General features: G+C 71.3%; 107 protein-coding genes, 1 tRNA gene, 1 pseudogene and 1 riboswitch (1 of these 110 running past the window's edge). Of the genes and pseudogenes, 58 read left to right on the top strand and 51 right to left on the bottom strand.

Annotated features, from left to right (window positions below; genetic code table 11):
- The 3 genes from thpR to ACFVH0_RS06805 all read right to left on the bottom strand — a co-directional run.
- Positions 1-63, bottom strand: partial view of an RNA 2',3'-cyclic phosphodiesterase gene (thpR, locus tag ACFVH0_RS06815; protein ID WP_385818448.1) — the 5' portion only. 513 nt of this gene lie to the left of the window's left edge; the window shows 63 of its 576 coding nt (coding positions 1-63); it begins with the start codon at positions 61-63; its stop codon lies off the left edge, out of view.
- A 112-nt stretch (positions 64-175) separates the two neighbouring features.
- Entirely contained in the window at positions 176-1,510 is a 1,335-nt protein-coding gene (locus tag ACFVH0_RS06810) for an MFS transporter (RefSeq protein ID WP_259931634.1), read from the bottom strand.
- Between the two features lie 95 nt (positions 1,511-1,605).
- A complete protein-coding gene (locus ACFVH0_RS06805; protein WP_072485764.1) occupies positions 1,606-2,046 on the bottom strand; it encodes a MarR family winged helix-turn-helix transcriptional regulator in 441 nt (146 codons plus the stop codon).
- A 145-nt stretch (positions 2,047-2,191) separates the two neighbouring features.
- Between ACFVH0_RS06805 and ACFVH0_RS06800 the strand changes: the two genes are divergently transcribed.
- On the top strand, positions 2,192-2,407 hold the full coding sequence (locus ACFVH0_RS06800) for a ribbon-helix-helix protein, CopG family (protein WP_072485765.1): 216 nt from the start codon (positions 2,192-2,194) through the stop codon (positions 2,405-2,407).
- Here ACFVH0_RS06800 and ACFVH0_RS06795 read toward each other — a convergent pair.
- Complete coding sequence (locus tag ACFVH0_RS06795; RefSeq protein WP_385818446.1) at positions 2,400-3,854, bottom strand: NCS2 family permease; 1,455 nt, start codon at positions 3,852-3,854, stop codon at positions 2,400-2,402. The two genes, ACFVH0_RS06800 and ACFVH0_RS06795, sit on opposite strands and share 8 nt — an antisense overlap.
- 188 nt (positions 3,855-4,042) lie before the next feature.
- On the opposite strand from ACFVH0_RS06795, the gene ACFVH0_RS06790 reads away from it, so the two are divergent.
- Together ACFVH0_RS06790 and ACFVH0_RS06785 are read left to right on the top strand one after the other, a co-directional pair.
- Positions 4,043-4,321, top strand: coding sequence for a DUF2530 domain-containing protein (locus ACFVH0_RS06790; RefSeq protein WP_385818445.1), 279 nt, complete (start codon positions 4,043-4,045; stop codon positions 4,319-4,321).
- 154 nt (positions 4,322-4,475) lie between these two features.
- Positions 4,476-6,956, top strand: a complete 2,481-nt coding sequence (locus ACFVH0_RS06785) for an HAD-IC family P-type ATPase (RefSeq protein ID WP_385818444.1) — start codon at positions 4,476-4,478, stop codon at positions 6,954-6,956.
- A 16-nt stretch (positions 6,957-6,972) separates the two neighbouring features.
- Here ACFVH0_RS06785 and ACFVH0_RS06780 read toward each other — a convergent pair whose 3' ends face one another.
- The 4 genes from ACFVH0_RS06780 to ACFVH0_RS06765 all read right to left on the bottom strand — a co-directional run bounded on the left by ACFVH0_RS06780 (position 6,973) and on the right by ACFVH0_RS06765 (position 13,797).
- A complete protein-coding gene (locus ACFVH0_RS06780) occupies positions 6,973-7,746 on the bottom strand; it encodes a DUF5707 domain-containing protein (protein ID WP_385818443.1) in 774 nt (257 codons plus the stop codon).
- A gap of 135 nt (positions 7,747-7,881) precedes the next feature.
- Complete coding sequence (locus ACFVH0_RS06775; RefSeq protein WP_385818441.1) at positions 7,882-8,808, bottom strand: hypothetical protein; 927 nt, start codon at positions 8,806-8,808, stop codon at positions 7,882-7,884.
- Between the two features lie 189 nt (positions 8,809-8,997).
- Positions 8,998-12,204, bottom strand: coding sequence for a sacsin N-terminal ATP-binding-like domain-containing protein (locus ACFVH0_RS06770; RefSeq protein ID WP_385818585.1), 3,207 nt, complete (start codon positions 12,202-12,204; stop codon positions 8,998-9,000).
- Between the two features lie 657 nt (positions 12,205-12,861).
- On the bottom strand, positions 12,862-13,797 hold the full coding sequence (locus ACFVH0_RS06765; RefSeq protein ID WP_385818440.1) for a DUF3027 domain-containing protein: 936 nt from the start codon (positions 13,795-13,797) through the stop codon (positions 12,862-12,864).
- A 576-nt stretch (positions 13,798-14,373) separates the two neighbouring features.
- On the opposite strand from ACFVH0_RS06765, the gene ACFVH0_RS06760 reads away from it, so the two are divergent.
- From ACFVH0_RS06760 to ACFVH0_RS06745, 4 genes are read left to right on the top strand one after another with little or no spacing between them, the layout of a single operon-like run.
- A complete protein-coding gene (locus tag ACFVH0_RS06760) occupies positions 14,374-15,795 on the top strand; it encodes an MFS transporter (RefSeq protein WP_385818439.1) in 1,422 nt (473 codons plus the stop codon).
- A gap of 27 nt (positions 15,796-15,822) precedes the next feature.
- A complete protein-coding gene (locus tag ACFVH0_RS06755; RefSeq protein ID WP_385818437.1) occupies positions 15,823-16,302 on the top strand; it encodes a DUF2771 domain-containing protein in 480 nt (159 codons plus the stop codon).
- 35 nt (positions 16,303-16,337) lie between these two features.
- Positions 16,338-17,045 (top strand): futalosine hydrolase, encoded by a 708-nt coding sequence (locus tag ACFVH0_RS06750; RefSeq protein WP_385818435.1) that lies wholly within the window; start codon positions 16,338-16,340, stop codon positions 17,043-17,045.
- On the top strand, positions 17,026-17,904 hold the full coding sequence (locus tag ACFVH0_RS06745; protein WP_385818434.1) for a 1,4-dihydroxy-6-naphthoate synthase: 879 nt from the start codon (positions 17,026-17,028) through the stop codon (positions 17,902-17,904). The genes ACFVH0_RS06750 and ACFVH0_RS06745 overlap by 20 nt, the downstream gene beginning before the upstream one ends.
- Before the next feature lie 81 nt (positions 17,905-17,985).
- On the opposite strand, the gene ACFVH0_RS06740 is transcribed toward ACFVH0_RS06745, so the two are convergent.
- Positions 17,986-18,369 (bottom strand): cold-shock protein, encoded by a 384-nt coding sequence (locus ACFVH0_RS06740; RefSeq protein ID WP_072485776.1) that lies wholly within the window; start codon positions 18,367-18,369, stop codon positions 17,986-17,988.
- A gap of 228 nt (positions 18,370-18,597) precedes the next feature.
- Between ACFVH0_RS06740 and ACFVH0_RS06735 the strand changes: the two genes are divergently transcribed.
- The 8 genes from ACFVH0_RS06735 (at position 18,598) to ACFVH0_RS06700 (ending at position 24,730) form a co-directional block, all read left to right on the top strand.
- Positions 18,598-18,822, top strand: coding sequence for a hypothetical protein (locus ACFVH0_RS06735; RefSeq protein WP_385818433.1), 225 nt, complete (start codon positions 18,598-18,600; stop codon positions 18,820-18,822).
- Between the two features lie 424 nt (positions 18,823-19,246).
- A complete protein-coding gene (locus ACFVH0_RS06730) occupies positions 19,247-19,645 on the top strand; it encodes a DUF6507 family protein (RefSeq protein ID WP_385818432.1) in 399 nt (132 codons plus the stop codon).
- Between the two features lie 5 nt (positions 19,646-19,650).
- Complete coding sequence (locus ACFVH0_RS06725; protein ID WP_385818431.1) at positions 19,651-20,184, top strand: hypothetical protein; 534 nt, start codon at positions 19,651-19,653, stop codon at positions 20,182-20,184.
- Positions 20,185-20,239: 55 nt separating this feature from the next.
- A complete protein-coding gene (locus ACFVH0_RS06720) occupies positions 20,240-20,806 on the top strand; it encodes a hypothetical protein (protein ID WP_385818430.1) in 567 nt (188 codons plus the stop codon).
- Positions 20,803-21,819 carry a hypothetical protein gene (locus ACFVH0_RS06715; protein ID WP_385818429.1) on the top strand — a complete coding sequence of 339 codons (1,017 nt, stop codon included), beginning with the start codon at positions 20,803-20,805 and terminating at the stop codon, positions 21,817-21,819. The genes ACFVH0_RS06720 and ACFVH0_RS06715 overlap by 4 nt, the downstream gene beginning before the upstream one ends.
- 34 nt (positions 21,820-21,853) lie before the next feature.
- The gene (locus ACFVH0_RS06710) at positions 21,854-23,245 is read left to right on the top strand and encodes a DUF6177 family protein (RefSeq protein WP_385818428.1); all 1,392 of its coding nucleotides are present in this window, start codon (positions 21,854-21,856) and stop codon (positions 23,243-23,245) included.
- 128 nt (positions 23,246-23,373) lie between these two features.
- A complete protein-coding gene (locus ACFVH0_RS06705) occupies positions 23,374-24,018 on the top strand; it encodes a hypothetical protein (protein WP_385818426.1) in 645 nt (214 codons plus the stop codon).
- Between the two features lie 142 nt (positions 24,019-24,160).
- Positions 24,161-24,730, top strand: a complete 570-nt coding sequence (locus tag ACFVH0_RS06700) for a hypothetical protein (RefSeq protein WP_385818425.1) — start codon at positions 24,161-24,163, stop codon at positions 24,728-24,730.
- Positions 24,731-24,769: 39 nt separating this feature from the next.
- Here ACFVH0_RS06700 and ACFVH0_RS06695 read toward each other — a convergent pair whose 3' ends face one another.
- Entirely contained in the window at positions 24,770-24,949 is a 180-nt protein-coding gene (locus ACFVH0_RS06695; RefSeq protein ID WP_385818424.1) for a DUF397 domain-containing protein, read from the bottom strand.
- A gap of 23 nt (positions 24,950-24,972) precedes the next feature.
- Complete coding sequence (locus tag ACFVH0_RS06690) at positions 24,973-25,824, bottom strand: helix-turn-helix domain-containing protein (RefSeq protein ID WP_385818423.1); 852 nt, start codon at positions 25,822-25,824, stop codon at positions 24,973-24,975.
- Positions 25,825-26,020: 196 nt separating this feature from the next.
- Here ACFVH0_RS06690 and ACFVH0_RS06685 point away from each other — a divergent pair.
- A pseudogene (locus tag ACFVH0_RS06685) lies at positions 26,021-26,446 on the top strand (ATP-binding protein); the annotation flags it as partial.
- A gap of 23 nt (positions 26,447-26,469) precedes the next feature.
- Here the strand turns inward: ACFVH0_RS06685 and ACFVH0_RS06680 are convergent.
- Positions 26,470-27,087: an HAD family hydrolase gene (locus tag ACFVH0_RS06680; protein WP_385818421.1), complete on the bottom strand. Its 618-nt coding sequence runs from the start codon at positions 27,085-27,087 to the stop codon at positions 26,470-26,472.
- 139 nt (positions 27,088-27,226) lie between these two features.
- On the opposite strand from ACFVH0_RS06680, the gene ACFVH0_RS06675 reads away from it, so the two are divergent.
- The 4 genes from ACFVH0_RS06675 (at position 27,227) to ACFVH0_RS06660 (ending at position 31,288) form a co-directional block, all read left to right on the top strand.
- Positions 27,227-28,237 carry a FecCD family ABC transporter permease gene (locus tag ACFVH0_RS06675; RefSeq protein WP_385818420.1) on the top strand — a complete coding sequence of 337 codons (1,011 nt, stop codon included), beginning with the start codon at positions 27,227-27,229 and terminating at the stop codon, positions 28,235-28,237.
- Positions 28,234-29,322 carry a FecCD family ABC transporter permease gene (locus ACFVH0_RS06670; protein ID WP_385818418.1) on the top strand — a complete coding sequence of 363 codons (1,089 nt, stop codon included), beginning with the start codon at positions 28,234-28,236 and terminating at the stop codon, positions 29,320-29,322. The genes ACFVH0_RS06675 and ACFVH0_RS06670 overlap by 4 nt, the downstream gene beginning before the upstream one ends.
- Positions 29,319-30,239, top strand: a complete 921-nt coding sequence (locus ACFVH0_RS06665; protein ID WP_385818417.1) for an ABC transporter ATP-binding protein — start codon at positions 29,319-29,321, stop codon at positions 30,237-30,239. Before ACFVH0_RS06670 ends, ACFVH0_RS06665 begins: the two co-directional genes overlap by 4 nt.
- A 74-nt stretch (positions 30,240-30,313) precedes the next feature.
- Positions 30,314-31,288, top strand: a complete 975-nt coding sequence (locus tag ACFVH0_RS06660; protein ID WP_385818416.1) for an ABC transporter substrate-binding protein — start codon at positions 30,314-30,316, stop codon at positions 31,286-31,288.
- A gap of 347 nt (positions 31,289-31,635) precedes the next feature.
- Here ACFVH0_RS06660 and ACFVH0_RS06655 read toward each other — a convergent pair whose 3' ends face one another.
- On the bottom strand, positions 31,636-32,766 hold the full coding sequence (locus tag ACFVH0_RS06655; protein WP_385818415.1) for a hypothetical protein: 1,131 nt from the start codon (positions 32,764-32,766) through the stop codon (positions 31,636-31,638).
- A 75-nt stretch (positions 32,767-32,841) separates the two neighbouring features.
- Between ACFVH0_RS06655 and ACFVH0_RS06650 the strand changes: the two genes are divergently transcribed.
- The 3 genes from ACFVH0_RS06650 (at position 32,842) to ACFVH0_RS06640 (ending at position 37,772) form a co-directional block, all read left to right on the top strand.
- Positions 32,842-35,310, top strand: a complete 2,469-nt coding sequence (locus ACFVH0_RS06650; RefSeq protein WP_385818414.1) for a helicase C-terminal domain-containing protein — start codon at positions 32,842-32,844, stop codon at positions 35,308-35,310.
- Between the two features lie 121 nt (positions 35,311-35,431).
- The gene (locus ACFVH0_RS06645) at positions 35,432-35,974 is read left to right on the top strand and encodes a hypothetical protein (RefSeq protein ID WP_385818413.1); all 543 of its coding nucleotides are present in this window, start codon (positions 35,432-35,434) and stop codon (positions 35,972-35,974) included.
- A gap of 154 nt (positions 35,975-36,128) precedes the next feature.
- Positions 36,129-37,772: a DNA repair helicase XPB gene (locus ACFVH0_RS06640; RefSeq protein WP_385818412.1), complete on the top strand. Its 1,644-nt coding sequence runs from the start codon at positions 36,129-36,131 to the stop codon at positions 37,770-37,772.
- Between the two features lie 54 nt (positions 37,773-37,826).
- On the opposite strand, the gene ACFVH0_RS06635 is transcribed toward ACFVH0_RS06640, so the two are convergent.
- Together ACFVH0_RS06635 and ACFVH0_RS06630 are read right to left on the bottom strand one after the other, a co-directional pair.
- Entirely contained in the window at positions 37,827-38,228 is a 402-nt protein-coding gene (locus ACFVH0_RS06635; RefSeq protein WP_385818411.1) for a hypothetical protein, read from the bottom strand.
- A gap of 72 nt (positions 38,229-38,300) precedes the next feature.
- Entirely contained in the window at positions 38,301-38,495 is a 195-nt protein-coding gene (locus ACFVH0_RS06630; RefSeq protein ID WP_342287324.1) for a hypothetical protein, read from the bottom strand.
- Positions 38,496-38,902: 407 nt separating this feature from the next.
- Between ACFVH0_RS06630 and ACFVH0_RS06625 the strand changes: the two genes are divergently transcribed.
- A complete protein-coding gene (locus ACFVH0_RS06625; protein WP_385818410.1) occupies positions 38,903-40,978 on the top strand; it encodes a HelD family protein in 2,076 nt (691 codons plus the stop codon).
- Between the two features lie 81 nt (positions 40,979-41,059).
- Here ACFVH0_RS06625 and ACFVH0_RS06620 read toward each other — a convergent pair whose 3' ends face one another.
- Entirely contained in the window at positions 41,060-41,749 is a 690-nt protein-coding gene (locus tag ACFVH0_RS06620) for a copper homeostasis protein CutC (protein WP_385818409.1), read from the bottom strand.
- A 257-nt stretch (positions 41,750-42,006) separates the two neighbouring features.
- On the opposite strand from ACFVH0_RS06620, the gene ACFVH0_RS06615 reads away from it, so the two are divergent.
- The 4 genes from ACFVH0_RS06615 to ACFVH0_RS06600 all read left to right on the top strand — a co-directional run bounded on the left by ACFVH0_RS06615 (position 42,007) and on the right by ACFVH0_RS06600 (position 46,848).
- Positions 42,007-44,292: a heavy metal translocating P-type ATPase gene (locus tag ACFVH0_RS06615; RefSeq protein WP_385818408.1), complete on the top strand. Its 2,286-nt coding sequence runs from the start codon at positions 42,007-42,009 to the stop codon at positions 44,290-44,292.
- Positions 44,293-44,474: 182 nt separating this feature from the next.
- Positions 44,475-44,648 carry a hypothetical protein gene (locus ACFVH0_RS06610; protein WP_385818407.1) on the top strand — a complete coding sequence of 58 codons (174 nt, stop codon included), beginning with the start codon at positions 44,475-44,477 and terminating at the stop codon, positions 44,646-44,648.
- A gap of 197 nt (positions 44,649-44,845) precedes the next feature.
- A complete protein-coding gene (locus tag ACFVH0_RS06605) occupies positions 44,846-45,532 on the top strand; it encodes a hypothetical protein (protein WP_385818405.1) in 687 nt (228 codons plus the stop codon).
- Between the two features lie 83 nt (positions 45,533-45,615).
- Positions 45,616-46,848, top strand: coding sequence for a Cmx/CmrA family chloramphenicol efflux MFS transporter (locus ACFVH0_RS06600; protein WP_385818404.1), 1,233 nt, complete (start codon positions 45,616-45,618; stop codon positions 46,846-46,848).
- Between the two features lie 6 nt (positions 46,849-46,854).
- Here ACFVH0_RS06600 and ACFVH0_RS06595 read toward each other — a convergent pair whose 3' ends face one another.
- Positions 46,855-47,127, bottom strand: coding sequence for a DUF4031 domain-containing protein (locus tag ACFVH0_RS06595; protein ID WP_385818403.1), 273 nt, complete (start codon positions 47,125-47,127; stop codon positions 46,855-46,857).
- A complete protein-coding gene (locus ACFVH0_RS06590) occupies positions 47,124-47,492 on the bottom strand; it encodes a hypothetical protein (RefSeq protein WP_385818401.1) in 369 nt (122 codons plus the stop codon). The genes ACFVH0_RS06595 and ACFVH0_RS06590 overlap by 4 nt, the downstream gene beginning before the upstream one ends.
- Before the next feature lie 145 nt (positions 47,493-47,637).
- Between ACFVH0_RS06590 and ACFVH0_RS06585 the strand changes: the two genes are divergently transcribed.
- The 3 genes from ACFVH0_RS06585 to ACFVH0_RS06575 all read left to right on the top strand — a co-directional run bounded on the left by ACFVH0_RS06585 (position 47,638) and on the right by ACFVH0_RS06575 (position 51,156).
- Positions 47,638-48,555, top strand: coding sequence for a MurR/RpiR family transcriptional regulator (locus ACFVH0_RS06585; protein WP_124717189.1), 918 nt, complete (start codon positions 47,638-47,640; stop codon positions 48,553-48,555).
- A gap of 71 nt (positions 48,556-48,626) precedes the next feature.
- Positions 48,627-49,592, top strand: a complete 966-nt coding sequence (gene murQ, locus ACFVH0_RS06580) for an N-acetylmuramic acid 6-phosphate etherase (protein WP_385818399.1) — start codon at positions 48,627-48,629, stop codon at positions 49,590-49,592.
- Between the two features lie 49 nt (positions 49,593-49,641).
- Positions 49,642-51,156: a PTS transporter subunit EIIC gene (locus ACFVH0_RS06575; RefSeq protein ID WP_385818398.1), complete on the top strand. Its 1,515-nt coding sequence runs from the start codon at positions 49,642-49,644 to the stop codon at positions 51,154-51,156.
- Positions 51,157-51,260: 104 nt separating this feature from the next.
- Here ACFVH0_RS06575 and ACFVH0_RS06570 read toward each other — a convergent pair whose 3' ends face one another.
- The 5 genes from ACFVH0_RS06570 to ACFVH0_RS06550 all read right to left on the bottom strand — a co-directional run bounded on the left by ACFVH0_RS06570 (position 51,261) and on the right by ACFVH0_RS06550 (position 53,355).
- Positions 51,261-51,494: a hypothetical protein gene (locus ACFVH0_RS06570; RefSeq protein WP_385818396.1), complete on the bottom strand. Its 234-nt coding sequence runs from the start codon at positions 51,492-51,494 to the stop codon at positions 51,261-51,263.
- Positions 51,484-51,732, bottom strand: coding sequence for a hypothetical protein (locus tag ACFVH0_RS06565; protein WP_385818395.1), 249 nt, complete (start codon positions 51,730-51,732; stop codon positions 51,484-51,486). The genes ACFVH0_RS06570 and ACFVH0_RS06565 overlap by 11 nt, the downstream gene beginning before the upstream one ends.
- Positions 51,733-51,952: 220 nt before the next feature.
- Positions 51,953-52,471, bottom strand: coding sequence for an SMI1/KNR4 family protein (locus tag ACFVH0_RS06560; protein ID WP_385818393.1), 519 nt, complete (start codon positions 52,469-52,471; stop codon positions 51,953-51,955).
- 57 nt (positions 52,472-52,528) lie between these two features.
- Positions 52,529-52,888, bottom strand: a complete 360-nt coding sequence (locus ACFVH0_RS06555) for a winged helix-turn-helix domain-containing protein (protein ID WP_385818392.1) — start codon at positions 52,886-52,888, stop codon at positions 52,529-52,531.
- Positions 52,885-53,355 carry a hypothetical protein gene (locus tag ACFVH0_RS06550; RefSeq protein ID WP_385818391.1) on the bottom strand — a complete coding sequence of 157 codons (471 nt, stop codon included), beginning with the start codon at positions 53,353-53,355 and terminating at the stop codon, positions 52,885-52,887. Before ACFVH0_RS06550 ends, ACFVH0_RS06555 begins: the two co-directional genes overlap by 4 nt.
- Before the next feature lie 184 nt (positions 53,356-53,539).
- Here ACFVH0_RS06550 and ACFVH0_RS06545 point away from each other — a divergent pair, with 184 nt between their 5' ends.
- Positions 53,540-55,150: an adenosine deaminase gene (locus ACFVH0_RS06545; protein ID WP_385818390.1), complete on the top strand. Its 1,611-nt coding sequence runs from the start codon at positions 53,540-53,542 to the stop codon at positions 55,148-55,150.
- 417 nt (positions 55,151-55,567) lie between these two features.
- On the opposite strand, the gene ACFVH0_RS06540 is transcribed toward ACFVH0_RS06545, so the two are convergent.
- Entirely contained in the window at positions 55,568-56,167 is a 600-nt protein-coding gene (locus ACFVH0_RS06540) for a TetR family transcriptional regulator (protein WP_385818389.1), read from the bottom strand.
- Between the two features lie 112 nt (positions 56,168-56,279).
- Between ACFVH0_RS06540 and ACFVH0_RS06535 the strand changes: the two genes are divergently transcribed.
- Together ACFVH0_RS06535 and ACFVH0_RS06530 are read left to right on the top strand one after the other, a co-directional pair.
- Positions 56,280-57,470, top strand: a complete 1,191-nt coding sequence (locus ACFVH0_RS06535; protein ID WP_385818388.1) for a cytochrome P450 — start codon at positions 56,280-56,282, stop codon at positions 57,468-57,470.
- A 5-nt stretch (positions 57,471-57,475) separates the two neighbouring features.
- Positions 57,476-57,694, top strand: coding sequence for a ferredoxin (locus ACFVH0_RS06530; RefSeq protein WP_385818387.1), 219 nt, complete (start codon positions 57,476-57,478; stop codon positions 57,692-57,694).
- A gap of 24 nt (positions 57,695-57,718) precedes the next feature.
- Here ACFVH0_RS06530 and ACFVH0_RS06525 read toward each other — a convergent pair whose 3' ends face one another.
- The 5 genes from ACFVH0_RS06525 to ACFVH0_RS06505 form a co-directional block, all read right to left on the bottom strand.
- Positions 57,719-57,874 (bottom strand): hypothetical protein, encoded by a 156-nt coding sequence (locus ACFVH0_RS06525; protein WP_385818386.1) that lies wholly within the window; start codon positions 57,872-57,874, stop codon positions 57,719-57,721.
- A gap of 571 nt (positions 57,875-58,445) precedes the next feature.
- Entirely contained in the window at positions 58,446-60,710 is a 2,265-nt protein-coding gene (locus ACFVH0_RS06520) for an ABC transporter permease (protein ID WP_385818385.1), read from the bottom strand.
- The gene (locus tag ACFVH0_RS06515; RefSeq protein ID WP_385818384.1) at positions 60,707-61,399 is read right to left on the bottom strand and encodes an ABC transporter ATP-binding protein; all 693 of its coding nucleotides are present in this window, start codon (positions 61,397-61,399) and stop codon (positions 60,707-60,709) included. Before ACFVH0_RS06515 ends, ACFVH0_RS06520 begins: the two co-directional genes overlap by 4 nt.
- Positions 61,400-61,454: 55 nt before the next feature.
- Positions 61,455-61,874: a hypothetical protein gene (locus ACFVH0_RS06510; RefSeq protein WP_385818383.1), complete on the bottom strand. Its 420-nt coding sequence runs from the start codon at positions 61,872-61,874 to the stop codon at positions 61,455-61,457.
- Positions 61,875-62,079: 205 nt separating this feature from the next.
- The gene (locus tag ACFVH0_RS06505; RefSeq protein WP_385818382.1) at positions 62,080-62,547 is read right to left on the bottom strand and encodes a hypothetical protein; all 468 of its coding nucleotides are present in this window, start codon (positions 62,545-62,547) and stop codon (positions 62,080-62,082) included.
- A 788-nt stretch (positions 62,548-63,335) separates the two neighbouring features.
- Here ACFVH0_RS06505 and ACFVH0_RS06500 point away from each other — a divergent pair.
- Positions 63,336-64,577, top strand: a complete 1,242-nt coding sequence (locus ACFVH0_RS06500; protein ID WP_385818381.1) for an esterase/lipase family protein — start codon at positions 63,336-63,338, stop codon at positions 64,575-64,577.
- 147 nt (positions 64,578-64,724) lie between these two features.
- Positions 64,725-66,038 (top strand): alpha/beta hydrolase family protein, encoded by a 1,314-nt coding sequence (locus ACFVH0_RS06495; protein ID WP_385818380.1) that lies wholly within the window; start codon positions 64,725-64,727, stop codon positions 66,036-66,038.
- A 100-nt stretch (positions 66,039-66,138) separates the two neighbouring features.
- Here ACFVH0_RS06495 and groL read toward each other — a convergent pair whose 3' ends face one another.
- From groL to thrC, 4 genes are all read right to left on the bottom strand, one after another.
- Entirely contained in the window at positions 66,139-67,761 is a 1,623-nt protein-coding gene (gene groL / locus ACFVH0_RS06490) for a chaperonin GroEL (RefSeq protein ID WP_124717206.1), read from the bottom strand.
- Positions 67,762-68,109: 348 nt separating this feature from the next.
- Positions 68,110-68,316, bottom strand: a complete 207-nt coding sequence (locus ACFVH0_RS06485; RefSeq protein WP_003967346.1) for a cold-shock protein — start codon at positions 68,314-68,316, stop codon at positions 68,110-68,112.
- Positions 68,317-68,738: 422 nt separating this feature from the next.
- Positions 68,739-69,017, bottom strand: coding sequence for a MoaD/ThiS family protein (locus ACFVH0_RS06480; RefSeq protein ID WP_385818379.1), 279 nt, complete (start codon positions 69,015-69,017; stop codon positions 68,739-68,741).
- Positions 69,018-69,047: 30 nt separating this feature from the next.
- Positions 69,048-70,358, bottom strand: a complete 1,311-nt coding sequence (thrC, locus tag ACFVH0_RS06475) for a threonine synthase (protein ID WP_385818378.1) — start codon at positions 70,356-70,358, stop codon at positions 69,048-69,050.
- 17 nt (positions 70,359-70,375) lie between these two features.
- Positions 70,376-70,502: riboswitch (SAM riboswitch) on the bottom strand.
- Between the two features lie 153 nt (positions 70,503-70,655).
- Between thrC and ACFVH0_RS06470 the strand changes: the two genes are divergently transcribed.
- Positions 70,656-71,606: a glucosyl-3-phosphoglycerate synthase gene (locus ACFVH0_RS06470; protein ID WP_385818584.1), complete on the top strand. Its 951-nt coding sequence runs from the start codon at positions 70,656-70,658 to the stop codon at positions 71,604-71,606.
- Positions 71,607-71,660: 54 nt separating this feature from the next.
- On the top strand, positions 71,661-73,076 hold the full coding sequence (locus tag ACFVH0_RS06465; protein WP_385818376.1) for a trehalose-6-phosphate synthase: 1,416 nt from the start codon (positions 71,661-71,663) through the stop codon (positions 73,074-73,076).
- 4 nt (positions 73,077-73,080) lie between these two features.
- Here the strand turns inward: ACFVH0_RS06465 and otsB are convergent, their stop codons facing one another.
- The 3 genes from otsB to ACFVH0_RS06450 form a co-directional block, all read right to left on the bottom strand.
- On the bottom strand, positions 73,081-74,001 hold the full coding sequence (otsB, locus tag ACFVH0_RS06460) for a trehalose-phosphatase (protein ID WP_385818374.1): 921 nt from the start codon (positions 73,999-74,001) through the stop codon (positions 73,081-73,083).
- Positions 74,002-74,234: 233 nt separating this feature from the next.
- Complete coding sequence (locus ACFVH0_RS06455; protein ID WP_124717210.1) at positions 74,235-74,492, bottom strand: DUF3263 domain-containing protein; 258 nt, start codon at positions 74,490-74,492, stop codon at positions 74,235-74,237.
- 88 nt (positions 74,493-74,580) lie between these two features.
- A complete protein-coding gene (locus ACFVH0_RS06450) occupies positions 74,581-75,801 on the bottom strand; it encodes an ABC transporter substrate-binding protein (protein ID WP_385818582.1) in 1,221 nt (406 codons plus the stop codon).
- A 345-nt stretch (positions 75,802-76,146) separates the two neighbouring features.
- On the opposite strand from ACFVH0_RS06450, the gene ACFVH0_RS06445 reads away from it, so the two are divergent.
- The 5 genes from ACFVH0_RS06445 (at position 76,147) to ACFVH0_RS06425 (ending at position 81,322) form a co-directional block, all read left to right on the top strand.
- Complete coding sequence (locus ACFVH0_RS06445) at positions 76,147-77,055, top strand: SIS domain-containing protein (protein ID WP_385818373.1); 909 nt, start codon at positions 76,147-76,149, stop codon at positions 77,053-77,055.
- Between the two features lie 121 nt (positions 77,056-77,176).
- The gene (locus tag ACFVH0_RS06440) at positions 77,177-78,109 is read left to right on the top strand and encodes an ROK family protein (RefSeq protein ID WP_385818372.1); all 933 of its coding nucleotides are present in this window, start codon (positions 77,177-77,179) and stop codon (positions 78,107-78,109) included.
- Positions 78,109-79,263 carry an N-acetylglucosamine-6-phosphate deacetylase gene (nagA, locus tag ACFVH0_RS06435; protein ID WP_385818370.1) on the top strand — a complete coding sequence of 385 codons (1,155 nt, stop codon included), beginning with the start codon at positions 78,109-78,111 and terminating at the stop codon, positions 79,261-79,263. Before ACFVH0_RS06440 ends, nagA begins: the two co-directional genes overlap by 1 nt.
- A gap of 170 nt (positions 79,264-79,433) precedes the next feature.
- Positions 79,434-80,411: a 1-phosphofructokinase family hexose kinase gene (locus tag ACFVH0_RS06430; RefSeq protein ID WP_385818369.1), complete on the top strand. Its 978-nt coding sequence runs from the start codon at positions 79,434-79,436 to the stop codon at positions 80,409-80,411.
- A gap of 59 nt (positions 80,412-80,470) precedes the next feature.
- On the top strand, positions 80,471-81,322 hold the full coding sequence (locus ACFVH0_RS06425; protein WP_385818367.1) for a ketose-bisphosphate aldolase: 852 nt from the start codon (positions 80,471-80,473) through the stop codon (positions 81,320-81,322).
- Between the two features lie 82 nt (positions 81,323-81,404).
- Here the strand turns inward: ACFVH0_RS06425 and ACFVH0_RS06420 are convergent, their stop codons facing one another.
- Entirely contained in the window at positions 81,405-82,376 is a 972-nt protein-coding gene (locus tag ACFVH0_RS06420) for a carbohydrate-binding protein (RefSeq protein ID WP_385818365.1), read from the bottom strand.
- A gap of 152 nt (positions 82,377-82,528) precedes the next feature.
- Positions 82,529-84,172, bottom strand: a complete 1,644-nt coding sequence (cdgB, locus tag ACFVH0_RS06415) for a diguanylate cyclase CdgB (protein ID WP_385818364.1) — start codon at positions 84,170-84,172, stop codon at positions 82,529-82,531.
- 362 nt (positions 84,173-84,534) lie between these two features.
- On the opposite strand from cdgB, the gene ACFVH0_RS06410 reads away from it, so the two are divergent.
- Positions 84,535-85,041, top strand: coding sequence for a flavin reductase family protein (locus ACFVH0_RS06410; protein ID WP_385818362.1), 507 nt, complete (start codon positions 84,535-84,537; stop codon positions 85,039-85,041).
- Positions 85,042-85,083: 42 nt separating this feature from the next.
- On the opposite strand, the gene arfB is transcribed toward ACFVH0_RS06410, so the two are convergent.
- The gene (gene arfB, locus ACFVH0_RS06405; RefSeq protein ID WP_385818360.1) at positions 85,084-85,518 is read right to left on the bottom strand and encodes an alternative ribosome rescue aminoacyl-tRNA hydrolase ArfB; all 435 of its coding nucleotides are present in this window, start codon (positions 85,516-85,518) and stop codon (positions 85,084-85,086) included.
- 183 nt (positions 85,519-85,701) lie between these two features.
- Between arfB and ACFVH0_RS06400 the strand changes: the two genes are divergently transcribed.
- Entirely contained in the window at positions 85,702-86,277 is a 576-nt protein-coding gene (locus tag ACFVH0_RS06400) for a TerD family protein (RefSeq protein WP_072487943.1), read from the top strand.
- Positions 86,278-86,579: 302 nt separating this feature from the next.
- The gene (locus ACFVH0_RS06395; RefSeq protein WP_385818359.1) at positions 86,580-88,160 is read left to right on the top strand and encodes a M4 family metallopeptidase; all 1,581 of its coding nucleotides are present in this window, start codon (positions 86,580-86,582) and stop codon (positions 88,158-88,160) included.
- A 27-nt stretch (positions 88,161-88,187) separates the two neighbouring features.
- On the opposite strand, the gene ACFVH0_RS06390 is transcribed toward ACFVH0_RS06395, so the two are convergent.
- Genes ACFVH0_RS06390 through ACFVH0_RS06375 form a run of 4 tightly spaced genes read right to left on the bottom strand, consistent with a single transcriptional unit; the run spans position 88,188 to position 92,019 of the window.
- A complete protein-coding gene (locus tag ACFVH0_RS06390) occupies positions 88,188-89,630 on the bottom strand; it encodes a M1 family metallopeptidase (RefSeq protein ID WP_385818357.1) in 1,443 nt (480 codons plus the stop codon).
- Between the two features lie 26 nt (positions 89,631-89,656).
- On the bottom strand, positions 89,657-90,823 hold the full coding sequence (locus ACFVH0_RS06385) for a YncE family protein (protein ID WP_385818356.1): 1,167 nt from the start codon (positions 90,821-90,823) through the stop codon (positions 89,657-89,659).
- The gene (locus ACFVH0_RS06380) at positions 90,820-91,416 is read right to left on the bottom strand and encodes an ankyrin repeat domain-containing protein (RefSeq protein WP_385818354.1); all 597 of its coding nucleotides are present in this window, start codon (positions 91,414-91,416) and stop codon (positions 90,820-90,822) included. Before ACFVH0_RS06380 ends, ACFVH0_RS06385 begins: the two co-directional genes overlap by 4 nt.
- Positions 91,417-91,461: 45 nt before the next feature.
- Positions 91,462-92,019 (bottom strand): heme-binding protein, encoded by a 558-nt coding sequence (locus ACFVH0_RS06375; RefSeq protein ID WP_385818352.1) that lies wholly within the window; start codon positions 92,017-92,019, stop codon positions 91,462-91,464.
- Between the two features lie 244 nt (positions 92,020-92,263).
- Between ACFVH0_RS06375 and ACFVH0_RS06370 the strand changes: the two genes are divergently transcribed.
- Genes ACFVH0_RS06370 through ACFVH0_RS06360 form a run of 3 tightly spaced genes read left to right on the top strand, consistent with a single transcriptional unit; the run spans position 92,264 to position 94,768 of the window.
- A complete protein-coding gene (locus ACFVH0_RS06370) occupies positions 92,264-93,589 on the top strand; it encodes a sensor histidine kinase (RefSeq protein ID WP_385818351.1) in 1,326 nt (441 codons plus the stop codon).
- Positions 93,586-94,215: a response regulator gene (locus tag ACFVH0_RS06365; RefSeq protein WP_385818349.1), complete on the top strand. Its 630-nt coding sequence runs from the start codon at positions 93,586-93,588 to the stop codon at positions 94,213-94,215. Before ACFVH0_RS06370 ends, ACFVH0_RS06365 begins: the two co-directional genes overlap by 4 nt.
- A 55-nt stretch (positions 94,216-94,270) precedes the next feature.
- Positions 94,271-94,768, top strand: a complete 498-nt coding sequence (locus ACFVH0_RS06360) for a hypothetical protein (protein WP_385818348.1) — start codon at positions 94,271-94,273, stop codon at positions 94,766-94,768.
- A gap of 66 nt (positions 94,769-94,834) precedes the next feature.
- Here the strand turns inward: ACFVH0_RS06360 and ACFVH0_RS06355 are convergent, their stop codons facing one another.
- Together ACFVH0_RS06355 and ACFVH0_RS06350 are read right to left on the bottom strand one after the other, a co-directional pair.
- Complete coding sequence (locus ACFVH0_RS06355; RefSeq protein WP_385818347.1) at positions 94,835-95,524, bottom strand: pentapeptide repeat-containing protein; 690 nt, start codon at positions 95,522-95,524, stop codon at positions 94,835-94,837.
- A gap of 196 nt (positions 95,525-95,720) precedes the next feature.
- A complete protein-coding gene (locus ACFVH0_RS06350) occupies positions 95,721-96,215 on the bottom strand; it encodes a GNAT family N-acetyltransferase (protein WP_385818346.1) in 495 nt (164 codons plus the stop codon).
- A 95-nt stretch (positions 96,216-96,310) separates the two neighbouring features.
- On the opposite strand from ACFVH0_RS06350, the gene ACFVH0_RS06345 reads away from it, so the two are divergent.
- Both ACFVH0_RS06345 and ACFVH0_RS06340 read left to right on the top strand, forming a co-directional pair.
- Positions 96,311-96,985: a rhomboid-like protein gene (locus ACFVH0_RS06345; protein WP_385818344.1), complete on the top strand. Its 675-nt coding sequence runs from the start codon at positions 96,311-96,313 to the stop codon at positions 96,983-96,985.
- 93 nt (positions 96,986-97,078) lie between these two features.
- Positions 97,079-98,479, top strand: coding sequence for an NAD(P)/FAD-dependent oxidoreductase (locus ACFVH0_RS06340; RefSeq protein WP_385818342.1), 1,401 nt, complete (start codon positions 97,079-97,081; stop codon positions 98,477-98,479).
- 78 nt (positions 98,480-98,557) lie between these two features.
- Here the strand turns inward: ACFVH0_RS06340 and ACFVH0_RS06335 are convergent, their stop codons facing one another.
- The 4 genes from ACFVH0_RS06335 to ACFVH0_RS06320 form a co-directional block, all read right to left on the bottom strand.
- Positions 98,558-101,230 carry a hypothetical protein gene (locus ACFVH0_RS06335; protein ID WP_385818341.1) on the bottom strand — a complete coding sequence of 891 codons (2,673 nt, stop codon included), beginning with the start codon at positions 101,228-101,230 and terminating at the stop codon, positions 98,558-98,560.
- Between the two features lie 152 nt (positions 101,231-101,382).
- Entirely contained in the window at positions 101,383-101,598 is a 216-nt protein-coding gene (locus ACFVH0_RS06330; protein ID WP_385818339.1) for a hypothetical protein, read from the bottom strand.
- Between the two features lie 105 nt (positions 101,599-101,703).
- Positions 101,704-102,168 (bottom strand): NUDIX hydrolase, encoded by a 465-nt coding sequence (locus ACFVH0_RS06325; RefSeq protein WP_385818338.1) that lies wholly within the window; start codon positions 102,166-102,168, stop codon positions 101,704-101,706.
- 205 nt (positions 102,169-102,373) lie between these two features.
- Positions 102,374-103,891 carry an MFS transporter gene (locus ACFVH0_RS06320; RefSeq protein ID WP_385818337.1) on the bottom strand — a complete coding sequence of 506 codons (1,518 nt, stop codon included), beginning with the start codon at positions 103,889-103,891 and terminating at the stop codon, positions 102,374-102,376.
- 154 nt (positions 103,892-104,045) lie between these two features.
- Between ACFVH0_RS06320 and ACFVH0_RS06315 the strand changes: the two genes are divergently transcribed.
- The 3 genes from ACFVH0_RS06315 (at position 104,046) to ACFVH0_RS06305 (ending at position 107,780) form a co-directional block, all read left to right on the top strand.
- Positions 104,046-104,768 (top strand): TetR/AcrR family transcriptional regulator, encoded by a 723-nt coding sequence (locus ACFVH0_RS06315; protein WP_385818336.1) that lies wholly within the window; start codon positions 104,046-104,048, stop codon positions 104,766-104,768.
- A 112-nt stretch (positions 104,769-104,880) separates the two neighbouring features.
- On the top strand, positions 104,881-106,569 hold the full coding sequence (locus ACFVH0_RS06310) for a 5-guanidino-2-oxopentanoate decarboxylase (protein ID WP_385818335.1): 1,689 nt from the start codon (positions 104,881-104,883) through the stop codon (positions 106,567-106,569).
- Positions 106,566-107,780: a Glu/Leu/Phe/Val dehydrogenase dimerization domain-containing protein gene (locus ACFVH0_RS06305; protein ID WP_385818334.1), complete on the top strand. Its 1,215-nt coding sequence runs from the start codon at positions 106,566-106,568 to the stop codon at positions 107,778-107,780. Before ACFVH0_RS06310 ends, ACFVH0_RS06305 begins: the two co-directional genes overlap by 4 nt.
- 101 nt (positions 107,781-107,881) lie before the next feature.
- Here the strand turns inward: ACFVH0_RS06305 and ACFVH0_RS06300 are convergent, their stop codons facing one another.
- Positions 107,882-108,244, bottom strand: a complete 363-nt coding sequence (locus ACFVH0_RS06300) for a hypothetical protein (protein ID WP_385818333.1) — start codon at positions 108,242-108,244, stop codon at positions 107,882-107,884.
- 241 nt (positions 108,245-108,485) lie between these two features.
- On the opposite strand from ACFVH0_RS06300, the gene ACFVH0_RS06295 reads away from it, so the two are divergent.
- The gene (locus tag ACFVH0_RS06295) at positions 108,486-109,202 is read left to right on the top strand and encodes a hypothetical protein (RefSeq protein ID WP_385818332.1); all 717 of its coding nucleotides are present in this window, start codon (positions 108,486-108,488) and stop codon (positions 109,200-109,202) included.
- Positions 109,203-109,370: 168 nt separating this feature from the next.
- Here ACFVH0_RS06295 and ACFVH0_RS06290 read toward each other — a convergent pair.
- Positions 109,371-109,444, bottom strand: a tRNA-Thr gene (locus ACFVH0_RS06290).
- Positions 109,445-109,623: 179 nt separating this feature from the next.
- Between ACFVH0_RS06290 and ACFVH0_RS06285 the strand changes: the two genes are divergently transcribed.
- The 3 genes from ACFVH0_RS06285 (at position 109,624) to ACFVH0_RS06275 (ending at position 112,143) form a co-directional block, all read left to right on the top strand.
- On the top strand, positions 109,624-110,760 hold the full coding sequence (locus ACFVH0_RS06285) for an ABC transporter ATP-binding protein (RefSeq protein ID WP_093540284.1): 1,137 nt from the start codon (positions 109,624-109,626) through the stop codon (positions 110,758-110,760).
- 224 nt (positions 110,761-110,984) lie between these two features.
- Positions 110,985-111,398, top strand: coding sequence for a hypothetical protein (locus ACFVH0_RS06280; RefSeq protein ID WP_385818331.1), 414 nt, complete (start codon positions 110,985-110,987; stop codon positions 111,396-111,398).
- Positions 111,399-111,432: 34 nt separating this feature from the next.
- Positions 111,433-112,143 carry an NDP-sugar synthase gene (locus ACFVH0_RS06275; protein ID WP_385818330.1) on the top strand — a complete coding sequence of 237 codons (711 nt, stop codon included), beginning with the start codon at positions 111,433-111,435 and terminating at the stop codon, positions 112,141-112,143.
- Positions 112,144-112,253 lie beyond the last annotated feature (110 nt).

Genomic DNA, 112,253 nt, shown 5'->3' with positions numbered 1-112,253 from the left:
GCGCAGTTCCTCGACGGCGGGGGCGGGCGGCAGCACGGCGACGAAGAGTCTGAGACGGCTCATGCGCCGAGTGTCGCACCGTCCCGGGACGGCTCCGCACCCTCCCCGGACGCGGCACGGCCCCGACCGTCACCCACCCGGTCGGGGCCGTGCTCCGTGTTTCACGGGGTGGTGCTCACGCCGCCGTGGCCAGTTCCTCGCGCGGGACGAAGCGGAGGTGCGGGCGGCCCGGGCGGAGATCGACGCGCAGACGGAGGCCGCCGACGCGGGCCAGCATCAGGCCGACGCCGAGCGCGGCCAGCAGCGAGAACGCGCCGCCCACGGCCATGCCGGTACGGACCCCGTAGGCGTCGCTGATCCAGCCGACGATCGGGGCTCCCACCGGCGTACCACCGGCGAAGACCATCATGTACAGGCTCATGACCCGGCCGCGCATGGCCGGGTCGGCGGCCATCTGGACGCTGGTGTTCGCGCTGATGTTGGTCGTCAGGCCGATCATGCCGATCGGGACCAGCAGGATCGAGAAGAGCCAGACGGACGGCGACAGCGAGGCGATGATCTCCAGCACGCCGAACGCCGTGCCCGCGGCCACCAGCATCCGCAGCCGGGAGGAGCGGCGGCGGGCGGCGAGCAGGGCGCCGGCCAGGGAGCCGGCCGCCATCAGGATGTTGAAGAAGGAGTACATCCCGGCGCCGCCGTGGAAGATCTCGTCGGCGAAGGCGGTCAGCCAGATCGGGAAGTTGAACCCGAACGTGCCGACGAAGCCGACCAGGACGATCGGCCAGATCAGCTCGGGGCGGCCGGAGACGTAACGCAGGCCCTCCCGCAGCTGTCCCTTGGCACGCGGTACGACGGTGGCCTTGTGCAGCTCGCTCGTACGCATCAGCATCAGGCCGATGAGCGGGGCGGCGAACGACAGGCCGTTGAACATGAAGGCCCAGCCGCTGCCGACCGTGGTGATCAGGACACCGGCGACGGCCGGGCCGATGAGCCGGGCGGACTGGAAGTTCGCCGAGTTGAGGCTGACCGCGTTGCGCAGCTGGGCGGGGCCGACCATCTCGGACACGAACGACTGACGGGCCGGGTTGTCGACGACCGTCACCATGCCGAGCAGGAACGCGATGAGGTAGACGTGCCACACCTGGACGACACCGGAGAGCGTGAGCACCGCGAGGGCGATCCCGCAGAGGCCGAGCGCCGCCTGGCTGAAGAGCAGCAGCTTCCGCTTCGGGAGGCGGTCCGCGATGACACCACCGTAGAGGCCGAACAGAAGCATCGGGAGGAACTGGAGCGCCGTGGTGATACCGACGGCGGCGGCGGACCCGGTGAGGCTCAGGACGAGCCAGTCCTGCGTGATGCGGGACATCCAGGTACCGGTGTTGGAGATCACGGCGCCCGTGGCGAACAGGCGGTAGTTACGGATCTTCAGCGACGAGAAGGTCCCGCCGGGCTTGCTCTCGTGGGTGGAAGTCGGTGCGGGGGCGGAGTCTGCTCCGGATCCCGTACTCAAAAGGGTTCGCCTCCTCGGGCGTATACGTTTCGCTGACTGACGAGGCGCGGCGGTGCGGGCGGTGCGCCGGACGCGGTCCGGCGCGGCCCGTCCCGCTACAGGTGGGCGAGCTTCTCCAGCACGGGTGCCGCCTTGCGCAGCGTCTCCCACTCGTCCTCGTCCAGGCCCTCGGCGAGGGCGGTCAGCCAGGCGTTCCGCTTGGAGCGGCTCTCTTCGAGCATGGCTTCGGCCTGCTCGGTCTGGCTGACCACCTTCTGGCGACGGTCATCGGGGTGCGGTTCCAGTCTGACCAGCCCCTTCGCTTCCAGCAGCGCGACGATGCGGGTCATCGACGGAGGCTGCACATGCTCCTTGCGGGCCAGCTCGCCCGGCGTGGCCGAACCGCACCTGGCGAGCGTGCCGAGCACCGACATCTCGGTGGGGCTCAGCGACTCGTCGACGCGCTGGTGCTTGAGGCGCCGGCTGAGCAGCATCACGGCGGAGCGAAGGGAGCTCACGGCGGCCGCACTGTCGCCGTCGTGGATCAGGTCAGGCATGTTTATTAGCGTAACTCATTAGCCACCCTAAAGACCATTCGTGTTACACGCGCAAGTGGCGCTTCGCCCAATCGATCACCCGAACGAGTGAGTCGGATGCGGAAAGTGACGCGAAACGACGCACTGGGCCGTAACCCTGCTTGCCATGGGATCGACTGTGCTCAGCCTGCGGATAGACGGTGAGCTGCTCGACCGGCTCCGGCAGCATGCCGCCAAACGCGGAATGAGCGTCCAGGACTATGTGGTCCGGACGCTCATTCGCGATGATTTCGACGAGCGCTTCAAGGCGGCCGTCGACGAGACGGAGAGGTTCTACGGCCCGGAAGGGACCGCGGGGATCAGGGCCGAAGAGGTCACGTGAGGCCGAGGGCCGGCATCGCGTAGTAGAAGACGAAGACCAGCGACACCACGTACATGGGCACCGGCACCTCGCGCCAGCGCCCGGCCGCCACCCGCAGCGCGGAGAAGGCGATGAAGCCGATGCCGATGCCGTTGGTGATCGAGTACGTGAACGGCATCATCACCATGGCGAGGAAGGCCGGGATGGCGAGCGTGTAGTCGCTCCAGTCGATGTCCCGCACCGAGCCCGAGATGATCAGGAAGCCCACCGCCAGCAGCGCGGGGGTGGCCGCCTGCGAGGGGACCATGGTCGCCAGCGGCGTCAGGAACAGCGCCACCGTGAACAGCAGACCCGTCACGATGCTCGCGAAGCCGGTGCGGGCACCCTCGCCGACCCCCGCCGTGGACTCCACGAAGCAGGTGCCCGCGGAGGCGGAGGTCGCACCGCCGGCGGCGACCGCGATGCCGTCCACGAACAGCACCTTGTTGATGCCGGGGAAATTGCCGTCCTTGTCCGTCAGCTTCGCCTCGTCGCCGACCCCGAGGATGGTGCCCATCGCGTCGAAGAAGCAGGACAGCAGCACGGTGAAGACGAACAGGATGCCGGTGAGCACGCCCACCTTGCTGAAGCCGCCGAACAGACTGACGTCACCGACCAGGCCGAAGTCGGGGGTGGCGACCGGATTGCCCGGCCACTGCGGGACGGTCAGACCCCACGCCCCGGCCGGCAGATCGGCGACGGCGTCGATGATCAGCGCGACGACCGTCATCGCGACGATCGAGATCAGGATCGCGCCCGGCACCTTGCGGACGATCAGCGCGAGGGTGAGCAGCGCGCCGATGATGAAGACCAGGACCGGCCAGCCGTTGAGGTGGCCGTCGCCGCCGAGCTGGAGCGGCACGGTGGTGTGCGCGGCGTCCGGGACGCGGGAGACGAAGCCCGAGTCGACCAGGCCGATCAGCAGGATGAAGAGACCGATGCCGATCGCGATGCCCTTGCGGAGCGACATCGGCACGGCGTTCATCACGCGTTCCCGCAGCCCGGTCGCGACCAGCAGCATCACCACGATGCCCGCGAGGACGACCATGCCCATGGCGTCCGGCCAGCTCATCCGGGGGGCGAGCTGGAGGGCCACGACGGTGTTGACGCCGAGGCCGGCCGCCAGCGCGATCGGCACATTGCCGATGACGCCCATCAGGAGCGTGGAGAACGCGGCGGTCAGCACGGTGGCGGTGACCAGCTGGCCACCGTCGAGCTGATGCCCGTACATGTCCTTGGCGCTGCCGAGAATGATCGGGTTCAGCACGATGATGTACGCCATCGCGAAGAACGTGGCGAATCCGCCACGGATCTCGCGTGCGACCGACGACCCCCGCTCGGAGATCTTGAAGAAACGATCCAGACCGCCTTGCGGCTGGGGAGCCGCGGGCTGCTGGGCATCGACCGGAGCGGTGGCCGAGGGGGACATGTATGACCTCAGTCGTACGTAGAGGGGGAAGAAAGTGGTCAGCTTTGGACTTTCACACGAATAATTCGAGTCAGCCTTAAGCAGATTCAGTATGAATACATAAGGCGAAGATCGCTATCTCCGCGCGTAGACCCTTGGGCCACCTGGCCCGAGCAGGCTTCGTACAGGGGGCCCCATACACTGAAGCCATGGCGAAGTGGACACCGAAGCACGAGGCACCCGAGCCCCTGGAGGGGCCCGTCGTCGCCACCATCACCGGCGGCACGATCCTCTGGTTCGTCCTCTTCCTGGTCCAGATCCCCTTCTACCGCTGGTTCGACGACCACGGACATCTGTGGTGGGTGTGGACCTGCCTGGCCGGTGCGGGTCTCGGCCTGATCGGCATCTGGTACGTGCGGGGGCGCGACGCGGCGATCAAGCGGGCCGCGGCCGAAGCCGAGGCGTCGCCCGCACCCGACAGCCTCTAGGTTCCTTCGTCCGGATCCGGCCTGATCCGGACGAGAGGCCCTAAGGGTCCGGCACCGGCCCCGTAGCACCACAGGACCATTGCCCTCCTCCCCCGGTCTGATCTTCGGACCCCTCAGTGGGTGAATCGGACCATCCACCCGTACCGTCGGAACCATGACGCAGCGGGCATCCCATTCCTTCGGCGAGCAGACACCCGGAGCAGGCGGCTCCACCGGCCGTCCGAGTTCGGCCATGATCGACGCCGGGGCCGAACTCGATCCGGTCCACCCGGTCAAGCTGCCCGCCCCGGCCGTGGATCCACGCGGGCTGACCGCCGCCGAGGTCGCCGAGCGGATCGCCCGCGGCGAGGTCAACGACGTACCCGTCCGTTCGTCCCGATCCGTGCGCGAGATCGTCCGCGCCAATGTCTTCACCCGGTTCAACCTGATCATCGGCGTGCTCTGGCTGGTCATGCTGTTCGTCGCGCCGATCCAGGACAGCCTCTTCGGCTTCGTGATCATCGCCAACACCGGCATCGGCATCGTCCAGGAGTGGCGGGCGAAGAAGACCCTGGACAGCCTCGCGGTCATCGGCGAGGCGAAACCCACGGTGCGGCGCGACGGGATCCCGGCCGAGATCTCCACCTCCGAGATCGTCCTCGGCGACCTCATCGAGCTGGGCCCCGGCGACAAGGCCGTCGTGGACGGCACGGTCGCCGAGGCCGACAGCCTGGAGATCGACGAGTCGCTGCTCACCGGCGAGGCCGACCCGGTACTGAAACAGCCCGGCGACCCCGTGATGTCCGGCAGCTTCGTGGTCGCCGGCGGCGGCGCCTTCACCGCCACCAAGGTCGGCCGCGAGGCCTACGCCGCCCAGCTCGCCGAGGAGGCGTCCCGCTTCACCCTCGTCCAGTCCGAGCTGCGCACCGGCATCTCCACCATCCTCAAGTACGTCACCTGGATGATGGTGCCGACCGCGATCGGCCTGGTCATCAGCCAGCTCGTCGTCAACGACAACAACCTCAAGGGGTCGATCGCCCGGACCGTCGGCGGCATCGTCCCGATGATCCCCGAGGGCCTGGTGCTGCTCACCTCGGTCGCGTTCGCGATCGGCGTCGTACGGCTCGGCCGCAAGCAGTGCCTGGTGCAGGAGCTCCCCGCCATCGAGGGGCTGGCCCGCGTCGACGTCGTCTGCCTGGACAAGACCGGCACCCTCACCGAGGGCGGCATGGACGTCACCGAGGTGCGGACGCTGGGCGGGGCGGACGACACGTACATAGGGAGCGTGCTGGGCGCCCTCGGCTCGTCCGACCCCCGCCCCAACGCCAGCCTCCAGGCCATCGTGGACGCCTACCCGGACGGCGAGAAGTGGCTGTGCACCCAGACGCTGCCGTTCTCCTCGGCCCGCAAGTACAGCGGCGCCGCGTTCGACGAGGGCGGCGGCCGGGAGTCGTCCTGGCTGCTCGGCGCCCCCGATGTGCTGCTGCCCGAGCAGGACCCGGCGCTCACCGAGATCGAGCAGCTCAACGAGCAGGGCCTGCGGGTGCTGCTGCTGGCCCGCGCCGAGGGCGCGCTCGACGGGCCGGACATCGCGGCCGGGGCCGTACCGAGCGCGCTGGTCGTGCTGGAGCAGCGGCTGCGGCCCGACGCGGCGGAGACCCTGTCCTACTTCGCCGACCAGCGGGTCGCCACGAAGGTCATCTCCGGCGACAACGCGGTCTCGGTCGGCGCGGTCGCCGGAAAGCTGGGCCTGCCGGGCGCCGAGCACACCCTGGACGCCCGCCGGATGCCCACCGACCCGGACAAGATGGCCACGGCCATGGAGGAGAACGCGGTCTTCGGCCGGGTCACCCCGCAGCAGAAGCGGGACATGGTCGCCGCCCTCCAGTCCCGCGGCCACACCGTCGCCATGACCGGCGACGGAGTCAACGACGTACTGGCGCTGAAGGACGCCGACATCGGCGTCTCCATGGGATCGGGTTCCGAGGCGACCCGGGCCGTCGCCCAGATCGTGCTGCTGAACAACAGCTTCGCGACGCTGCCGTCCGTGGTCGCCGAGGGCCGCCGGGTGATCGGCAACATCACCCGGGTCGCCACCCTGTTCCTGACCAAGACCGTCTACTCGGTGCTGCTGGCGGTCCTGGTGGTCTGCACACAGGTCGACTACCCGTTCCTGCCGCGCCATCTGACCCTGCTGTCGACGCTGACGATCGGCGTCCCGGCCTTCTTCCTGGCCCTCGCCCCCAACAAGGAAAGGGCCCATCCGCACTTCGTGCGCCGGGTCATGCGGTACGCGATCCCGTCGGGCGTCATCGCGGCGGCGGCCACCTTCGCGACGTATCTGATCGCCCGGAACCACTACTCCGGTCCGGGCGCCCTCGACGCGGAGACCAGCGCGGCCACGCTCACGCTGTTCCTGGTCTCGATGTGGGTGCTGGCGATCATCGCCCGCCCGTACACCTGGTGGCGGATCGCACTGGTGGCGGCGATGGGGCTGGCGTTCCTGATCGTGCTGGTGGTGCCGTGGCTGCAGGAATTCTTCGCGCTGAAGCTGGTGGGGACGACGATGCCGTGGGCGGCGGTGGGCATCGCGGTGGTGGCGTCGGCCGGCCTGGAGTACGCCTGGCGGCTGGTCGGCCGACGCTTCCCGGTGTAGCGCGCGGTCCCGGCCGTTACTTCACGTCGACGAAGTCGCCGGCGGTGGTGACGGCCGGGGTGGTGGACGTACCGGCGAAGCTGTAGCGCCAGTAGCCGTCGACCGAGGCCTTGGCCGTGGTCTTCAGGTTCCCCGTGCTGTTCGTCCTGATCGTCTTGACGGTGGAGTACGTGGAGCTGGTCTTCTTGCGGAACTGGAGCTTCACCGACTGGGTGGCGTAACCGTGGTACGCGTGGTCCTCCCAGTTCGCCCGCGAGAGCTTCCCGGTGACCGTGATGGTTCCGCCCTTCTTGACGGGCTCCGGCGAGGCGTTGACGGTCAGCTTCGACAGCCGCTGGATCTTCGCCGTGGCGGCGTAGTCCGAGTAGTAGCTGGAGCCGTCCTTGGCCTCCGCACCCGCGAGCACGTGCCAGGAACCGGCCAGCGCGTTCTTGTACAGGTCGACCCTCGGGTCGATGGTGATGGTGAGGGAGCAGGTGCTGGTGGTCGCGCTCGCGGCCTTGCAGGTCGCGTCGTCCTCGTTGGGCAGCAGCGCGCCGTCCATGCCCTCGTCCTGGTCCTTGCCGTGCCACAGGAGCAGCCAGCCGGTCTCGATGCCGGAGGCGTGCGAGGCGGTCACCGAGACGGTGATGGTCTTCTTGGCGGTGGTGCCCAGGACGACGTCCTTGCCACCGTTGACGGTGATCTTGGAGATGACGGGATCGGCCGTTGCCGCGTGCGCCGCCGGTACGGCGAGGGCGGACAGGACCAGGGCGCCGGAGGCCGCGGCGACGGTGGCACGAATGCGCATGGTTTTCTCCGTGGAGAAAGGCCTTGGGGGCCGGATGAGGATGCACGGGACGGATGCGTGAGCGGCGGGATCCCTCGCGGAGGGATCCCGCCGCTCACGGGTGGCCACGGGTGGCCGTGACGGTGCCGGGTGGAACTACTTCACGTCGACGAAGTCACCGGCGGTGGTGACGGCCGGGGTGCTGGCCGTACCGGCGAAGCTGTAGCGCCAGTAACCGTCGACCGAGGCCGTGACCGTGGTCTTCAGGGTGCCGGTGCTGCTCGTCTTGATCGTCTTGACCGTGGAGTACGTGGAGCTGGTCTTCTTGCGGAACTGGAGCTTCACGGACTGCGTGGCGTAGCCGTGGTAGGCCAGGTCGTCGAAGTTGGCCCGCGACAGCTTCCCGGTGACCGTGATGGTCCTGCCCTTCTTGACGGGCTCCGGAGCGGCGTTGACGGTCAGCTTCGAGAAGCGCTGGACCCTGGTGCTGCCCAGGTTGTCCTGGAGCGCGAACCCGAGCTTGGAGGGGTCGGGGTCGTTACGGTTCTCGCCGTTGTAGTCGACGGCGAAGCCCTGTCCCTTCCACGTGGTGGCGTCGGCGTTGCCGATCAGGTCGTAGACGGGCGAGACGGCGATCCGCCCGGTGCAGGTGGCGACCGTGGAGGAGACCTTCTTGCAGGTGGGGGCGGTGTCGCCGTACAGCTCGTTGGTCGGGGCGTCGAACGAGCCGCGGTAGAGGCCGACGCCGAGCTCGAAGTCCGAGGCGAAGATGTCGACGTCGGCGCCGTGCGTCACGGTGAACGTGGTCGGCACGATCTTCGTGGCGGCGGTGCCCACGGCGATCGGCTTGCCGCCGTTGACCGTGAACTTGGAGAAGACCAGGTTGAGCGGGCCTGCGGTGTCCGCGGCCGCGAGGGAGCGCGCGCCGGACTTCGCGGCGGAGCCGGACTGGGCCGCACGTGCGACATCGGCGACGGAGCCGGTCGCGCCGTGCGCGTCGCCGGCCTGGGCGGCCGACGGTACGACGAGGGCGGAGAGAGCCAGGGCGCCGCTGACGGCGGCCACGGTGGCACGAATGCGCATGTTCATTCCCCAAGTTGGAGAAGGGGCCCGCGGAGGTTGACCGCCGCAGACCCAAGATCGTCTGTGAAGCCTGGTGGCTTCACAGACGAGACCATCCTCAAACGTGAAGGGTTGTGCGGCCATTGGGGTTTTTTCGCGAATTCCCCACGCGTTCGGCCCCGGTACACCCGGGACCGGGCCCGGGGTCCGTCAGTCGAACCAGCGGTCCCGGGCCAGCTCCTGGGTCCGGGACGGGTCCTCCAGCAGCGCCGCGACCTCGAAGCGGCGCGGCCACTGCCCCGCCGCCCAGGCCAGGCCCGCCGCGACGCCCTCCAGCGTGGCGGCGTGGACCGTGCCGTCGGGGGTGCGGCGCCAGTCCAGTTCGACGCCGCCCGCGCGCAGTTCGCCGTGCTCGACGTACGCGTCCGGCGTCCCGGCGCCGAGCAGCACCCGCACCGCGTCCGGTACCCGGTGCTCCTCGCCCTCCGTCGACACCTCCGCCGCGACGCTCTCGCCGAGCCGGCGCACCTGGAACAGCTCGGCCAGGTCCGCCGCTCGCGTCGGGGCGACCGGGAGCAGCGGGAGCCCGCCGGTGAGCGGCAGCAGATCGGGGGCGTCCGCGATCACGGCGTCCGCCGCGTCGACGACCCGCACCTCGCCGTCGACCACGGCCCGCAGCTCGTCCGGCAGCGTGACCTGCTCCGGGTCGAGATCGGCCAGCGCCGTGTACAGGGAGTGCAGTTGTACGGGGCCGACCGGGCGGTCCTCGTCCGCGAGCCGGCCGAGGAGTTCGGCGGCGCCGCCCGGCTCGTCCAGCAGGGCGGCCACGGAGGTCCGTACGCCGAGGGCGCGCAGCACCTGGGCGTCGTCGAAGCCTGTGGCGTCGGCGGAGTCGTACAGCCCGGCCAGCCGGGGGTCACCGCCCGCGGCCCGCAGACCGGCGGGGCGGCGGCCGTCGAGCACCGGGTGGTCGCGCAGCCACCAGGCCGTGTACGGGCGCACCGACCGGGTGGTGCCGTCCGGCAGCAGCACCCGCACCGGCTGGGTCAGCGCGTCGCGCAGCGGCGGCCGGGCGAGCATGGCGAGCGCCTGCGGCCAGGCGTCGTCGTCGACCAGGTCCAGATCACGGACGGCGACGATCTCGGTGGCGACCGGCGGCACGGGGGTGTCGGGCAGCTGGTCGAGGATGTCCTCGCACCACACGTCCACGGCGTCCAGCAGCCCGGCGTCGTCGGGCTCGGCGAAGTCGCCCTCGCGCGGTTCCAGTTCGTCCGGGTCCAGCACCACATCGGTGGCCCGTACCAGGGCGAAGGTGGCGAGCACACCGCAGGCGGTGAGCGGCTGCTCGCCCCAGCGGTCGGCCAGCTCCTGGTCGCAGAGGGCCAGTTCGCCCTCGCGCATGATGGCCGCGAACGGGCTCGCGGGAAGCACCAGTTCGCCCGCGGGGGCCGGTTCACCGTCCTCGTCGGGAAGGGCGAGCGCGCCGAGCCAGGGCTCGTCGCCGGGTGCCAGATCGGCGTCCCGTACGAGGGTGAGCACGGTCTCGGCGAGCTCGTCGCCGTCCAGCGCGTCCTCGTCCCAGATCTCGCCCGCGTCCAGCGACCCGGCGACGGCGGCCCGCACCTGCGGGGTCGTCAGCACGGCGCGCGGGGTGGCGGGCAGGGCGCCCAGCTTCTCCAGCAGCGGATGGGCGGCGTCCGGGTGGGCGACCTTCAGCCCGAGCCGGGCGAGGCGTTCCAGCACCGGTCCGCCGGCCGCGTCGGGCAGCGGCAGCAGCACCTGGCGGGGCCCGATGGTGGTGCGGGGCATGGCCGGGGCGCCGGAGGCCGCGTCCTGCGGCGTTCCGGCCAGCGGTACGGGCAGGCCGGAGAGGCGGTCCGGGTCGATGCCGGAGAGGCTGTCGTACAGCCGCCGCCACCAGCCGGCGTCGCGTTCCAGACCGGCGAGGCGGTCGATCGCCTCGGTCAGCGGAACCCGGGCCACCTGGAGCGTGCGCAGCTCACTGCGGCGTTCCAGACCGGCGGGCAGCAGACACGGCAGGACCTCGGCGAGCACCCGTACGGTCTCGGCGCCGACCCCTTCCAGCACCTCGGCCTCGATGGGCCGCAGCGCCGCGGTGGCCGTCCCGGGTGCGCCGTCGGCCCCCGCGTCCCAGGTGTCCCACCGGTCCGGCTCGGCGCCGGGGTCGCGCGGGGCGGCGGGGGCCAGGAACGCGACGCGCGGCAGCCGCTCCAGGATCGCGCCGCGCAGCGCACCGTCCAGTTCGCCCTTGCCGAGCGGTCCCGGTACGAGGTCGATGGTGTCGACGGACACCGGCTGCCAGCCGGCGAGCAGTTCGGCGTACGCGTCGGCGGCGCGCTGCACCAGGAAGTCGGTGAGCGGTCCCGGCGCGAAGTGGCGGCGGGCGGTGTCGAGCGGCAGCGAGGCGATGAGCAGCGCGGGGATGCCGAGGGGTTCGTCGGTGGGGGTGGGCGCGTGGACGACGGGGAGGGTACGGGGTCGTACCGGGGCGCCCTCGGCGTCCACCGGGACCGCCCAGGTGACCGACCAGTGCGGGCGCAGCCGCTCCTCGCGGGGGCGGTCGGCGAGCAGCGCGGGCTCGACGGGGCCGTGGTGGGTGATGGTGCGCCAGCGGTTCGTACCGTGCGCGGAGTCCTCGACGTGGGTGTACGGGCCGTGCTCGGAGCGGCGCAGCGTCCGTACGGTGTCCGGGGTCTCGATCACGATCTCGTCGAGGCCGCGCAGGGTGAGCAGCAGGGCGTCGTCGACCGCGCCGAGCAGCCGGGCCACGAGGTCCTCGGCGCCGCCGTCGCGCAGCGGGAGGACGACGACGGTGTCGTACCCGTCGGGTGCGGTGCCCTCGGCGGGCAGCGGGAGCCGGAGCAGCGGTACGTGGCCGTCTCGGCGGCGCAGTTCGTCGCCGAGGCCGGGGCTGGCGACGGCCGTCCGTGCGGCGAGGTCGCGGGCCTCGGCGAGGGACCAGCGGACACCGCCGTGCCGGCCGACGACGGCGGGCTCGTCACTCACCGCGAGCACGGCGGCGAACCCGACGCCGAACCTGCCGACGGCTCCTTCGTGGCCCTCGCGCTTGGCGGAGGCGCGCAGGGTGGAGAGGGACTCCACGCCGGTGGCGTCGAGCGGTGCGCCGGTGTTGGCGGCGGCGAGGACGGCGGGGGTGCCCGGGGCCGCCGGGTGCAGGGTGAGCCGGAGCCGGCCGGGGACCTGTGCGCGGGCGGCGGCGTCGGCGGCGTTCTGGGCCAGCTCGACGACGAGGCGGTCGCGGTAGCCACCGAGCGCGAGGTCCTCCTCGGCGTTGGCGTCCTCGCGGAACCTGGCGGGGCCGGCCCCCCAGGCGTCGAGCACACCGCGCCGCAGCCGTGCGGTCCCGAACGGATCGGCCCCCTCGGTCGCATTCATGCTCACGCTCTGACTCCGCTCTTTCCGGTTGCGCACTGCCCGTGCCGCCAAGTGTGCGCCCGAAGGTACCGGGTCCTCGCGCCGGAGGGGGCCCGCCGAACAGCGCTTCGGCCGGTTCGGGCCCCTGGGCTCCGCGTTTGGCTCCCCCACCCTGACCGGAGGTTGCCGCACCGCCCTCCACGGCAAGGGTTCCGTCCTCGATCGCCGGACGGGCCGGGTCTGCCGGGCCGACGCGGATTGCCCGAACGGACGGAAGATCCTCGGGCGGAAGGTCCTCGGGCGTACGGAAGACCCCCGCACCGACGTAAGCCTCTCGGACCGGCGGAAGACCCCCGCACCGGCGGAAGACTCCCGGACCGACGTAAGACTCCCGGACCGGCGGAAGACCCCCGCACCGGCGGAAGACTCCCGGACCGACGTAAGACTCCCGGACCGGCGGAAGACCCCCGCACCGCCGGAAGACTCCCGGACGACGAAATCCCAGCCCTCGGCGAATCCCCGGACGGACGGCAAAACCCCGGGCCCGCAGGAAGTCGGTCCCCGGACGAGCGACAGGATCAAGCCCGTCCGGCGATCGAGGACGGACCCGGACCGCCGTAGCACCCCGCAACCCCGCCCCCGCGCCCCGCGGGAAGCCGCACCGTCGCGGGCCACCGCCTACGAGTGGCCGAGGTCCTCCGTGGGAGCGTCCGCCTCCGCCGGGACGGAGCCGGAGTCCCGGGCGGGCCGCAACGGATACTCGTCGACCTGCACCGTGTCCAGCGCATGCGGCGCCGGCTTGGGCGGCTTCGGCATCACGGCCGCCTCCGAGTGCCCACCGCACCCGTACGACAGCGACACGACCCGCCCGTCCGCCGGACCGAACTCGTTCGCGCACACCCCGAACGCCTGCCGCAGCGAGCCCGCCAACGGCACCAGGAACGCACAGGTCACGCACGAGGCCGGGGCCGCCTGGGCCATCGGTGTCTTCGCGCCGAACGCCTCGTCCCACCGGTCGGCCGCCGCATGCAGCCCGTACCGGGACAGCACCCGCGCCCGCCGCATGCCGAGCTCGTCCGCGACCGCCGCGATCGAGCCCCGGCTCGTCGTCGCGGGGCGGGTCGTCAGCTCGGCGTCCTCCGCATCGACGAGGTCGGCCAGCTCCTGCGAGACCTCGGAGACCGCGGAATTCGGCGGCGGCTCGTCCTCGCCGGTGTAGCCGGGCTCCAGGCGGATGTCGTCCGCCTCGGTGGGCAGCAGATCGCCCGGCCCCATGTCGCCGGGGCGCAGCCGCTCGCTCCACGGCACCCACTCCGGGGCGAGGAGCGCGTCGCTGCCGGGCAGCAGCACCGTTTCGTCGAGGGTGACGTTCTTCGCGCGGGAGGCCCGGGCGACCGTCACCGCCCAGCGCCAGCCCCGGTAGCCGGGCTCCTTGCACTCGAAGAAGTGGGTGACGACCCGGTCACCCTCGGAGACCACGGCCACATGCTCACCGACGACCCCCGGCGCGGCTGCCTCCTCGGCCGCCGCGCGGGCCAGGTCTACCGCCTCGGCGCACAGACGGTCGGGGACAGGGGTACGGGCCGTACGGCTTCGCGTCGTCGCAGCACTCACAGGTCTCGCTTCTCTCCTACGCCAGTCTCACGAGCGCGCCAGCACATCCATCGATTTCGGCCATGACGGGTGAGGGCGGAGCGGACCTGGGGGCCGCGTCGACGTCCACACCCGTTACTGCCTGCCTCGGGCACACCTTCTGCAACCCATTCTGCGGGATCGCCGAGAGGCGCGCGGCCGAGAACAACCGCCGGTGGCGCGCTACGCACGCTACCCTCTCCGCCGCCCCCCGCCCACCTGCCCGTCCCAAACAACGCCGGATCCCGTGCCGAACAGCATCGGATCCGGTGACGAACAACGCCATGTCCGGTGGCGGACAGCGTCGTGTCCGGTGCTGTTCCACGCCGTATCCGGTGGCGAATCAACGCCGTACCCGGTGGCGGACAGCGTCGGATCCGGTGCTGTGCCGCCCGCGAGGAACGCCCCGGGAGCCCGCGTCAGGCCGCCGCCCCGGGCCGGCCCCGGCCCATCCGGGCCCGTCCGGCCGGGGCGGACCGCTGGACCGACAGGGCCAAGTACGCCGCGCCCCGTGCCGATGCCGGTTCGCCGCCACCGTGGCTGGGGCACTATGACGAAGTGACTTCCGCCAGGTCGCACAGAGAATCCGGCCCGCTCCGCACGACGGGCCGGGCGGTCGGTCATGCCCTGCACAAGCCGTTCACCGGCACCGCGAAGGGCATCCGGAAGGCGACGCACGCGCACGGCGCCGGGGAGTCCGGGCTCGGCAAACTGATCGAACTGCACGCGGTGAACGGCGCGGGTGACGTGATGATCACGGTCGCGCTCGCCTCGACGGTCTTCTTCTCCGTACCGACGGACGAGGCCCGTGGCCGGGTCGCCCTCTACCTCGCCGTCACCATGGCGCCCTTCACGCTCCTGGCCCCCGTGATCGGCCCGCTCCTGGACCGGCTGCCGCACGGCCGGCGCGCTGCGATGGCCGGGTCGATGCTGGCCCGTGCGGTGCTGGCGCTCACCATGTCGGGCGCGGTCGCCACCGGCGGCCTGGAGCTGTATCCGGCCGCGCTGGGCGTCCTGGTCTGCTCGAAGGCGTACGGGGTGGTGCGCAGTGCCGTCGTACCGCGTCTGCTGCCGCCGCGTTTCTCCCTGGTCAAGGCGAACTCCCGGGTCACCCTGGCCGGGCTCCTGGCGACCGGGATCGCGGCCCCGATCGGGGCGGGGCTCCAGACCGTCGGGCCGGGCTGGCCGCTGTACGGGGCGTGCGTGATCTTCCTCGGCGGGACCGTGCTCGCCTTCACACTGCCGCACAAGGTCGACTCCGCGAAGGGCGAGCGGAAGGCCCAGCTGGTGCCGCCGCACGGCCTGGCGGTCTCCCGGAGCGAGTCGGGGCGCGGCGGGCGGCCGGGCCGGGCGGGGCGCCGGGAGCGGAACGGCGAGAAGCGGCCGGGGCTGCGATCCGTGGGCCCGTCCGTGCTGAACGGGCTCCAGGCCAACTCCGCGCACCGCGCGCTCTCCGGCTTCCTGATCTTCTTCCTGGCGTTCCTGCTGCGCGAGCAACCGCTCGCCGGGCAGAGTGCCGCCGTCTCGCTCGGCATCGCCGGCGTCGCGGCCGGCGTGGGCAACGCGTCCGGTACGGCGGTCGGCTCCTGGCTGCGGGCCCGCGCCCCCGAGGCGATCGTCGTCTCGGTGCTGGCCCTGGCCCTGGGGGTCGCGGTGCTCGCCGCGCTCTTCTTCAGCACGGTCATGGTCGCCGCGCTCAGCGCCACCGCGGGTTTCACGCTGGCCCTGTCGAAGCTCTCGCTGGACGCGATGATCCAGCGCGACGTACCCGAAGAGGTACGCAGCTCCGCGTTCGCCCGGTCCGAGACCGTGCTCCAGATGGCCTGGGTGGTCGGCGGCGGCATCGGCATCGCCCTCCCCCTCAACGGCGTACTGGGCATGTCGGTCGCCGCGGGCATCCTCGCCCTCGGCGCCGCAACGTCCGTACGGGGTCTGCTCAGCGCGGCGCGCCGCGGCTCGCCGCACCCCCGCGTGGCGTGAACCGGAGCGACCGATAGCCTTCGGCCCATGACCGTTGCGTTCTTCTCCGGTAAGGGCCGCCGAATCGGCGTCGCTCTTGGTGCCGTGTCCGCGGGACTCCTTGTCCTCTCCGCCTGCGACAAGCCGACGCCGCTCGCGACCGTAACGGTCGGCGGCAACTCGGTGAGCGCCGAGGCGTCCTGCTACAACGACGGCGACGCGCTCAAGCCGTCCGAGTACCAGAGCTGCCTCAACAAGAAGGCGGAGAAGTCCGTCGAGGTCGCGATGGACGACAAGGTCCGCTTCGGCGTCGACCCCGAGGTCGCGGACAACGGCTGGACCCTGTTCATCAACGGTCAGCAGGCCGAGCAGGAGCCGTACAAGAAGACCTACCGGTCCATCCCGGGCAGCGCCTTCTTCTCCAGCCAGACCGGCGAGACCACGGACAAGACGCAGATCAGCATCGTGGAGACCAACGGCAAGAAGCTCGTCGGCATCTGGCACTTCGAGCTGAAGAAGACCTCCTGATCCCCTCCCCCTCCTGACCTCGGAGGATTCGCCCCGTGCGTGTGCTCGTCGTGACCGCTGTCCCAGCAGAACGGGACGCGGTCACGCGCGCGTTCGGGGACGTTCCCGAGGCGCGGGTGCACCATGTCCCCGGCGCCGAACTCCACCGCGCGGGCCCCTTCGACGTCCTGGCGGGCGGCGCCGGACCGGCCGCCGCGGCGGCCTCGGCGGCCTTCGCTCTGGCCTCGGACGAGGGCTACGGCCTGGTGATCTCGGCCGGCATCGGCGGCGGGTTCGCCGGCGTCGCACCGGTCGGCTCCCTGGTGGTGGCCGGCCGCATCGGCGCGGCGGACCTGGGCGCCGAGACCGCGACGGGCTTCGTGCCGGTCACCGAGCTGGGCTTCGGCCGCGCATGGCATCTCCCGCCGCGGTCGCTGGTACGGGAGGTGGCCGCCGCCACCGGCGCGCTCACCGGTGACATCCTCACCGTCTCCACCGTGACCGGCTCCGCCGACCGCGCCGCCACCCTGCTCGCCGCGCACCCCTCGGCCGCCGCCGAGTCCATGGAGGGCTTCGGGGTCGCGGAGGCAGCCGCGCTCGTCGGCCTGCCCGTCCTGGAGATCAGGGCGGTCTCGAACGCCGTGGGCCCGCGCGACCGGGACGCCTGGCGCATCGGCGACGCGCTGGCCGCGCTCACCGGGGCGTTCGGGAAGCTCGTACCCGTACTGGAAGGTTGGACCCACCATGACCGACACGACGCCTGACCCGTCGAACGATCCGTCGAACCCGCTGCGGATCGCCTTCTCGCCCTGCCCGAACGACACCTTCGTCTTCGACGCCTGGGCGCACGGAAGGGTGCCCGGTGCGCCCGCGCTCGATGTCACCTTCGCGGACATCGACATCACCAACGGCATGGCCGAGCGCGGCGAGCTCGACGTCCTCAAGGTCTCGTACGCGGTGCTGCCGTGGGTGCTCGACGAGTACGCGCTGCTGCCGTGCGGCGGGGCGCTGGGGCGGGGCTGCGGTCCGCTGGTCCTCACCAAGGAGGCGGGCACCGACCTGACGGGAAAGACCGTCGCCGTACCGAGCGAGCGCTCCACCGCCTACCTGCTGTTCCGCCTCTGGGCGGCCGAGGTGGTGCCGGGCGGTGTCGGCGAAATCGTCGTGATGCCGTTCGACGAGATCATGCCCGCCGTGCGCGACGGGAAGGTGGACGCCGGTCTCGTCATCCATGAGGCCCGGTTCACCTACCAGAACTACGGGCTGCACAACCTCGCGGACATGGGCCGGCACTGGGAGGAGACGACCGGGCTGCCGATCCCGCTCGGCGCGATCATCGCCAAGCGCTCGCTGGGCGAGGACACGCTGAAGCTGCTCGCCGACTCGGTGCGCACCTCGGTGCGGATGGCCTGGGACGACCCGGAGGCGTCCCGGCCCTACGTGCTGGCGCACGCCCAGGAGATGGACCCGGCCGTGGCGGACCAGCACATCGGGCTGTACGTCAACGAGTTCACCGCCGACCTGGGCGAGGACGGCTACGCGGCGATCCGCGGACTGCTGACCCGCGCGGCGGCCGAGGGACTGGTACCGCCCCTCGGCCCCGACGCACTGTCGTTCGTCTGAGCCTCGCGTTCGCCCAGGATCACGAGTCGAGCAGGACGGGATCCCGCATCACGCGGGATCCGATGTCGAGCGGGGCGGGATTCAGACGTCCAGCTGGTCGGCGACCGCGCGCAGCAGGCCGCCGATCTTCTTCCCGGCCGCCTTGTCGGGGTAGCGGCCGCGCTCCAGCATCGGCGTGATGTTCTCCAGCAGGGTCGTCAGGTCCTGCACGATGGACGCCAGCTCGTCCGGCTTGCGGCGCTGCGCGGCCGCGACGGACGGAGTCGGGTCCAGGATCGCCACCGAGAGCGCCTGGTCACCTCGCTGACCTGCGACGACCCCGAATTCGACGCGTTGGCCGGGCTTGAGTGCGTCGACGCCGTCGGGGAGCACGGAGGAGTGCACGAAGACGTCGCCGCCGTCGTCGCGGGAGAGGAAGCCGAAGCCCTTCTCGCTGTTGAACCACTTGACCTTGCCAGTCGGCAAAGCACGCACCCCATCTCAACCCGTATGCAACCTGTATGCCGGAACCCGGAAACAAAGCCTCAGCAGGTCAGGCTATCCAGTGGTGGTGCTCCCCTGCTGGCAGCAGCCTCCCCAGGGGGAGTACCCCTCGTCAAGCCTGGTCATCCGGACTCTGTCCGGAAACGGCGCTTGCTTTCCGCGCCGGTGGCCGCGGGGCGGTTCGCCGCCGCCGGGAACTACCCTGGCCGGGTGACTACTACACCTTCTGGCGCAGGTGACCGGCTGGTCCGGATCGGCGCGATCGTCTTCTTCCTCGGCGCACTGTCCACCCTGGTCACAATGGCGCCCCTCTTCCTCGGCACCCACCCGCTGCCGTCCATCGCCTGGTCGCTGTGCATGCTGATGGGCGTCGGCTTCCTGATCGCCGCGGCAGGCGTGATCCGGTCGGTGCGCGCGGGGGCGGCGAAGCGGTAGCACCGCGACACCGGGCACCGGGTGGCCGCTTCGGCCACGAGTCCTGGGCGGGGCTGACAGGTTCAGGCTGACCGGCCCTGGACAGGGCACTCATGAACGAGAGCATCGCCGGCCAGGAGAGAACGGACCCATCCGACTTCCCTTTCGCAAACAATGCAGGCGGCTCCGCCCGGCCACCCGGCCACCGCCCCACCGGCAACGACCGGAGACCGATCAGCCACTGCGAGCTGGCAACCAGCGAGAACCCCGATCGCCACAGGATTCCGGCGGCAACGCCGCGTATCCAGACCGACACGCGTTTGGCTTGAAGTGCGTTGCCAATGCTACGGACGCCTTGATACAGATGAAGATCCTGTTGCCAGTGGCACGCATGCTGCCGGGCACAGTCGATGGGACGTATCAGCGGGGGACGCAGGGGGGTGGCGTGACGGGGTGGGACATCAGGCCGAGCGGGGTGGAGTCCGTTCTGTCGTTGGTGGGGCTGGCGGCCGATGACCTGAGCAAGGGCGTCAGGGGCTACGGCGAGAGCGTGGAGGATGCCGCGCTGCACGCGGGGACGATCAGCGGGCCGTACTGCGGCGAGGCGCCCTCGGGCCCGGTGGGCGCCGCGGTGGTGAACTTCATCTCCGACACCCAGCAGCAGATCAGGTTCATGGCCGCCCGTACGAAGAAGTCGATGGACGGCACGGTCAAGGCCACCACCGAGTACATCGAGGGCGATCTGGCCATGGCCGCCCGCGCCCAGCGCGAGGCGGCGAAGGCCCCGACCCTCGCCGAGATCAGGGCGGTCGGGCAGAAGTCCGGCCACCGGGGCGGGAAGTAACCGCCGTGATCGAACCGGGTGGGATCCCCCAGTACACCGGTGACTTCGGCCAGTTGGAGAAGGCCGCGTGCGGTCTCCGTACGCATGCCACGGGCATCCGGACGGGCGGAAAGGACGTCCACTCCCGATTCCAGGCGACGGCCGCGTACTACAAGGCCCCCGAGGCCGAGAAGCTGTTCTCCTCGACCCAGCCGGTCATGGACACGGCCGATGAGTTCGCCGGGGACATCGAGTCACTGGCCGACGCCTTGGACACCTTCGTCTTCGAGGCCAAGCCGCACGCCGACCGGCTCAAGCAGCTGAGGCTGGACGCGATCGACTTCGTCGACAGCGTCCGGGGCGACGACGACTGGACCGAGGACAAGAGCAAGACCGACAAGCACCAGGCGTTGATGGACGGTGTGGCGACAGCGTGCGAGGGCTTCCAGGAAGCCGAACGCAACGCGGCCAACAAGATCGACGCACTCAGCCCGGGGGCCTGCCGCCCCGCGTGGATCATCGACGACGGCACTCACGGGCTCGGCACAACGCGTCCGTGACGCGATCAAGGGAATCCCTGGCCAGCAACGGCCGAAGCCCAATGTCCTTGACAGGGTGCTCGACCGGCTCGCTTCGGAGCCCGACGGCCAACGGGTCGCCGATGTCATCGCCTCTGGGCAATTCAATCAAAGCGACAAGTTCGGGCACGTCATATCATCACTGGGAGCAAAAAGGGAACAAATGTTCCAGCCCAGCGCCGATCAAATCATCTTTGCGGACGACTTGGTCAGGAGCGGCGTGCCCGGGCACTCCATCGACTTTGAGCAGAAGGTTCCGGTCGGTGCCGACATGGACGTCCGCATCAAGGACGAGTCCGGTGCCGTCTACGCCTACCAGATGAAACACCTCAACAACCCCATGGATGAGATCAGCGAGATCACCAGAGGCCATAACCTGCTCCAGCTGGCGAGAGCCGAAGCTGACCACCACGTGCTGCTCGTGGACGGTGGCCGAGGAACTCGCGCGGACTGGATATCGAACGGCTCATACGATGCCCTGATGGACATCCATCGCGGCGGGAATGGGCCGAAGGGCGAAGGTATCGCATTTGTCGTACGTCTGGAGGACGGAACCCTCGTGATCCCTCCCGGCAGCAAGCTCGACCCCAAGGACATGTTGTGATCTCCTCGACCCCGATCGGCGACTGGACGTGGGAACTTACTGCGGACAGTGGTGAGATCCGGCCCACCCGAGCCGCACAGATCGCGGCAGCGATCTGGAACGAGCTGGCTGAACGGGAGCTCGCTCTGCCCGGAGGGAAAGCCAACGTTCGAGTCATGGACCGGGACAATCCGCGTGATGTCCACCTCGATGTGAAAGACATGCGCGTAGGGACGGCCCCCCTAGCTCCGCAATCGGCCCTTGCGCAGGCCGTGGCGCAAGCCGAGGCTCTTGATGGGAACTTCATCGTCATCATCCGCATCGAATGCCCTGGCTTGTGGCTGGAGCCAGGATTCAAGTATCGCGCGGAGAAACTGTTCGCAATCCATCTGGAAGTTTGGGGCGGCAAGCTGCTTGCCGTGACGTTGGATACGTACTCCGACGCCTGGCTGACGAGGGACACACGCGACCGAGAACAGCCTGAGGTGTACGCGGCGAACGCTCCCCGGCTCGCTGCCGCACTGCAGGGCATCTCGGCGCTGCTCGGCAGTGCGCCCACGCCCGGGGACGAGAACCGCTACGCAGCACCGAGCGAGACCGGATTCAAGGACCTGCGGAACGAGGGTCCTGCCTACGACGATTCCTGGGGAACCTTCGAAGGGCTCAACCGGGCAAGCCTGCTGCAGTCCCGCATTCCGCAGTCCGAGGACGAGTACGAGCAGGTCACCGAGCACCCGGTCCGGTACTTCACCATTCAGCGGGACGGAAGGACGCTCGGCTTCGTCTGGGCTTCCGTCGGCGATGCCGCCGCCGGTTATTTCCCTCGGACCGCAGCCGGAGACGATGCATTCGACGTGGGAGCGGACTGGCTGTTGGCCTTGCGAGAAGCCCATGGACAAGGGCTCGCCCCGCTCGCGGCGCTGGACTGGCTGGCCAAGCAACCAACCCGACCCGAAATCGGCGTGATCTCCGAGGACACCCCCCAAGAGGCATCGTCTTCGGACGTCTTGGAGGAGTTGTCGGGTCGGTACTGACACCTGCCCCCACTTCTCGTACCAGGAGCAGCCGATGACCCAGGACGTCATAGCCCTCACCCCGCAGATGCCGGACACCGGAACAGTGCTGGCCGGGCTCCTCGCCGGCGGTCCCGATCTGCTCGTGAACCGGGCCGGCGACGGGTCCGTCGCTCAGCTGTGCACGGCTGCCGGGCAGGCGTTGGTGTCGCTCGAAGCGCCCCGGTACGTGCAAGTGCCGGGCGAGGTGGCCCGGCTGCTCGGGCCCGACGTGCACGCGGAGTCGCCCGTGTGGTGGACCGAGGTGCGGGCGACCAGCTCCGTGGAGGGGGCCGCGCGGCTGGCCGGGTCCGTCGCCGGGCGGCTGGTCGCCGTGCACGGGGGCGATGTCTGGCCGCGCGAGGCCGGTCACACCGAGGTCGTGACCGACCTCGCCGACGCCGTCGCGGAAGCGACACCTCTGGGCGTCGACCTGCTCACCGAGAAGGCCGCCGTCGTCATCCAGGGCCGCCCCGTGATCGCTGCCACGACCTGGCTGACCGACGTGGTGCGCAACGCGGCCCGCACCGGATACGAACTCCAGCTCGTCACCCCGCCCAGCACCCGGCTCACCTTCCCCGCCCGCACGCTGCTGGACGGGCTGCCCTCCCGCTGGGTCGTGAGCGACCCCGAATGCGGGTACTACGACGGCCTTTCCGGATCCGTACTGCACTGGCACGACGGGCGATTCACCCACGCCGCCGCCGACAGCCCCCGGATCGCGGACGCCTTCCGGCCCCGTACCGGCACCGAGGACGAACAGCAACTGCTGCTCTCCATCCGTACGGTCCACCCCGCCGACGAACATCTCGTCCTGGGCGGCGCCCTGGAACAGGCCTGGCGCACCCTCACCGGAGCCCCGCCCGCCGGATGGGCAACCTCCGAACCCGTCAGCGTGCCATGGTCACCAAGGCAGTTGACCGACCTGGCCCGCACCCGCGCCCAGCAGTCCCTGCCCACCTGGGCCGTCGCGATCGGCACCCCCGACCGCCCGGCGGTCGCCACCGTGCGCACCGCCCGCACCCACCTCGGCGTCGAGGAGCACATCACGCTGGCCGTCGGCTACCGCGCCGGTCAGAGCACTCCGGTGGACACCATTCCCGAGCTGGCCGAATCCCTGGCCGCCAGGCACAACCTCGCCACGATGATCGTCCAACTACGCACCGCACGCGCCGATCTGACCACCTCGGCCCACCACGAGCCGCCTCCGGTGCCGCTCTCCTTCACCCTCGGCCGCGACGCCGTGGCCGAGCTCGATGCGGACCGCACACCCTTCGCCCCGACCCGGCTCGGCCCTGCCGCCCGGCCTGCCCTGCACTACGCACTCGGCGAAGGCACCGACCCCGCCGCCTGGCAGCGCCTGCGACAGATCAACGACTACTTGGCCACCAGCACCAGTGGAAGCTGAACCCCCGCACAGGCTAGGCGCGTTCGCGCTGCACAGGAATGCCGCTGTGAAACCACGGCCAGGCCAGCACACACCGCCATGGGCCCCCACTCCCCCACAGACGCGCCTGGTTCTCTCTGGAGGCTCTTGTGTCGACCTTGAAACGTGCGCCGCAGGAATGCGGTTCCTGGTACTGGGATCTCTACGACACCGCTGCACCGGGGCTGGAATCGGCTCTCCTGGTCGCGGCGCGGATGTGTGACGTACTGACCCGACTGGAGCTCCTCGCCCCCATCGAGCTCAAGTACAGCTGGTACGTTCTGGACATCGGGCCGACCGGCATCACAAGCACTCTTGAGCTCACCGGGCCGCTGGGGGATCCGAGCGTTCCAGGGCGGGTGCGTGGCAGCCGCCCCTCTGCATACCCCTCCGCCGACATCGCGGACATTGATGTGATCGGCCCGGGTACATGGATCGACGCGGCCGGGCAGCCCCGGAAGGAGCCACAGTTGGTCGGCCTTTCCCTCTCCACCGCACCCACCGGCCTCTCGGCCGAACTGTCGGTGCACCACGACATCTGGGGGTGGTACGACTTCACGGGACGCCCGCACCCCGAGGTCTACCGGAACAACGCTCCACGGCTCACCGCCGCCCTGGAAGAAATCGGCTCCCTGCTCGGCACCCCTCCCGAACTGGGCGAGCCGACGTACTTCGGAGTCGCCACGCCCGCGGGGCTCGCAACGCCGGACGCATACGAGGACGGCCTGGGACCTGATCTGACCAGCAGACTCTGACGAGAAAGCACCCGCCGGCGGGTCGGCGACCTCGCGGTACCCAGCAATGGGAAGGCAGTACCGCGCAGCATGTTTCCCACCAGCCCGAGGAACGTTCCCGGCGTGATCGAGCAAACCTGGACCTCTACAGCGGGACCTGCCGATGACGTACAACCTCTTCACCATCGACCGCCTGCAGCCGGCCCGAGTCTCCAATGCCCTGGCGTCATGCCTGCGCGTTGAGCCGAACGTTGTCGATGTCGCCGACATCGACGCCGATCAGGACAACCGCGACCGGGATGCTCTTGTGCTGTGCGACTACTCGGATGTCCCTGGCGATGTGTCACTGATTCTGGACATCTTCGTCCAGGATGCCGTCTCCCATCGGCCGACCGAGCCGGAATTCGCCTCACGTTTCGCCGTTGCGGCACAGACCGTGGTGCTGTATCCCGCCGAGGAGCGCCTTCCCAGCGCATATTGGCTGGCGACTCCAACCGGTTCGGTGACTCGCGCACGCCTCCTGGCATCGGACGACGAGCGACCCTCGTACTCCATCGATGCCGTCGAGGCTGCCGTCCCTCAGCTTCCCGGCATTCGTGTCATGCAACTTCCGGAGATCGCCCGCGAACACCATGTCCCCACACCGACCACCTCGGAATACATTCACGCCATGCCGACTTCGCGACCCTGCGCGACTTCTACGCCCGCGCGGCCGAAGCCGGAAACGCCGTGATCAAGGACATCTCCTGACCGGCCGCAGACTCTCCGGGAGTCAGTCCCGGCAGCGGCCCTCTCTGAGGGTACGCACGAGGTCGGCCCATGCGGCGGGTGTGGTGCGGAGTACCGCCCCGGTGGGGTCGGCGGACTCGGTCAGACTGACCGTGCCCGGGGCGGGGGCTGCTACGTGTATGCAGGACTCGCCCTCGCCGCAGTACGAAGACTTCTGCCACATGTGACTCGACAATTCGGATCCCTTCACAAGCTCTGGGCAACGGCGCGTATCAGGTCTCGCGACCCGGCAACGTCCAGGGCGAGCGACTCCAGACGGGCCAGGACCTGGCGGTATTTGTTGAGTTGGGCTTCGGCATCCAGGAGGACGATGCCGTGTGCCTGATCCAGCTGAACGGTGTCCAGCTGCGGCACGGGCCCGTGAACGTAGTAGATGGGCTGGCCCGCTCCTGGGTACGCACCCGCCCTGAACGGGATCACTTGAATCGTGACCTGCTCACGCTCGCTCATGGTCAGGAGATGCGCCAGTTGCTGTCTGGCCACGGTCGGCCCGCCGAATTCCATGTGCAGAGCTGCTTCGTGGATGACCGCACGGTAAGGGGGTGGGTCCTCCCGGAAAATGATGCCTTGACGCTTGATTCGAAAAGACAGGCGGTGCTCGACCTCCGGAGGAGAAAGAGCGGGAACGACCTGGCGGAATACCTCACGTGCATGGTCCGTGGTCTGGAGCAGTCCAGGCAGTCCGGCTGTATGCGAGGTGCGCAGCGTGGCCCCGTGGTGCTCAAGCTCTGCCAGGTCCAGCAGGCCGCTGGAAAGAATCTCGCGGTACTCCTCCCACCAGCCACGCTTGCGGTCGCCGGTCATGGCCGCCAGTGCGTTGACCAACTCGTGGTCCGAGCAGTCGTAGTGGCAGGACAGCGTGCGCACCCGCTCGGCACTGACGCCGTAGCGACCGGCTTCGATGTTGCTGATACGAGCCTGGTTGCCGCCAAGGAGCCTGGCGGCCTCGGTCGCGGTAATCCCGGCATGCTCACGCAACTTGCGAAGTTCCGCTCCCAGCCGTTGTCGGCGGGCCGTTGGCGTCGTACTGGCCGACATCACTCGCTCCCGGACCTTGTCACCCACACGAGGGTATCTGTAATGCATTCCACGAACTTCATGGAATGCATTACATGTTGCGCTCTAGTGTGTGACCCAGGCCACCCGCCCGGAAGTACCCCGCTCGACGGAGCGGCCTCGTCACCGGGCAACTCGAAGTGCATCCTTCAACTTCCCTCCGTGAAGGGAGACTTCCATGGTCGGTTCCACGGTATCCCCGCCCTGGACATACACCCTCCAACTCCCGCAGGATCCCCGCGCCCCCGGCGCCGCCCGTGCCACCCTCCGCAACGTCCTGCGCGTGCACGGCATGCCCGAACTCGCCGAAATCGCCGAGCTGTTGGCGAGCGAGCTGGTCACCAACGCCTACCTCTACTCCTCGGGGCCGTACTCCCTGCGTCTGCGCGACGCCGGGCGCAGCCGTGTCCGGCTGAGCGTGTGGGACACCGATCCGCGCATCCCCGCCCCGTTCCGATGGGGCGCCGGGACACCGGAGGAACCGGCCGAACGCGGGCGCGGGCTGTATCTCGTCACGCTCTACGCGGAGTCCTGGGGCGCGTACCCGATGCGCGGCGGACTGCCGGGGCAGGGCGGGAAGCTGCTCCGGGCCGAGTGCGCGGCCAAGGCATTGGGGAGACGCAGGCCTCAGCGTGCCGCGTACCCCTCCAGCCACGCCGGGAACTCCGTCAGGGACGACAGGACGACGTCCGCTCCCGCCGCCCGGAGTTCCGTCGCGTCGCAGGGGCCCGTGGTGACCGCGACCGACAGGGCCCCGGCCGTGCGGGCGCCTCGTACATCACCGGTGTGGTCGCCCACGTAGATGTGTGCGCCGTGCTCGCGCAGGGCGTGGCCCTTGGCCTCGGCCCACAGGCCGCCGATGACGGCGTCGGGCTCGATGCCGAGGTGGGACATGTGGAGTTCCGCGCTCGGACGGTGCTTGGCGGTGACGACTATCGTCCGGCCACGCCTCTCCCGGATCGCCGCGATCGACTCCCGGGCGCCGGGCAGCGCGAGGCTGGGGGCGATGGCGTGTGTGGGGTAGATCTCGCGGTAGCGGTCGGCGATCGCGGCCACCTTTTCGGCCGGGAACCAGTTCCGCAGTTCCTCGTCGACCGGCGGGCCGAGCCTGCTCACCACCAGGTCGGCGTCGATCGGCGTCCCCGTTTCGGCGGAAAGCGCCAGGTAGGCGGCCTTGATGCCGGGCCGGGTGTCCAGGAGGGTCATGTCGAGGTCGAAGCCGACCGTCAAGGGGTGAGAGGGCATGGCAACCATTGTCGTGGGGGCGGGCGGCGCGTCCGTGCCCGGTGCGGCCTTCGGGCCCGGAATGACGGTGCTTAGACTTAGCCAAGCCTTACCTTCGCACCGTTCACGCCACTTGTTCTCCGCCACTTGATTGGGTCCGATGTCAGCCGCCGCTCCACGCCGCTCCAGACGCGCACTCGCGACGGCGGCGGCCGTCGTGGCGCTGCTCGTGGCGGTACTTCTCAGCCTGGCCGTGGGGGCCCGTTCCATACCCCCGTCCGAAGTGATCGATGTCCTCCTGCACGGCGGACACTCCGACAACGCCGAAGTCATCCGGAACATGCGCGTGCCGCGCACCCTGATCGGGCTGATGGTCGGCGCCGCGCTGGCCATCGCGGGCACGGTGCTCCAGGGCATCACCCGTAACCCCATCGCCGACCCCGGCATCCTCGGCATCAGCCAGGGCGCCTCGGTGGGTGTGGTGCTGGCCATCGCGTTCGCCGGGGTGCACAGCCTGACGGGGTACGTGTGGTTCGGCTTCGCGGGGGCGGCGATCGCCTCCGTCGCCGTGTACGCGATCGCGTCGAGCGGGCGCGGCGGCGCCACCCCGGTGAAACTCGCGCTGGGCGGTGCCGCCATCAACGCGCTGCTGGTCTCGGTGGTCTCGGCGGTGCTGACGACCAGGGCCTCGGCGCTGGACGAGTTCCGCTTCTGGCAGGTCGGCTCGATCGCCGGCCGCGAGGCCGATGTGGCGCAGCAGATCTGGCCGTTCCTGCTGGTGGGGGTGGTGCTGGTGCTGTCCGTCGCCCGCGGCCTCGACGCGCTGGCGCTCGGCGAGGACGTCGCGAAGGGACTCGGGCAGAACGTCGCGACGGTCCGGATCGTCGGCGGCGTCGGGGCCACGGTGCTGACCGGGGTCGGTGTCGCGGCGGCCGGGCCGATCGCGTTCATCGGGCTCGCCGTCCCGCACATCGCCCGCGCGGTCGTCGGCTCCGACCACCGCTGGGTGCTGCCGATGGCGGCCCTCATCGGGCCCGTGATGCTGCTGGTGTCCGATGTGATCGGCCGGATCGTGTTCCCGCCGAGCGAGGTCCCGGCGGGTGTGATGACAGCACTGATCGGGGTGCCGTTCCTGGTCGCCCTCGTACGCCGGAAGGCGGTGCCCGCATGAGCGCCGGTACGAAGGCCGGGGTCCGGGTGCGGCCCGCCGGGTACCGGGTCGTACGGATCGGGGCACGGGGACGGTTCCTGCTGCACCGGCGGGCGGCCCTGGTCGCCACCGCCCTCGTCCTGGTGCTGGCCGCCGTCTGTGTCGCGTACCTCTGCGTCGGCGAGAGCTTCGTCGCGCCCGGCGAGGCCGTGAAGGTGATCCTGGGGCAGCCGTCCCCGGACGAACTGGTCGTGGGCACGCTGCGGCTGCCGCGGATGACCGTGGGGCTGCTGGTCGGTGCGGCCTTCGGGATCGCCGGCGCGCTGATCCAGACCGTCGCCCGCAATCCCCTCGCGAGCCCCGACATCATCGGCATCAGCCAGGGCGCGAGCGCGCTCACGGTCGGCGCGATGACCTTCGGCATCACCTCGTACACCGTGCTGCCCTACCTCTCCGTGATCGGCGGGGTGGCCGCGGCGGCGCTCGTGTACGTCTTCGCCTGGCGGGGCGGGCTGCACGCCACCCGGTTCGTCCTCATCGGCATCGGCTTCGCGATCGCGCTGCGTTCGGTCACCACGCTGTTCCTGACGAAGGGCGACTACCTGGTCGCCCAGCAGGCGCACATCTGGATGACCGGTTCGCTCAACGGCCGCGGCTGGTCCGAGGCCGCGCCGATCGGCTGGACGCTGCTGATCCTGCTGCCCGCCGTGCTGTGGGCAGCCCGCGCCCAGCGCACCGTATCGATGGACGACGACACCGCGACCGCGCTCGGCGTGCAGCTGGGACGGGTACGGCTGGGGCTGGTCGCGCTCGGCGTGGTCCTGGCGTCCGTGGCGACGGGCACGGCCGGCCCGGTCGACTTCGTGGCGCTGCTCGCCCCGCAGATCGCCCGCCGGATGACCCGGACCGCGCAGATCCCGCTGCTCTCCTCGGCGCTGCTCGGCGCGGTGATCGTGGTGTTCGCGGATCTGCTGGCGCGCAGGCTCTTCTCCCCCACCGAACTTCCGGTGGGCGTACTGACGGCGGCGGTCGGCGCCCCGTATCTGATCTGGCTGATCATCCGCGGTCAGGGCGGCGGTCGCGGCCGTAGTGGAGGCACAGCATGAGTTCGACCCCGACGTCCGGCGCCAGGGCGACTGCCGAGGAGACGGCCAAGGAGACGACCGCGAAGGCGGTCACGGGGACGGCCGCGAAGACGGCTGCGGGGACCGGCCGGCTCACCGCGCGGGGGCTGACGCTCGCGTACGAGGACCGCACCGTCGTCGACTCGCTGGACCTCGACATTCCGGACGGCCGGGTCACGGTCATCGTCGGCCCGAACGCCTGCGGCAAGTCGACCACCCTGCGCGCGCTCGGCCGGCTCCTCAAGCCGCGCGGCGGGGCGGTCCTCCTCGACGGCACCGAGCTGTCGAAGATCCCCACCCGCAGGATCGCCCAGTCGATCGGGCTGCTGCCGCAGACCCCGGTGGCCCCCGAGGCGATCACCGTCAGCGACCTCGTCGCCCGCGGGCGCCAGCCGCACCAGCACTGGTGGCAGCAGTGGTCGGACGAGGACGAGCGGGCGGTGACCGACGCGATGGAGCGTACGGACGTCACCGCACTCGGCGACCGGTCCGTGGACGAACTGTCCGGCGGCCAGCGCCAGCGGGTCTGGATCGCGATGGCGCTCGCCCAGGAGACCGACCTGCTGCTGCTCGACGAGCCGACCACGTACCTCGACATCGCCCACCAGGTGGAGGTCCTGGACCTGGTGCGCCGGCTCACCGCCCCGGCGGCGGACGGCACCCGCGGCCGGACCGTCGTCACCGTGCTCCACGACCTCAACCAGGCCGCCCGGTACGCGGACCACCTGGTCGCCATGAAGGCGGGCCGGATCGTCGCCGAGGGCCGCCCCGACGACATCGTCACGGCCGATCTCGTACGTGAGGTCTTCGGCCTGGAGGCGGTGATCGTCCCGGACCCGGTGACCGGTTCGCCGCTCGTGGTACCGGGCGCGCCGTGGCAGGCCACCCCGGCGCCGTGACCCCGTACCCCTGCGAGCGGCCCGCGGGCGCGACCGTGACAGACCACCACCCCGATCCCGACGAAAGGCATCCCATGGCCACCTCCCTCCGCCGCCGCGGCCTCGCGCTCGGCGCCCTCTCCCTGGCCGGCGCGCTCACGCTCTCCGCCTGCGGCTCGTCCGACTCCGGCGACAAGGACAGCGGCTCCGACGCCGCGAAGACGCATACCGTCAAGACGGCCATGGGCGACGTCGAGGTCCCCGTGAACCCCGAGCGCGTGGTGGTCCTGGACACCGGTGAGCTGGACTCGGCGCTGACCCTCGGCGTGCAGCCGGTCGGCGGGACGCACTCGGCGTCGGAGGACAGCTTCCCCTCGTACCTGCCGGCGAGCCGGACGAAGGACATCAAGGAGGTCGGCGAGATCGCCAACCCCAACCTGGAGACCGTCGCCTCGCTGAAGCCGGACCTGATCCTCACCAGCAAGGTGCGCGACGGGGACCGCTACGAGCAGCTCCGCGCGATCGCCCCCACCGTGATGACGGAGTCCACCGGAACGGCCTGGAAGGAGAACTTCCAGCTGCACGCGGAGGCGCTCGGCAAGCAGGCCGAGGCGAAGAAGGTCGTCGCCGACTACGACGCCCATGTCGCGAAGGTGACCGAGGCGCTCGGCGGCAAGGAGAAGGCCGCCGCCACCGAGGTCAACTTCGTCCGCTTCGTCGAAGGTGCCGACATCCGCATCTACGGCAAGCAGAACTACATCGGCTCGATCCTCGCCGACCTGGGCGTGGGCCGCCCCGCCATCACGGACAAGGCCAAGGACGGCTTCTCGTACGACGTGTCGCCCGAGAAGATCGACCTCGCGGACGCGGACGTCGTCTTCACGTCGACGTACGGCGACCCGGCGAAGGCGGGAACGACCAAGACGATGAACAGCGGCCTGTGGAAGGGCCTGAAGGCATCCAAGGACGGCAAGGTCTTCAAGGTCGACGACCGGCTGTGGATCGCGGGCATCGGCTACACCGCCGCGGACAAGATCCTCGACGAGTTCCAGGCGAAGATGACGGGCTGAGTCCGGGGGCACGGTTCCGGGCAGGGGCGGTCGGCCAAGTCCGGGCGAACCCCCAGGCAGGGGCGGTCGGCCAAGTCCGGGGGCACGGTTCCGGGCAAGGGCGGTCGGCCAAGTCCGGGCGGGTCACGGGCGGGAACGACCGGTCGTGTCCAGTGGCTGGAGACGGGCGGCTGGGGCCTTTCGTTCGGATCGGGCCGGATCAGGGAGCGGGGTCCGGTGTCGTGCATCACAAGGCGGAGGAGGGAGCCGACGTGGAGCGTCGGCGACCGACGACAACGCGGCGAGGTGCGGCACCGGGGCACACGAGACCGGCATGATCCAAACGAGAGGCCCTGGGTGTCCGGTCGTCATGTCCGTGGCCTCCGTGACCGCCACACCAGGTACAGCGCGGAGGCGACGGCCGCCCCCCGCACCACCCACGGCCACATCTCGCCGATCGCGTCGCCCAGCTGCCCGGTTCCGATGGGCTCGCCCCATCGGCCTTCGGTCCGGCCCCACAGCCAGACCAGGGCGCCCGCCGCGACCACGCCCGGCAGTCCCATCGCGGCCCACTTCGCCTCCGCGCGGGACAGCGTGCGCGAGCTGTACGCGAGGAGCCAGCCGCCCGCCAGGGCCAGCCAGGAACCCGTCACCACGCCCGCCACCAGCAGCAGGGCGGCGAGCAGCAGCAGCGGGTGGGAGAAGCCGTGGCCGCCCGCCCCGCGCTCGCGCGGCGCACGACGGCGCAGCCCCGGAAGCCGGCGTCGCCGCGGCGCCTCCTCGGACTCCTCCGGGACGCCGCCCTCGGCCCCTGCCCCGTCCTCGTCCTCGTCCGCCTGCCCGTCCTCCGCCCTGCGCGGGCGCGGCACCGCGTCCCGGGACGGCGGCGGCTGCATCATGTCCGGGATCTCGACGCCGCCGACGAACCCCGGCACATCGACCCCCTCGCCGAACGGCCCCGGCTCGACCCGCCACCAGTCGGCTTCGCTGCCGGACGGTCCCAGCTCGTCCGTACCGGCCATGTGCGGCGGCGACGGCACCCGGCCGCCCCGCGCCTCGGGCACGCCGGGCCCCTCGGGCACGCCGGACCCCTCGGGCGCATCGGATGCGTCCGGCGCTCCGGGGCCGGGCTCCCGCGGCCGCGACGCGCCCTTGCCCGAACCGTCTTTCCGGCCGTCCTTCCGGAGCATCCCCTTGCGCGGACGCGGAATGCTCCGCCCCTCCTCCGGCGCGGGCTCCACCCGCCCCGCGAGCTCCACCGTGCCGTCGCCCGACGCGGCCGCCGCGGCCACCAGTTCGTCCGGTTCGCCGAGCCTCCCGATGATGCGGCGGACCGCCGCGGGGCTGTCCCCGGACTGCTTTCCGCGCTGCCGGTCGATCTCGCCCCGGAGCGTGGAGACCAGCCTCATCCGGGCGGCCGAGGACAGCTGTTGTTGCTGTGCCAGGTCCCCGACCCGGCTCAGATAGTCGTAGACCAGCTGGTCGCTCTCGATCCCCACGCGATCGTTCCCCTCTACCGCCCTGCACCGACGGTAGCGCCCTCGGGCCTGTCCGGAGCGACTACCGTGGGACGGATGGGGATGACCACACCACCGCGGACGCTCGCCGAAGCTCTCCGGGCCCGGGACGACGAGTCGTTGGCCGGGCTGCTGCGCGCCCGCCCCGATCTCCTCAGCCCGGTGCCGGGCGACATCACCCAGCTCGCGACCAGGGCCGGCACCCGCGCCTCCGTCGTACGCGCGCTGGAGCACCTCGACCGGTTCGCGCTGCAGACCGCCGAGGCGCTCGCGGTGGCCGCCGACCCCGCCCCGTACGAGACGCTGCTCGGCCTGCTCACCGGCGACGGCCGGGACGACGGCGAGCACCGCGACGACGCGGGCGCGGCGATCTCCGACGCGCTGCCCGGCGCCCTGGCGACGCTGCGCGAACAGGCCCTCGTCTGGGGCGAGGACGAGCGGCTGCGGCTGGTGCGGACGGCGCGCGAGATCCTCGCGCCGTCCCCGCAGCACGCCTCCCCCACCGGTCTCGGGCCGACCGTCGCCGAGGCGACCTCCGGCATGTCCCCGGGCCGCCTCCAGGAGATCCTGGCCGCGGCCGGGCTGCCCGCCACACACGACCCGGTCTCCGCCGTGACCGCCCTGGCCGCGCTCTTCACCGACCGGGCCAGGATGGGCGAACTGCTGGACTCCGCCCCGGCCGAGGCCCTGTCCGTGCTGGACCGGCTGGTGTGGGGGCCGCCGTACGGGGAGGTGACCCCGAACCCCACCCCGCCGGTGAAGTGGCTGCGCGACCACGGGCTGCTGCTGCCGGTGTCGACCCGCACCGTGGTGCTGCCCCGCGAGGCCGCCCTGCATCTGCGGGCGGGACGCGCCCACCGCGTACCGGAGCCGCGGCCTCCGGCCGTGGAGGCGGTCGCCAACCGCGATCCACAGGCTGTGGACAGCGCGGCGGCGGGTCAGGCGCTGCTGGCCGTGAACACCGTCGAGGAGCTGCTGAAGAGCTGGAACGGCGGCGGGCCCCCGATACTGCGGGCCGGCGGGCTCAGCGTCCGCGAGCTGAAGAGGACCGCCACCGCCCTGGAGGTCCCCGAGCCGGTCGCCGCGTTCTGGGTCGAACTCGCCTTCGCGGCCGGGCTGCTGGCCTCCGACGGCGAGGCCGACGAACGGTACGCGCCGACGCCCGCGTACGACGACTGGGCCGAGCTCCCCGCACAGGAACGCTGGGCGCACCTCGCCACCGCCTGGCTCGCCGCCACCCGCACCTCGGGCCTGGTCGGCGGCCAGGACGCCAAGGGCCGGGCCCTGTCCGCACTGGGCCCCGAGCTCGACCGCTCAGCCGCCCCGGAGGTACGCCACCGGGTCCTCGCCCTGCTCGCCGCCCTGGAGCCCGGCACCGCCCCCGACCCGGAGACCGTCCTCGCCCGGCTGCGCTGGGAGCGCCCTCTGCGCGGCGCGTCCGTCTCCGCCGGGGACACCACCGATCTGCGGTCCCGGATCGCCCTGTGGACGCTCAACGAGTCCGAACTGCTCGGCATCACCGGCCGCGGCGCGCTCGCCACGCACACCCGCGCCCTGCTCGACGCCGGACCGGCCGAGGCCGCCGCGCTGCTCGCGCCGCTCATCCCGGAGCCGCTGGACCACGTCCTGCTCCAGGCCGACCTCACGGCCGTCGCCCCCGGCCCGCTGGAGCGGCCCCTCGCGGACATGCTCTCCGCCCTCGCGGACATCGAGTCCAAGGGCGGCGCGACGGTCTACCGCTTCACCCCCGGCTCGGTGCGCCGCGCCCTGGACGCCGGGCAGTCCGCGGCCGACCTGCACGCCTTCCTCGCCGCGCACAGCCGCACGCCCGTCCCGCAGCCGCTCAGCTACCTCATCGACGATGTCGCCCGCCGCCACGGCCATCTGCGGATCGGCGCCGCCTCCTCGTACGTGCGCTGCGACGACGAGGCGGTGCTGAACGAGATCCTGGCCGACAAGCGTTCGGTCACCCTGCGGCTGCGCCGCCTCGCGCCGACCGCCCTGGCCGCCCAGATCGACCCGGCATCACTGCTCGAAGGGCTGCGCGAGATGGGTTACGCCCCGGCCGCCGAGTCCGCCGAGGGCGACGTACTGATCACCCGCGCGGGCGCCCGCCGCACCCCGCCCCGCACGGCCCCCGTCCCCGTGCCCGAGGGCCCGCCCGTACCGGACACCACCCTGCTCGGCGCGGCGGTACGGGCGATCCGGGCCGGGGACACGGCCGCCACGGTGGTGCGCAAGGACGCCCCGGAGGCCCCCGGCGCCCCTGCGGCCGCGCCCGGCTCGCTGCCCCGTACGACCTCCGCCGAGACCCTCGCCACCGTCCAGGCCGCCGCGATGACCGGCTCGGCGCTCTGGATCGGCTACGTGAACGCGGACGGCGCCGCCAGCCAGCGGGTCATCGCCCCGGTCCGGGTCGAGGGCGGCTTCGTCACGGCGTACGACCACACGGCGGACGAGGTCCGCACGTACCCCCTGCACCGCATCACCGGCGTCGCCGAACTGGCGGACGACCAGACGGCCTGAGGACGGGGCGCGTCCCCGCCCCGTCGGCCACCGCCGGGTCCGGCGATGCGGGCGAATCGGGGGCGGGCCGGGCGGCCGCACGGCACACTCTGACGTGTTCACGACGCTGGAGGGGGATGTCATGCGGCGCACCGAAGCGGCCAGGCAGCTGGGGGGATTCGTCCGTGAGCACCGTACCGACGGGGGCAGACGGCTGCGGCAGGCCGGAATCCTGCTCCTCGTCGGAGCGGCGGGCACGGCTTCCGGGATACCGGTGACCATCGCGTCGATCGGCACCACCGACGGGGCTCCGGAGCTGGCCGGCCTGCTGCTCGGTGTCGGGCTGGTGGGGCTGGGTCTGGGGATCTGGCGGCTGGTCCAGGGCTTCCGTACCCGTGAGCAGTGCTTCGACGTCCACGAACGGGGGCTCACCCACCGCGTGGCGGGCACCGCCACCCTGATCCCGTGGCAGGACATCGCGTCCGTCGGCGCGCACGGCGAGGACGGCCGGCCGCTGGCCGAGGCCCGCGGGATGGGCTTCACCTGCGACATCGTGCTGAGCGATGGACGCAGGATCCGCATCGACACCTTCACCGAGGACGTCCGGCAACTGGCCCTGACCGCCCACGCCGCCGTACACCTGGGCCGGCTCCCCGAGGGACGGGGCCACCGCCGGACGGACTGACCGTCGGACGGGTTCGCCCCGGCGCGACGACCCGGAACGACCACACTCGTGCCCGCGCCCGTGCCCGACAACACACGCGCCACGGCCGCGGCATGCGGCACACTGGACGTTTGGCCGCATCCGTGGCCGCACCCCGCAGAAAGGGCCGACGCGCGTGACCGGACCCCTCATCGTCCAGAGCGACAAGACACTGCTCCTGGAGGTCGACCACGACCAGGCCGATGCCTGCCGTCGTGCCATCGCGCCCTTCGCGGAGCTGGAGCGTGCGCCCGAGCACATCCACACCTACCGGCTGACCCCGCTCGGGCTGTGGAACGCGCGGGCCGCCGGGCATGACGCCGAGCAGGTCGTCGACGCGCTCGTGCAGCACTCGCGCTACCCCGTTCCGCACGCGCTGCTCGTCGACATCGCCGAGACGATGGCCCGGTACGGCCGCCTCACCCTGTCCAAGCATCCGGTCCACGGGCTGGTGCTGACCTCCACCGACCGGCCCGTGCTGGAGGAGATCCTCCGCTCGAAGAAGGTGCAGCCGCTGGTCGGGGCGCGGATCGACCCGGACACCGTGGCTGTGCACCCGTCCGAGCGCGGGCAGATCAAGCAGACGCTGCTGAAGCTGGGCTGGCCTGCCGAGGACCTCGCCGGTTACGTGGACGGCGAGGCGCACCCCATCGAGCTGGCCGAGGACGGCTGGGCGCTGCGGCCGTACCAGAAGCAGGCCGTCGAGGGTTTCTGGCACGGCGGCTCGGGCGTCGTGGTGCTGCCCTGCGGTGCCGGCAAGACGCTGGTCGGGGCCGGTGCGATGGCCGAGGCCAAGGCGACCACGCTGATCCTGGTGACGAACACCGTCTCGGCCCGGCAGTGGAAGCACGAGCTGGTGAAGCGGACCTCGCTGACCGAGGACGAGATCGGCGAGTACAGCGGTACCCGCAAGGAGATCCGGCCCGTCACCATCGCCACGTACCAGGTGCTGACGACCCGTCGCAAGGGCGTCTATCCGCACCTGGAGCTGTTCGACTCGCGGGACTGGGGGCTGGTGATCTACGACGAGGTGCATCTGCTGCCCGCGCCCGTCTTCAAGTTCACCGCCGATCTCCAGGCCCGGCGGCGGCTCGGGCTGACGGCGACCCTGGTGCGTGAGGACGGCCGCGAGTCGGACGTCTTCTCGCTGATCGGGCCCAAGCGGTTCGACGCCCCGTGGAAGGAGATCGAGGCGCAGGGCTACATCGCGCCGGCCGACTGCGTCGAGGTGCGGGTCAATCTGACGGACTCGGAGCGGCTGGCGTACGCGACCGCGGAGGCCGAGGAGAAGTACCGGTTCTGCGCGACGACGGCGACGAAGCGGAAGGTGACGGAGGCGCTGGTGCGCAAGCACCGCGGCGAGCAGACCCTGGTCATCGGGCAGTACATCGACCAGCTCGACGAGCTGGGTGAGCATCTGAACGCCCCGGTGATCAAGGGCGAGACCAGCAACGCCCAGCGCGAGAAGCTCTTCGACGCGTTCCGTGAGGGCGAGCTCAACGTCCTGGTGGTCTCGAAGGTCGCGAACTTCTCGATCGACCTGCCGGAGGCGACCGTCGCCATCCAGGTGTCGGGGACGTTCGGCTCCCGCCAGGAGGAGGCACAGCGGCTGGGCCGGGTGCTGCGGCCGAAGGCGGACGGGCACGAGGCGCGGTTCTACTCGGTGGTCGCACGCGACACGATCGACCAGGACTTCGCGGCGCACCGCCAGCGGTTCCTGGCCGAGCAGGGGTACGCGTACCGGATCGTGGACGCGGACGAGCTGCTGACGGACAACTGAGGCCGGTGGCCGGTGGCCGGTCCGCGTACGCGGACCGGCTGCGTCCTGACCGGGTCAGCCGCCGAGTGTCAGGAGCAGGGCCAGGCCGCCCACCGCCGTCAGCCCCGGCAGCACGGCGATCGCCGCTGCACACATGCGGGCGGCGGTCCAGCGGGGACGCCACGGCAGCACCCAGGCGGTGATCAGGGCGAGGGGCGTGACGAACGGGGTCGCGTACAGCCCGTAGGCCATGAGGCCCAGCGGAACCGTGATGTCCGAGGAGCAGTCGTCCGGGCCGCAGCTGTCGGTGGCCATCGCCGCGAAGCCGATGGCGAACATGCCGAAGCAGGTCAGGAAGAAGGAAAGGACCGTGGCGATCATGGGGGCGGCCCAGGCGTTCGCGCTGCGCGCGGGGACGACAGGACCTGCGGGGCCGACGAGGACGGGACGCATCACATGGACGTGGCTGTTCTCCATGCCGCTACCCAACCGCGGGGCAGGGCCGGGCCGCCTCCGGTCCGATACTCACACCGGGGAGGTTCTGGGTACTCAGTGTGCGCGGCGGCTGCGGACACCCGCCTCCTCCGCGTACTCGCCGAGCACGACGACGCCGAACGCGGCGCGGGCGAAGACCTTGACGGCGCGCACGGCGTCGCCGACGCGGTGGGTGCGGTGGTGACCGGTGGCCGCGGTCGCGCCGTGCGCGGGGCCGGTCCTGCGGGGGTTCAGGAGGACTGTGCTCATGTGTTCCATGGTCCTGCGCCCGGCCGGTACGGGCATCGGCCCGCGGGCTGAATCCTGCGGAAGCCCGGGTAGACCCACGGGCTGAAACCGGCGGTGGTCCGGGTAGGTCTGCGGTCGCATGCCGTCCCCTACGGGATGGACCCGGCGGTAATCCGTTCGCCCCCGGCGGACGCGGCCGATACAATCGCCGGTCTGCCCGCCTCCCGCACCGTGGTACCGGCGGCCCGCCAGGGCCCGCGCCGGCAGCCGGGGGAGCGCCGCCGACCGGACGGAAACCGGCCGACAGCCGTACGCGCACCTGCTGCGCGTACCCGTGATCGATCCCCGAGCGGACCGCATCGCCCCCGAGCACCGACCGGGGCCGGATGCGGTCCGCCGTCCTGCGTTGAACAGCCGGAGGCAACACCGTGCCCGCGCACGAACACGAAAGCGACACCACCACCGATCCACTGGCTCGCGAACGCGCCCATCTCACCGCGTCCCGCGCCGCGCTGCGCGCCATGCGCGAGGACGCCCAGGCCCTGGACATCCGCGACGTCACCGCGAACTGGGTCAACGCGGTCGTCCTTCAGGCCCAGATCGACGAGCGCATCAAGTCGCTCGCCGATCTCGCCCACACTCCGCTCTTCTTCGGCCGCCTGGACTATCTGCACCGGATCGGTGCCGAGCAGGCCGAGGGGGCGGAGGGCGAGCAGTTCTACATCGGGCGCCGCCATGTCCACGATGCCGGCGGCGACCCGATGGTCATCGACTGGCGCGCACCCGTCTCGCAGCCGTTCTACCGGGCGTCCAGGAAGGACCCCCAGGACGTGGGGCAGCGCCGCCGGTTCGGCTACACCGGCGGCGAGCTGACCGCGTACGAGGACGAGCACCTCACCGATCCCACCGAGGCCGCGCAGACCAGCAAGCTCCTCCAGGCGGAGATCGAGCGGCCGCGCGTCGGTCCGATGCGGGACATCGTCGCGACGATCCAGCCGGAGCAGGACGAGATCGTCCGTAGCGAGCTGGGCGGAACGGTGTGCGTGCAGGGTGGGCCCGGCACCGGCAAGACGGCCGTCGGCCTGCACCGGGTGGCGTATCTGCTGTACGCGCACCGCGAGCGGCTGGCCCGTACCGGCACGCTGGTCATCGGGCCGAACCGGTCCTTCCTCCAGTACATCGAGCAGGTGCTGCCGGCCCTCGGCGAGCTGGCGGTGCAGCAGGCGACCGTCGACGACCTGGTCACGGCGGGCGTCGAGGTGCGCGGCACGGACACGGCGGCCGCCGCCGTCGTCAAGGGCGACGCCCGGATGGCCGAAGTTTTGCGGCGGGCGATCCGTTCGCATGTGACGCCCCCGGTGGAGCCGGTCGTGGTGGTGCGCGGTTCGCGGCGCTGGCGGGTGCCCGCGTACGAGCTGGCGGAGATGGTCGACGAGCTGCTGGCCCGCGACATGCGGTACGGGGCCGCCCACGACGCGCTTCCGCAGCGCATCGCGCACGCCGTCCTGGTCCGGATGGAGGAGGCCGGCGAGGCCCCCGACGACCGGGTGCAGAACGCGGTGGCCCGCAACCCCGCCGTGAAGGCCGCCGTGAAGGCGATCTGGCCGGCCGTCGACCCGGCGAAGCTGGTGCTGCGGCTGCTCGTCGACGCGGAGTTCCTGGCCGCTCACGCGGAGGGTCTGCTCACCGAGGACGAGCAGAAGACGATCCTGTGGGAGAAGCCGGCCCGGAGCGTGAAGTCGGCGAAGTGGTCGTCGGCGGACGCGGTGCTCATCGACGAGGCCGGCGATCTGGTGGCGCGTACACATTCGCTCGGTCATGTGGTGCTCGACGAGGCGCAGGACCTGTCCCCCATGCAGTACCGGGCGGTGGGCCGCCGCTGCACGACCGGTTCGGCGACGGTCCTCGGCGACCTGGCGCAGGGCACGACGCCGTGGTCGACGGAGAGCTGGGCGCAGGCGCTGCACCATCTCGGCAAGTCGGACGCGGTGGTGGAGGAGCTGACGGCGGGCTTCCGTGTGCCGCGCGAGGTGATCGCGTACGCCTCCCGGCTGCTCCCGGCGATCTCGCCCGGCCTCGCCCCGGTGGAGTCGGTGCGTGAGTCGCCGGGTTCGCTGGAGGTACGGCGGCTGGCGGGCCCGGCGGAGCTGGACGCGGCGGTGCTCGCGGCGTGCGACGAGTCGTTGACGCGGGAGGGATCGATCGGCCTGATCGCGGCCGACGCCCGGATCCCGGCGCTGGCGGAGGCGCTGGCGGAGGCGGGGCACGCGTACCTCTCCCCCGGCGAGGAGACGACCGCCGAGTCCCGCCTGACCCTGGTCCCCGCGTCGCTGGCGAAGGGCCTGGAGTACGACTACGTGGTACTGGACGAGCCGGCCGCGGTGGTCGACGGCGAACCGGACGAACGCACGGGCCTGCGCCGGTTGTACGTGGCGCTGACGCGTGCGGTGTCGGGTCTGACGGTGGTGCACTCGGCGGAGCTGCCGACCGAGCTGCGCCCGTGAGCCCCTCCGGCAAAGATCCCGGCCCTTCGGGCGTTTGAGGAGCGGGGGTCCGCAGGCAGCGCCCCGGACCCCCGCGCCCGGCTACGCGTCGAGCACCGCCCGCCACTCCCGCACCGCCGCCGCGTCCACCGGCCCCGACCACCCGTGCGGACGCGCCGCGCCGCCGATGTGCACCGCGTCGATGCCCGCGGTCAGCAGCTCCGGCAGGTGTTCGAGCCGCAGCCCGCCGCCCACCAGGATCTGCGGCTCGTACCCGGGCTCGCCCTTGCGCGCCGCCTCCACCAGCAGCGTCGGGATGCCGTCGTCGACGCCCTTCGCCGAACCGGCGGTGAGGTACGTGTCCAGGCCGGGCAGGTCCGCCAGCTGCTTGCGCAGGGCGTCGCGGTCGACGGCCCGGTCGATCGCGCGGTGGAAGGTCCAGCGGCAGCCTTCCAGCTCGGCGACCAGCCGTTCGACGGCGACCAGGTCCGGGTGCCCCTCGGCGTCGAGGAAGCCGAGCACGAATTCCTCGGCGCCCGCCGCGCGCAGCTCGCGCGCCTTCGCCACCAGCACCTCGATGTCGCCGGCCGCGAAGCCGTCGGCCACCCTGAGCATCACCCGCAGCGGAATGTCCACCGCCGCCCGGATCTCCGCGAAGGTCGCACAGGACGGGGTCAGGCCGTCCGCCGCCATGTCGGTGACCAGCTCAAGCCGGTCTGCACCACCCGCCTGGGCAGCGACCGCGTCCTCCGCGTCGAGAGCGATCACCTCCAGGACTGCACGGTTGCTCATGGGATCCCAATCCTCCAGGAAGCATCAATAGGTCTAGTCCAATGGCCAGCCTACGGGTCAGTACACCGAGGATGCAGCCTCATTGCCAGGCGAAGATACGTGAGGTCAGCCGCACATCGCGTGATCGAACGCTCACGATCCGGGCCCGGACGGCATATGCGCTCTTGCGTTTCATAGGGGAGGGGGGTATACCTGAATCAGTAATACATACCCCCCAGGGGTATAAAGCTCCGAACGCCACCGCCAGGGAGGACATCGTGTCCGCGCACACCGCCACAACCGGCACCGGTACCGCCACCGGTCCCGCCGCAGAGGTCGAGCTCGCGATCGGCGGCATGACCTGCGCCTCCTGCGCGGCCCGCATCGAGAAAAAGCTCAACCGGATGGACGGCGTGGAGGCCACCGTCAATTACGCCACCGAGAAGGCCAAGGTCAGCTACCGGGGCGAGGACATCTCCGTACAGGACCTGATCGCCACCGTCGAGAAGACCGGCTACACCGCGCACGAGCCCGCTCCCCCGGTGCGCACCACCGAGGAGGGCGCGGCCGACGCCGCGGAGGCCGACGAGCTGCGGCCCCTGCGGCAGCGGCTGCTGACCGCCGTCGCGCTCGCCGTGCCGGTGATCGCGATGTCGATGATCCCGGCGCTCCAGTTCGACTACTGGCAGTGGCTCTCGCTGACGCTGACGGCACCGGTCGTCACGTACGCCGCCTGGCCGTTCCACAAGGCCGCGTTCACCAACGCCCGGCACGGCGCGGCGACGATGGACACGCTGATCTCGGTCGGCACCACGGCCGCGTTCCTCTGGTCGCTGTGGGCGCTGTTCTTCGGCACGGCGGGCATGGTCGGCATGACGCACCCCTTCGAGCTGACCATCGGCCGGAGCGACGGCGCGGGCAACATCTACCTGGAGGCCGCCGCCGGGGTCACCGCGTTCATCCTGGCCGGCCGCTACTTCGAGGCCCGCTCCAAGCGGAAGGCGGGCGCGGCCCTCAAGGCGCTGCTCGAACTCGGCGCCAAGGAAGTGACCGTGCTGCGCGACGGCCACGAGGTGACCGTGCCGACGGCCGAACTCCAGGTGGGGGACCGGTTCCTGGTCCGTCCCGGCGAGAAGATCGCCACCGACGGCACCGTCGTCGAGGGCGCCTCGGCCGTGGACGCGTCGATGCTGACCGGTGAGTCCGTACCCGTGGAGGTCGGCGTCGGCGACTCCGTCACCGGGGCGACGCTCAACGCGGGCGGCCGGCTCGTCGTCGAGGCCACCCGGATCGGCGCCGACACCCAGCTCGCCAGGATGGCGAAGCTCGTCGAGGACGCCCAGAACGGCAAGGCGGCGGCCCAGCGCCTCGCCGACCGGATCTCCGCCGTCTTCGTACCCGTCGTCATCGCCCTGGCGCTCGGCACGCTCGGCTTCTGGCTCGGCAACGGCGGGGGCCTGACCGCCGCGTTCACCGCGGCCGTGGCCGTACTGATCATCGCCTGCCCCTGCGCCCTGGGCCTGGCCACCCCCACCGCCCTCATGGTCGGCACCGGACGAGGCGCCCAGCTCGGCATCCTCATCAAGGGCCCGGAGGTCCTGGAGACCACCCGCCGCGTCGACACCATCGTCCTCGACAAGACCGGCACCGTCACCACCGGCCGGATGACCCTCCTCGACGTCCACACCGCCGACGGCACCACCGAGACCGACGTACTGCGCCTCGCGGGAGCACTGGAGCACTCCTCGGAGCACCCCATCGCCCAGGCCGTCGCCGCCGGAGCCGCCGAACGCACCGGCGCACCCCTGCCCACCCCCGAGGACTTCGCCAACATCGCCGGCCTCGGCGTCCAGGGCGTCGTCGAGGGCCACGCCGTCCTCGTCGGCCGCGAGCAGCTCCTCGCCGAATGGGAGATCCACCTCCCGGTGGAGCTGGCCCGGCGCAAGGCCGAGGCGGAGGCCGCCGGCCGGACGGCCATCGCGGTCGCCTGGGACGGCGAGGCACGGGCGGTGCTCGAAGTCGCCGACGCGGTGAAGGACACCAGCGCGGAGGCCATCGAGCGGCTGCGGGCCCTGGGGCTCACCCCGATCCTGCTCACCGGCGACAACCGGGCGGTGGCCGAGGCGGTCGCGGCCGAGGTCGGCATCGAGAAGGTGTACGCGGAGGTCATGCCGGAGGACAAGGTCGACGTCGTCAGGCGCCTCCAGGCGGAGGGCCGTTCGGTCGCCATGGTCGGTGACGGCGTCAACGACGCGGCCGCCCTCGCGCAGGCCGATCTCGGCCTGGCGATGGGGACCGGCACGGACGCCGCGATCGAGGCCGGCGACCTGACGCTGGTACGCGGCGACCTGCGGGCCGCGGCGGACGCCATCCGGCTGTCGCGCAAGACCCTCGGCACCATCCGTACGAACCTGTTCTGGGCCTTCGCCTACAACGTGGCCGCCCTGCCGCTCGCCGCGGCCGGACTGCTCAACCCGATGATCGCGGGCGCCGCGATGGCGTTCTCCTCGGTCTTCGTGGTCGGCAACTCGCTGCGGCTGCGGGGGTTCAGGGCAGCGGCATAGGACCACGCACCGGCCCCTCCGACGATTGAGGAACGGGGGGCCGGGAGCGGGGCCCCGGCCCACGCCGCGTCGGCGGTATCCGCCAGGGCGCGAGTTCGCGGGCGGACCGCGCCCGTACCCGACGCGTACGGTCCGCGCTGCCGTCGAGCAGCACGCTTCGTGCACCGGGCACGATCTCCCCCATGGCGGGCAGTTCACCGCGCGCGTGGTGGCGCGACAGCTCGGCGTGGAGCCTCGGAATGCTCTCCGGGGGACGGTTCGACGAGCAGCGTCTCCCGGCCGACGGGCAGCACCAGCACTTCGGCACCGAATCCGTCCCCGCTCACGCGCACACCCCGGCGATCATCCGGCGATGACTGGTGCCGCTCGGCTCAGGGGCAGGAACGGCCGTACGGCGACCGGCCGTTCCGCCGGGCACCCGGCGGGTCGACCGAGTACGCACGGCCGACGGCCGGGGGACCGGGCGAGGCGATCGGCATGGCCGACAGGGCCGACCGCACAGCCATGTCGCGGAGCTTCTGAAGACCGTCCGGTCCCGGGCTAGGGTCGACCCATGACCGACAGCTCGCGTGCGAACGGTGCCCCCGACGGGGCGGACCGTACCGACGACTCCCTCCGCGAGCGCTGGCAGGAGGCGCTCACCCGCGCCCGGGGCGGGGCCGCCGCTCCCGATCCGGCGCCGTACGCCGACAACCTCCTGGCCCGCTGGGCCGAGCCGCAGCGGAAGTACCACACCACCGCGCACCTGGTCGCGGTGCTCGATCGCATCGACACGCTCGCCGGGTACGCGGCCGACCCGGACGCGGTGCGTCTCGCCGCCTGGTTCCACGACGCGGTGTACCGGCCCGACCGGTCCGAGAACGAGGAGCGCAGCGCGGCGCTGGCCGAGCGCGCCCTCCCGGAGGCGGGGGTGCCGGACGAGGTCACGGCCGAGGTGGCCCGTCTCGTGAGGCTCACCATCACCCACGACCCGGCGGCCGGTGACACCGACGGCGAGGTGCTCTGCGACGCGGACCTGGCCATCCTCGCGGCGTCCCCGAGGCAGTACGCGGCCTACGCGGCGCAGGTCCGCGAGGAGTACGGCTTCGTGCCCGACGACGCGTTCCGCGAGGGGCGGGCGACGGTGCTGCGCCAGTTGCTCGGGCTGCCCCGGCTGTTCCGTACGCCGTACGGGGCGGAGCACTGGGAGCCGCGCGCGCGGCAGAACCTGATGACCGAGCTGGAGCTGCTCAGCCACTGAGACGGGCCCGGCGGCGGGGAATGCGCGGGGCCCGATCGCTGTTGCCAGCTGTCATGCCCGACTCTGCCGCTCGCCGCTCTCGCATGCCCCTGGCCGTGTACATCCTGGGTCTCTCGGTCTTCGCCCTGGGAACCAGTGAGTTCATGCTCTCCGGGCTGCTGCCGCCCATCGCGGACGACATGAATGTGTCGATACCCCGTGCCGGTCTTCTCATATCCGCCTTCGCGATCGGCATGGTGATCGGCGCCCCGCTGCTCGCCGTCGCCACGCTCCGGCTGCCCCGCCGCACCACACTGATCGCCCTGATCTCCGTCTTCGGCCTCGGCCAGGTCGCGGGTGCGCTGGCTCCGACGTACGAGGTGCTCTTCGCGTCCCGGGTGGTGAGCGCGTTCGCCTGTGCCGGGTTCTGGGCGGTGGGGGCGGCCGTCGCCATCGCGATGGTGCCGGTGAACTCGCGGGCCCGTGCGATGGCCGTGATGATCGGCGGTCTGTCGATCGCCAATGTGCTGGGCGTGCCGCTGGGCGCTTTCCTCGGTGAGAACTTCGGCTGGCGGTCGGCCTTCTGGGCCGTGGGCGCGGCGTCCGCCGTGGCGCTGGTCGGGGTGACGACGCTGATTCCGCGCATTCCGCTGCCGGAGCAGAAGCCTCGGCTCAAGCAGGAGATGAGCATCTACCGGGACCGGCAGGTGTGGCTGTCGATCGTGATCACGGCGCTCGCCGCGGGCGGGGTGTTCTGCGCGTTCAGCTACCTCGCCCCGCTGCTGACGGATGTCGCCGGGCTGGACTCGGGCTGGGTGCCGACGGTGCTCGCGCTGTTCGGGATCGGGGCGCTGGTCGGTACGACGATCGGCGGCCGGGTCGCGGACGCGCATCTCTTCGGGGTGCTGATGAGCGGTATCGCGGCCTCGACGGTCTTCCTGGCCGCGCTGGCCCTGTTCGCGTCGAACCAGGTCGCGGTGATCGTGTTGTCGTTCCTGCTGGGCCTGTCGGCGTTCTACACGGCCCCGGCGCTGAACGCCCGGATGTTCAATGTCGCGGGCGCCGCCCCGACGCTGGCCGGTGCGACGACCACCGCCGCGTTCAACCTGGGCAACACGGGCGGCCCCTGGCTGGGCGGCACGGTGATCGACGCGGACTTCGGTTTCGCGGCGACCGCGTGGGCCGGGGCGGCGATGACGGTACTGGCGCTGGTGGCGGTGGTGTTCTCGCTGCGGCTCCAGCGCAGCCGGGCCACCTCGTCCCGGCTGGTGGCGGGCGCCCCGGCCGCCGTGGCGCAGGACCCGGTGGAGGCATGCGCTCCCTCGGCGGGCGCCTGAGCGTTCTCAGCCCGGTGCGGGCCGCCCCTTGGGCCGCCGCAGCCCCGCCTCCGTGATCCGGCGGACGAGCTCCTTCGAGCCGATCTGCCGGGCCCCGGCCCGCACCGCGTCCTCGTACCGCGTCTCCGGCAGGTCGTAGTGATCCCGCTCGAACGCGCGCGGCGGGCAGCCGATGGACGCCGCGAAGGCGTGCAGCTCCTCGAAGGAGACATCGCTGACCAGGTGCGACCAGAGCCGCCCGTGCCCCGGCCACTGGGGCGGGTCGATGTAGAGGGTCACCGCCGCAGTATCCCGCTCAGTGAACCGACCGGCGCCACGGCCACCGTGGCCTTGGTGCACACCCAGTGCGGGTCCGGCCCCAGTTCGGGTTCCACGTCGAGGGCGTGCGGGTCGCCCGCGTCACAGACCGGGCAGAGCGGCCACCGCCCGTACCGTTCGAGCAGCGCGTCCTGCACGTCCTGGGCGACCAGGCCCACCACGAACGCGACACCGTCGGGCCACTGCTCGACCCACCAGCGGCGGTGCGTCACCGCGTCCTCGACCAGCGAGACGATTCCGGCCTCGGCGACGTCACCTGCGGCGAGATCTGCCATGACCAGCGCACGGGCCGTGTGCAGCGCCTGTTCCAAGGGGTTCATCTCCATGGGCCCATTGTCACCTGCCCGCGAATCCGCCTCGCGCGCCCGCGATCACCGTTTCCGCGCTGTCGGAGGCGGCGGATCGCGGGCCGGTGAAGAAGGGGACCAAAGGGGGGTTGACGGCCAACCCGGTTGAAAATATCTTTCAAATGTGACCCATGACCTGAAGGAAAGTTTCAACGCCGACTCCCCGCCCGCCCCGGCAGCCCTCGCGGCCAAGGTTCGTACGCTCGCGCCGTCCATGACCCGTTCCATGCAGCGCGTCGCCGAGGCCGTCGCCGGCGATCCGGCCGGCTGCGCGGCTCTCACGGTCACGGGTCTCGCCGAGCTCACCGGCACCAGCGAGGCGACCGTGGTCCGCACGGCCCGCCTGCTCGGCTACCCCGGCTATCGCGATCTGCGCCTGGCCCTCGCCGGGCTCGCCGCGCACCAGCAGTCCGGCCGGGCCCCTTCCGTCACGGCGGACATAGCGGTCGACGACCCGATCGCCGACGTGGTCGCCAAGCTGGCCTACGACGAGCAGCAGACCCTCGCCGACACCGCCGCCGGGCTCGACACCGTCCAGCTCGGTGCCGCCGTCGCCGCCGCCGCCACCGCCCGGCGCATCGACATCTACGGCGTGGGCGCCTCCTCCCTCGTCGGCCAGGACCTCGCGCAGAAGCTGGCCCGGATCGGCCTGATCTCGCACTCCCACACGGACCCGCACCTCGCGGTGACCAACGCCGTGCAGCTCCGCTCCGGCGATGTGGCCATCGCGATCACGCACTCCGGCTCCACGGTCGACGTGATCGAGCCGCTGCGGGTCGCCTTCGACCGCGGCGCGACGACGATCGCGATCACCGGCCGGCCCGACGGCCCGGTCACGCAGTACGCCGACCACGTACTGACCACGTCCACCGCCCGGGAGAGCGAGCTGCGGCCCGCCGCCATGTCGAGCCGTACGAGCCAGCTCCTCGTCGTCGACTGCCTGTTCATAGGCGTCGCGCAGCGTACGTACGAGACGGCCGCACCGGCCCTCGCCGCCTCCTACGAAGCGCTGGCCCACCGCCACACCCCGCGTCCCCGCTGACCGGCCCGCCGATCCGCGAACCCCCCGCACCCGCTGAACCGTACGAGACCGAGAAAGCAGAGCCGCCCTCCATGACCTCCACCACCGACGCCGACCCCACCGCCCCCGACGGCTACGGGGAGCTGCGCGCCCAGCTCGCGACGCTCACCACCGAGGCGTTCCGGCCCGAGCTCGCCGAGATCGACCAGCTCGCCACGATCGAGATCGCCCGCATCATGAACGGCGAGGACCAGTCCGTCCCGGCCGCCGTCGGCGCCCGGCTGCCCGAGATAGCCGCCGCCATCGACGGCACGGCCGAGCGCATGGCCCGCGGCGGCCGGCTGATCTACGCGGGCGCCGGCACCGCCGGCCGGCTCGGCGTGCTCGACGCCAGCGAGTGCCCGCCCACCTTCAACACCGACCCCTCCGAGGTCATCGGCCTGATCGCGGGCGGCCCGACCGCCATGGTCAAGGCCGTCGAAGGCGCCGAGGACAGCAAGGAGCTGGCCGCCGCCGACCTCGACGCCCTGGACCTGACGGCCGACGACACCGTGGTCGGCATCTCCGCCTCCGGCCGCACGCCGTACGCGATCGGGGCCGTCGAGCACGCCCGCGGCAAGGGCGCGCTGACCATCGGCCTGTCCTGCAACGCGGACTCCGCGCTGGGCGCCGCGGCGGAGCACGGCATCGAGGTCGTCGTCGGCCCGGAGCTGCTCACCGGCTCCACCCGGCTGAAGGCGGGCACGGCCCAGAAGCTCGTCCTCAACATGCTCTCGACGATCACGATGATCCGGCTCGGCAAGACGTACGGAAATCTGATGGTCGACGTCCGCGCCTCCAACGAGAAGCTGCGCGCCCGCTCCCGCCGGATCGTCTCGCTCGCCACCGGCGCCTCCGACGAGGAGATCGAGAGCGCGCTCGCCGCGACCGACGGCGAGGTGAAGAACGCCATCCTCACCATCCTCGGCCAGGTCGACGGCCCCACCGCCGCCTCCCTGCTGACCGCGGCCGACGGCCACCTCCGCGCCGCCCTCGCCGCCGCCCCCCGCACCACCTGACCCACCGGCTCCACCTCCGCACCCCCCGCACAGCAAGGCACCACGCACCATGGCAACAGAAGACAAGAACCGCGCCACCGCCGCCGCGATCCTTCCGCTCGTCGGTGGCGCCGCGAACGTCAGCTCCATCGCCCACTGCATGACCCGGCTCCGGCTGGGTCTGCACGACCGCTCGCTCGTCGACGACGAGGCCCTGAAGGCGGTCCCCGCCGTCATGGGGGTGGTCGAGGACGACACCTACCAGATCGTCCTCGGCCCGGGCACCGTCGCCCGGGTCACCCCGGAGTTCGAGCAGCTGGTCGAGGAAGGCAGGGCAGCGGCTCCCGAACCGGGCGAGGCCGCCCCCTCCGTCTCGGCGGAGGAACTGGCCGCCCAGGGTGCCGCGATGAAGGCGGCCCGGAAGGCGAAGAACGCCACCCCGTTCAAGCTCTTCCTGCGCCGGATCGCCAACATCTTCGTCCCGCTGATCCCGGCGCTCATCGGCTGCGGCATCATCGCCGGCCTCAACGGCCTGCTGGTGAACCTGGGCTGGCTGACCTCGGTCACCCCCGCCCTGGCCGCGATGGCGTCCGGCTTCATGGCGCTGATCGCCGTCTTCGTCGGCTACAACACGGCGAAGGAGTTCGGCGGTACGCCCATCCTGGGCGGTGCGGTCGCCGCGATCATCGTCTTCCCGGGCGTCGCCAACATCGAGGCGTTCGGCCAGAAGCTCTCCCCCGGACAGGGCGGCGTGCTCGGTGCGCTCGGTGCGGCGGTGCTCGCGGTGTACGTGGAGAAGTGGTGCCGCCGCTGGGTGCCCGAGGCGCTGGACGTGCTGGTCACCCCGACCCTCACGGTCCTGGTCTCCGGCCTGGTGACGATCTTCGGCCTGATGTACGTGGCCGGCGAGGTCTCCACCGCCATCGGCACGTTCGCCGACTGGCTGCTCTCCAACGGCGGCGCGGGCGCGGGCTTCGTGCTCGGCGGTCTCTTCCTGCCCCTGGTGATGCTGGGCCTGCACCAGGCGCTCATCCCGATCCACACCACCCTGATCGAGCAGCAGGGCTACACCGTGCTGCTCCCGATCCTCGCGATGGCGGGCGCCGGCCAGGTCGGCGCGGCCGCGGCGGTCTACTTCCGCCTCCCGCGCAACGAGTCGATCCGCCGCACCATCAAGTCCGCCCTCCCGGCCGGTCTGCTGGGCGTCGGCGAACCGCTGATCTACGGCGTAAGCCTCCCGCTCGGCCGCCCGTTCATCACGGCGTGCGTGGGCGGCGCGTTCGGCGGCGGCTTCATCGGCCTGTTCAACCAGCTCGGTGACAAGGTCGGCTCCACGGCCATCGGCCCGTCCGGCTGGGCCCTGTTCCCCCTGCTCGACGGCAACCACGGCCTGGGGACCACGGCCGCGATCTACGCCGGCGGCCTGCTGGTCGGCTACTTCGCCGGGTTCCTCGCGACGTACTTCTTCGGCTTCAGCAAGGACCTGCTGGCGGAGTTCAACGTCTCCCAGGAACCCGCCGAGTCCACGGTCACCGCAACGGGCGGCCCGGCGGCCCCGACGCCGAAGGAACCGGCCGGAGTCTGACCCCGGTCCGAGCGGACAGGGACAAGGGCGGCACCCGGCCCGGGTGTCGCCCTTCCTTGTATCCACATATCCATCGCCGAGTCACACCCGGCGCAACGACACCTTCATGGCAGCCTCCCCTCCCTGTTGACCTCCCGGACCCGGGCCCGCAGCACCTCCCCCAGCGGTGCCGGGCGCACCGACTCCGGCGGGCAGTCCCACTCCGCCCCGCCGCCCGGCGCCCGCAGATGGACGTACGGCCCGACGCGCCCCATCACGCGCCCCACCCGCCCGTCCCGGGTGTCCACCGCGAACGAACCCGGCTCCGGCGCGCACGACTCAGGCCCTTCACTTTTCATGACCGGCCAGTCCCTGCGCCTCCAGCACCACGCTCAGCCGCAGCGCCGTGTCGAGATTGCACCGGCCGAGATCCACCAGCGGCGACGCCGGGTCGCTCCCGGCACATGTCACCGGGTCGATCCGCAGCGACGGCAACGTGATCCCGACACCCGAGAACCCCTCCTTCAGCCGCGTCACCGCATCCTCCGCCGCCCGCACTCTGACCTCCGCCGCCCTGTGCCGTTCCTTGATCGTCATGATCCATTCCTTTCCACGCTGAGTAATGACAATGCATACCCAGCGTGTCCAACGCATCGCCGACCTGGAAGAGGCGCAGAACCAACAACCGCACATGTGTCACAGGGAGTTGTCATGCCGGGTCGGAAGTCCGCGTACAGCGGCGGCAGCGACGGCAACTGCCCGGCGGCCGTTCGTCGGGGACCTCAACAGCGCAGAGGGCGTCCGGCAACCGGTGTCGTCACCAGGGTTTGCCGTCGGCCCAGTGCTTCACCCAGGCGGCGAAACCGGTTCCGTCGCCGGAGAAGGGGTAGGCCCCCTCGCCGCTGATCCACCAGATGTGCCCGCGCTGCGGGCCGGTGACGATCAGGTGCCAGTACATGCCGCACCCGTCGGTGCCGAGGACGATCGAACCGTGGTCGAAGACGGAGCCGGGAACGCCTTCGTCCGGGTCCAGGTCCTCGTCCGTGTCCCATATCCACGCCTTCGTGAGGGGGAACGGCAGGGCGAGCCGCCGTTCGGCGCGGCCGTCGCCCCAGTCCCGGGGCAGTTCGGCGAGCGGCAGGAGGCCATACTCCGGCGGGCCCTGCTCGCAGCCGTCGGATATCTCCGCCACACATGTGCGGTACGGCTCCGGCAGCACGATTCCGTGCCGGGCCTCGAAGGCCCGTACCGCTTCCCGGCCGAGTGGGGCGGCCCCGGTCCCGAACGTGCCGCGGAGCAGGGCCAGCTCCGCCGGATCGGCCTGATCGACATTCATGAGGAACAGATACCACCCGGCACCGACAACGCCGGGGTGTACGAGATGCCCGCCGGTTCAGGAGTCCGCCGCGCCGGGCGGGGCCGCCCCCGCTTCGGCGCCCGCCCTGCGGGCCGTGTCGGCGATGCCCTGGAGTGCCGCGATGTGCAGGGCCAGGGCCTGACGCCCGGCAGGAGTGAGCGACAGCCAGGTCCGGGGGCGCTTGCCCACGTAACCCTTGCGTACGGCGAGATATCCGATCGCCTCAAGGGCGGAGGCGATCTTGCTGAGCATCGAGTCGGACACCTGGCAGCTGCTGCGTACGGTGGCGAACTCGGCCTCGTCGCACGCCGAGAGGAAGGCGACGACCGTCAGCCGGGTGGGGTGGTTGATCGCCGCGTCGATCGCGGGCCTGCCCGGCTCGGAGACGGTGGTCATCCGGCCACCTGGAGCTTCTGCCTGATCGACGCGTTCCGTGCGATGAACACCGCCCAGGCGCCCAGTCCCAGGACGGCGAACGCCGCGATCCTGCCGACTGCCTGATCGGCCCCGAACTGCCGGCACAGTCCGTACGTCGCGCCGCCCGCGACGAGAAGGATCAGGAGCGGGAGCCCGGCCCGGCGCAGACGCGCGGACCAGGGCAGCGTCACCATCACTCCCGACCTGCGCCTGACGGCATTGACGAGCGCCACCAGCACGCCCAGGCCCGCGAACGCGACCAGCAGGGACAGGAGCACCGCCCATCCGCCCCGCCCCTGGGCCCAGGCGTCGACGAGGGAGGGAACGATCAGGGCCACGGCCGCCACGGGGCCGTACCAGGTGGGAGTCAGCCCGGCCGTGAGGCGGGCCCGCTCTCTGGACACCTCGATGCCCTGCAGAGCTTCCGCTGCCAAGTCGGCGTTCACCTGCGTTCCTCCCGGAATGCTCATCACTTCACCGCCGCGCCTGCGGCCCGCCCGTTCATCCTGGCACTTACTTTCCTGGAAGGAAAGTATTTTCCTCCTGCCCTTCCACCCGATCGTGTAGACGTTCCAGGCCATATCTGCGGTTCGGGTGAGGAGCGGCCCCGCCGGAAGCAATCATTCGGCGGTGATCTCAACATTCCGGACGGCTCACCGTCCCAAGTCACTGCGCGCGGCCGGGTTCGGCGCGCTCGCCGTACTGACCCTGCTTCCGGCGATCCCGGCCGCCGCCTCCACCGCGAAGGAGGCGTCACCGCGGCCCGCGGCGCAGGCGATGCACCGCCCCGCCACCCGGGCCGAGGCCAGGACCTCCGCGCGCCTCGCCTCGTTGCAGGGCAGGCCGGAGCGGCTGAAGGCGTTCTTCAAGGCCCTGCCCAAGGGGGGTGACCTGCACAACCACCTGTCGGGTGCGGTCACCACCGAGTACCTGATCCAGCTCGCGAGTGAGGCCGGGCTGTGCATCGACGCGACGGACACGGCCGTGGCGCCGCCGTGCGGGCCGGGCACGAGGCCGGCGGCCGACGCGCAGCACGACGCCGCGTTCCGGCAGCGGATCATCCGGGCCTGGTCCATGCAGGACTTCCCGGCCGACCAGTCCGGGCACGACCACTTCTTCGACACGTTCGGCAAGTTCGGCATGGCCACCTGGTACACCCGCGGCAAGATGCTCGCGAACGTGGCCAACACCGTGGTCGAGCAGAACCAGTTCTACCTGGAGACCCTGGTCACCCCCGCTTCGGACGCCAGCAGGGCGCTCGCCGACAAGGTGGGCTACGACGCCGACCTGGCCGCCCTCCACGCCAAGCTCGTGGCCGGCGGTCAGCTCGACCGGGTGGTGGACGAGGCGGTCCAGGAGGCCGACGACACCGACGTGCAGTTCCGCGAGGCCGCGCACTGCGACACGCCCCGCCCCGACCCGGGCTGCAAGCTCCCCGTCAGGTGGATCTCCCAGGTGTCCCGGGGGAGTTCCCCGGTACGGGTGTTCACGCAGATGGCGGTCGGCATGCGACTGGCCGAGCGCGACCCGAGGTTCCTCGCGGTCAACCTCGTACAGCCCGAGGACGGCGAGAGCGCGCTGGCCAACTACAGCCTCCAGATGCGGATGCTGAAGTACCTGCGCGGCCAGTACCCGGACTCCCACCTCACCCTGCACGCCGGTGAGCTGGCCCCCGGCCTGGTCAAGCCCGAGGACCTCACCTTCCACATCCGTGAAGCGGTGCTCGTGGCCGGAGCCGAGCGCATCGGCCACGGTGTGGACCTGGTCCACGAGGACGACTGGCGGCAGCTGGCCCGCACGATGGCGCAGCGCAAGGTGGCCGTCGAGGTGCCGTTCTCCAGCAACAAGCAGATCCTCGGCATCGCGGGCGACGACCACCCGTTCAACGCCTACCGCCGTTACGGCGTCCCGATCGTCCTGGCCACCGACGACCCGGGCGTCTCCCGGATCGACATCAGCCACGAGTACCAGTACGCGGCCAAGACGTACGGCCTCAGCTACGTCGAGCTGAAGGACCTGGCCCGCGCCTCGCTGGAGTACGCCTTCCGCAACGGCCGCAGCCTGTGGGCCACCGGATCCACCCCGTCCGGCTACCGCCTGGTCCCCGCCTGCCAGGGCAACCAGCCGGGCACCGACCGCCCGAGCACCCGCTGCGCCCGCTACCTCGCCGGCAACCCGAAGGCGGCGACCGAGTGGCGCCAGGAGACAGCCTTCGCCACCTTCGAACGCAACAACCGCTGACCGAACACCCGGGCCGGGGACGGGGCTTGAGCCCCGGGCCCGGTACGGGGCCTGAGCCCAGGGCCGGGTGCGGGGCTTGAGCCCAGGGCCGGGTGCGGGACTTGAGGCCCGGGCCCGGTACGGGGCCTGAACCCCATGCCGGGTACGGGACTTGAGGCCCGGGCCCGGTACGGGGCCTGAACCCCATGCCGGGTGCGGGACTTGAGGCCCGGGCCCGGTACGGGGCCTGAACCTCAGGCCGGGTAGGGGACTTGAACCCCGGACCCGGTACGGGACTTGACCCCCAGGCCGGGTACGGGACCTGAACCCCCAGCCCCGTACGGGACTTGACCCCCAGGCCGGGTACGGGACCTGAAACTCGAACCCGGCACGGGACTTGCCCCCCGGGCCCGCCCGGCCACACTCCTCGTGCGGGCGCTACTCGCCGCCGTCGCCCTGCTCCGCCGCCCACAGATGGCCAAGTGTACCGAGCACCAGCCGGCAGACCTCGTCCGGATCGGCCCCGGCCAGGGGCTCCCGGGCGACGACCGTCCGCATCAGGCCGATTCCCAGCAGCCAGGCCATGGCGAGATCCGCGCGCAGCGCGCCGTCCGGGGATCCGGACAGCCCGGCCAGCGCGCTCTGGTACGCCTCGCCCAGCTCCCGCAAGGTTCCGGCCGCCTCGTCGCCCCGCCCGACCGACCGCAGATAGACCTCCAAGGAACGGTCCTCCGGGCCCTCCGCACTCCGGGTCAGCATCGAACGCAGCGCGGTCTCGAACAGCTCCTCCGGCGGCGTCGCCCGCAGCTGCTCCAGGCCGCCGAGCGCGACGACCTCCGTCAGCAGCCCCCGTTTCGAGCCGAAGTACCTGAACAACAGGGCCTGGTTGACCCCGGCCCGCGCGGCGATGTCCCGGACCGTCGCCCCCTCGTAACCCCGCTCCGCGAACAGGTCCCGGGCCGCCTCCAGCAGCCGGCGACGGGTGGCCGCGGCGTCCCTGCGACGCTCTTCGGGCGGCGGGGCGGAAGCGGTCTCCATGGCGGCATTCCTCTCGAACGGCCCGTCAGGATAACGGCCGTAAAGCGTCGTTGACTCCCCACGAGAGCCGCTCCTACCGTTGTAAGCAGCTGCTTACATCCGGGAGGACGCAGTGACGACCGCAGACATCGCACCCCTCGCTTACCCCTTCAACACCCCCGACGGACTCCAGCTCGCCGACGCCTACGAGCGCGTACGCGAACGGCCGGGTCTCTTACGGGTCCAGATGCCGTACGGCGAACCGGCCTGGCTCGTCACCCGCTACGCCGACGCCCGGCTCGTCCTGGGCGACCAGCGATTCAGTCGGGCCGCCGCCGCCTCGCACGACGAGCCCAGGCAGTCCGAGGGCCAGCGTGACGGCGGCATCCTCGGCATGGACCCGCCCGACCACACCCGGCTGCGCTCACTGGTCGCCAAGGCGTTCACCGTCCGCCAGGTCGAGAAGCTGCGCCCCCAGGTCCGGAAACTGACCGCCGGGCTCCTCGACGATCTGGAGGCCGCGGGACCGCCCGCCGACCTGGTCGACCTGTTCGCGCTGCCGCTGCCGGTCGCCGTGATCTGCCGGATGCTGGGCGTACCCACCGAGGACCGGCCGCGCTTCCGGGTGTGGAGCGACGACGCGCTGTCGACCAGCTCCCTCACCGCCGAGGAGTTCGACGCGAGCCGCGAGGAACTGCGCGCCTACATGGCCGGGTTGATCGACCAGCACCGCCGCGCACCGCAGGACGACCTGATGACGGCGCTCATCGAGGCCCGCGACGGCGGCGACCGGCTCTCCGAGCTCGAACTCATCGATCTGTGCGTGGGCATCCTGGTCGCGGGCCACGAGACCACCGCCTCGCAGATCCCCAACTTCGTCCTCACCCTGCTCGACCACCCGGACCAGCTCGCCAGGCTCAGGGCCGAACCCGAACTCGTCCCGAGCGCGGTGGAGGAGCTGCTGCGCTTCGTTCCCCTGGGCAGCGGCGCCGGTCAGCCCCGGTACGCCACCGAGGACATCGAGGTCGGCGGCACCCTCGTCCGGGCCGGCAGCCCGGTCCTGGTCGCCGTCGGCGCCGCCAACCGCGACGCACTGCGGTTCTCGGCCCCCGGCGTGCTCGACATCGCCCGCGAGGGCAACCCACACCTCGGATTCGGCCACGGCGTCCACCACTGCCTGGGTGCCCCGCTGGCCCGGCTGGAGCTCCAGGAGGCGATGGCCGCCCTCATCACCCGCTTCCCGGGCCTGCGACTGGCCGGCGACGTGACCTGGAAGTCCGAGATGCTGGTACGCGGCCCGCGCGTCATGCCGGTGGAGTGGTGACCGCCATGACCTGGAACGTACGCGTCGACCACCAGCTCTGCCAGGGCTCGGGCATGTGCGCCGGGACCGTCCCCGAGGTGTTCACCCTGGACGGCGAGCACGCCCGCGCCCGTTCCGAAGGCATCGAGCCCGACGAACGGGTCCTGGACGCCGCCGACATCTGCCCGGCCCTGGCGATCACCGTCCACGACGGCAACACCGTCATCGCCCCCCGCCGCGACTGACCCCGCCCCGGCCGGCGCGGCTGCTCAGTGGCCGGCCGGTGTGCTGTTGGGTACCCACAACCGGTCGGCGTCGCCGGCGGCGAGTCTGCCCCGGTGGACGTCGGCCTTGTGGGCGATGAGCTTCAGGTTCTCCTGGAGTTCGGCGATCTGGGCGAGGGATGCCGCACCGGCGTCCTCCACCCCGGCAGCCTGCTCAAGGACCCCGAGTCCGCGTGGCGGTACGGCAGTTCCTCCACGCGCAGCTCTGCGGATGGCGTCGGCCGGAAGCCATCGGCCACTGCATGGGCGAGTGCGGTGGGCCCGAGAACCTCGCCGATCGGGAGGATCTTCCCCACCGCCTCCGGGTCCGGAGGCGGTCGCGGCAGGCAGCTCAGCCACGGCCTGACGGATCCGGACAGCGAACGTCTCGCTCGGAGCGGTCACGATGGCCGCTCCCCGGGGTCACGATGCCCGCCCACCCGTGGGCAGATCCTCGAACCGGGAGAGGTGACAACGCCGACCCCGCCCGCCGCTCCGCCCGCCACCCCGAACGAAGCCGCCGACGACGCCGGCTCCTGACGCAAGCCCTGGACGCTGACCGGCAACGAATCGTTGGACATGAACCGACCCTTTCAGGGCAACGGACTCACACGCACTCGAAATCAATGCGGTCGGAGTCGATGCGGCGGGAATCAACGCGGTCGGACCGGCATCAAAGCCCCCCGAGCCGACCGGAACGTCCCGGCACAGTGGCCCGGCCCCTCACCACAAATCAGTCCCGCCGGATCAGCTCGGGGTTCACCCGCCGCCCCACCAACGGCAACGCCCCGACCGCCGCGACCACCACCACGCCCAACGCCGAGAACAGCAGCAACGGAATGCCCTCCCCGTCCCAGAACACCGCACCGCCGCCGGTGATCAGATAGCTGGACTCGGTGAGCTTCCCGGTCACCAGCGCCAGCAACAGCCCCACCGCCAGCGGCAGCACCACCTGGGCGCACTGCACCGCGCGCAGCGTCCGGGGACGGGCGCCGAGCAGGGTGAGCGCGGTGACCTGGGCTCTGCGTTCGACGGCCCGGTCGGTCACGGACACCAGGTAGGCGGCGACGCCGATCACCAGCCCCAGCACCATCCCGGCTCCGAGCAACGCCTTGACGACCGCGATCTGCTGCATGCCCTCGACGTTCGTACCCACCAGATCGACGGCGGCGGTGGGCGCGATCCCCCCGATGCCGTCGAGCACCTCACGCACGACCGCCGGATCCGGACTGCTTGTCAGGACCAGTGTCGCCCCCGCCGGCCGAGCTCCAGCAGGAATCGTGGAGGGCGGAAGCAGAAGTCCCGCATTCACGGCGGAGAGGCTGTGAGTGTCGACGTGGACCGTTCGATCGGGAACCTCGATGTCAAGCATCCGGCTTCGTGCCCCCTCCCGCAGCTCGAACGGAAAGGTCGTACCCGGCTTGTCCAGGTCGAGCGGGAGGCCGTTCCGAACAAGCCTCAGAATCTTTCCGTCGACACACCCCTCCATACGCCGCACCAACTCGGACAGTTGCGCACACGTGGCGATCAACGCGTAGGAGGATTCAGTCCACTCGTCCGAGTTCGGATCCACCCAGGAGAGCAACTCCACGGCGGACCCCTTGGCACCGCGAAGCTCCGCAAGGGCCTGGCTCCGACCCGCATCCGCCCCGTCGAGCGGAACGCGATAGTCCTGCTGCACGGTGTTCGGGCGGGACACCTGGTTCAACTCGACCAGTACTCCCTGGGCGAGAGAGGTGGCGAACACCAGAAGCACCAGCCCGGACGCGACTCTCAGCGCGCTGCCCGGCTCCACCTCGTTCCGCCGCATCGCAAGCCCGAGCGGCAGAGAACCGGTGGATCCCGCCATCCGCCGTGACAGCCGATGGCTGAGTACCGGAAGCGTCAGAACGAGCCCACTGCCGACCAGGACCACAGCGGCAGGCACCAGCAGCGAGGACACCGCCGTGTCGCGCGGCGGCCGGTCCAGCACACCGAGCACGCAGTATCCGGCCACGATCCCCATGCCTGCGATCAGCAGCAGCGCGCCCCAGGCTCGTGGGGGTCTTGTCACCGCGCTGCGCCTGGTCGCCAACGGGTTCGCCGCGGCTTTCCCCGCCCCGCCCCTTCCCACGAACCACGCGAGCAGTGGGCAACCGATGAGGCACACGGCCATGGTGGTGGCCGTGAGGGCACCGTCGTCCACGTACCACTTCAGACCGGGCAGCCCGACACGGGCGACGAACTGGTTCACGGCCCAGTACTCGGCGAGCCCGAGCACCGCCCCGAGTAAGGCGGCAGCCACCGTCTCGGCGGCGTTCACCCGCTGAACGCCCTTGATGCTCAGACCGAGCAATCGCAGCGCCGCGAGACGACGGATTCTGGTGGCCGCGGAGAGCCGGGCGCACACGGAGAGGAAGACGGCCAGGGGTATCAGCACCACACCGGCCAGGGCGAAGCGGAGAATGTCGAGAGTCGACGGCTCGACGGCCGGGCTGCTGACGTATCTCGCCCCGAACCCGGCTACGCTCGTGCCCTCGGGAAGCTGATCGCGGCGCATCCCGATGTACGCGAAGAGTTCGTTCGGATGCCCGAGGCCCTCCGGGCCGATCAGACCGCGCACCTTTCCCGGCAGCAGACCGCTCAGCCCCGGCTCCCGGTCCATGGCCTCCTGCAGTCGCGGTGAAACGAACACAACACCGGGATCAGGGACTTCGGGAATGCCGGGTGGCGGCTCGGGGGCGTGCTCGCCGCGCGCCAGAAAGACCCGGCCAAGTGGCTGTGAGCCGTACGCATCATTCTGGGTGAGCTCCAGCGTCGCGCCCGCCGACTCCTTGCCCACCTGGGGTTCCCGGGCCATGGTCCGGGCGTCCCGAGCATCGAGAATGGACGGGATGGTGAGAACTGCCGCAAGGCAGCACACCCCGATCGATCCGCCCAGCACCATCAGGAAGAAGCGCGCGCGATTGCCACGCCCCGAACCCAGCAACAGCCGTAATCCCAGGAGGAGTTCCCTCATACCTCCACCTGCTCCGCGGTGAGTGTGCCGTCCACCATCGTGTACCGGCTGTCGGCCCGCTCCGCCACCGCCGGGTCGTGGGTGACGAGCACCACTGCCGTCCCCTGCGATCGGGCGAGCTCCAGGAACTCCTCCAGCACTGCCGTGGCGTTCGAGCTGTCCAGGGAGCCGGTCGGTTCATCCGCGAACACCACGGCGGGTCGGTGCACCAGCGCTCGCGCGACAGCCACCCGCTGGTTCTGACCGCCGGAAATCTGTGAGGGTCTCTTCTGCCTCAAGTCACCCAGTCCCAGCCGCCCGAGCACCTCGCCGGCCGCCTCGTTCGCCTGCGCCTTGCGTTGCCCCGCGAGACGCAGTGGCAGCGCGGTGTTCTCCTCGACCGTGAGCTCGGGCAGCAACTCGCCGTACTGGAAGACGAACCCGAACCGATCGCGCCGCAAGGCGCTCAGCTCCTCGTCCCCCAACTCACCCAGGGAACGTCCCTCGAAACGGATGTCTCCGCGTGTGACCGGCAAGACCCCCGCAAGGCAGTACAGCAAGGACGACTTTCCCGATCCGCTCTGCCCGGTGATCGCCACGACCTCGCCTCGGCCGACTCTCATGCGCGCGCCGCTGACAGCAAGCGTGCTGCCGTACGAGAGGTCCACCTCCCGGGCCGATACAACTTCTGAATCACTTGCCTGCTTCATCCGAACCCCCTCGAAGGAGTGGGCCCGGGCGCCGCCGCCCGGGCCCGGGCGGCGGCTACTTCTTGGTCTTGTAGTGCTTCGTCAGTGAACAATTGTCCGGGCGCAACGAACCACGGTCACGGCATGCGCGAATGTATGCCTCGGTCGTGTGCCTGGCCGCGCCGTCATAGACGGTCTTGTGCAGATGGACCTTCGCCTTCTGCTTTCCGTTGAACCGGTTCCAGGCGTAGCCCTGGACACGCACCTGCATGTAGACGTTGTGGCCGTCCTTGCGATCAGTGTCCTCAAGGTCGCCCCTCCATTCGAAGCCGCCGTGATTCGTTCCCGCAGGGTTGAAGAAGTACTGACCTTGGCGAAACGCGACGCCATCGCTGTCCAGCAGGGGAAGGCCATGCCATCCCACAGCCATCGCGGCCCCAGCCCCGCCGAAGAACAGCCCTGCCGCCAGCACTGCGCTCGTCGCCGATTTCCTCATCTGTGTCTCCCGTTCGACTTCCCCCGCCACCTGACGGCAGCAATTGATTACGGATAGTAGTCAAGGCGATACCGCCGAAACCATTACTCTCCGTGACGTTCACCGCATCGAGTGGTTCCGAAGCGTGGTCGGAACCGCGCCCCCTCAGAAATGTGACCGGGCCCGGAGCTCAAGCCCCGGGCCCGGTCACGCAACGCGAGGCGGACTAGCCGACCCGCACCAGGACCCACTCGCGCCCGCCCTGGCCGCCCAGCCTCGCGCGGTCGTCCTGCGCGGTGAGCGTGCCCAGGTTCGCGGCGCCGTCGAGGCTCAGGGCGACGCCCTCGCCGCTGGACGGGCCGTGGATCAGCCACTGGTCCGGAGAGGCGTTGCACTCGCTCTCGGTCACGGCGGGCGGGTAGATCTTCAGCGGCGACAGGGCCAGACAGCGGCTTCCGTCATTCCCCTCGCGGAACTGCACCGCACCGTTCGGAAGATTGATCGCGCGCCAGGCGGAAGAGCGGCCGCACTCGCCGAGCTCTCCGCCGAACACACCTCCACCGGCGTTCAAGCACTGGCTGCTTTCGGCGTTCTGGATCAGGTAGTAGCCGTTGTCGACGGCTTGGGCGGGGGTGGAGAGCGCCACGACCGCGACGGCGGACGCGGCCAGCGGCAGGATGGATCGGATACGCACGGGACTCCTCGTGACGAGTAGAGAGGGTGGGGGGAAGCGCGGGCCGATCGGCCCGACACCCGAGATCACAGGGCCCGCCGCCCCTTTCCCGTTCTCCGCACCGCGCCCCCGCCGGTCCACTCCGCCAGCAGCGGCGCGTTCGGAGCGCACCCGGCGCATTCGGATCACTGCGCACACCCGCTCCCACCTGGGAAGTTCCACCCGGAGCCCAAGCTGCGAAGTCCGAGCGCTCTTTCCGAGGAATGGGAGGCGCGCCGTACCGCACCCACGCTCACACCGCCGGCGGCGGACCGCACGGCGCTGGAGCCGCAGGTCGGCGAGTGATTCGAGCGCGGCGCCACGGAGGCGGAGCTGCCGCACGCCCTCACCGACGGGCTCCCCACGCCCGTCCATCACGCGGCGCCCCCGGTCCGCAGGCGGCTCACCGACAAGATGCCACCCGAACGAGTCACTCCGAAGCAACGGCGAACGGTGTTGCGCGCCCTCGAATGCAGCGAATGCCGCTCGCCGGGCAGTGCGGGGGCCCTGACCGGAGGCCGGTGCGGGCCATGCCGAGGCGAAGCGGTCGCCACAGCCACCGGGCCCAGCCGGGCCGTTTCGGCAGAAGGTGCGCGAAATCGGTTGAACGGCGTAATGGCCGGGCCGGCTCGCCGGTCCGCGAGACCGCGCCAAGTGTCCGGAACCGGCTCCCACCTGGGGGTGGTTTGATCTGCATTCTCCAGCGATCGACTACTGCGCGTGTTCCTCTTGGCACCGGCTGTTACGAACCACCCAAAGGGGAACGAACCATGTCCGAACCCACCCACGAGCAGATCGTCTCCGGGCTCCACGACCGGCCTCCCATCGCGCTCGCACCCGGCCCCCGTCTGGACGCCGAGAGGCCCGGCTCCCTCCCCCTGTCGCCCAGCGAGGTGTGGGAGCTGCCGGGAGGTACCGCCTGGGTCTACTACGGGGAGGGGAACACCGGTCTCATCCGGCCGGTCATCTTCGCCGACGGTTTCAACACGGGGCCGAGCGAGCTGGAGTTCTCCTGGCAGATCATGGAGTTCGGCGACTACGCGCTCATCAGCGAGCTGCGCCGCCGTGGCCACGATGTCGTCCTGCTGGGGTTCGACGAGCGCAGTGCGTCGATTCTGGACAACTCCCGTACGGCGCAGGCCGCGATCATGCGGGCCATCGCGGAACGACAGGGCGACACACCGCTGGCGGTCGGCGGGTTCAGCATGGGCGGGCTCGTCACCCGGCACGCGCTGGCCAGGATGGAGACCGAGAGCATCGACCACCAGACCGCTCTGTACTTCTCCTACGACAGCCCGCACCGCGGCGCCTGGATCCCGATCGCGCTCCAGGCGTTCGCGCACTACATCAAGGATCTCGACAGCCGGTTCTCGGACCAGATCAACAGCCCGGCCGCCCGCCAGCTGCTGTGGCGCCACATCGAGAAGTGGGACAGCACCCCGGACCAGAGCGACGAGCGCGGCGCGTTCCTGGCGGAGATGCAGGCGGTCGGCGAATGGCCGCGCCGGCCCCTGCTGATCGGTGTCGCCAACGGCCGGGGCGACGGCGAGGGCACCGACGTACGGGCGGGCGAACTGGCGCTGGAGGGCAAGGGCCTGTCGGTCCTGGGCACCAAGCTCTACACCCAGGCGCCGGGCCCCGACGAGCTGGTCGCGAAGCTGCGGGTGGTGACGCTGAAGACCAACGAGGTCCGTACGAACGGGCTCCCGTCGATCGACGGCGCGCCCGGCGGCTCGCTGGAAGGCTTCGGCATCCTCGCCGACGGGCTCAACGCCCTCAACGCGATCCTCGGCTTCAAGACCGATGTGCGCATCCGGTCACACTGCTTCGTGCCGTCCGTCAGCGCGGTCGACGTCGGCGATCCGGACACGGACGAGGAGCTGTACAAGAACGTCTCGGAGCTTCCGGAAGACACCGGCGGACTGGACGAGTTCAAGCTCGCCTCCCGGAACGAGGGTCACACCCTGGTGACCGAGGAACTCTGCACCTGGCTGCTCGACCGCCTGCCGTAGCCCGGGGGCCGTCCGCGGTGACCGAGGCCCCGTCTCATACCGGGGAGCCAGGCGGCCATGACGGAATGGGGACTGCGGTATCACGCGCTCACGATGCTCCGGCGGGCATCGTGAGCGCGTCCACCGCAGACCTACGGGGAGCCCCATGTGACAGCCGTACCGCACCATCCCGGTCGCGACTCCAGCCGTGGCCACAGCCGTCGTCAGGTGCTCGTCACCGGGCTGGCGGCTTCGGCGTTACTGGCCACGAGCGCCCTGCCGTCACCCGCCGCGGCAGCGGTCGGCCCGGCCCGCCGCACCTCGCTCCCGAAGGCCGTGCTGCCGCGCCCCACCGGCCCGTTCGCCGTCGGCACCGTCGCGCTCCACCTCGTCGACCGCTCGCGGACCGAACCCTGGGTGCCGGGCACCTCCGCCCACCGGGAGCTGATGGTCAGCCTCTGGTACCCGGCCCGGCCGGGCGGGGCGGCGCGTCCCGTGCCGCAGATGACGGCGGGCGCCGCGGCCCACTTCGGCGGCGCGGAGGGGGCCGCCGCCATGAACCTGAGGATGGCGCCCGGAAGCGTCGACTGGGGCGCGACGCTCACCCACGCGCACCGGGACGCCCCTGTCGACCGCCGGGCCGGGCGGCTCCCCGTGGTGTTGTACTCCCCCGGGCTCGGCGATCCCCGCACCTGGAGCACCGCGCTGGTGGAGGACCTGGCGAGCCGGGGGTACGCCGTCGTCACGATCGACCACACCCATGAGGCGACCGAGGTCGAGTTCCCGGACGGCCGGCTGGCCACCATGCGGATCTTCGACGGGGCGCCGCCGACCGATCCGGAGGCGGTCAGCGTCCTGCTGAAGAAGGTCGTGGCGGTCCGGGTCGCCGACAGCCGGTTCGTGCTCGACGAGCTGGCGCGGCTGGACCGGACCCGGTTCGGCGGCACGCTCGATCTGCGCCGGGCCGGCATGTTCGGCCAGTCCGCGGGCGGGTTCACCGCCGCCCAGGCGATGCACGACGACCGGCGCTTCCTGGCGGGCATCAACATGGACGGCGAGATGGACTACGTCGGCGGCCGGGAGCCGGACGGAACCCACCTGAGCAGCGTGGCCCTGGACGGGCTCGACCGGCCGTTGCTGCTGATGGGGACCGGGAGCGAGGGCTCGGGCGACTACCGGCGGCAGCCGTCCTGGGCGGCGTTCCGGGCGAACACCCGCGGCTGGAACGCCGATGTGACGCTGACCGGGTCGCGGCACGCCTCGTACACGGACGCCGAGGTGCTGCTGCCTCAGCTGGCCCGGCGGGGCGCGGTGCCGGAGGGCGGGCTCGCCGGGGCGGTCGGGACGGTTCCCCCTGGCCGCGCACTGGCCGCGAACCGGGCGTACGTGGCGTCGTTCTTCGACCGGTGGCTGCGCGGGCGCGACGACCGGCTGCTCGACGGGCCCTCGGAACGCTTCCCGGAGATGGTGTTCGCCCGGTAGCGCCAGGGGCGGGAGACGCACGTGGGCCCCGGGACCGAAATGGTCCCGGGGCCCACGCGGCAGAGCTGGGAAGCTGTGCCGAACTGCCGATCCGTCAGGATCAGAAGTCCATGTCACCGCCCGGCATGCCGCCCGGAGCGGCCGCGGCGGCCTTCTCCGGCTTGTCGGCGATGACGGCCTCGGTGGTGAGGAACAGCGCGGCGATGGACGCGGCGTTCTGCAGGGCGGAACGCGTGACCTTCGCCGGGTCGAGGATGCCCTCGGCGATCATGTCGACGTACTCGCCGGTCGCGGCGTTCAGACCGTGGCCGACGGCCAGGTTGCGCACCTTCTCGACGACGACGCCGCCCTCAAGACCACCGTTGACGGCGATCTGCTTGAGCGGGGCCTCCAGCGCCAGCTTGACGGCGTTGGCGCCGGTCGCCTCGTCACCCGAGAGCTCCAGCTTCTCGAAGACGGCCGAGGCCTGGAGCAGAGCCACGCCACCACCGGCGACGATGCCCTCCTCGACGGCGGCCTTGGCGTTGCGCACCGCGTCCTCGATGCGGTGCTTGCGCTCCTTGAGCTCGACCTCGGTCGCGGCACCGGCCTTGATGACGGCCACGCCGCCGGCCAGCTTCGCGAGGCGCTCCTGGAGCTTCTCGCGGTCGTAGTCCGAGTCGGAGTTCTCGATCTCGGCGCGGATCTGGTTGACCCGGCCCTGGACCTGGTCGCTGTCACCGGCGCCGTCGACGATGGTCGTCTCGTCCTTGGTGATGACGACCTTGCGGGCGCGGCCGAGCAGGTCGAGACCGGCGTTCTCCAGCTTGAGGCCGACCTCCTCGGAGATGACGGTGCCACCGGTGAGGATGGCGATGTCGCCGAGCATGGCCTTGCGGCGGTCACCGAAGCCCGGGGCCTTGACGGCGACGGACTTGAAGGTGCCACGGATCTTGTTGACGACCAGGGTCGACAGGGCCTCGCCCTCGACGTCCTCGGCGATGATCAGCAGCGGCTTGCCGGACTGCATGACCTTCTCCAGCAGCGGAAGGAGGTCCTTCACGTTGCTGATCTTCGAGTTGACGATCAGGATGTACGGGTCGTCCAGGGACGACTCCATGCGCTCCATGTCGGTGGCGAAGTACGCCGAGATGTAGCCCTTGTCGAAGCGCATACCCTCGGTGAGCTCCAGCTCCAGACCGAAGGTCTGGGACTCCTCGACGGTGATGACGCCTTCCTTGCCGACCTTGTCCATGGCCTCGGCGATGAGCTCGCCGATCTGGGTGTCGGCGGCGGAGATGGAGGCCGTCGAAGCGATCTGCTCCTTGGTCTCCACGTCCTTGGCCTGCTCCAGGAGGGCGGCGGAGACGGCCTCGACGGCCTTCTCGATACCCCGCTTGAGGGCCATCGGGTTGGCACCCGCGGCAACGTTGCGCAGACCCTCGCGGACGAGAGCCTGGGCGAGAACGGTGGCGGTGGTCGTACCGTCGCCGGCGACGTCGTCCGTCTTCTTGGCGACCTCCTTGACCAGCTCCGCACCGATCTTCTCGTACGGGTCCTCCAGCTCGATCTCCTTGGCGATGGAAACACCATCGTTGGTGATCGTGGGGGCGCCCCACTTCTTCTCAAGGACGACGTTGCGACCCTTGGGGCCAAGGGTGACCTTGACGGCGTCGGCGAGCTGGTTCATGCCGCGCTCGAGACCGCGCCGGGCCTCCTCGTCGAACGCGATGATCTTGGCCATGTGAAGTGGTCCTCCCGGACAGGGGTGGATTTCTCCGGACCGAGTGGCGCCCGCGACGGACGGCCTGCGTGACCGGTGGTTCCTTGCCCCACCGACCTGCGGGCCTCACCGGCCCGGTCCAAGTTCTGTCACTCTCACCTGGAGAGTGCTAACGCCAATGATTAGCACTCGACCCCCGAGAGTGCAAGCGTCCCCCTCCGGATGTGGACAACCACGGAGGGCCGATGCGGACAACCGTGGAGGGCTGTGGACAACGCCCGGCGGCGTGCCGGGACGCACTGAGGGCCCGTACCCCCGGGGTACGGGCCCTCAGTGCGTGAGTGGTGTCGTTGGCCGACCGCGCCGAACTCAGCCGACGGCGAGCTTGACCATGTCTGCCTGCGGCCCCTTCTGGCCCTGCGAGATCTCGAATTCAACTCGCTGACCCTCTTCGAGGGTGCGGTACCCGTCCATCTGGATCGCGCTGTAGTGGACGAAAACATCCGCACCACCGTCGACCGCGATGAAGCCGTACCCCTTCTCCGCGTTGAACCACTTGACGGTGCCCTGAGCCATGCCTAACTCCCCTATTACTGGCCCTTGCGCAGGACCGCACTTCGCGGACCCGGGTCAGAACTCACCCTCCGACAGGAGAGGGTGTGTGCGCCGGAACGCGTCGACCGCGGCTGAATGTATCTGCCCAACTGCCCTCTGCAACAGGTCAATCGGACGAGAATTCTCGGCCGCGCCGAACGCCCGAATATGTGGAATTCATGAGATTCCTGGGCAAGTCGGGCCAGGCAAAGGCGACTTATGCCGCAAGCACAACGCACACTTTGGCTGCATCTTGTCGCGACCAGGCGCATTCTCATATGCGGGCGGCGCGGGGCAGCTGGGGGGACTTCCCACACTGTACCCCGCTCAACCATGCAGAATTGCCCCCTCCGCTTCAAACGCGGAGGGGGCAATTCGATAACGCGATGCGGCCGGACGGGGCGTCAGCAGCCGCCCGCCACCGCCGGGATGATCGAGATGCCGGCGCCGTCGGGCGTCGCGGTCTCCAGGCCGCCCTCGAAGCGCACGTCGTCGTCGTTGACGTACACGTTCACGAAGCGGCGCAGCTTGCCCTGGTCGTCCAGGACGCGGGCGGCGATGCCCGGGTGGTTCAGCTCCAGGGACTCGATGACCTGGGAGAGGGTCGAGCCCTCGGCCGGGACCTCGGCCCGGCCGCCCGTGTAGGTGCGGAGGATGGTGGGGATGCGGACCTTGACGCTCATGGTGGGTGCCCTTCCTGGAGTCTCGGGTGGTCAGCTGGTGGCGAGGCCGGCGGCGCGGAACGCGTCCAGGCTGGGGCGGATCGTCGCGGTCGCCTGAGAGGTGTCGGCCACCGCGTCGAGGGTCTTGAGGCCGTCACCCGTGTTGAGTACGACGGTGGTCAGCGACGGGTCGATCAGGCCGGCCTCGATGAGCTTCTTCGTCACGCCGACCGTCACACCGCCCGCCGTCTCCGCGAAGATGCCCTCGGTGCGCGCCAGCAGCTTGATCGCGTCGACGACCTGCTCGTCGTCGACGTCCTCGACCGCACCGCCGGTGCGGCGGGCGATGTCCAGGACGTACGGGCCGTCGGCCGGGTTGCCGATCGCGAGGGACTTGGCGATCGTGTTCGGCTTCTGCGGCCGGACGATGTCGTGGCCGCCCTTGTACGCGACCGAGACCGGTGAGCAGCCCTCGGCCTGGGCGCCGAAGAGCTTGTACGGCTTGTCCTCGACCAGGCCGAGCTTGATCAGCTCCTGGAGCCCCTTGTCGATCTTGGTGAACTGCGAGCCGGACGCGATCGGGATGACCAGCTGGTCCGGGAGCCGCCAGCCGAGCTGCTCGCAGATCTCGTACGCCAGGGTCTTGGAGCCCTCGCCGTAGTAGGGACGCAGGTTGACGTTGACGAAGCCCCAGCCCTCGCCGAGCGGGTCGCCGATGAGCTCGGAGCAGAAGCGGTTGACGTCGTCGTAGTTGCCCTCGATGCCGACCAGTTCACCGCCGTACACCGCGGCCATGACGACCTTGCCCTGCTCCAGGTCGTGCGGGATGAACACGCAGGAGCGGAAGCCGGCACGGGCGGCGGCGGCGCCGACGGCACCGGCGAGGTTGCCGGTGGAGGAGCAGGAGAGGGTGGTGAAGCCGAAGGCGCGGGCGGCCTCGATGGCCTGGGCGACGACCCGGTCCTTGAAGGAGTGCGTGGGGTTGCCGGAGTCGTCCTTGACGAACAGCTTGCCCTGCTCGACGCCGAGTTCGCGGGCGAGGTTGTCGGCCTGGACGAGCTTGGTCCAGCCGGGGTTCAGGTTGGGCTTCTCGGCGACATCGGCGGGGACCGGCAGCAGCGGCGCGTAGCGCCAGATGTTGGCCGGGCCGGCCTCGATGCGCTTCTTCAGCTCTTCGGGCGAGCCGCTCGGCAGGTCGTACGCGACTTCGAGCGGCCCGAAACAGGACGCGCAGGCGAAAATGGGGCCGAGTTCGAATCGCTCGCCGCACTCGCGGCAGGAAAGGCCCGAGGCGGGGCCGAGGTCGACGGATCGGACATCGGCGGAAGAATTGGTGCTTACTGCAACGGTCTGCGCAGCCATGGTGGCGAGGCCCTTTCTCCTCATCTTCCTCGCGGCGCGTTTCGCCACGAGACGGAATTGGCACCTTCCCCACCTGACCTCGCGGTCGGCGGGAGGGTTGCCGGGACTTCAACGGGCCGTTCCCTCAGTCCCTCTGGATGAGCGCTGTGGCACCGGATCTTCGATCCGGGCATTTATCGGCGGACGGACCCCGGCATGCGATGGTCGTCCGCGTTGTTCAAGACTGTAACCGAAGCACCGGACTGTTGAGATAGTCGTCCGAACCGCGAGATGGATCACATACAGGGAGTATCGACCGTGCTGGAAGAGGTCGAATGCTGGCTGGCCAGGCGTTCCTGGTCGGCCGCCGACCGTCCGATGGACCGCCTGCTGGCCGCCAGGGCCGCGGAGGCGGGCCGCGGGAGCGTCAGTGTCGTACTGCCCGCGCTGAACGAGGAGGCGACGGTCGGCGAGATCGTCGCGACGATCCGGCGCGAGCTGATGGAGAAGGTCCGCCTGGTCGACGAACTCGTGGTGATCGATTCCGGTTCCACCGACGCCACCGCGGAGGTGGCCCGGGAGGCCGGCGCCCGGGTGGTGCACCGCGACGCGATACTCCCCCGGATACGGGCCGTACCCGGCAAGGGCGAGGTGCTGTGGCGTTCGCTCCTGGTCACCGGGGGCGACATCGTCTGCTTCGTCGACGCCGATCTGAAGGACTTCTCGGCGGACTTCGTCTCCGGCATCGTCGGCCCGCTGCTGACCGACCCGGACGTGCAGTTCGTGAAGGCGATGTACGACCGCCCCTTCGGTGACGCGGCGGGGCAGGGCGGCCGGGTGACCGAACTCGTGGCCCGTCCGCTGCTCAATCTGCACTGGCCGCAGCTGGCCGGTTTCGTCCAGCCGCTGGGCGGCGAGTACGCCGTGCGCCGCTCGCTGCTCGAACGGCTGCCCTTCCCCGTCGGGTACGGCGTGGAGCTGGGCCTGCTGGTCGACGCGCTGCACACGGTGGGGCTGGACGCGCTGGCCCAGGTCGACGTGGGGGTGCGCAAGCACCGGCACCAGGACGGGCAGGCGCTCGGCCGGATGGCGGCGGCGATCTACCGCACCGCCCAGCTGCGGCTCTCCCGCGGCCACCTGATCCGCCCGGTCCTCACCCAGTTCGAACGCGGCGAGAACGGCTTCGTACCGCGCACCCATGCCGTGGACACCGAGGAGCGTCCCCCGATGTGCGAGATCGAGGAGTACGTTTCGCGCCGCGCGGCCTGACGTGGCCTGACTTCGCACGTTTGGGCGGTTCGTGATCGGGCTAGATTCCGCAACATGGTCTCCGAGCACGATGCCCAGCCCGCTGCCCGGTCCGGCGTCCGGTCCGGTGCCCAGGTCCTCGTCGCGTCCAACCGCGGCCCGGTCTCGTACACCCTGACAGAGGACGGCTCGCTCGACGCGAGACGGGGCGGCGGCGGTCTCGTCTCCGGGCTGAGCGCCGTCGACGACAAGCTGTGGGTGTGCGCCGCGCTCGGTGCCGGGGACCGGGAGGCGGTCCGGCGCGGGGTCGCCGAGCAGGGCGTACGGATGCTCGACATCGACGCGGAGGTGCACGCCGACGCGTACAACGGCATCGCCAACTCGGTGCTCTGGTTCGTCCACCACATGCTGTACCAGACACCGCTGGAGCCGGTCTTCGACGCGGAGTTCCGGCGGCAGTGGGCGTCGTTCGAGACCTACAACCGGGCCTTCGCCGAGGCGCTCGCCGAGGAGGCGGGGCAGGGTGCGGCGGTGCTGGTGCAGGACTACCACCTGGCGCTGGTGCCCGGCATGCTCCGCGAGCTGCGCCCCGATCTGCGGATCGGCCACTTCTCGCACACCCCGTGGGCGCCCGTCGACTACTTCCGGCTGCTTCCCGACGACATCGCCGAGCAGTTGCTGCACGGCATCCTGGGCGCGGACCGGGCGGCGTTCCTGACCCGGCGCTGGGCGGACGCGTTCATCGGCTGCTGCACCCAGATCCTGGGCGGCACCGGGCGGACCAGGATCGGGGTGCACGGGCTCGGCGCGGACGCGGACTTCCTGCGCCGCCGTGCCCACGAGGCGGATGTGGACGAGCGGATGGCGGCGCTGCGCGAGCAGACCGGCCCCGGCCGGAGGACGATCGTACGGGTGGACCGAACGGAACTGTCCAAGAACATCGTGCGCGGCCTGCTCGCGTACCGCGCGCTCCTGGACGAGCGGCCCGAGTGGCGCGAGCGCGTCGTCCATGTCGCCTTCGCCTACCCCTCCCGGCAGGACCTGGCGGTGTACCGCGACTACACGGCCGAGGTGCAGCGGGTCGCCGACGAGATCAACGCCGCGTACGGCACGCCCGGCTGGACGCCGGTGGTGCTGCACGTCAAGGACGACTTCGCCCGCTCGCTCGCCGCGTACCGGCTGGCCGACGTGGCTCTCGTCAACCCGATCCGTGACGGCATGAACCTGGTCGCCAAGGAGATCCCGGTGGTCTCCGACCACGGCTGCGCGCTGGTGCTGTCGCGGGAGGCGGGCGCCTACGAGGAGCTGGGCAGCGACGCGGTGGTGGTGAATCCGTACGACGTCTCCGCGACGGCGGCGGCGCTGCACGAGGCGCTGACGATGGCGGACGACGAGCGGGCCGCGCGCACGGAACGCCTGGCCGCGGCGGCGGTCGCGCTGCCGCCGCAGCAGTGGTTCCTGGACCAGCTGGACGCGCTGCGGCGGGACTGAGGCGTCAGATCCGCCGGGCCAGCGCCGCCAGGAATCCGACGACGTCACCCGGTCCGGCCAGCAGCAGATCGGCCCGCTCGGCCAGTTCGGGCACCTCCGCGCTGCCGCTGCACACCAGCAGGCCGGGGATGCCGTCGGCGCCGTCGGTGCGGAGCTTCTCCACCGCGGCGTAGGCGGCGAGGTCGCCGAGGTCGTCGCCCGCGTACAGCACGGACTCGGCGTCCGTCTCCCGTACGTACTGGGCGAGTGCGACGCCCTTGTCCATGCCGGGCGGGCGCAGCTCCAGGACCAGCCGGCCCGGTTCGACGATCAGCCCGTGCCGTGCGGCGAGCTCGCCGAGCGGGCCGCCCAGCGCCTCGAACGCGGCCTGCGGGTCGGCGGCCCGGCGGGTGTGGACGGCGATCGCCCGGCCCTTCTCCTCGATCCAGGTGCCGTGCCAGGAGCCGGACCGGTCGAGCACACCGGGGAGTTCGGCGCGGACCGAGGCGATGCCGGGGTGCGGGGCGGGGGCGTGGACGGTGCCGGACACCGCGTCCCAGCGCTCGGCGCCGTAGTGGCCGAGGACGACGAGGTGGTCGAGACCCGCGACTCCGGCGAAGCCGCCGTGCCGGACCGCGACGCCGGCCGGGCGGCCGGTGATCACGGCGATGGAGGCCACTTTCGGGGCGAGCGCGACGAGGGCGTCGACGGCGCCGGGGTGGGCGCGGGCCTGTTCCGGGTCCGGGACGATGTCGGCGAGGGTGCCGTCGAAATCGAGCGCGATCACGGCGCGGTCGGGGCGCGCGAGGATCGCGGCCAGGGCCTCGCGGCCGGGTGGCGTGGTGGGGATCGGGAGTTCGGGCGGGGTTTCGCCCGGTGCGGGTGCCGGTGCGGACGCGTGTGTGGGTGCGGGTTCGGGTGCGGGTGCTTCCGGGTTGCTGCCCATGGGGCGAGCCTATAGCCGGGGCGGGGAGTCGGGGCGGTGCGGGCGATTTCTGGGGCGCTGATCCCGGACCCCCGCTCCTCGGCCGCCGCAGGGGCCTGATCTCGCACTGCCGGAAGGGCCTCGCTGTGCTGCGGTGCTCGGATTCGGGCTGCCCGAGGGGCCTCGTCGTGCTGCGGTGCTCGGATTCGGGCTGCCCGAGGGGCCTCGTTGTGCCGAGGGGCTCGTTCCGGCTCTCAGCGCCGTTCGCGCCGTGCGTCCCTCACCCGGCGCAGGCGGTTCACCGTCACCGGGTCCGCGGCCAGTGCGCGGCGGTCGTCGAGCAGGGCGTTGAGGAGCTGGTAGTAGCGGGTGGGCGAGATGCCGAGCTGTTCGCGGATCGCCCGTTCCTTCGCACCGGGGCCGGACCACGACTGCCGTTCGACGGCGAGCACGGCACGGTCGCGGTCGGAGAGGCCGTCGGTGTCGTCGGGGCCAGGCGTGGGGGCGGTCATATCAGCCAACATATCGCCCGCGTGGAAGGCCGACCGCACGGAAAGCCGCCCGTCCGGAGCGCCGCCACCCGCTGCTCCGCACCACCCGTTACTCCGTGCGCTCCGCCGCCGCCGAGTCGCGCGCGATCCGCCCCAGCACGTTCTCGGGGCTGCCGTTCGGCTCGACCGCCTTGCCGATGTTCTCCTTGATCGACTCGCTGGACCGGGCCCAGGACGTCTTGCCGAAGGGATAGAACTGCGAGTTCGGCAGCGCGGCCAGGAACTTCCACAGCGGCTTGAACCTGACGTCGGACTCCATGGCCGCGGAGGCGCTGTCGGTGACGGGCAGCAGGTCGTACTCGTCGGCGAAGTCGATGACGTTCTTGTCGGTGAACAGATAGTCGAAGAACTTGCCCAGCGGCACCCGGTGGCCGTTCTGCTTGAAGCCCATGATCCAGTCGGCCACGCCCAGCGAGCCCTTGCTCGGGCCGTCGATGCCGGGCAGCGGCACCATGCCGACGGAGACGCCCTTGCGCTCGGCCTCCTGCATCAGCGTGGGATGCCCGTTCAGCATGCCGGCCTCGCCGTCGGTGAACGCGTCGAACGCCTTCTGCCGGTCGAGCTTGCCGGGGGCGACGGGGCCGACGAGGCCCTTGTCGACCAGGTTCGTCTTCAGCCAGTCGAAGGTCCGGACGTTCTCGGCCGAGTCGATCTCGTACGAGCCGCTGTCGTCGATGAAGCCGCCGCCCCCGCTGAGCAGCCACATCGCGGTCTCGGCCTGCGGCTCCTCCGGGCCGAGCGGCAGCGCGAACGGGTAGGTCACCCCGCGCTGCTTGAGCAGCGTCGCGTCGTCGCGGATGTCGTCCCAGGTCTTCGGGGCGTCCAGACCCGCCTGCGCGAAGAACTTCTTGTTGTAGAAGAGCAGCCGGGTGCTGGCGACGAACGGCAGTCCGTACTGGGTGCGGTCCAGGCTGCCCGCGTCGGCGAGGGACGGCAGGAAGTTGGCCTGGGTGCGGATGGAGAGCATCTGGTCGGCCCGGTAGAGCTTGCCGGCCTTGGCGTAGTCGGCGTACGAGCCGATCTGGGCGATGTCGGGGGCCTGCCCCTTCTTCACCATCGCGGCGACCTCGCGGTCGACGTCCTTCCAGGAGTAGACGCTGACGTCGACCTTGATGCCGGGGTGGGACGCCTCGAATCCCTTGACCAGCCCGTCCCAGTACTTCTCGGAGCTGTTGGCCGGGCCGTTGCCGTAGTCGGCCGCGACGAGCTTGAGGGTGATCTCCCCCGAGCCGCTGCCGGTGTTGCCGCAAGCCGACAACGTCGCTGTCATGCCCAGCGCGGTCACTGCCGCGATCAGTACCCGGTGGCGCAGCTGCACAGCCCAGTCCGTCCTCATCCATCGAGTCGCCCGTGCCCGCCACGTCGTCGTGGGGCCCCTCCGAACGAGGTGCGATCCTCCCCCAGCCCGTCGCCGATGGTCTACACCACAGCGGGTATCGCTTTCGCAACGTAACCGGGCCTGCACCCGGTCGCGCCGGACCCGGGAGCATGGCCCCGCCGCACGCCTACCGCTGAGTAGGCTTCGGCGCGGGATCCTCCGGGATCCGGACCCTGCCCCACCGCTGTGCCGTACCGCCCGCACCGTTACGTCCCACGCCGCAAGGAGCCGTCCAGCATGTCGCGTACCGCATCGGAAATTGCCACCCAGCCCGGCTGCTGGCGACGTGCCGCCGAGGCGGCGGCGACGTTCGACGGGCTGCCGCGCCCCGGCGAGCGGGTCGCGGTCACCGGGTGCGGCACCTCCTGGTTCATGGCCATCGCGTACGCGGCGCTGCGCGAGGCGGCCGGGCAGGGCGAGACGGACGCGTATCCCTCCTCGGAGTTCCCGGCCGGGCGCCCGTACGACCGGGTGGTGGCGATCACCCGGTCCGGCACCACGACCGAGGTGCTTGAGCTCCTCGGCGAGCTGCGCGGCAGGGTCGCCACCGTCGCGCTGACCGCCGATCCGGGGACGCCGGTCATGGCCGCCGCCGACACGGTCGCCGTACTGGACTGGGCGGACGAGGAGTCGGTCGTGCAGACCCGGTTCGCCACCACCGCGCCGGCCTTTCTGCGGGCCGGCCTGGAGGCGTCGGGTCCGCTTCCGGCCGGGGTGAAGACGGTGGCCGCCGCGGCGGTGGACGCGGAGCTGGCGGTGACCGAGCCGCTGGACGAGGCGGTGGTCTCGGCGGAGCAGTGGACGTTCTTGGGGCGGGGCTGGACGTACGGGCTGGCACAGGAGGCCGGGCTGAAGATGCGCGAGGCGGCGGGCGCCTGGACGGAGTCGTACCCGGCGATGGAGTACCGCCACGGTCCGATCTCGATCACCGGGCCGCACCGGGTGGCGTGGGTGTTCGGCCGGCTGCCGGAGGGGCTGGCCGGGGATGTGGCGCGGGTGGGCGGCAGGCTGGTCGCGCACGCCACGGCGGATCCGATGGCGGATCTGGTCCGGGTGCAGCGGCTGGCGGTCGAGCTGGCGGAGTCGAAGGGGTACGACCCTGACCGGCCGCGCAATCTCTCGCGCAGCGTGATCCTTTCCTCCTGAAGTCCTGCCGGGCCGGGCCGGACCCCGGGCCGCGAAATCGTGGCCGCTATTTTGTATGGATCCGCAACAAACCGGGATAGTGGACTAGACCTTTTTGGTTCCGCGGGCGAAACTGTTTCCCGTGAAACACGTCATCGCCCTCGATGTGGGCGGCACCGGAATGAAGGCCGCACTGGTCGGGGCCGACGGCACCCTGCTGTACGAGGCGCGGCGGGCCACCGGCAGAGAGCGCGGCGCCGAAGCCGTCGTCGAGTCGATCCTCGCCTTCGCCGCCGACCTGCGGGCGTACGGCGAGGAGCACTTCGGCGAGAGCGCCGTCGCGGCCGGTGTCGCCGTGCCCGGCATCGTCGACGCCGAGAACGGGATCGCGGTCTACGCCGCGAACCTGGGCTGGCGAGACGTGCCCATGCGGCAACTGCTCGGCGAGCGGCTCGGCGGTGTTCCCGTCGCACTCGGCCACGACGTACGCACCGGTGGGCTCGCCGAGGGCCGGATCGGCGCGGGCAAGGACGCCGACCGCTTCGTCTTCGTACCGCTGGGCACCGGCATCGCCGGAGCCATCGGCATCACGGGCACGATCGAGGCGGGCGCGCACGGATACGCGGGCGAGATCGGGCACATCGTGGTCCGGCCGGACGGGCCGGACTGCAGCTGTGGCCAGCGCGGCTGTCTGGAGACCCTGGCGTCCGCGTCCGCCGTCAGCCGTGCCTGGGCCGCCGCATCCGGTGACCCCGAGGCGGACGCCGCGGACTGCGCGAAGGCCGTCGAGTCCGGCGACCCGGCCGCCGTCGCGGTCTGGCAGAACGCGGTCGACGCGCTCGCCGCCGGGCTGGTCACCGCGCTGACGCTGCTCGACCCGCGCACGCTCATCATCGGTGGCGGTCTCGCCGAGGCCGGGGAAACCTTGTTCGCACCACTCCGTGCGGCCGTCGAGGAACGGGTCACGTTCCAGAAGCTGCCCCACATCGTCCCGGCGGCCCTCGGGGACACCGCCGGATGCCTGGGCGCAGGGCTGCTCGCCTGGGATCTTCTCTCCACGGAGGTATCCGCCTGATGGCCGGACGCGCAGACAGCACAGTTCTCGCAGGTGCCCGGGTGGTGCTTCCCACCGGCACGGTCGAGAACGGCCGGGTGATCGTCGAGGGCACCCGGATCGCCGGTGCCGCGGCGGAGGGCGCACCGACCGTCGACCTGAGCGGCCACTGGGTGGTCCCCGGCTTCGTCGACATGCACAACCACGGCGGTGGCGGCGCCTCCTTCACCTCCGGCACCGTGGACGAGGTCCTCACCGGCATCCGCACCCACCGCGAGCACGGCACCACCACCCTGGTCGCCTCCACGGTCACCGGCGAGATGGACTTCCTGGCCCACCGGGCCGGTGTCCTGTCCGAGCTGGTGGAGCAGGGCGACCTGGCCGGCATCCACTTCGAGGGGCCGTTCATCTCGCCGTGCCGCAAGGGCGCGCACAGCGAGGAACTGCTGCGCGACCCGGACCCGGCCGAGGTCCGCAAGCTGATGGACGCGGCGCGCGGCACCGCGAAGATGTTCACGCTCGCCACCGAACTGCCGGGCGGCATCGACTCGGTGCGGCTGCTCGCCGAGCACGGCATCATCGCCGCGATCGGCCACACCGACGCCACGTACGAGCAGACCGTCGAGGCGATCGACGCGGGCGCCACCGTCGCCACGCACCTCTTCAACGCGATGCCGCCGCTCGCCCACCGCGATCCCGGCCCGATCGCGGCGCTGCTGGAGGACGAGCGGATCACCGTCGAGCTGATCAACGACGGCACCCATCTGCACCCCGCGGCCCTGGAGCTGGCCTACCACCACGCGGGCGCCCACCGCGTCGCGCTGATCACCGACGCCATGGACGCGGCAGGCTTCGGCGACGGGCTCTACCAGCTCGGCCCGCTCGCGGTCGAGGTCAAGGACGGCGTCGCGCGGCTGGTCGAGGGCAACTCGATCGCGGGCTCCACACTCACCCTGGACACCGCGTTCCACCGGGCCGTGACCATCGACCGGATCCCGGTCGGCGATGTCGTGCAGTCCATCTCCGCCAACCCGGCGCGGCTGCTCGGCGTGTACGACCGGGTCGGCTCGCTGGAACCGGGCAAGGACGCCGACCTGGTGGTCCTGGACGCGGACTTCGGACTCAAGGGCGTCATGCGCAAGGGCGAATGGATCAAGGAGCCGCAAATCGGCTGATCCGTCCCATTGCTGACGGCGGGTCGAATACGTAACGAAGAGACGGCGGTTGGTCCACAGCTCTGGGCCGACCGCCACCTCTTTGGCATGATCGCCTGGAAAACAGCCAGAGAAAGCGCATTCCCTCCAAGGTCTGGCGCTTCGGAGCAGGGATCGAGGGAGCGGCCGCGGTGATCCTCACGGTCACACTGAATACGGCACTCGACCTGACGTACGGCGTACCGGAACTCGTCCCGCACGCCAGCCACCGCGTCAGCGAGATGTCCGAGCGACCCGGCGGCAAGGGACTGAACGTGGCCCGGGTGCTCTCCGCGCTCGGCCACCGGACGGTGGTCACCGGCTTCGCCGGAGGCGCCACCGGAGCCGCGCTGCGTGAGCTGCTGGCCGGCCTGTCACCGCAGGAGCCCGCCGACCCCGGCGCCCCGGGCACGGCCCCCGCACCGATCACCGACGCCCTCGTCACCGTCGCCGGGAACACCCGCCGCACCATCGCCGTCGTGGACCGGGCCACCGGCGACACCACCCAGCTCAACGAACCCGGCCCGCTCGTCACCGCCGACGAGTGGGCCGCCCTCCTCGGCCGGTACGAGGAGCTCCTCGCCGGGGCCGACGCCGTCGCACTCTGCGGCAGCCTGCCGCCCGGCATCCACGTCGGCGCCTACGCCGAACTCGTCCGGTCGGCACGTACCGCCGGCGTCCCGGTGCTCCTGGACACCAGCGGCGAACCGCTGCGCCGGGGCATCGCCGCCCGCCCCGACCTGATCAAGCCGAACGCCGACGAGCTCGCCCAGCTCACCGGCTCCCGGGAACCGATGCGCGCCACCCGCGACGCCCGCCGCCGCGGCGCGCACGGGGTCATAGCCTCGCTGGGCCCGGACGGCATGCTGGCGGTCACCCCCGACGGAATCTGGCAGGCAGCGCCGCCCGCCAGGGTCCTGGGCAATCCGACCGGCGCGGGCGACTCCGCGGTGGCCGGGCTGCTGTCCGGACTCGTCGAGGGGCTGAGCTGGCCGGACCGGCTGCGGCGGGCGGTGGCACTGTCGACGGCGACCGTGCTCTCCCCGACGGCCGGTGATTTCGACCGCGCGGCCTACGAGGAGCTGCTGCCGCGCGTCGGAATCGAGGAACACACACCGGCGGCCCGATAGGCCGCGCCCGTCCCGAACCCGCGCGATCGCTGGTTCGAAAGAAGTAGCAAGAGGTCAGCATGCCGCTCGTCAGCACCGGTGAACTCGTCTCCGCCGCCCAGGCCGCGGGACGCGGGATCGCCGCCTTCAATGTCATCACGCTGGAGCACGCGGAGGCCATCGCGGCCGGCGCGGAGCGCGCCGGGGCGCCCGCCATCCTGCAGATCTCCGAGAACGCCGTGAAGTTCCACGGCGGACGGCTCTCCGCCGTCGCCGCCGCGGCCGCCGCCGTGGCCCGCGCCTCCGGCGCCCCGCTCGCCCTCCACCTCGACCACGTCGAGTCCGTGGAGCTGCTGCACCAGGCACACACCGAGGGCTTCGGCTCCGTCATGTTCGACGCCTCCAAGCTGCCCTACGAGGAGAACGTGCGGGCCACGGCCGCCGCGGTGGCCTGGGGCCGCGAGCACGGCATCTGGATCGAGGCCGAGCTCGGCAAGGTCGGCGGCAAGGAGGGCGAGGCCCCGCTCGACGCCCACGCCCCCGGTGTCCGTACCGACCCGGCCGAGGCCGCCGCGTACGTCCGCGACACCGGTGTCGACGCGCTGGCCGTCGCGGTCGGCTCCTCGCACGCCATGACCGAGCGCACCGCCGCCCTGGACCACGAGCTGATCGGCCGGCTCCGCGACGCCGTCCCGGTCCCGCTGGTGCTGCACGGCTCCAGCGGCGTCCCGGACGAGGAGATCCGCCGGGCCGTGGCGTCCTCCGGCATGGTCAAGATCAACGTGGGCACGGCGCTGAACACCGCGTTCACCGGCGCGGTACGGGCGTACCTGGCCGAGAACGCCACCGGTGTCGACCCGCGCAAGTACATCGCCCCGGGACGCGAGGCGATGGCCGCGACGGTGGCCGGCTTCCTGGCGCTGATGGGCTGACCGGGCAGCGCGTGGCCGGAAAACGGTCCGGCCCCCGTCGCCGCGCTCGGGCGATGGGGGCCGGACCGTTCTCGTCACACACTCAGCGCTTCACGTGACCGGCCTTCAGCGACAGCTGGTCCAGATTGGCGTCGCACTGGTCACCCTCGTTGCAGGAGATCATCAGGGTGTTCGCACCCTTGTTGAGATTGACGTAGGCGAACGTGTTCGTCCAGCCCTTCTCCAGATCACCCTCGGAGGCGTTCGCGTAGTTCTTCATGTTGATGCCGCGCGGGGCCTCGGAGTTGACCGTGAGCGACGTCTTGGCGTCCTTGCCCGGCACTCCGTACGTCACGAACAGCGTGTACGGACCGGCCTTCGGCACCTCGACCGACCAGGTCGCGGACCTGCCGACCTCGTTGAGGTTGATGTACTGGCCGTTGGAGCTCTTGGCGCCCTTGGTCGTGTTGTCCAGCTGGGCCGTGCCGCCGAGCTTCAGCGTCGCCGCGTCCTGCTCGGGGAGCTCGACCGGGGCCTCGGAGCTGGGGGACTGCTGGGGCTTCGGGGACTCCTCGACCTGGTTGCCGGGGCCCGCCGAGGAGACGGCCCCGTCCTTGTCCTTGTTCTTGTCCGGGTCACCGGTGAGCAGTGCGGCGCCGATCCCGATGAGCACGACCAGGACCACCGCGACCGCGGCGATCAGCAGGCCCTTGGTGTTCGGCCCGCCGCTGCCGGAGGAGCCGCCGGACCGGCCGCGGCCGCCCTGCTGCGGGACCTGCGCGGTGGCGCCGGGGTACGTCTCCGGGGCGGCGTACTGCGCGTTCGGCTGGTTGTACGCCTGCTGCTGGCCGTACGGCTGCTGCTGCGGCACCTGCTGGCCGTACTGGCGCTCACCGACGGTGCGTACCTGGTTGTACGAGGTCCTGGGCACACCCGGCTGCGGGGCCGCCGGCCCCGGGTAGCCGTAGCCGCCCTGCCTCGGCGGCTGGGCGCCCGCCGCCTGTCCGTCCTCGTACAGGTAGCCGAACGGATCGTCGTCCTCGGGCTTGTTTGCGCCGTTGTTGCCGGCCGTCATCCCTGGGTCACTCCTCACCATGTCGCCAGCCGTCGCCTGATATCGCCAGCCGTGGCCGACCGGCCGAGCCTACCCCGAACGGACCACACCGAGAATTGCCGTCGGCGGTACCGGAACCCCGGCGGAGCACCGGAGCCGCGCCGCCGTGAACGTCAGCCGGCCCTGCGGTGAACCTTCGACCGCGACCGCTTCTCCACGTACATCCGCTGGTCGGCGGAGCGCAGTACCTCTTCGGCGGTCATCCCGCAGGCGGCCCAGCCGATGCCGAAGCTCGCCCCCACCCGCACCGCCCGGCCGTCGACCCGGATGGGCGGAATGATGGCGTTACGCAGGCGTACGGCCAGGTCCGCGGCGTCCGCGTCGCCGAGCCCGTCGGCCAGGACGACGAATTCGTCACCCCCCAGCCGGGCCACGGTGTCACCGTCGCGGACACAGGTGGTGAGCCGGCGGGCGACCTCGATCAGCACCGCGTCACCGGTGTGGTGGCCGAAGCGGTCGTTGATCGACTTGAAGCCGTCGAGGTCGCAGAAGAGCACCGCGAGCCCCTTCGCCCCGTCGTCGTGCTCGGTGTCGGGTGCGACGGAGTGCACATGGTGGTCGTACGGGCCGCCGGGCGCCGGGTCCACCTCGTAGCCGTGGGTCCGCGCGTCCGGATCGTCGACGTCGCCGTAGGCCGCGTCCAGCGCCTCCACCGGGGTGGTCGCCGTCGCGTTCGGGCGCTCGCAGAGCCGGGCACTCAGCCGGGAGCGCAGCTCGGCGCTGTTGGGCAGGCCGGTCAGCGCGTCGTGCGAGGCGCGGTGCGCCAGATGCAGCTCGTGGCGCTTGCGCTCCTCTATGTCCTCGACGTGGGTGAGCAGGAAGCGCGGGCCGTCGGCGGTGTCGGCGACGACGGAGTTGCGCAGCGAGACCCAGAGGTAGGTGCCGTCCCGCCGGCCGAGCCGCAGCTCGGCGCGACCGCCCTCGGCGGAGGTGCGCAGCAGCGTGCCGATGTCCTCGGGGTGGACCAGGTCGGCGAAGGAGTAGCGGCGCAGGACGGACGCGGGGCGGCCGAGCAGCCGGCACAGCGCGTCGTTGGTGCGCAGCAGCCGGCCGTGCTGGTCGCCGCCCATCTCCGCGATGGCCATGCCGCTGGGCGCGTACTCGAACGCCTGACGGAAGGACTCCTCGCTTGCCCGCAGCGCCTGCTGTTCCCGCTCCAGCCGGACCAGCGCCCGCTGCATGTTTGCTCGCAGCCGGGCGTTGCTGATCGCAATGGCCGCCTGCGACGCGTACATCTGGAGCGCCTCGCGGCCCCAGGCGCCGGGGCGGCGGCCGTTGCGCGGGCGGTCCACGGAAATCACGCCGAGCAGATCGGCACCGCCGCCGGACGCGTACATCGGGGCGTAGAGCCGGTCCTGGGGGTGCCACTCGTCCTCGAAACGGGGTTCCGGCCCGTCGGTGTGCCACTGCGGTACGTCGTCGTCGAGGAGGACCCAGCCGTCGGTGTGCGGTATGAAACGGAGCTCGTCCCAGGCCTGCCCCATCGTCAGCCGGCGCTCCCAGGAGGTGCGCGATCCGACCCGGCCGGTGATCAGGGCCTCGGCCGCGCTGTTGCCCGCGAAGGCGGCGACGACGAGATCGCCGTCGGGGCGGACCAGGTTCACACAGGCCAGCTCGTAACCGAGACCGTTGACGATTCCGTCGGCAACGGTCTGCAGCGTGTCGGCCAGGCTCCGCGCCGTGTTGAGATCGGCGACGGCCTGGTGCAGCTGCCGCATCGTCGCAAGACGGACGTACGGCTCCGACTCGGCCTCCATTGCTCGCACTCCCCGAGACCTCGACAGCACTCCAGGTTTCATATCGACGTACTTACTGCAGTGTCACGGCCACTGAATCACAGCGAGCTGCGCAGTCGGTACACAGGGTCAACAAATATTGCTCTCTGTGACTCAAGTCACAACAGATGGTGAAGGGTTGGGAGTGACCCGCGGATTCGCCCCGTCCTTTTCCTGAACGCAAATCCGGACGTTGCAGTGCAGCCCCGGCCGGACCCGGGTCCTAGGACCCGACTGGTCCCCTGGCCCGATGCGGAGGAACCCGCTCCGCGATTAGCGTGCCCGATGTGTTGCAGACGAAGACCTCCGCCCCGCGTCCCCGGCCCGTCCCCCATGCTGAGGGGGTGAGCAACGATGAGTTCCGAGGCGCCCTCGCCCGGCTGGCCGCCGGTGTCGTGCTGATCACCGCCCAGGAGCCGCCGCTGGACGAGGACGGACGCGGCGAGGACGTCGGCATGACGGCGACCGCCTTCATGTCCGTGTCGCTGGACCCGCCCCTGGTGATGGTCAGCCTGCGCAACGATTCCCGGATGGACGACCTGCTGTCGGAGCAGCCGCTGTGGGCTGTGTCGGTGCTCGCCGAGAGCCAGCGGCACGTCGCCGGACGGTTCGCGATGAAGGGCCGGATCAGCGACCGGCTGCTGTTCGAGGACATCCCCCATACGCGGGGAGAGGTCAGCGCCGCACCGCTGATCGGAGGGGCACTCGCCACCCTGGAGTGCCGTACCGAGCAGCGGATCGTGGCCGGTGACCACACGCTGGTGATCGGCCGGGTACTGAGCGCGGCCCTGCCCAGCGAGGACGGTTCGCCGCTGACGTACTTCCGGGGGCGGTACCGGCAGCTGGGGTGAGAACGGGAGCGGGCGCGGGAACCGGTGCGGGGGGCCGGACCGTCACCAGTCGCGGCCGGAGCGGCCGCGCTTGGTCTCGCCGCGCTGCTTCTTCTCGCGCAGCCGCCGTTCGTTGATGCCCCGCGGGATCCTGGTCCTGCGCCGCGGCCGCGGGGGCGGCGCCGTCGCCTCGGCGAGCAGCGAGGCGAGCCGCACGAGAGCCGTCTCGCGGTTGCGCCACTGGGAGCGGTGCTCGGAGGCGCGTACCGAGAGCACCCCGCCCACGAGCCTGCTCTCCAGGCGCTGGAGCGCCCGCTCCTTCCACACCTCGGGGAGCGACTCGGTCGCCGAGAGGTCGAAGCGGAGCTCCACCTGGGAGTCGCTGGTGTTGACGTGCTGCCCGCCGGGCCCGGAGGACCGCGAGAAACGCCACATGAGCTCGGCCTCCGGCAGGGAGACCGAACCGCGGATGACATAGGGCCCGGACATGACACCCATGTTCCTCGCACCGGAGGGCGTTCGTCACCTTCTTTTGCGGTACCGGCCGTGGGGCCGTCCGGAGCATTCAGGTAAAGAAAGCAAAGGGACCAGGAACCTCCTGGTCCTCTGCCCGCGTTATGACCTGTGACGGTAGCTTCGTGATGGCATGAAGCCCGCGATCGACGATGAAAGGGACTTCCCATGGCTGTAAGCCTGTCCAAGGGCGGCAACGTCTCCCTCACCAAGGAGGCCCCGGGCCTGACCGCCGTCACGGTGGGCCTCGGCTGGGACGTCCGCACCACCACCGGCACCGACTTCGACCTCGACGCCTCGGCGATCGCGGTCAACCCGGCCGGGAAGGTCGTCTCGGACGGCCACTTCGTCTTCTTCAACAACAAGTCGACGCCCGACCAGACCATCGTCCACACCGGTGACAACGTCACGGGCCAGGGCGAGGGCGACGACGAGCAGATCAACGTCAACCTGGCGGGTCTGCCGGCCGACGTCGACAAGATCGTCTTCCCGGTCTCGATCTACGACGCCGAGACCCGCAGCCAGAACTTCGGCCAGGTGCGCAACGCGTTCATCCGCATCATCAACCAGGCCGGCGGCACCGAGATCGCCCGCTACGACCTGAGCGAGGACGCCGCCACCGAGACCGCCATGGTCTTCGGCGAGCTGTACCGCAACGGTGCGGAGTGGAAGTTCCGCGCCGTCGGCCAGGGTTACGCCTCCGGCCTGCGCGGCATCGCGCAGGACTTCGGCGTCAACCTCTGACGCACAGGCACCACCCAAGAAGCCCCCGGCCGTTGCGGCCGGGGGCTTCTGTGTGCGCGCCGCCCTCCCGCGCGCACCGGCCTCCCGTGTGCGCCGAGCCCGAACCGGCACACACCGTTCGCTATGTGGTGCCATCGGACACGAATGCCCAACTCCCGCCGATTAACGGACACATGCGTATTCCATTCGGACAAGAAGTGGTCAAATAAATGTGAGGTAATTGTTAGCACTCCGTCAATGTCGCTCATTCAGTGGCACGCTCTCGGCTCGTAACCCCCCACGGAACGAGCAACGGAGAGCGCATGACCCCCCACATGAACACCCGTCGCGCCGCAGCCCTGGCCGCCGTGGCCGCGATGGTCGTCGTAGGCATGCAGACCGGTGCGGCAAACGCCGTGCCGGACAACGGAAATGACGGCCCCTCCGCCACTCGCAGCGTTGTCCCCTTCAGCGCGAACAAGGCCTCGGTGCGCACCGCCGCCATCAAGTCGGCGCAGAGCGACGCCTCCGCCACCGCCGACTCGCTCGGGCTCGGCGGCAAGGAGAAGCTGGTCGTCCGCGATGTGATCAAGGATGCCGACGGCACCGTCCACACCCGCTACGAGCGCACCTACGACGGTCTGCCCGTCCTCGGCGGCGACCTCGTCACCCACACCGCCCGCAGCGGAAAGCTCAAGGGCGTCACCAAGGCGACCGAGGCCCGGATATCGGTGCCGTCCACGACGCCGAAGATCAAGACCGCGGCCGCCGCCCGCAAGGTGATCTGGGCGGGCTCCGGCAAGCCCGTCCTCGCCCTGGAGACGGTGAAGACCGGTGTGCAGAAGGACGGCACGCCGAGCCGGCTGCACACCATCACCGACGCGATCACCGGCAAGAAGCTCCAGAGCTACGAGGCGGTCGAGACCGGCGTCGGCAACAGCCAGTACAGCGGCGAGGTCGAGCTGTCGACGACCGCGTCCGGTTCCGGCTTCGAACTGACCGACGGCGACCGCGGCGGCCACAAGACGTACGACCTCAACCAGGGCGAGAGCGGCACCGGTGACCTCGTCACGGACGACGACGACACCTGGGGCGACGGCACCGGCAACGACCGCCAGACCGCCGCGGTCGACGCCGCCTACGGCGCGGCGCAGACCTGGGACTTCTACAAGTCGGCGTTCGGCCGCGACGGCATCGCCGGTGACGGCAAGGCCGCGTACTCGCGGGTCCACTACGGCGACGCGTACGTCAACGCGTTCTGGGACGACAGCTGCTTCTGCATGACGTACGGCGACGGCGCCGACAACAAGAGCGCGCTGACCGCCCTGGACGTCGCGGGCCACGAGATGAGCCACGGCCTGACCGCGTCCACCGCCAACCTCGACTACTTCGGTGAGTCCGGCGGTCTGAACGAGGCGACCAGCGACATCCTCGGCACCTCGGTCGAGTTCGCCGCCGACAACGGCACCGACGTCGGTGACTACCTCATCGGCGAGAAGATCGACATCAACGGCGACGGCACCCCGCTGCGCTACATGGACGAGCCGAGCAAGGACGGCGGCTCGGCCGACTACTGGGACAGCAGCGTCGGCGACCTCGACGTGCACTACTCCTCCGGCGTCGCCAACCACTTCTTCTACCTGCTGTCCGAGGGCAGCGGCGCGAAGACCATCAACGGGGTCGACTACGACTCCCCGACCTCCGACGGCTCGACCGTCACCGGCATCGGCCGGGACAAGGCCGTCCAGATCTGGTACAAGGCCCTCTCCGAGTACATGACGTCGTCCACCGACTACGCGGGCGCCCGTGAGGCGACCGAGAAGGCGGCGACCGACCTGTACGGGGCCGACAGCGCCGAGCTCACCTCCGTCCAGGCCGCCTGGAGCGGCGTCAACGTGAAGTAGTCCGGCCAGTGCTACTCCGGGAGCCGGTCAGTCCTTCGGGGCGGGCCGGCTCCTGCCGTACAGCCAGGTGTCCCACAGCTCCGTCAGATCCTGGCCGGTCGTCCTGTCCACATAGGCGGTGAAGTCGGCGGTCGACGCGTTGCCGTGCCGGTGGGCCTTCGTCCAGCCCCTGACGAGCGCGAAGAACCGCTTGTCGTCGTCCACAGCCTGCCGGACCTTGTGGACGACCATCGCCCCGCGCCCGTAGACCGGTGCCTGCGAGATGTCCGCGGCCGTCGGCGGATCGGCGGGCGGGAAGGCCCAGTTGTCGTCGTCCTCGAAGGCGGCGTCGAACAGGTCCTGGACCGGGACGCCCTCCTTGTCGGCCTCCCACAGCCACTCCGCGTAGGTCGCGAAGCCTTCATTGAGCCACATGTCGCGCCAGCTCTCGGGCGTGACCGAGTCCCCGAACCACTGGTGGGCCATCTCGTGGACGAGCAGCCCGGCGTCCGGCGGCCCGGCGAAGACGGGCCGGTTCTGGGTCTCCAGGGCGTACCCGGCGTCCCCGCGGCGCTCGACGATCGCGCCCGTGGCGGAGAAGGGGTACGGGCCGAACCGCTCCGCCTCCCACTTCACGACCTCGGGAACCCGGGCGAGGATCCGCGCGCTGTCCGCCGCCACCGTCGTGTCCGCGGCGGTGAACACCTCGATGCCGTCCGCGGTGGTCGACGACTTCGTGTCGAAGCGGCCGATGGCGACGGTCGCGAGATAGCTCGCCATCGGTTCGGGGACGTGCCAGCGGAACGTGGTGGTGGTGCCCGAGCCGTGCCGGGAGGCCAACTCTCCGTTGGACACCGCCGTCAGCCCCTCGGGGACGGTGACGGAGATGTCGTACGACGCCTTGTCACTGGGGTGGTTGTTGCCGGGGAACCAGGCCATCGAGCCGGTCGGTTCGCCGAGCGCGACCGAGCCGTCCGCGGTCCTCAGCCAGCCCTCCTTCGACCCGTCGGGGTCGGTGATGGTCTTCGGGGAGCCCGAGTAGCGGACCACCGTACGGAAGGTGCGGCCCTTGCGCAGATGGTCGCCGACCTCGGCGTCCGGGCGCAGTGTCAGCTCGTGGCCCGCCCGGTTGACGGCGGCGGGACGGCCCTCGACGGTCGCGGAGCGCACGGTGAGTCCGTCGAGGTCGAGGTTGAAGGCGCTGAGGTCCTGGGTGGCGCGCGCGGTGATCGTGGCGGTGCCGGTCAGCCGTCGGGCGGCCGGGTCCACGTCGAGCACGAGGTCGTAGTGCGTGACGTCGTAGCCGCCGTTGCCGAGCTTCGGGAAGTACGGGTCGCGCAGACCGGCGGCACCGGGCCTGCCCTCGACACCGCCGGTGCAGCCGGTGGACGTCGTCAGCACCAGCAGGACGAGAGCGGCGGCGCGAGCCGTGCGGCGGACAGGTGTTCGCTCACTGGCCGGTCGATGGTCCACACCGGCGATCCTAGACATCGAATGTCCGATTCGCGGGATATCGCTCAGAGGATCGCGATCCCCAGCGGACGGGCGCCCGCGGCCACCTCGAACGGCCGTTTCCTGCCCGTGAGGTCGACGACGGTGATGCCGTTGCCGTACCCGTCGCGCGTGAAGCCCTCGGTGACGTATGCCGTCCGGCCGTCGGCGGAGACCGTCACGTCCTCGTGCGGCCCGTCCAGCGGTACGACCCGCTCGGAGCCCCCGGGGGTACGGACGGTCAGGGACGGGCCCCTGTCGTCGGAGAGGATCGGACCGGTGCCGACGACGAGCAGGGTGCCGTCGGGGGCGAGCGTCGCACCGTGCTGGTGGGTGTCGGCGGTCATCGGCTCGACGGTGCTCCGCCCGGTGCGCGGATCGAGGACGACGAGCCGTTCGCCCTCGAACGGCAGCAGCAGCCTGCCGTCGGCGGGGCGCACCACGGCGTAGTGCGGCTTCAGCCAGGAGCCGAGGCCGCCCTCGGTGCCGTACGGGGCGACCTCGAAGCGGCGCGCCTCGCGGCCGGCCGTGCTCACGGCCGTGACGTCGAAGGAGTCGTGGCCGGTGGCGTACACCTCGGTGCCGTCCGGCGAGACGTCCACGTCGAAGGGGCGGCGGCCCACCGGGACCGTGCCGGTCACCTCGCGGGCCGCGGTGTCGACGATCTCCAGCACACCGTCGCGGCCGGGCACATTGACGCCGACGTAGACGTGCCGGCCGTCGGGGGCCAGGGCGATGCCCATGCCGCCGCCCCGGTACTCGCCGGTCGTCGCGGGGCCGGTCGGCGTCTCGTACGGAATCCGGGCGAGGCGGGTGCGGGTCGCCGTGTCGACGACCGCGACGCCCTCGGCGGTCGTCACCCAGGCGATGCCCTGGTCGTCGACGACGAGGCCGTAGGGGGCGGTGCCGACCTCGACGGAGCCGAGCGTGTGCCGGTCGTGGCCGGGGTCCGGGTCGACGAAGGTCACGGTGTCGGCGCCGAAGTCGGCGACGAGGAGCGTGCCGTGCGGGGTGGCCGCGGCGGAGGGCTCCGACGGGGTGGAGGACGGGGCCGGGGAGGCAGGGGTGGTCGCTGCGCCGGCGGACGCGTTGCCCTGCGTACGGGGCGCGGCCGGGGCGTCCGGGGCGCCGCCCGCGCAGCCCGCGAGGACCGCGGCCGCGGCGAGTGCCACCACCGCGTGGCGCACGTTCACCGGGCGTCCCGCAGCCGGGCGGCGATGTCCGCGAAGCCGCGGCGCTCCGCGTGCTCCAGCGCGGTCGTCCCGTCGCCGTCCGGCAGGTCCACGTCCGCACCGGCCGCCGGCAGGAGTCCGATGACGTCCTGGTGCGCCCGGCCGCCGTCGCCGAGGATCACGGCTTCCAGCAGGGCCGTCCAGCCGGGCCGGTTGACGTGGTCGACGTCGATGTCGGTGACCCGGAGCAGCTCCCGTACGTAGGCGGCGTGGCCTCGCTCGCTCGCCGGGATCAGCGCGATGCCGCCGAAGCGGTTGGGGAGCTTCAGGTCGGGGCCGGCCGGCAGCAGCACGTGCAGCATCGGGACGCTGCCGGTGACCCCGGTCGCCAGCCAGGGGCGCTCCTCGCGCCGGTCCTGTGCGTCGGGGTCCGCGCCCACCTCGACCAGCAGCCGGGCGGCCTCGACGTGGTCGCCGTGGACGGCGAGGAGCAGCGGGGTGCGCAGCTCCTCGTCGCGGCAGTCGACCCGGGCGCCGCCCTCGATCGCGGACCGCACCCGGTAGGTGTCACCGGTGCGTGCGGCGTCGAGCAGTTGTCGATCGAGGGCGTTCATCTCGTACTCCTGTTGCTGGGCGTGCTCGACGGGCCGGGCTGCCCGCTACCGGGCGAGGGAGGCGACGCCGGCCTGGGCGAACTTCTCGTCCAGGTCGCCGCTCGGGGCGCCGGCCACACCGATGCCCGCCACCGGGGCGCCGCTGACCTGGACCGGGGCGCCGCCGGCGAGGAACAGGGTGCCGGGGATGTCCTTGAGGGTGGGGGCGTTGGTGAGGCGCTTGGCGAGCTCGGAGGTGGGGGCGTTCCAGGAGACGGCGGTGAACGCCTTCTTCTGGGCCGCCTCGTAGGACTGCGGGCCGGCGCCGTCGCCGCGCAGGGTGACGATGGTGTTGCCGTTGCGGTCGACGACGGCGACGGAGACGCGCTGGTTCTCCTTCTTCGCGGCGTCGAGGGTCGCCCGGGCGGCCTCGGTGGCGGCGGCCACGGTCAGGTGGGTGGTCTGCTGAAGGTTGCCGTTCGCGGCGTCGGCCTTGACCGCGGCGGCGGGGGCGGCGGCCGGGGTGGAGGCGTTGGCGGACATGGCGCCGAAGGTGCCCGCGCCGAGGGCGGCGACGGCGACGGCACCGGTCAGGACGCGGGTGCGCAGCGACAGCTTCTTCATGGTGGACTCCTCAGCGGCGGTGGATCAGGGTGTGTGGGCCGGTGGACGAGCTTGTCCGGCTCCGGGTTCGATCCTCCGGCCGCGACCGGCACCGCACGGTCGACGGACCGGCTCGACGCCGCACGCGGGACGGTCGACGGCCCCATCGGCCGATCGGTTGATGCGGGGGTGGTCGTCCGGGGTGACCATGGGGGTGTCCGTGCAGCTCAGCGGCGCGCTGACGGTGAGGAGCGAGAGGTACGACGTGAAGCACCGAAGCCGATCGGCACCCGGCGCGGGCATGGTCACGGACCTGGCCCCGGGGACGGGCAGGACGCCCGGGAACACGGTCCGGGACCGGGCCGGCGACCCGGACGCCCGGTGGCTCACGGCTCTGATGCACACCGCTTTCTTCCTGCTGCTCGGCGCCTCGCTCACCCGTTTTCTGCTGCGCCACCCCGGCGAGGCCCGCACCCCGTGGATCATCGCGCTCTCCGTCGCCATCGCCGTGCTGTACGTGCTCGGGCCGGTGCTCGGCTCGCGCCCGACGCCGCGCTCCCTGGTGTGGCTGGGGGTGCTGGTCGCCGTGTGGATGGTGCTGGTCGTCCTCGCGCCGAGCTTCGCGTGGTGTGCGGTGCCGCTCTTCTTCACCGGGCTGCGCATCCTCCCGCCGCGCGCCGCACTCGCGCTCGTCGCCCTGCTCACGCTGTTCGTCGTGGCCGCCCAACTGCGGCTGGCCGAGGGCTTCGACCCGAATCTGGTGCTCGCCCCGCCCGCCGTCGCCGCGGTCGCCACGGCGGTCTTCGTCCATATGCAGCGCCAGGCCGTGCGTCAGCGCGAACTGTCCGAGCGACAGCGCGAACTCATCGACGACCTGCTGCGCACCCGCCGCGAACTGGCCGCCACCGAACGCCGCGAGGGAACCCTCGCCGAACGCCAGCGGCTCTCCATGGAGATCCACGACACCCTCGCGCAGGGCCTGTCCAGCCAGCAGATGCTGCTCCAGGCCGCCGACCGCACCTGGGACACCGACCCGGGCACCGCCCGCCGCCATGTCCGTACCGCCACCGGCATCGCGGAACGCAATCTCGCCGAGGCCCGCCGCTTCGTCCACGACCTCGCGCCGGCCGATCTCGCGGAGGGCGGCGGCCTGGAGGCGGCCCTGCACGCACTGGCCGCGCGGGAGACGGCGCAGGGGCAGGGGCGGCTGACCGTCCGCTGCCATGTGGAGGGCGAGCGGCTCACCGCGCTGCCGGACCGGGTGCAGTCCGCACTGCTGCGCATCGCACAGGGTGCGCTGGCCAATGTGAAGGAGCACGCGAACGCGACGGAGGCGGCGCTGACGCTGACCCACCTCGACGACCGGGTCGTCCTGGACATCGCCGACAACGGGCAGGGCTTCGTACCCACCGGACGCACCGGGGCCACCGGCAGCGTGCGCGGTCACGGGCTGCCCGCCATCCGCGCCCGGCTGCACCAGCTCGGCGGCACGCTGACGATCGAGTCGGTGTCGGGCGAGGGTACGGTGCTGTCCGCCGCCGTCCCCCTCACCGCCACCGCCCCGCCGACCGCCCCGGAGGACCTCGTATGACCGCGACGCCGCCCGTACGCATCCTGCTCTGCGACGACCATGTCGTCGTACGCGCCGGGCTCCTCGCCCTCCTCGGCAGCGAACCGGACATCGAGGTCGTCGGCGAGGCCGGCAGCGGCGAGGAGGCGGTCGCCCTGGCCGCCAAGCTCACCCCGGACGTCGTCCTGATGGACCTCCAGCTCGGCGAGGGCATCGACGGCGTGGAGGCCACCCGCCGCATCTCCGCCACCGGCGTCCACGTGCTGGTCCTCACCACGTACGACACGGACGCCGACATCACCCGGGCCATCGAGGCGGGCGCCACCGGCTATCTGCTGAAGGCCGAGCGCCCCGAGGAGCTCTTCGCCGCGATCCGCTCGGCGGCCCAGGGCCGTACGACGCTCTCCCCGCCGGTGGCCAGCCGTGTCATGGCCCGGATGCGCAAGCCCCTGCCCACCCTCACCGACCGCGAGCTCGACATCCTGGCGCAGCTCTCCCAGGGCCTGGGCAACCGGGACATCGCCCGTGCCCTGTTCATCAGCGAGGCCACGGTCAAGACCCACCTCGGCCGGATCTACGACAAGCTCGGCGTCGACACCCGGGCGGGCGCCGTGGCCGTGGCGAAGGAGCAGCGGCTGCTGCCGTAGCCCGTGCCCGGCCCGCACGGCGCCGGTGCGTCCCCGGGCATGACACCATCGAAGCGTGCTCGACATCGGCTACTCCCTCTCCCGACGCTTCCCCGATCCTCCGCAGACCGACTACCGCCGCGCGGACGTCCACGCCCTGCGGCACGATCTGTTCTCCGGGGACGTCTACCTCGCGGACACCAAGGAGGACCGCGAGGTGTCCACCGCCTGGGGATGGGTGCCGGTGCTCGACTTCGCGTGGGCGCTGTGCGACATCGTCGAGCAGATCGACCAGGACCCGCGCGGCAACCGCTCGCACCGGCAGCAGTTCGCCGAGCTGGACTTCACCGAGTCGTCCGACCGGATGCTCTTCGAGCGCCGCTTCGGCTGGGTCGACGTCGAGGCCGACTGGATGCCCGGCGACGAGCCCCCGCTCACCTTCAGCCACTCGCTGCTGCGCCGCGAGGCCCGCGACTTCCTGCACGACCTGATCGCCGACCTCGCCGACATGCACGAGGGCCTCGCCGACAACCCCGTGATCTGGGACCTCCAGGCCCGCTTCCCCCGTATCTGAACCCCGTATCCGGACCCCGCGTCTGAACCCCGTGTCTGAACCCCGCGTCCGGGCCGGCCCGGCGGGCTAAGCCTCCACCCGCACCCCGATCTGCGCCGCGAACGCCGGCGCCAGCTCCATCAGCTGGGCCGGGCTGATCACCGCACCGGCCAGCCGCTCCACCCCACGCGCGATGTCCAGCTCCGCGACCGTGCGCAGGTCCACCGACTCCATCCGTACGGAGCTGAAGTCGGCCCGCTTCAGCACACAGTCCCGGAACTCCACCCGCACCAGCTGCGCGTCCCCGAAATCCGGCTCGGACAGCACACAGCCCTCGAAGACCACGTCCTTCAGCCGCGCCTTCCGCAGATTCAGGTAGTCGATCTTCCCACCACGCACCAGCACCCGCTCCAGCACCGCACCGTGCAGCTGCACCCCGCCCAGCCGTGCGTCCACCACCTCCACGTCGCGCAGCGACGCCCCCGCGAGGTCGGTGCCCACACCCCGTACGCCGGTCAGCACCGAATCGATGAAGCGGGCCCTGACCAGCTCCGCACGGTCCAGCGCGCAGCCGTCCAGCGCGCAGTCCATGAACCGGGCCCCCGGACCCGACTCGTCCGCGAGATCCACCCCGTCGAACCGCACGCCGTCGTAGTCGCCGTCCGGCTCCAGTCCTCCCCCGTCGTACGGAACGAGCGGTGGGAGCCGCACCTCGGGCCGCCGGGCCGCCGCGATGGTGTCCGTCTTCCTGCTGTTGCTGCGTGCCATGCCCTCCATCGTGACCCATGCCACTGACAACGCCGCCGCCCCGATGCCACGGACACGCCCCCGCGAACCGTCCCGCACTCAGCAGCGCCCGACGGCGGCCGTGCTCGCCCTCGGGGCGTCCGAGCCCCGGCCGGCCGCTCCACGGGCGAAGAGCCGGGCCGCTCCACGGGCGAAGCCCGGCCGCTCCACGGACGGGGAGCCGGTCTCAAGCAGACGTGCGGCCGCCGGACGCACCGCCCAGCTCCGCCAATGCCCCGTCCGTCAGCCGGTACACCGTCCACTCGTCCTGCGGCCGCGCGCCCAGCGACTCGTAGAACGCGATGGACGGGGCGTTCCAGTTCAGCACCGACCACTCCAGGCGTCCGTAGCCCCGCTCCACACAGATCCGTGCCAGCTCGGCCAGCAGCGCCTTCCCGTGCCCGCCGCCGCGCCGCTCCGGGCGCACGTACAGGTCCTCCAGGTAGATCCCGTGCACCCCGCGCCAGGTCGAGAAGTTCAGGAACCACAGCGCGAACCCGACCACCTCGCCGTCGTCGGACTCCGCGATGTGCGCGTACGCGGCGGGCCGCTCGCCGAACAGCGCTTGATGCAGCTGCTCCTCGGTGGCCTCGACCTCGTGCAGGGCCTTCTCGTATTCGGCCAGCTCACGGACCATGGCGTGGATGACGGGGACATCGGCGGGGGCAGCGGTACGAATCATGGGGGCAGCGTAAGCACCGGCCCGTACGCCGCCGACCCCGCCCCGTCCGGAATGTCGATCACGCCGACGATCACCGGGCCGTGCGTCAATCGGATATGACTCCGAGCAGCCCCGCACCGCCCACCCGGCATCGCGCCGCCGCCGGCTCGTGGCTCCGCAGCGTCGGATCATGGATCCGCAGCGCGCCCGGCACGTACGTCTGGCTGGCCGCGCTCTTCGTCACCACGGTCATCGTCCACCAGATGTCACCGGACTTCGAAGAGGACTTCCTGCGCCAGCGCTCGACCAACATCCACGAGCTCACCCAGGACCCGTTGCGCGTCCTGATCACCAGCGCGTTCTGGATCGACGGCGGCCGCTGGATCCCCTACGCCGTGCTGTACACCGTCTTCCACGCCCCCGCCGAGCGCTGGCTCGGCACCCTGCGCTGGCTCGCCGTCGTCGTACTGGCGCACGTCCTCGCCTCCCTCGCCAGCGAGGGCGTACTGGCCTGGGCGATCCGGCACGGGCACGTGCCCTGGTCGGCGGCGAGCACCCTCGACGTCGGTGTCAGTTACGCGCTCGCGGGGGTCATCGCCGTGCTCACGTACCGCATCCCGCAGCCCTGGCAGTACGTGTACCTCTTCGCCGTGCTCGTCTTCTACGGCATCCCCCTCGTCACCGGCCGCTCCTTCACCGACCTCGGCCACTTCACCGCCGTGCTCATCGGCCTCGCCTGTTACCCACTGACCCGCTCCCGGCACAGGACGGGAACACCGGGTGCGCAGTAACGTCCCGCTCCAGGACAACGCAGTGAAAGCCAGAGACAACGCAGAGCCAGGCCACCCACAACAGGGCTTCACACCGGACAAAGCAGGGGCAACATGAGCACCGTCAGCACCGTCAACGGCGGCATATCGTTCTGGTACGCGGACCGAGGCACCCCCATCGCCCGGGAGCCTCTGCCCGGCGACGCCACCGCCGACATCTGCATCGTCGGGGGCGGATACACCGGGCTGTGGACCGCCTACTACCTCAAGAAGGCCGTCCCCTTCCTCAACATCACCGTGCTGGAGGCCAAGTTCTGCGGCTACGGCGCCTCCGGGCGCAACGGCGGCTGGCTCTACAACGGCATCGCGGGCCGCGACCGCTATGCGAAGCTCCACGGCCACGAGGCCGCCGTCCGGCTCCAGCGGGCGATGAACGAGACGGTCGACGAGGTCGTCCGGGTGGCCGCCGAGGAGGACATCGACGCCGACATCCATCAGGGCGGCGTACTCGAAGTCGCCTACACACCCGCACAGCTGGCCAGGCTCAAGGACTTCCACTCCGTCGAGATCGCCTTCGGCGAGACCGACCGCGTCCTGCACGGCGCCCGCGAGACCTGCGAACGCGTCAACGTCACCGGCGCCGTCGGCTCCACCTGGACCCCGCACGGCGCCCGGCTGCACCCGGTCAAACTCGTCAAGGGGCTCGCCGCGACCGTCGAGGCGCTCGGCGTCACCATCCACGAGTCGACACCCGTCACCGAGATCAAGCCCAAGCACGCGCACACCCCGTACGGCACCGTCCGCGCCCCGTACATCCTGCGCTGCACCGAGGGGTTCACCGCGAGCCTCAAGGGCCAGCGGCGCACCTGGCTCCCCATGAACTCCTCGATGATCGCCACCGAACCGCTCCCCCGGTCCGTCTGGGACACCATCGGCTGGGACGGCCGCGAGACCCTCGGCGACATGGCCCACGCCTACATGTACGCCCAGCGCACCGCCGACGACCGCATCGCGCTCGGCGGCCGCGGCGTCCCCTACCGCTTCGGCTCCGGCACGGACAATGACGGCCGCACCCGGCCCGCCACCATCGAGGCGCTCCGCGACATCCTCGTCCGCCTCTTCCCCACCACCGCGGGCGCCCGCATCGACCACGCCTGGTCCGGCGTCCTCGGCGTCCCCCGGGACTGGTGCGCCACGGTCACCCTCGACCGCTCCACCGGGCTCGGCTGGGCGGGCGGCTACGTCGGCTCCGGCGTCGCCACCACCAACCTGGCCGCCCGTACCCTGCGCGACCTGATCCAGCAGGACTCCGGCCAGTCGGGGCCCACCGATCTGACCACCCTCCCCTGGGTCGGCCACAAGGTCCGCCGCTGGGAGCCGGAACCCTTCCGCTGGCTCGGCGTCCACGGCATGTACGCCGCCTACCGCGCCGCCGACCGCCGCGAACTCACCTCGCCGCGCCCCGGCACGGACCCCATCGCGAAGGCCGCTGACCGGCTGGCCGGGCGGCACTGACCCGAAGAAACCACGGGCACCCGCCACCGGGTGGTGGCGGGTGCCCGTGGTTCGTTCGGTCGGCTCAGCGGGGCCGTGTCACTTCAGGTGGCAAATGCTCTTGCCATGGCACGGCTTCGGCTTCGGCTTGCACTTCTTGTCGTGCTTGCCGTGCTTGCCGTGCTTGCCGTGCTTGCCGTGCTTGCCGTGCTTGCCGTGCTTGTCGTGGCACGGCTTGGGCTTGGGCTTGCACTTCTTGTCGTGCTTGTCGTGGCACGGCTTCGGCTTGGGCTTGCACTTCTTGTCGTGCTTGCCGTCGCACGGCTTCTTCGCGACGGAGATGCGGGCCTGGTCCTGGTTCGACCGGACGGTCCCGTTCTCGGCGGTGGCCACCGCGCGGTTGACGACCTCGCCGCGCCGGGCGTCGGCGGCCGTGACCCGGTAGGTGCCGGTGCAGGTGGTGCTGTCACCGGACTGCCCGGCCGGAGCGAGGGTGGTCGCCTCGCAGGTCACACCGGTCACCCGGTCATCGGTGACCGAGACCCCCGTCAGCTCCTGCGAACCGGTGTTGGTGACGGTGTACGTGTACGTCACCTCGTCGCCCACCTCGTACTTGCGCGAGTCGTCCACCGTCTTCGTCAGCCGCAGCCCCGGCTCGGTCCCGGCCCGCAGCCGGACACTGTCCGGCTCCGACTCCACCTGCGTGGAGCCGGACCGCCCCTGAGCGGCGGCCACGTTGATGACCGTCCCCCGCGCGGCGTCCGCCTCGGTGACGGTGTAACTGCCGGTGCAGGTGGTGACGGCCCCCGGGGCCAGCGTCGTCGACCGGCAGGTCACGTCCGGCACGAGACTGTCGGTGACCCCGACGCCGGTCAGCGTCGCGTTGCCGGTGTTGGTGACGGTGTAGGTGTACGTCACCTCGTCGCCGGCCCGGTAGACACGGGTGTCGTCGGCCGACTTCTCCAGGTGCAGCCCCAGTTCGGAGGCGACCAGCACGGTCACGTCGTCGGGCTCCGACTCCACCGCGGTGGAGCCGGACCGGCCTTGCGCGGTCGCGGTGTTGGTGACCGATCCCTGATCGGCGTCGGCGTCCGTGATCCGGTAGGTGCCGGTGCAGGTGGTGCTGTCACCGGACTGCCCGGCCGGAGCGAGAGTGGTCGCCTCGCAGGTCACACCGGTCACCCGGTCATCGGTGACCGAGACCCCCGTCAGCTCCTGGGGGCCGGTGTTGGTGACGGTGTACGTGTACGTCACCTCGTCGCCGACCTCGTACACACGGGTGTCGTCGGCCGACTTCTCCAGCCGGATCCCGGGCCCGGACCGGACCTCAAGGGTGACGTCGTCGGGCGGCGAATCGATCGGGGTGCCGCCGTCCCGTCCGTGTGCGGTGGCGGTGTTGGTGACCGAACCGGCCGCGGCGTCCGCCTGGGTGACGGTGTATCCGCCGGTGCAGGTCGTCGTCTCGCCCACGGCGAGCGTGGTCTTCGGACAGATGATGCCGGTGACCCGGTCGTCGGTGACGTTCACGTCCGTCAGCGGGACGTTGCCGCTGTTGGTCACCACGTACTCGTACGGCACCTCGGTGCCCGGCGTCAGCGGGGTCGGCAGCGGCGGGTTCTGGGAGACCTGCTTGACCAGGTTGAGCCGGGGCAGCGCGGCGGCCGGGTGGACGCTGAGGTTCCGGATCAAGTGGACGTCGGTGAACAGTCCGGTCGAAGCGGCGAAGCCGAACTTGTAGGTGCTGGGCACCGGCTGGGGCGCCGGGGTCGAAAGCACCTGCTGGGTGCCGTTGCCGTCGTGGAAGTCGATCGAGACCGTGACCACCGGGTTCGGCGACGGGGAGACCTCGACGGTCACCGTGCGGCGCGAGGGCTCCAGCAGTGCTTCGGCCTCCTGCGGGGTGGAGTCCGGCGGCACCGAGGTGGTCGGCCCCTGCAACTGCCCCGGCAGTGTGGAGGGCCAGGGCCCGGCCGTCGAGAAATTGCTGGTCGTCGCATCGAGGAAGCAGTAGCCCTCGGTGCCGTCGCCCGGCCCGCGCAGCGTCACCATGTTCGCGCCGGGCGCCGGGATCCGGAATGACGTACCGGCCGGGGAGCGGGTGGCGCAGCCGTTGCCGCGGTGCTCCCAGTCACCGAAGTAGTTGCCGAGGACGTCCAGGCCGACACCGAGGTAGCCGCGGTCGACACCCGGCAGGAACGTCCCGGCCGGATCGTCGTCGGGGAGCTTCTGCGCATAGCCCAGGCTGCCGCCGAAGGCCCCGGGCGAGGTCAGCGACGCGGCGCCGTCGATGAGGAAGAACGAGATGCCGTCGGCCGGAGGGTTGGTCGTACCGCCGTACTGCCACTGTTCGAAGGTGGTGACCATGCCCTGGTTGGCCGGGAGCGCGTGGTTGTAGAGCACCGCGGCCGACTGGTCGTTGGACGCGTCGGTCAGCCTCAGATAGCCGTGCGGTGCCGCGTTGTTCGGCGGTACGGGGCCGGTCGCGCCGGCCGGGCAGCCGGTGAGCGGATGGGTGCCGGGGCCGGGCGCCGGGGACTCGGGCGCGCCGGTCAGACAGGCGGGCCCGAACGCCTCGAACTCCGCGTTCGCGTCGGCCCCGGTGAACGTCTCGTCCACCAGCGGTACGCCCACGGGCTGCGCGGCGGCCGTCTGCCCCGGCAGCCCCAGCCCTGCCGCCAGCAGCCCGAGCACACCGAGCCCGCCCGCGGTCCAACGTCCCAGCCTGTTCTGCCCACGCCTTCTGGTCGGGGCAGGGAAATCTCTCAGCCTCATGCGGGGGAACGTAAGGGCTCCTTCCGGCTGCCGGACGCAACGCGCTCCGAAGCCGCCGCCCGCCCTTCCACCGGCGTACGCATCCGAGTTACGGCCATGGGCCGGCCGTGGACTTCGGGGACGGGCGAACGACGGGACGGGGGCCGGGAGGTTCACACACTGGACCGGTGGTCCGCCGGCGCCTCCCCGATCACGTGCCGCGAGCGGGCCGCGAGCCGTACGGGCATGTCCTCGCCCAGCCGGCACATGGCGTTGTCCGTCCCGGAGGAGTCGACCGGTTCCAGCGGAAGCTCTGCCCACTGCGGAAACTGCGCTCCGATCAGCCTCCGTACGAGAGGGACATCGAGCTCCGCTTCATCGGCATGCATCTCTCCCGCACCCGTGCAAACCCGTTCACCGACCCGGCGGACCCGCTCGACGTCCGGTCCGCCGTCCCGGGCACCCGCCCCGCCACAGACGAATATCCATCCGCCTCACCGCCCCGCCCCGGCGTCCGGCCGCCGCCCGCCCCTCCGAGCGCCGATCATCGCGAGCGCGTCGACCGTGGCCGGGGAGAGCGTCGAGTCGTCCAGTCCGGCCGGCGCCATCCAGGCGACGGCGCTCGTCGAGTCATCGGTCCTGGTGACGGTCGGCAGGCCGGTCTTGAGCTCGACGCGGTAGAAGAGCCCCACCAGATTCCAGCCGATCCCGAGCCGGTGGGCCGTATACGCCCGCGCGTCCAACAGCCGGGCGTCGAGGAGTTCGAGGCCGGTCTCCTCGTACAGCTCGCGCTCCAGCGTCTCCCTCGGCTGCTCGCCCGGGTCGATCCCGCCACCGGGCAGGTGCCAGAGGCCGGGCTCGAAGACCGGGGAGGACTCGGAGAGCCGGGTCAGCAGCAGTTGGTCCCGCACGGTGGCGATCGCGTACGCCGATACGCGCGAACGGACAGGGCTTTCCACGGTGCCTCCGGTCTACGGTCTCCGGGCCCTCGAACCGTCCCGGCCGCACCGCACGCCAGGCGAATCCGGCCGCCCTTGTGCGGCGACCCGTTGATCTGCCCCCGTACGCCGTCGGCCGCGCCCCGCCCCCACGACGCGAGTCGGCCGGTGTGCCGGTGCCCCCACCTCGGGGGCGCCGGCACACCGGCCGTCCCGCGTCGTGGGGTCAGGCGACGAGCTCGGACTCCTCCGCCGGGGCCGCGTCGGGCTCGGACCCGGGCGCGGTGTCGCGCATGACCAGGGCGGCCAGGACCGCGGCCGCGAGGACGCCGATCGCGCTGATGGTGAAGGTGGTCGACATCGAGGAGGTGAAGGCGTCCCGGGCGGCCCGGATCAGGCCGGTGTCGCCGTGGGCCAGGGACAGTGCGTCGGTGATCGAACGCTTCGCCTGCTCGGGGGCGTCGGCGGGCATCTCGCGGGCGAAGCCGCTGGACAGGAGCGAGCCGAGGATCGCGATGCCGAGCGCGGTGCCGGCCTGCTGGATGGTGTCGTTCAGGGCCGAGCCGACCCCCGCCTGCTCCGGCGGGATGGTGCCCATCAGCGCGCCGATCGCGGCCGGCATCGCCACCCCCGCGCCGAGGCCGAGCAGACCGAGCGCGACCGCCGGGAGCGTGAACCCGGTGTCCTGCGAGACGGAGGTCAGCAGTGCGAAGGCACCGGCCATCACGATCATTCCGGCCAGCACCAGCAGGCGGTTGCCGGTCTTCGCGGCGAGCCCGCTGCCCACCACATTGCCGGCCAGCGCCGCGACGGCCAGCGGCACGAACGCCAGGCCCGCCTCGACCGGCGAATAGCCGAGTACGAACTGCAGGTACTGGGTGAACACCAGCAGCAGTCCGCCGTTGCCGATCTGCACGAGGGTCAGCGACAGCGAACCTCCGCTGAAGTTGCGGTGCTTGAACAGGACCAGCGGCACCATCGGCGCGGCGGTGACGTTCTCCCAGACCACGAACCCGACAAGGGCGACGACCGCGACGGCCAGGGTGATCAGGGACCGGCCGCCGAAGGCACCGTGCTGCGGGATCTCGATGATCCACCAGACCAGCGCGGTCATGCCCACGGCGGAGAGCACGGCGCCGAGCGGATCGGCCTTCTGCCACGGCCCCTTCGACTCCGGCATGAGAGTGAGGCCCGCGAGGACGGCGAGGACCACGACCGGAACGTTGATGAAGAAGATCGAGTGCCAGGAGAAGTGGTCGATCAGCACACCGCCGAGCACCGGACTGCCGACCAGTCCGAGCATCGCCACCGAACTCCACACCGCCATCGCCCGGCCGCGCTCCTGCTCGTCGAAGACGGTGATGAGGATCGACAGCGTCGACGGCATGATCAGGGCCCCGCCGACACCCATCGCGATCCGGGCGGCGATCACCTCACCGGGGTTCGTGCAGAAGGTCGCGGCCAGCGACGCCGCCCCGAAGAGCAACAGGCCGATGATCATGACCTTCCGGCGGCCGAACCGGTCGCCGAGGCTGCCCGAGGTGAGCAGGAGACCGGCGAAGACCAGGATGTACGAGTCGAGGATCCACTGCGTGTCCTGGGCGCTCGCGCCGATGTCCTCGGTCATCGACGGCACCCCGACGGTCAGCGCCATGCTGTCGACCACCAGCACCAGCGAGCTGAGGCACAGCACGATCAGGATCCACCAGCGGCGTGGATCACGGGTCTCCGTGACGGTTTCCATGAGTCTCCCCCTTCGAATTGATCGCGCACACCATCCCCTCGGTGCGCACATCGTTCCTGCGGTGCGAACACTGTACGCAGACGAGTACGCCGTGCGCAACAACCCCTCATGTACGCTCGATGCGAACGGTGTACGCACCCGAGGAGGAGACGTCATGGCAGCCAGGACCAACCCGATCCCGTCCGTGTGGACCCGCCAGCAGCGCGAGCCCGACCAGCCCGCGCTCAGCCGGGCCGCGATCGTGCGCGAGGCGATCGCGATGCTGGACGCCGACGGCATCGAGGCGCTCAGCATGCGCAAGCTCGGCGCCCGGCTGAACGCCGGCGCGACCTCGCTCTACCGGCACGTCGCGACCAAGGACGAGCTGATGGAACTCGCGGTGGACGAGGTGTTCGCCGAGATCGAGGTCCCCGCCGCCGACACCCCGGACTGGCGCGCCGCCGCCACCGGGGCCGCCCGCTCCTTCCGCTCGACGGCCCTGCGCCACCCCTGGCTGGCCTCGGTCCTCGGCCAGGCGGGCCTCGCCTACCTGGGCCCCAACCTGATGTCGTTCTCCGAACGGCTGGCCGCCCTGTTCGCCGCCGCCGGCTTCCCGGAGCCGAGCCGCGCGATCGACACCGTCATGACCTACGTCATCGGCGCCGGCACCACCGAGGCGGCCTGGCTCACCACCGTCGCCCGCTCCGGCGAGACCGAGGCCGACTTCATCGCCCGCCTCCTGCCGGCCGCCCAGCAGGCCGCGGCCGAACACGACCACCTCGCCGACTCCTTCGCCGCCCCCTCGGACACCGCCCCCGAGGAGATCCGCGACGCCAAGTTCGCGTACGGCCTGGAAGTCGTCCTGGACGGACTGGCGATGCGACTCCCGCCCCGATGAGCAGCCCCGACGGCCACCCCGACAACTGAACACACGTTCAGCACTCGCGCGCATTGACACGGGCGATCCACACTCCGAATACTGACTACTCATTCAGTAAGGAGCCTGTGCAGTGCCTGAAGTCACCATGTCGGATCCCCCCGCCGCCCGCACCCTGCTCACCGGCGGGGAGGCCCTGGTCCGGGCGCTCGCCGCACACGGTGTGACCAGGGCGTTCGGCATTCCCGGCACCCACAACCTGGAGATCTACCGGCACCTGGCCGCCCACCGGATCGACCACCTCACCCCCCGCCACGAGCAGGGCGCGGGCTACGCCGCCGACGCCTACGCCCGGGTCAGCGGCCGGCCCGGCGTGGCGATCACCACCACCGGACCGGCCCTGCTGAACATCGCGGCCGCCGTCGGCCAGGCGTACTCCGACAGCGTCCCGCTGCTCGTCGTCTCACCGGGCATGCCGCTGCGCCACCCCCGGCAGCCGACCGGCCTGCTGCACGAGATGCGCAGCCAGACCGAGGCGCTGCGGGGCATCGCGGCCGTCAGCCACCGGGTGTCCTCGGTCGAGGAGATCGGCGTGGCGGTCGCCCGCGCCTTCACCCTTTTCCGTACGCGGCGCCCCCGCCCCGTACACATCGAGGTCCCGCTGGACCTGCTCACCGCCGCCGAACCTGCCGGGCCGGTACGGACCGCCCCGCCGCTCTCCCCGGCGACGGCGGACCCGGGCGCACTCGCGGCGGCGGGCGAGGCACTGCGCTCGGCCGCCCGGCCCGCGATCGTGCTCGGCGGCGGAGCGCGCGGCGCCGCCGCCGAGTGCCTGCGGCTGGCCGAGGAGCTGGGCGCCCTTGTGGTGACCTCCGCCAACGGCAAGGGGATCGTGGCGGAGACCCACCCGTTGTCGCTCGGCGTCTCGCTGCACAGCCGGGCCGTCCGGCGTCGGCTGGCGGAGTCCGACGTACTGCTCGCCGTCGGCACCGAACTCGCCGAGTCCGACCTGTGGGAGCCCCTGCCCGCACTCACCGGCACGCTCGTCCGGGCCGACATCGATCCGGCCCAGATGTACGCGGGACTGCCCGCCGACATCCCGTTGACCGGCGACGCCCGCCACACCCTGCGCGCCCTGCTCGACGCACTGCCGAGCGCCCCGGCGCCCGCCGCCGGCATCGACACCGTCCACCGGGCCGTCACCGCGCTGCGGCACGAGAGGAACGCCGAGACCCGGAGCCAGGACGCGCACCTGCTGCCGTACCTGGCGGCCATCGGATCGGCGCTCCCGGCGGACGCGGTGCTCACCTCCGACAGCGCCCAGTGCTGCTACTACGGCGCGATCCCGCACCTGCCCATCGGCCCGGAGGGCCGCTATCTGCACCCGACGGGCTTCGGCACGCTCGGCTACGCGCTGCCCGCCGCCATCGGCGCGAAGACCGCGGACCCCGCCCGTCCGGTCGTCGCCCTGAGCGGCGACGGCGGCCTCCAGTTCTCCGTACAGGAACTGGCCACGGCCGCACAGCTGCGGCTCCCCCTGCCCGTCGTGGTCTTCGACAACGGCGGCTACGGCGAGATCCGCGACGAAATGGTGTCCCGCGGCGACCGCCCCACCGCGGTCGACCTGCCGCCCGTCGACCTGCCCGCCCTGGCCCGCGCCTACGGCGGCCACGGAGTGCGGGCCGACTCGCCCGAGGCGCTCGCGGAGGCACTGCGCCGCGCCCTGGACACCCCGGGCCCCACCCTCATCGCAGTCCCCCTCACCACCGCCCCCGCGCCCGTCCCCGCACCCGTTTCCGCCTCCGAGGAGCTCCCCCGATGACCGCCACCGACCCCACCCCTCCCCTGATCTCCCTCACCTGGACCGACCAGGAGACCGGGCACCAGGGACACCTGGTCATCGACCGCCTGGTGCGCGGCGTCTCCAGCGGCGGACTGCGGATGCGCCCCGGCTGCACGCTGGAGGAGGTCACCGGCCTGGCCCGCGGCATGACGATGAAGGAGGCGCTGCACTACAACCCGCAGGGCCGCTACATCCCGCTGGGCGGCGCCAAGGGCGGCATCGACTGCGACCCGCGCGACCCCGCCGCCCACGGCGTCCTCGTCCGCTACCTGCGCGCCGTACGCCCCTACATCGAGCACTTCTGGACCACCGGCGAGGACCTCGGCCTCACCCAGGACCGGGTCGACCGGGCGGCCGCCGAGGCGGGCCTGGTCTCCTCCATCCAGGCGGTCTACCCGCTCCTGGACGACGAGGAGGCCGCCCGGCGACGCCTCGCCGACGCGTTCGCCATCGACGTGGACGGCATCGGCCTGGACGAGCTCGTCGGCGGCTGCGGCGTCGCCGAATCGGTTCTCACCGCCCTGGACCGGGCCGGTGTCGCCCACCGCGGCACCCGCGTCGCGGTGCAGGGCCTCGGCACCATGGGCGGCGCCACCGCCCGCTTCCTGGCGCGCGCCGGGCTGCGCGTCGTCGCGGTCGCCGACATCAAGGGCACCATCGCCAACCCCGCCGGTCTGGACGTCGAGGCGCTGCTCGCCGCCCGCGACGGCCACGGTGCCGTGGACCGCGCCGCACTCCGCGCCGAGGACCGCGAACTGCCGGCCGACGCCTGGCTGAGGGCCGACGCCGAGGTACTGGTGCCGGCCGCCGTCTCGTACGCCGTGGACACCACCAACCAGGCGGGCATCACCGCCCGCTGGATCGTCGAGGCCGCCAACATGCCGGTGGTGCCGGAGGCGGAGGCCCTGCTGGCCGCCCGCGGCATCACCGTGCTGCCGGACGTCGTCGTCAACTCCGGCACGAACGCCTGGTGGTGGTGGACCCTGTTCGGTGACATCGGCGCCGACGCCGACGAGGCGTTCGCGTACACCCGCCGGTCCATGCGCGCCCTGGTCGACCAGATACTGGCCCGCGCCGAGGCCGAGAGGAGCACCCCCCGGGCCGCCGCGCACGCCCTGGCCGCCGACCGGCTCCCGATTGTCGCCGAACGCTTCGGACAGTTCCGCGAACAATCCGAGAACGACAACTGAAGAAATAATCCGGAAGCAAAACCGAAAGGGCTTGCGGGGAATCGGCCCTCCAATTCCCCGCAAGCCCTCAGCTCCACCACCTACGACTCAGGCCGATTCCGTCACTTGACGATCCGGATGGAGTTGTACGGGGTGTAGTCGTAGTCGGCGAACGTGTTGGCCTGCTGGTAACCGCCACAGTTGTTCCCGGCGGCGTCGTGGCAGTTACGGGCGGTGGCGCCACCGGTCTGGTGGTTGTGGATCCGCTTGGTGCCGTACTGGTTGCAGATCTTGTGGGCGCCGTAGCCGTAGAGGATGCAGGTGGGCTCGTCGTTGGCCCAACTGCCTTTCGGACAGAGGCAGACGGCCCCCGACGGACAGCCGTGGATCGTGGCCGCCGCCTCCGCCGCGGCGGCGTTCCCGCCGAGCGTCAGCACCGAGCCGGCCGCCACCACGGCGACCGCCGCGACGGTCCTGGAAAGCACGCTCCGGAACCTGCGCATATGGCATTCCCCCTTGTGCGACACCGCGACCCCGGTCCGGACCGCGGATCTTCTTCGCTTACCACCCACCCATGGGGCCCTCACACAATGAAACCGGGAGCGGCCCGGGGACCAGGTGTTTGCACCACAGCGAAAACGCCCGGACCACCGCTCGGTTCATCAATCGGGGGAACGATGAAACCGCGAATCCACTTCACCGCCGACGATTTGGCCCGGACCACCCGTGGCGGCACGCCCGGACGACATGTGGGAACTGGTCAACAGCCTCCACATCCTCCAGCCCCCCACGCCCGCCGTCCGCCGTCCGCCGTCCGCCCACGCGCCCTGGCTGCGCCACGTCCGTACCCACTGCGCCGGACGGGACCTCAGGGCCCTCATCCGGTACGTGACCACCCTCGTCCCGCGGCTGGGAGACTTCCCCGACTTCCTCACCCCGTCCGGCACCGACAGCTTCGACACCTCGCTCGACCTCATCCACGCCACCCCGGCCGCCCGGCTGCGCACCGAACTCGCCATGCATCTCCGGCGGCGCGCCCCACCTCCCCGGGCCCGCCGGCTCGCCGATGGCGACCGCACCGCCCGCCGGGAGCCCCGGTCCGCCCTCACCACGTACCACCGCGAGCTGCTCGCACCCCAACTCCCGGTGATCGGCGAGATGTTCCACCTGGAGCGCGCCCAGCACAGCCGGGACATCCTGCGCCGGGCGGGACTCGTCACCGGCACACGAAGGGGCTGCGTGGTGCTGCACGCCCTGCCCCCCTCGGCCGCGCCCTGGCCCGCCCCGGCCCGGACACCCGCTGCCCCCGGTCAGCGGGGGCGCGGTCCGGGGATGCGGACACCGGCGGCGCGGAACCTGATCCCGACGAGCGCGGCCGGCGCCCCTCGCGGCCCGCCGGTGCGACGCGCGTCCGCCCCGGCCCGAGGTCGACCTCAACCGTGATCCGGCCTGATCCGAACGAAAGGCCCTGGCCGACGCACCACACCGCTGCGGCCACCGGGAGGACGCACGGCAGGACACCCGAAGGGCATCCGAACCTATGCGCCCGCGGGGCTCGGCCAGGGAACGGAAAGACCCAGGTCGGAGAGGATCCGACCTGGGTCTCGACGGAGCCCCCTGTCGGATTCGAACCGACGACCTACGCATTACAAGTGCGTTGCTCTGGCCAGCTGAGCTAAGGAGGCGTGCCGGAGCAGTGTAACCAACGCCGCACCCCGCGCGGTCCTGAAATTTCGGGGACGTCGAACTACTGACAGATTCGAAATGGCCAGGTAGCGTCGCTGAAGGTTCACTCAAGTGGACCAGACCACTCCCGCACTCGGATCGTCCGGCACGTTCCTGCCGGTGGAGGAGAAGATTCAGCATGGCCAGTGTCACGTTCGACAAGGCGTCCCGCGTCTACCCCGGCTCCACGAAGCCGGCCGTGGACCAGCTTGAGATCGACATCGCGGACGGCGAGTTCCTCGTCCTCGTCGGTCCTTCCGGTTGTGGCAAGTCGACCTCCCTGCGCATGCTCGCGGGTCTTGAGGACGTCAACGGCGGCGCGATCCGCATCGGTGACCGCGACGTCACGCACCTGCCCCCGAAGGACCGGGACATCGCCATGGTGTTCCAGAACTACGCGCTGTACCCGCACATGACCGTCGCGGACAACATGGGCTTCGCGCTCAAGATCGCCGGTGTCAACAAGACCGAGATCCGGGCGAAGGTCGAAGAGGCCGCCAAGATGCTGGACCTCACCGAGTACCTGGACCGCAAGCCGAAGGCGCTCTCCGGTGGTCAGCGCCAGCGTGTCGCGATGGGCCGCGCCATCGTCCGTGAGCCGCAGGTCTTCCTCATGGACGAGCCGCTGTCGAACCTCGACGCCAAGCTCCGTGTCTCCACCCGTACGCAGATCGCCTCGCTCCAGCGCCGTCTGGGCATCACGACCGTGTACGTCACGCACGACCAGGTCGAGGCCCTGACCATGGGTGACCGGGTCGCGGTCCTCAAGGACGGTCTGCTCCAGCAGGTCGACTCGCCGCGCAACATGTACGACAAGCCGGCGAACCTCTTCGTGGCCGGCTTCATCGGATCCCCCGCCATGAACCTGATCGAGGTCCCGATCACGGACGGCGGCGTGAAGTTCGGCAACAGCGTCGTCCCGGTCTCCCGCGAGGCGCTCTCCGCCGCCGCGGACAAGGGCGACACCACCGTCACGGTCGGCATCCGCCCCGAGCACTTCGACATCGTCGAGCACGGCGGCGCCGCCGCGAAGTCCCTCTCGAAGGACAGCGCCGACGCCCCGGCCGGTCTGGCCGTCTCGGTCAACGTCGTCGAGGAGCTCGGCGCCGACGGCTTCGTCTACGGCTCCGCGCGGGTCGGCGGCGAGGACAAGGACCTGGTCGTCCGCGTCGGCGGCCGTGCCGTCCCGGAGAAGGGCACCAAGCTGCACGTCGTGCCGCGCCCGGACGAGCTGCACGTCTTCTCGACCTCGACGGGTGCCCGTCTCACCGACTGACACACCGCACACCCGCACCACAGCGGCCCCGCACGTTCTGCGTGCGGGGCCGTTCGCGCGCCACGGGGCGCCGTCGGGTTTGGATCCTCACGGCGCCGGATTCCCCGGCACACCGGTCATTTCGGCTCCGTTCGTCAACACCGGATTCGAAAAGCACCCTCGAACCATCCCCCTCAAGAGTGACGAATTGTCGCCATATCATCACTGCCCGCTACGCTCGCTGCGTGACCCACACTGCGCGCCGCATCGGCCGATCCCTCGCCTTCGTCCTGCCCGTCGTGATGGTCCTCTCGGGGACCCTCGCCGTCACCAGCGTGCCGTGGGCAGCGCACGGCTCCGAGCCGCAGGTGCTGACCGCGTCGGCCCACGACATCTCCGAGCGCGCCAAGACGCGCACCCCGCAGGACGCCCTCCGTGACCGGCTGCTCCTGGAGCTCCGGGAGAAGGACCCGGCGGTCGCGCTCACCGACCTCCAGCGCTCCGTCGAGGGCCGCCCCTCGCTCGCCCGGCACTGCATGTCGATCGCCAAGGCCCTGGGCCGCGCCGCCGTCGAGAAGTACGGCCCCACCCACGCCCACCGCTTCTCGCGCCCCGTCTGCGACACGTCCTTCGCCTCGGGCGTCGCCCGGTTCAGCTGACCGGCCGCTCCGGGCACCGCATATCGTGCCTGGCATGCATACGTATCCGACGCAGGCCGTGGTCCTGGCAGGTGGCCAGGGGTCGCGGCTGCGCCCGTACACCGATGACCGCCCCAAGCCGATGGTCGAGATCCCGGGCACCGGGACGCCGATCATCGGCCATCAGCTTTCCTGGCTGGCCGCCGAAGGCGTGACCGACGCCGTGGTGTCGTGCGGTCATCTCGCAGAGGTGCTGCAGGAGTGGCTCGACTCGGCAGTGCTGCCGCTGCGCGTGACGACCGTCGTGGAGTCCGAGCCGCTGGGCCGCGGCGGCGGGCTGAAGTACGCCGCCGCCCGGCTCCCCGACCCCGAGCAGCCCTGGTACGCCACCAACGGCGACATCTGGACGCGCTTCTCCCTGCGCGAGATGGCCGCGTTCCACGCCGAACGCGATGCGACCGCCACCCTGGCCCTGGCCCGTCCCCGCATCCCCTGGGGTGCCGTGGAGACCGACGCGTTCGGGCACATCACCGACTTCATCGAGTCGCCGCCGTCGCCGTATCTGATCAACGCCGGTGTGTACGTCTTCTCCCCGGAATTCACGACGCTGCTGCCGGACCGGGGCGACCACGAGCGGACGACGTTCCCCCGGCTGGCCCGCGAGCGCAGGCTGGCCGGGTACCCGCTCCCGCACGGCGCCTACTGGCGGGCCATCGACACGGCGAAGGACCTCACCGAAGCCGCCAAGGAGCTCGGACAGGGGTAGTACCCGTGCGGAATGGGGGGGACCCGGGTAGGGTAAACCGGGCCGCCCCCAGCCCGGGGGGGGGGCGGGCGCGCCACCCAGCCAGCCCCCCGAGGGGGGGTGGCCCCCCC

It is taken from the genome of Streptomyces sp. NPDC127117 (genome assembly GCF_042677325.1).
Lineage (GTDB): Bacteria > Actinomycetota > Actinomycetes > Streptomycetales > Streptomycetaceae > Streptomyces.
Note: the sequence above shows the minus strand (reverse complement) of the source record. Positions and strands in the feature narration are given on the sequence as shown.

Coding starts and splice junctions, on each gene's coding strand:
- ACFVH0_RS06805 (WP_072485764.1), bottom strand. CDS start 2,046: ATGCCTGACCTGATCCACGACGGCGACAGTGCGGCCGCCGTGAGCTCC.
- ACFVH0_RS06800 (WP_072485765.1), top strand. CDS start 2,192: ATGGGATCGACTGTGCTCAGCCTGCGGATAGACGGTGAGCTGCTCGAC.
- ACFVH0_RS06795 (WP_385818446.1), bottom strand. CDS start 3,854: ATGTCCCCCTCGGCCACCGCTCCGGTCGATGCCCAGCAGCCCGCGGCT.
- ACFVH0_RS06790 (WP_385818445.1), top strand. CDS start 4,043: ATGGCGAAGTGGACACCGAAGCACGAGGCACCCGAGCCCCTGGAGGGG.
- ACFVH0_RS06785 (WP_385818444.1), top strand. CDS start 4,476: ATGACGCAGCGGGCATCCCATTCCTTCGGCGAGCAGACACCCGGAGCA.
- ACFVH0_RS06780 (WP_385818443.1), bottom strand. CDS start 7,746: ATGCGCATTCGTGCCACCGTCGCCGCGGCCTCCGGCGCCCTGGTCCTG.
- ACFVH0_RS06775 (WP_385818441.1), bottom strand. CDS start 8,808: ATGCGCATTCGTGCCACCGTGGCCGCCGTCAGCGGCGCCCTGGCTCTC.
- ACFVH0_RS06770 (WP_385818585.1), bottom strand. CDS start 12,204: ATGAATGCGACCGAGGGGGCCGATCCGTTCGGGACCGCACGGCTGCGG.
- ACFVH0_RS06755 (WP_385818437.1), top strand. CDS start 15,823: ATGACCGTTGCGTTCTTCTCCGGTAAGGGCCGCCGAATCGGCGTCGCT.
- ACFVH0_RS06745 (WP_385818434.1), top strand. CDS start 17,026: ATGACCGACACGACGCCTGACCCGTCGAACGATCCGTCGAACCCGCTG.
- ACFVH0_RS06710 (WP_385818428.1), top strand. CDS start 21,854: ATGACCCAGGACGTCATAGCCCTCACCCCGCAGATGCCGGACACCGGA.
- ACFVH0_RS06700 (WP_385818425.1), top strand. CDS start 24,161: ATGACGTACAACCTCTTCACCATCGACCGCCTGCAGCCGGCCCGAGTC.
- ACFVH0_RS06695 (WP_385818424.1), bottom strand. CDS start 24,949: ATGTGGCAGAAGTCTTCGTACTGCGGCGAGGGCGAGTCCTGCATACAC.
- ACFVH0_RS06690 (WP_385818423.1), bottom strand. CDS start 25,824: ATGTCGGCCAGTACGACGCCAACGGCCCGCCGACAACGGCTGGGAGCG.
- ACFVH0_RS06680 (WP_385818421.1), bottom strand. CDS start 27,087: ATGCCCTCTCACCCCTTGACGGTCGGCTTCGACCTCGACATGACCCTC.
- ACFVH0_RS06675 (WP_385818420.1), top strand. CDS start 27,227: ATGTCAGCCGCCGCTCCACGCCGCTCCAGACGCGCACTCGCGACGGCG.
- ACFVH0_RS06670 (WP_385818418.1), top strand. CDS start 28,234: ATGAGCGCCGGTACGAAGGCCGGGGTCCGGGTGCGGCCCGCCGGGTAC.
- ACFVH0_RS06665 (WP_385818417.1), top strand. CDS start 29,319: ATGAGTTCGACCCCGACGTCCGGCGCCAGGGCGACTGCCGAGGAGACG.
- ACFVH0_RS06660 (WP_385818416.1), top strand. CDS start 30,314: ATGGCCACCTCCCTCCGCCGCCGCGGCCTCGCGCTCGGCGCCCTCTCC.
- ACFVH0_RS06650 (WP_385818414.1), top strand. CDS start 32,842: ATGGGGATGACCACACCACCGCGGACGCTCGCCGAAGCTCTCCGGGCC.
- ACFVH0_RS06645 (WP_385818413.1), top strand. CDS start 35,432: ATGCGGCGCACCGAAGCGGCCAGGCAGCTGGGGGGATTCGTCCGTGAG.
- ACFVH0_RS06635 (WP_385818411.1), bottom strand. CDS start 38,228: ATGGAGAACAGCCACGTCCATGTGATGCGTCCCGTCCTCGTCGGCCCC.
- ACFVH0_RS06630 (WP_342287324.1), bottom strand. CDS start 38,495: ATGAGCACAGTCCTCCTGAACCCCCGCAGGACCGGCCCCGCGCACGGC.
- ACFVH0_RS06620 (WP_385818409.1), bottom strand. CDS start 41,749: ATGAGCAACCGTGCAGTCCTGGAGGTGATCGCTCTCGACGCGGAGGAC.
- ACFVH0_RS06610 (WP_385818407.1), top strand. CDS start 44,475: ATGGCGGGCAGTTCACCGCGCGCGTGGTGGCGCGACAGCTCGGCGTGG.
- ACFVH0_RS06605 (WP_385818405.1), top strand. CDS start 44,846: ATGACCGACAGCTCGCGTGCGAACGGTGCCCCCGACGGGGCGGACCGT.
- ACFVH0_RS06600 (WP_385818404.1), top strand. CDS start 45,616: ATGCCCCTGGCCGTGTACATCCTGGGTCTCTCGGTCTTCGCCCTGGGA.
- ACFVH0_RS06590 (WP_385818401.1), bottom strand. CDS start 47,492: ATGGAGATGAACCCCTTGGAACAGGCGCTGCACACGGCCCGTGCGCTG.
- murQ (WP_385818399.1), top strand. CDS start 48,627: ATGACCTCCACCACCGACGCCGACCCCACCGCCCCCGACGGCTACGGG.
- ACFVH0_RS06575 (WP_385818398.1), top strand. CDS start 49,642: ATGGCAACAGAAGACAAGAACCGCGCCACCGCCGCCGCGATCCTTCCG.
- ACFVH0_RS06570 (WP_385818396.1), bottom strand. CDS start 51,494: ATGAAAAGTGAAGGGCCTGAGTCGTGCGCGCCGGAGCCGGGTTCGTTC.
- ACFVH0_RS06565 (WP_385818395.1), bottom strand. CDS start 51,732: ATGACGATCAAGGAACGGCACAGGGCGGCGGAGGTCAGAGTGCGGGCG.
- ACFVH0_RS06560 (WP_385818393.1), bottom strand. CDS start 52,471: ATGAATGTCGATCAGGCCGATCCGGCGGAGCTGGCCCTGCTCCGCGGC.
- ACFVH0_RS06555 (WP_385818392.1), bottom strand. CDS start 52,888: ATGACCACCGTCTCCGAGCCGGGCAGGCCCGCGATCGACGCGGCGATC.
- ACFVH0_RS06540 (WP_385818389.1), bottom strand. CDS start 56,167: ATGGAGACCGCTTCCGCCCCGCCGCCCGAAGAGCGTCGCAGGGACGCC.
- ACFVH0_RS06530 (WP_385818387.1), top strand. CDS start 57,476: ATGACCTGGAACGTACGCGTCGACCACCAGCTCTGCCAGGGCTCGGGC.
- ACFVH0_RS06520 (WP_385818385.1), bottom strand. CDS start 60,710: ATGAGGGAACTCCTCCTGGGATTACGGCTGTTGCTGGGTTCGGGGCGT.
- ACFVH0_RS06515 (WP_385818384.1), bottom strand. CDS start 61,399: ATGAAGCAGGCAAGTGATTCAGAAGTTGTATCGGCCCGGGAGGTGGAC.
- ACFVH0_RS06510 (WP_385818383.1), bottom strand. CDS start 61,874: ATGAGGAAATCGGCGACGAGCGCAGTGCTGGCGGCAGGGCTGTTCTTC.
- ACFVH0_RS06500 (WP_385818381.1), top strand. CDS start 63,336: ATGTCCGAACCCACCCACGAGCAGATCGTCTCCGGGCTCCACGACCGG.
- groL (WP_124717206.1), bottom strand. CDS start 67,761: ATGGCCAAGATCATCGCGTTCGACGAGGAGGCCCGGCGCGGTCTCGAG.
- ACFVH0_RS06485 (WP_003967346.1), bottom strand. CDS start 68,316: ATGGCTCAGGGCACCGTCAAGTGGTTCAACGCGGAGAAGGGGTACGGC.
- ACFVH0_RS06480 (WP_385818379.1), bottom strand. CDS start 69,017: ATGAGCGTCAAGGTCCGCATCCCCACCATCCTCCGCACCTACACGGGC.
- thrC (WP_385818378.1), bottom strand. CDS start 70,358: ATGGCTGCGCAGACCGTTGCAGTAAGCACCAATTCTTCCGCCGATGTC.
- ACFVH0_RS06465 (WP_385818376.1), top strand. CDS start 71,661: ATGGTCTCCGAGCACGATGCCCAGCCCGCTGCCCGGTCCGGCGTCCGG.
- otsB (WP_385818374.1), bottom strand. CDS start 74,001: ATGGGCAGCAACCCGGAAGCACCCGCACCCGAACCCGCACCCACACAC.
- ACFVH0_RS06455 (WP_124717210.1), bottom strand. CDS start 74,492: ATGACCGCCCCCACGCCTGGCCCCGACGACACCGACGGCCTCTCCGAC.
- ACFVH0_RS06450 (WP_385818582.1), bottom strand. CDS start 75,801: ATGACAGCGACGTTGTCGGCTTGCGGCAACACCGGCAGCGGCTCGGGG.
- ACFVH0_RS06445 (WP_385818373.1), top strand. CDS start 76,147: ATGTCGCGTACCGCATCGGAAATTGCCACCCAGCCCGGCTGCTGGCGA.
- nagA (WP_385818370.1), top strand. CDS start 78,109: ATGGCCGGACGCGCAGACAGCACAGTTCTCGCAGGTGCCCGGGTGGTG.
- ACFVH0_RS06425 (WP_385818367.1), top strand. CDS start 80,471: ATGCCGCTCGTCAGCACCGGTGAACTCGTCTCCGCCGCCCAGGCCGCG.
- ACFVH0_RS06420 (WP_385818365.1), bottom strand. CDS start 82,376: ATGACGGCCGGCAACAACGGCGCAAACAAGCCCGAGGACGACGATCCG.
- cdgB (WP_385818364.1), bottom strand. CDS start 84,172: ATGGAGGCCGAGTCGGAGCCGTACGTCCGTCTTGCGACGATGCGGCAG.
- arfB (WP_385818360.1), bottom strand. CDS start 85,518: ATGGGTGTCATGTCCGGGCCCTATGTCATCCGCGGTTCGGTCTCCCTG.
- ACFVH0_RS06400 (WP_072487943.1), top strand. CDS start 85,702: ATGGCTGTAAGCCTGTCCAAGGGCGGCAACGTCTCCCTCACCAAGGAG.
- ACFVH0_RS06395 (WP_385818359.1), top strand. CDS start 86,580: ATGACCCCCCACATGAACACCCGTCGCGCCGCAGCCCTGGCCGCCGTG.
- ACFVH0_RS06390 (WP_385818357.1), bottom strand. CDS start 89,630: ATGTCTAGGATCGCCGGTGTGGACCATCGACCGGCCAGTGAGCGAACA.
- ACFVH0_RS06380 (WP_385818354.1), bottom strand. CDS start 91,416: ATGAACGCCCTCGATCGACAACTGCTCGACGCCGCACGCACCGGTGAC.
- ACFVH0_RS06375 (WP_385818352.1), bottom strand. CDS start 92,019: ATGAAGAAGCTGTCGCTGCGCACCCGCGTCCTGACCGGTGCCGTCGCC.
- ACFVH0_RS06365 (WP_385818349.1), top strand. CDS start 93,586: ATGACCGCGACGCCGCCCGTACGCATCCTGCTCTGCGACGACCATGTC.
- ACFVH0_RS06355 (WP_385818347.1), bottom strand. CDS start 95,524: ATGGAGGGCATGGCACGCAGCAACAGCAGGAAGACGGACACCATCGCG.
- ACFVH0_RS06350 (WP_385818346.1), bottom strand. CDS start 96,215: ATGATTCGTACCGCTGCCCCCGCCGATGTCCCCGTCATCCACGCCATG.
- ACFVH0_RS06345 (WP_385818344.1), top strand. CDS start 96,311: ATGACTCCGAGCAGCCCCGCACCGCCCACCCGGCATCGCGCCGCCGCC.
- ACFVH0_RS06340 (WP_385818342.1), top strand. CDS start 97,079: ATGAGCACCGTCAGCACCGTCAACGGCGGCATATCGTTCTGGTACGCG.
- ACFVH0_RS06335 (WP_385818341.1), bottom strand. CDS start 101,230: ATGAGGCTGAGAGATTTCCCTGCCCCGACCAGAAGGCGTGGGCAGAAC.
- ACFVH0_RS06330 (WP_385818339.1), bottom strand. CDS start 101,598: ATGCATGCCGATGAAGCGGAGCTCGATGTCCCTCTCGTACGGAGGCTG.
- ACFVH0_RS06320 (WP_385818337.1), bottom strand. CDS start 103,891: ATGGAAACCGTCACGGAGACCCGTGATCCACGCCGCTGGTGGATCCTG.
- ACFVH0_RS06315 (WP_385818336.1), top strand. CDS start 104,046: ATGGCAGCCAGGACCAACCCGATCCCGTCCGTGTGGACCCGCCAGCAG.
- ACFVH0_RS06305 (WP_385818334.1), top strand. CDS start 106,566: ATGACCGCCACCGACCCCACCCCTCCCCTGATCTCCCTCACCTGGACC.
- ACFVH0_RS06285 (WP_093540284.1), top strand. CDS start 109,624: ATGGCCAGTGTCACGTTCGACAAGGCGTCCCGCGTCTACCCCGGCTCC.
- ACFVH0_RS06275 (WP_385818330.1), top strand. CDS start 111,433: ATGCATACGTATCCGACGCAGGCCGTGGTCCTGGCAGGTGGCCAGGGG.